Source organism: Streptomyces sp. CT34 (assembly GCF_000805335.1).
Lineage (GTDB): Bacteria > Actinomycetota > Actinomycetes > Streptomycetales > Streptomycetaceae > Streptomyces.
Map to the genome: position 1 here is coordinate 5,743,030 of NZ_KN708638.1, position 102,599 is coordinate 5,845,628.

Annotated in this window: 87 protein-coding genes, 3 pseudogenes and 1 riboswitch (1 of these 91 running past the window's edge); of the genes and pseudogenes, 58 read left to right on the top strand and 32 right to left on the bottom strand. The window is 72.3% G+C overall.

Annotated features, from left to right (window positions below; genetic code table 11):
* A protein-coding gene (locus RZ84_RS25155) for a M56 family metallopeptidase (protein WP_043266202.1) crosses the window boundary here: on the bottom strand, positions 1-435 show its 5' end (the start). Its footprint begins 528 nt before the window's first position; only the first 435 of its 963 coding nucleotides appear in the window; it begins with the start codon at positions 433-435; its stop codon lies beyond the left edge, outside the window.
* A complete protein-coding gene (locus RZ84_RS25160) occupies positions 432-851 on the bottom strand; it encodes a BlaI/MecI/CopY family transcriptional regulator (RefSeq protein ID WP_043266203.1) in 420 nt (139 codons plus the stop codon). The genes RZ84_RS25155 and RZ84_RS25160 overlap by 4 nt, the downstream gene beginning before the upstream one ends.
* 114 nt (positions 852-965) lie before the next feature.
* Here RZ84_RS25160 and RZ84_RS25165 point away from each other — a divergent pair, with 114 nt between their 5' ends.
* The 5 genes from RZ84_RS25165 to RZ84_RS39155 all read left to right on the top strand — a co-directional run bounded on the left by RZ84_RS25165 (position 966) and on the right by RZ84_RS39155 (position 4,584).
* The gene (locus RZ84_RS25165) at positions 966-1,685 is read left to right on the top strand and encodes a DedA family protein (protein ID WP_052230153.1); all 720 of its coding nucleotides are present in this window, start codon (positions 966-968) and stop codon (positions 1,683-1,685) included.
* 106 nt (positions 1,686-1,791) lie between these two features.
* Positions 1,792-2,451 (top strand): phosphatase PAP2 family protein, encoded by a 660-nt coding sequence (locus RZ84_RS25170; protein ID WP_043266205.1) that lies wholly within the window; start codon positions 1,792-1,794, stop codon positions 2,449-2,451.
* Positions 2,448-3,188 carry a phosphatase PAP2 family protein gene (locus tag RZ84_RS25175; RefSeq protein WP_078894159.1) on the top strand — a complete coding sequence of 247 codons (741 nt, stop codon included), beginning with the start codon at positions 2,448-2,450 and terminating at the stop codon, positions 3,186-3,188. Before RZ84_RS25170 ends, RZ84_RS25175 begins: the two co-directional genes overlap by 4 nt.
* A 375-nt stretch (positions 3,189-3,563) precedes the next feature.
* Entirely contained in the window at positions 3,564-3,860 is a 297-nt protein-coding gene (locus RZ84_RS25180) for a hypothetical protein (RefSeq protein ID WP_043266206.1), read from the top strand.
* 331 nt (positions 3,861-4,191) lie between these two features.
* Positions 4,192-4,584 carry a transposase gene (locus RZ84_RS39155; RefSeq protein ID WP_157878894.1) on the top strand — a complete coding sequence of 131 codons (393 nt, stop codon included), beginning with the start codon at positions 4,192-4,194 and terminating at the stop codon, positions 4,582-4,584.
* A 112-nt stretch (positions 4,585-4,696) separates the two neighbouring features.
* On the opposite strand, the gene RZ84_RS25190 is transcribed toward RZ84_RS39155, so the two are convergent.
* Together RZ84_RS25190 and RZ84_RS25195 are read right to left on the bottom strand one after the other, a co-directional pair.
* On the bottom strand, positions 4,697-5,443 hold the full coding sequence (locus RZ84_RS25190; protein WP_241777852.1) for a hypothetical protein: 747 nt from the start codon (positions 5,441-5,443) through the stop codon (positions 4,697-4,699).
* Entirely contained in the window at positions 5,440-6,081 is a 642-nt protein-coding gene (locus tag RZ84_RS25195; protein WP_078894163.1) for an RNA polymerase sigma factor, read from the bottom strand. The genes RZ84_RS25190 and RZ84_RS25195 overlap by 4 nt, the downstream gene beginning before the upstream one ends.
* 1,293 nt (positions 6,082-7,374) lie before the next feature.
* On the opposite strand from RZ84_RS25195, the gene RZ84_RS25200 reads away from it, so the two are divergent.
* On the top strand, positions 7,375-7,662 hold the full coding sequence (locus RZ84_RS25200; RefSeq protein ID WP_043266208.1) for a hypothetical protein: 288 nt from the start codon (positions 7,375-7,377) through the stop codon (positions 7,660-7,662).
* Positions 7,663-8,087: 425 nt separating this feature from the next.
* Here the strand turns inward: RZ84_RS25200 and RZ84_RS25205 are convergent, their stop codons facing one another.
* The 8 genes from RZ84_RS25205 to gcvT form a co-directional block, all read right to left on the bottom strand.
* A complete protein-coding gene (locus RZ84_RS25205; protein WP_043266209.1) occupies positions 8,088-8,738 on the bottom strand; it encodes a response regulator transcription factor in 651 nt (216 codons plus the stop codon).
* Positions 8,735-9,682: a sensor histidine kinase gene (locus RZ84_RS25210; RefSeq protein WP_241777853.1), complete on the bottom strand. Its 948-nt coding sequence runs from the start codon at positions 9,680-9,682 to the stop codon at positions 8,735-8,737. The genes RZ84_RS25205 and RZ84_RS25210 overlap by 4 nt, the downstream gene beginning before the upstream one ends.
* A gap of 151 nt (positions 9,683-9,833) precedes the next feature.
* The gene (locus RZ84_RS25215) at positions 9,834-10,226 is read right to left on the bottom strand and encodes a type II toxin-antitoxin system VapC family toxin (RefSeq protein ID WP_043266210.1); all 393 of its coding nucleotides are present in this window, start codon (positions 10,224-10,226) and stop codon (positions 9,834-9,836) included.
* Complete coding sequence (locus RZ84_RS25220; RefSeq protein WP_043266211.1) at positions 10,223-10,495, bottom strand: hypothetical protein; 273 nt, start codon at positions 10,493-10,495, stop codon at positions 10,223-10,225. Before RZ84_RS25220 ends, RZ84_RS25215 begins: the two co-directional genes overlap by 4 nt.
* A 275-nt stretch (positions 10,496-10,770) precedes the next feature.
* Positions 10,771-12,153, bottom strand: coding sequence for an L-serine ammonia-lyase (locus tag RZ84_RS25225; protein WP_043266212.1), 1,383 nt, complete (start codon positions 12,151-12,153; stop codon positions 10,771-10,773).
* A gap of 255 nt (positions 12,154-12,408) precedes the next feature.
* The gene (glyA, locus tag RZ84_RS25230; protein ID WP_043266213.1) at positions 12,409-13,668 is read right to left on the bottom strand and encodes a serine hydroxymethyltransferase; all 1,260 of its coding nucleotides are present in this window, start codon (positions 13,666-13,668) and stop codon (positions 12,409-12,411) included.
* A 51-nt stretch (positions 13,669-13,719) separates the two neighbouring features.
* Positions 13,720-14,097, bottom strand: coding sequence for a glycine cleavage system protein GcvH (gene gcvH, locus RZ84_RS25235; protein ID WP_043266214.1), 378 nt, complete (start codon positions 14,095-14,097; stop codon positions 13,720-13,722).
* A gap of 151 nt (positions 14,098-14,248) precedes the next feature.
* A complete protein-coding gene (gene gcvT / locus RZ84_RS25240) occupies positions 14,249-15,376 on the bottom strand; it encodes a glycine cleavage system aminomethyltransferase GcvT (RefSeq protein WP_043266215.1) in 1,128 nt (375 codons plus the stop codon).
* A 151-nt stretch (positions 15,377-15,527) separates the two neighbouring features.
* Positions 15,528-15,623, bottom strand: a riboswitch (glycine riboswitch).
* Positions 15,624-15,910: 287 nt separating this feature from the next.
* Here gcvT and RZ84_RS25245 point away from each other — a divergent pair.
* From RZ84_RS25245 to RZ84_RS25280, 8 genes are all read left to right on the top strand, one after another.
* Positions 15,911-16,753, top strand: a complete 843-nt coding sequence (locus RZ84_RS25245) for an enhanced serine sensitivity protein SseB (RefSeq protein ID WP_078894165.1) — start codon at positions 15,911-15,913, stop codon at positions 16,751-16,753.
* Between the two features lie 62 nt (positions 16,754-16,815).
* A complete protein-coding gene (locus RZ84_RS25250) occupies positions 16,816-17,607 on the top strand; it encodes an enhanced serine sensitivity protein SseB C-terminal domain-containing protein (RefSeq protein WP_043266216.1) in 792 nt (263 codons plus the stop codon).
* Positions 17,608-18,043: 436 nt separating this feature from the next.
* A complete protein-coding gene (locus RZ84_RS25255; RefSeq protein WP_043266217.1) occupies positions 18,044-19,042 on the top strand; it encodes an ABC transporter permease in 999 nt (332 codons plus the stop codon).
* Positions 19,043-19,121: 79 nt separating this feature from the next.
* On the top strand, positions 19,122-20,870 hold the full coding sequence (locus RZ84_RS25260) for an ABC transporter substrate-binding protein (RefSeq protein ID WP_043266218.1): 1,749 nt from the start codon (positions 19,122-19,124) through the stop codon (positions 20,868-20,870).
* A 78-nt stretch (positions 20,871-20,948) separates the two neighbouring features.
* Positions 20,949-21,959 (top strand): ABC transporter permease, encoded by a 1,011-nt coding sequence (locus tag RZ84_RS25265; protein WP_043266219.1) that lies wholly within the window; start codon positions 20,949-20,951, stop codon positions 21,957-21,959.
* Positions 21,956-23,086, top strand: coding sequence for an ABC transporter ATP-binding protein (locus tag RZ84_RS25270; RefSeq protein WP_043266220.1), 1,131 nt, complete (start codon positions 21,956-21,958; stop codon positions 23,084-23,086). The genes RZ84_RS25265 and RZ84_RS25270 overlap by 4 nt, the downstream gene beginning before the upstream one ends.
* Positions 23,083-24,252: an ABC transporter ATP-binding protein gene (locus RZ84_RS25275; RefSeq protein ID WP_078894167.1), complete on the top strand. Its 1,170-nt coding sequence runs from the start codon at positions 23,083-23,085 to the stop codon at positions 24,250-24,252. The genes RZ84_RS25270 and RZ84_RS25275 overlap by 4 nt, the downstream gene beginning before the upstream one ends.
* Positions 24,253-24,351: 99 nt before the next feature.
* Positions 24,352-25,761 carry a M1 family metallopeptidase gene (locus tag RZ84_RS25280; RefSeq protein ID WP_043266221.1) on the top strand — a complete coding sequence of 470 codons (1,410 nt, stop codon included), beginning with the start codon at positions 24,352-24,354 and terminating at the stop codon, positions 25,759-25,761.
* A 28-nt stretch (positions 25,762-25,789) separates the two neighbouring features.
* Here RZ84_RS25280 and RZ84_RS25285 read toward each other — a convergent pair whose 3' ends face one another.
* A complete protein-coding gene (locus RZ84_RS25285; protein WP_043266222.1) occupies positions 25,790-26,449 on the bottom strand; it encodes a trimeric intracellular cation channel family protein in 660 nt (219 codons plus the stop codon).
* Between the two features lie 126 nt (positions 26,450-26,575).
* Here RZ84_RS25285 and RZ84_RS25290 point away from each other — a divergent pair, with 126 nt between their 5' ends.
* On the top strand, positions 26,576-27,433 hold the full coding sequence (locus RZ84_RS25290; RefSeq protein WP_043270796.1) for a thioesterase family protein: 858 nt from the start codon (positions 26,576-26,578) through the stop codon (positions 27,431-27,433).
* Between the two features lie 11 nt (positions 27,434-27,444).
* On the opposite strand, the gene RZ84_RS25295 is transcribed toward RZ84_RS25290, so the two are convergent.
* The 3 genes from RZ84_RS25295 to RZ84_RS25300 are packed head-to-tail and all read right to left on the bottom strand — an operon-like array spanning position 27,445 to position 28,842.
* Positions 27,445-28,293, bottom strand: a complete 849-nt coding sequence (locus tag RZ84_RS25295) for an alpha/beta fold hydrolase (protein ID WP_043266223.1) — start codon at positions 28,291-28,293, stop codon at positions 27,445-27,447.
* Between the two features lie 5 nt (positions 28,294-28,298).
* Complete coding sequence (locus RZ84_RS37055) at positions 28,299-28,628, bottom strand: type II toxin-antitoxin system RelE family toxin (RefSeq protein ID WP_347232786.1); 330 nt, start codon at positions 28,626-28,628, stop codon at positions 28,299-28,301.
* Positions 28,588-28,842: a type II toxin-antitoxin system Phd/YefM family antitoxin gene (locus RZ84_RS25300; RefSeq protein ID WP_043266224.1), complete on the bottom strand. Its 255-nt coding sequence runs from the start codon at positions 28,840-28,842 to the stop codon at positions 28,588-28,590. The genes RZ84_RS37055 and RZ84_RS25300 overlap by 41 nt, the downstream gene beginning before the upstream one ends.
* Positions 28,843-28,951: 109 nt before the next feature.
* Here RZ84_RS25300 and RZ84_RS25305 point away from each other — a divergent pair, with 109 nt between their 5' ends.
* Positions 28,952-30,121: a cysteine desulfurase family protein gene (locus RZ84_RS25305; RefSeq protein WP_043266225.1), complete on the top strand. Its 1,170-nt coding sequence runs from the start codon at positions 28,952-28,954 to the stop codon at positions 30,119-30,121.
* Positions 30,122-30,177: 56 nt separating this feature from the next.
* On the opposite strand, the gene RZ84_RS25310 is transcribed toward RZ84_RS25305, so the two are convergent.
* Positions 30,178-30,420, bottom strand: a complete 243-nt coding sequence (locus RZ84_RS25310; RefSeq protein ID WP_043266226.1) for a hypothetical protein — start codon at positions 30,418-30,420, stop codon at positions 30,178-30,180.
* Positions 30,421-30,465: 45 nt separating this feature from the next.
* Between RZ84_RS25310 and mnmA the strand changes: the two genes are divergently transcribed.
* From mnmA to RZ84_RS25400, 18 genes are all read left to right on the top strand, one after another.
* Entirely contained in the window at positions 30,466-31,611 is a 1,146-nt protein-coding gene (mnmA, locus tag RZ84_RS25315; protein ID WP_043266227.1) for a tRNA 2-thiouridine(34) synthase MnmA, read from the top strand.
* A 203-nt stretch (positions 31,612-31,814) separates the two neighbouring features.
* Entirely contained in the window at positions 31,815-32,618 is an 804-nt protein-coding gene (locus RZ84_RS25320; RefSeq protein WP_241777854.1) for a VC0807 family protein, read from the top strand.
* A gap of 361 nt (positions 32,619-32,979) precedes the next feature.
* Positions 32,980-34,356 carry an NADP-specific glutamate dehydrogenase gene (gene gdhA / locus RZ84_RS25325; RefSeq protein WP_043266228.1) on the top strand — a complete coding sequence of 459 codons (1,377 nt, stop codon included), beginning with the start codon at positions 32,980-32,982 and terminating at the stop codon, positions 34,354-34,356.
* 134 nt (positions 34,357-34,490) lie between these two features.
* Entirely contained in the window at positions 34,491-35,033 is a 543-nt protein-coding gene (locus RZ84_RS25330; RefSeq protein ID WP_043266229.1) for an LOG family protein, read from the top strand.
* Between the two features lie 47 nt (positions 35,034-35,080).
* A complete protein-coding gene (locus RZ84_RS25335) occupies positions 35,081-35,770 on the top strand; it encodes an SDR family oxidoreductase (protein WP_043266230.1) in 690 nt (229 codons plus the stop codon).
* Between the two features lie 221 nt (positions 35,771-35,991).
* The gene (locus tag RZ84_RS25340; RefSeq protein WP_043270800.1) at positions 35,992-36,387 is read left to right on the top strand and encodes a MarR family winged helix-turn-helix transcriptional regulator; all 396 of its coding nucleotides are present in this window, start codon (positions 35,992-35,994) and stop codon (positions 36,385-36,387) included.
* A gap of 240 nt (positions 36,388-36,627) precedes the next feature.
* The gene (locus RZ84_RS25345; RefSeq protein ID WP_078894169.1) at positions 36,628-37,641 is read left to right on the top strand and encodes a methionine synthase; all 1,014 of its coding nucleotides are present in this window, start codon (positions 36,628-36,630) and stop codon (positions 37,639-37,641) included.
* Between the two features lie 30 nt (positions 37,642-37,671).
* Positions 37,672-39,888, top strand: a complete 2,217-nt coding sequence (gene ligA, locus RZ84_RS25350) for an NAD-dependent DNA ligase LigA (RefSeq protein WP_043270802.1) — start codon at positions 37,672-37,674, stop codon at positions 39,886-39,888.
* 156 nt (positions 39,889-40,044) lie between these two features.
* Complete coding sequence (locus tag RZ84_RS25355) at positions 40,045-42,156, top strand: putative bifunctional diguanylate cyclase/phosphodiesterase (RefSeq protein WP_043266232.1); 2,112 nt, start codon at positions 40,045-40,047, stop codon at positions 42,154-42,156.
* A gap of 622 nt (positions 42,157-42,778) precedes the next feature.
* Positions 42,779-43,075, top strand: coding sequence for an Asp-tRNA(Asn)/Glu-tRNA(Gln) amidotransferase subunit GatC (gatC, locus tag RZ84_RS25360; RefSeq protein WP_043266233.1), 297 nt, complete (start codon positions 42,779-42,781; stop codon positions 43,073-43,075).
* A gap of 2 nt (positions 43,076-43,077) precedes the next feature.
* Positions 43,078-44,571: an Asp-tRNA(Asn)/Glu-tRNA(Gln) amidotransferase subunit GatA gene (gatA, locus tag RZ84_RS25365; protein WP_043266234.1), complete on the top strand. Its 1,494-nt coding sequence runs from the start codon at positions 43,078-43,080 to the stop codon at positions 44,569-44,571.
* Positions 44,568-44,810: a membrane protein gene (locus tag RZ84_RS25370; RefSeq protein ID WP_043266235.1), complete on the top strand. Its 243-nt coding sequence runs from the start codon at positions 44,568-44,570 to the stop codon at positions 44,808-44,810. Before gatA ends, RZ84_RS25370 begins: the two co-directional genes overlap by 4 nt.
* Before the next feature lie 88 nt (positions 44,811-44,898).
* The gene (gene gatB, locus RZ84_RS25375) at positions 44,899-46,350 is read left to right on the top strand and encodes an Asp-tRNA(Asn)/Glu-tRNA(Gln) amidotransferase subunit GatB (RefSeq protein WP_241778093.1); all 1,452 of its coding nucleotides are present in this window, start codon (positions 44,899-44,901) and stop codon (positions 46,348-46,350) included.
* A 283-nt stretch (positions 46,351-46,633) separates the two neighbouring features.
* Positions 46,634-47,560 (top strand): LLM class F420-dependent oxidoreductase, encoded by a 927-nt coding sequence (locus RZ84_RS25380; protein WP_052230154.1) that lies wholly within the window; start codon positions 46,634-46,636, stop codon positions 47,558-47,560.
* Between the two features lie 519 nt (positions 47,561-48,079).
* The gene (locus RZ84_RS25385) at positions 48,080-50,278 is read left to right on the top strand and encodes an MMPL family transporter (protein ID WP_043266237.1); all 2,199 of its coding nucleotides are present in this window, start codon (positions 48,080-48,082) and stop codon (positions 50,276-50,278) included.
* A gap of 68 nt (positions 50,279-50,346) precedes the next feature.
* Positions 50,347-51,018: a hypothetical protein gene (locus RZ84_RS25390; RefSeq protein ID WP_043266238.1), complete on the top strand. Its 672-nt coding sequence runs from the start codon at positions 50,347-50,349 to the stop codon at positions 51,016-51,018.
* A 190-nt stretch (positions 51,019-51,208) separates the two neighbouring features.
* Positions 51,209-51,388, top strand: a complete 180-nt coding sequence (locus tag RZ84_RS25395; protein WP_043266239.1) for a hypothetical protein — start codon at positions 51,209-51,211, stop codon at positions 51,386-51,388.
* 93 nt (positions 51,389-51,481) lie between these two features.
* Positions 51,482-54,625: a helix-turn-helix transcriptional regulator gene (locus RZ84_RS25400; protein WP_043266240.1), complete on the top strand. Its 3,144-nt coding sequence runs from the start codon at positions 51,482-51,484 to the stop codon at positions 54,623-54,625.
* Between the two features lie 13 nt (positions 54,626-54,638).
* Here RZ84_RS25400 and RZ84_RS25405 read toward each other — a convergent pair whose 3' ends face one another.
* The 3 genes from RZ84_RS25405 to RZ84_RS25415 all read right to left on the bottom strand — a co-directional run bounded on the left by RZ84_RS25405 (position 54,639) and on the right by RZ84_RS25415 (position 57,769).
* Positions 54,639-54,836, bottom strand: a complete 198-nt coding sequence (locus RZ84_RS25405; RefSeq protein WP_043266241.1) for a DUF6191 domain-containing protein — start codon at positions 54,834-54,836, stop codon at positions 54,639-54,641.
* Between the two features lie 92 nt (positions 54,837-54,928).
* The gene (locus RZ84_RS25410; RefSeq protein ID WP_043266242.1) at positions 54,929-56,074 is read right to left on the bottom strand and encodes a PQQ-dependent sugar dehydrogenase; all 1,146 of its coding nucleotides are present in this window, start codon (positions 56,072-56,074) and stop codon (positions 54,929-54,931) included.
* 654 nt (positions 56,075-56,728) lie between these two features.
* A complete protein-coding gene (locus tag RZ84_RS25415; RefSeq protein WP_078894171.1) occupies positions 56,729-57,769 on the bottom strand; it encodes an aldo/keto reductase in 1,041 nt (346 codons plus the stop codon).
* 88 nt (positions 57,770-57,857) lie between these two features.
* Here RZ84_RS25415 and RZ84_RS25420 point away from each other — a divergent pair, with 88 nt between their 5' ends.
* The 8 genes and pseudogenes from RZ84_RS25420 to RZ84_RS25455 all read left to right on the top strand — a co-directional run bounded on the left by RZ84_RS25420 (position 57,858) and on the right by RZ84_RS25455 (position 69,024).
* Positions 57,858-58,850: a 2-hydroxyacid dehydrogenase gene (locus tag RZ84_RS25420; protein WP_043266244.1), complete on the top strand. Its 993-nt coding sequence runs from the start codon at positions 57,858-57,860 to the stop codon at positions 58,848-58,850.
* Between the two features lie 347 nt (positions 58,851-59,197).
* On the top strand, positions 59,198-62,050 hold the full coding sequence (locus RZ84_RS25425; RefSeq protein WP_241778094.1) for a putative bifunctional diguanylate cyclase/phosphodiesterase: 2,853 nt from the start codon (positions 59,198-59,200) through the stop codon (positions 62,048-62,050).
* A gap of 209 nt (positions 62,051-62,259) precedes the next feature.
* Positions 62,260-64,131, top strand: a complete 1,872-nt coding sequence (locus RZ84_RS25430) for an acetolactate synthase large subunit (protein WP_043266246.1) — start codon at positions 62,260-62,262, stop codon at positions 64,129-64,131.
* A 33-nt stretch (positions 64,132-64,164) separates the two neighbouring features.
* Complete coding sequence (gene ilvN, locus RZ84_RS25435) at positions 64,165-64,689, top strand: acetolactate synthase small subunit (RefSeq protein ID WP_043266247.1); 525 nt, start codon at positions 64,165-64,167, stop codon at positions 64,687-64,689.
* 100 nt (positions 64,690-64,789) lie between these two features.
* A complete protein-coding gene (ilvC, locus tag RZ84_RS25440; protein ID WP_043266248.1) occupies positions 64,790-65,788 on the top strand; it encodes a ketol-acid reductoisomerase in 999 nt (332 codons plus the stop codon).
* Positions 65,789-66,058: 270 nt separating this feature from the next.
* Entirely contained in the window at positions 66,059-67,663 is a 1,605-nt protein-coding gene (gene serA, locus RZ84_RS25445; RefSeq protein ID WP_043266249.1) for a phosphoglycerate dehydrogenase, read from the top strand.
* A gap of 290 nt (positions 67,664-67,953) precedes the next feature.
* Positions 67,954-68,265 (top strand): annotated as a pseudogene (locus RZ84_RS25450) (PRC-barrel domain-containing protein); the annotation flags it as partial.
* Positions 68,266-68,415: 150 nt separating this feature from the next.
* Positions 68,416-69,024: a TetR/AcrR family transcriptional regulator gene (locus RZ84_RS25455; protein ID WP_043266250.1), complete on the top strand. Its 609-nt coding sequence runs from the start codon at positions 68,416-68,418 to the stop codon at positions 69,022-69,024.
* Between the two features lie 42 nt (positions 69,025-69,066).
* On the opposite strand, the gene RZ84_RS25460 is transcribed toward RZ84_RS25455, so the two are convergent.
* Positions 69,067-70,794, bottom strand: a complete 1,728-nt coding sequence (locus RZ84_RS25460) for a TIGR03767 family metallophosphoesterase (protein WP_043266251.1) — start codon at positions 70,792-70,794, stop codon at positions 69,067-69,069.
* Positions 70,795-70,994: 200 nt separating this feature from the next.
* Positions 70,995-72,251 carry a helix-turn-helix domain-containing protein gene (locus RZ84_RS25465; RefSeq protein ID WP_043266252.1) on the bottom strand — a complete coding sequence of 419 codons (1,257 nt, stop codon included), beginning with the start codon at positions 72,249-72,251 and terminating at the stop codon, positions 70,995-70,997.
* A gap of 206 nt (positions 72,252-72,457) precedes the next feature.
* On the opposite strand from RZ84_RS25465, the gene RZ84_RS25470 reads away from it, so the two are divergent.
* The 5 genes from RZ84_RS25470 (at position 72,458) to RZ84_RS25485 (ending at position 78,214) form a co-directional block, all read left to right on the top strand.
* Positions 72,458-73,384: a proline dehydrogenase family protein gene (locus RZ84_RS25470; RefSeq protein WP_043266253.1), complete on the top strand. Its 927-nt coding sequence runs from the start codon at positions 72,458-72,460 to the stop codon at positions 73,382-73,384.
* Positions 73,385-73,579: 195 nt separating this feature from the next.
* Positions 73,580-75,220 (top strand): L-glutamate gamma-semialdehyde dehydrogenase, encoded by a 1,641-nt coding sequence (gene pruA / locus RZ84_RS25475; protein ID WP_043266254.1) that lies wholly within the window; start codon positions 73,580-73,582, stop codon positions 75,218-75,220.
* 299 nt (positions 75,221-75,519) lie between these two features.
* Positions 75,520-75,651, top strand: coding sequence for a hypothetical protein (locus RZ84_RS42380; RefSeq protein ID WP_277816883.1), 132 nt, complete (start codon positions 75,520-75,522; stop codon positions 75,649-75,651).
* A gap of 155 nt (positions 75,652-75,806) precedes the next feature.
* Positions 75,807-76,859 carry a 3-isopropylmalate dehydrogenase gene (locus RZ84_RS25480; protein WP_043266255.1) on the top strand — a complete coding sequence of 351 codons (1,053 nt, stop codon included), beginning with the start codon at positions 75,807-75,809 and terminating at the stop codon, positions 76,857-76,859.
* A gap of 269 nt (positions 76,860-77,128) precedes the next feature.
* Positions 77,129-78,214 (top strand): branched-chain amino acid aminotransferase, encoded by a 1,086-nt coding sequence (locus tag RZ84_RS25485; protein ID WP_043266256.1) that lies wholly within the window; start codon positions 77,129-77,131, stop codon positions 78,212-78,214.
* A gap of 81 nt (positions 78,215-78,295) precedes the next feature.
* Here the strand turns inward: RZ84_RS25485 and RZ84_RS25490 are convergent, their stop codons facing one another.
* The gene (locus tag RZ84_RS25490) at positions 78,296-79,756 is read right to left on the bottom strand and encodes a cytosine permease (RefSeq protein ID WP_043266257.1); all 1,461 of its coding nucleotides are present in this window, start codon (positions 79,754-79,756) and stop codon (positions 78,296-78,298) included.
* A gap of 276 nt (positions 79,757-80,032) precedes the next feature.
* On the opposite strand from RZ84_RS25490, the gene ureA reads away from it, so the two are divergent.
* From ureA to cimA, 6 genes are all read left to right on the top strand, one after another.
* Complete coding sequence (gene ureA / locus RZ84_RS25495) at positions 80,033-80,758, top strand: urease subunit gamma (RefSeq protein ID WP_043266258.1); 726 nt, start codon at positions 80,033-80,035, stop codon at positions 80,756-80,758.
* On the top strand, positions 80,755-82,443 hold the full coding sequence (locus RZ84_RS25500) for an urease subunit alpha (protein WP_052230155.1): 1,689 nt from the start codon (positions 80,755-80,757) through the stop codon (positions 82,441-82,443). Before ureA ends, RZ84_RS25500 begins: the two co-directional genes overlap by 4 nt.
* A 174-nt stretch (positions 82,444-82,617) precedes the next feature.
* Positions 82,618-83,658 (top strand): agmatine deiminase family protein, encoded by a 1,041-nt coding sequence (locus RZ84_RS25505; protein WP_043266259.1) that lies wholly within the window; start codon positions 82,618-82,620, stop codon positions 83,656-83,658.
* A 53-nt stretch (positions 83,659-83,711) separates the two neighbouring features.
* Positions 83,712-84,365 carry a TetR/AcrR family transcriptional regulator gene (locus tag RZ84_RS25510; protein ID WP_052230552.1) on the top strand — a complete coding sequence of 218 codons (654 nt, stop codon included), beginning with the start codon at positions 83,712-83,714 and terminating at the stop codon, positions 84,363-84,365.
* A 124-nt stretch (positions 84,366-84,489) separates the two neighbouring features.
* Positions 84,490-85,806, top strand: a complete 1,317-nt coding sequence (locus RZ84_RS25515) for an MFS transporter (RefSeq protein ID WP_043266260.1) — start codon at positions 84,490-84,492, stop codon at positions 85,804-85,806.
* A gap of 282 nt (positions 85,807-86,088) precedes the next feature.
* Complete coding sequence (gene cimA / locus RZ84_RS25520) at positions 86,089-87,729, top strand: citramalate synthase (protein ID WP_052230156.1); 1,641 nt, start codon at positions 86,089-86,091, stop codon at positions 87,727-87,729.
* A 251-nt stretch (positions 87,730-87,980) separates the two neighbouring features.
* Here the strand turns inward: cimA and RZ84_RS25525 are convergent, their stop codons facing one another.
* A complete protein-coding gene (locus tag RZ84_RS25525) occupies positions 87,981-88,613 on the bottom strand; it encodes a YceI family protein (protein WP_043266261.1) in 633 nt (210 codons plus the stop codon).
* A gap of 246 nt (positions 88,614-88,859) precedes the next feature.
* Here RZ84_RS25525 and RZ84_RS25530 point away from each other — a divergent pair, with 246 nt between their 5' ends.
* The 5 genes and pseudogenes from RZ84_RS25530 to RZ84_RS37065 form a co-directional block, all read left to right on the top strand.
* Positions 88,860-91,337: a polysaccharide lyase 8 family protein gene (locus RZ84_RS25530; RefSeq protein ID WP_078894173.1), complete on the top strand. Its 2,478-nt coding sequence runs from the start codon at positions 88,860-88,862 to the stop codon at positions 91,335-91,337.
* A 218-nt stretch (positions 91,338-91,555) separates the two neighbouring features.
* Positions 91,556-93,139 (top strand): acyl-CoA carboxylase subunit beta, encoded by a 1,584-nt coding sequence (locus RZ84_RS25535; RefSeq protein WP_043266262.1) that lies wholly within the window; start codon positions 91,556-91,558, stop codon positions 93,137-93,139.
* Positions 93,140-93,178: 39 nt separating this feature from the next.
* Positions 93,179-93,385, top strand: coding sequence for an acyl-CoA carboxylase epsilon subunit (locus RZ84_RS25540; protein ID WP_043266263.1), 207 nt, complete (start codon positions 93,179-93,181; stop codon positions 93,383-93,385).
* A gap of 220 nt (positions 93,386-93,605) precedes the next feature.
* Positions 93,606-94,259, top strand: coding sequence for a DUF4360 domain-containing protein (locus RZ84_RS25545; protein ID WP_043266264.1), 654 nt, complete (start codon positions 93,606-93,608; stop codon positions 94,257-94,259).
* 92 nt (positions 94,260-94,351) lie between these two features.
* Positions 94,352-94,637, top strand: a pseudogene (locus RZ84_RS37065) (dihydroxyacetone kinase subunit DhaK); the annotation flags it as partial.
* A gap of 331 nt (positions 94,638-94,968) precedes the next feature.
* On the opposite strand, the gene RZ84_RS25555 reads toward RZ84_RS37065, so the two are convergent.
* The 8 genes and pseudogenes from RZ84_RS25555 to RZ84_RS41710 all read right to left on the bottom strand — a co-directional run.
* Positions 94,969-95,547 carry a GTP-binding protein gene (locus tag RZ84_RS25555; RefSeq protein ID WP_073447656.1) on the bottom strand — a complete coding sequence of 193 codons (579 nt, stop codon included), beginning with the start codon at positions 95,545-95,547 and terminating at the stop codon, positions 94,969-94,971.
* Positions 95,528-96,157, bottom strand: a complete 630-nt coding sequence (locus RZ84_RS25560) for a DUF742 domain-containing protein (RefSeq protein WP_043266266.1) — start codon at positions 96,155-96,157, stop codon at positions 95,528-95,530. Before RZ84_RS25560 ends, RZ84_RS25555 begins: the two co-directional genes overlap by 20 nt.
* 84 nt (positions 96,158-96,241) lie before the next feature.
* Positions 96,242-96,655, bottom strand: coding sequence for a roadblock/LC7 domain-containing protein (locus tag RZ84_RS25565; protein WP_018087204.1), 414 nt, complete (start codon positions 96,653-96,655; stop codon positions 96,242-96,244).
* Positions 96,656-96,665: 10 nt separating this feature from the next.
* Complete coding sequence (locus RZ84_RS25570) at positions 96,666-99,866, bottom strand: nitrate- and nitrite sensing domain-containing protein (RefSeq protein ID WP_043266267.1); 3,201 nt, start codon at positions 99,864-99,866, stop codon at positions 96,666-96,668.
* Between the two features lie 411 nt (positions 99,867-100,277).
* Positions 100,278-100,871, bottom strand: coding sequence for a GTP-binding protein (locus RZ84_RS25575; protein WP_043266268.1), 594 nt, complete (start codon positions 100,869-100,871; stop codon positions 100,278-100,280).
* On the bottom strand, positions 100,852-101,262 hold the full coding sequence (locus tag RZ84_RS25580) for a DUF742 domain-containing protein (RefSeq protein WP_016576235.1): 411 nt from the start codon (positions 101,260-101,262) through the stop codon (positions 100,852-100,854). The genes RZ84_RS25575 and RZ84_RS25580 overlap by 20 nt, the downstream gene beginning before the upstream one ends.
* A gap of 113 nt (positions 101,263-101,375) precedes the next feature.
* On the bottom strand, positions 101,376-101,789 hold the full coding sequence (locus RZ84_RS25585) for a roadblock/LC7 domain-containing protein (protein ID WP_018087204.1): 414 nt from the start codon (positions 101,787-101,789) through the stop codon (positions 101,376-101,378).
* 9 nt (positions 101,790-101,798) lie between these two features.
* A pseudogene (locus RZ84_RS41710) lies at positions 101,799-102,599 on the bottom strand (histidine kinase); the annotation flags it as partial.

A 102,599-nucleotide genomic window follows, 5' to 3' on the forward strand; every position in this document is an offset into this window, starting at 1 on the left:
GTCCGGCCGGCCGGGCAGCGCGAAGGCGTCGGGCGCGGCATCGGGGAGGACGCACAGATCGCCGGCGAGGGAGTGGGCGTCGGCGGTGCGCCGGGCGGCGCGCAGCTCGGCGCGGTGGCCGAGCGCGCGGCGGGTGACGGCGATCGCGCAGCAGGTCAGCAGCGCGCCGGCGACCGAGGCGGCCGGCACGGTCACGTCCGCGTCCCCGCCCAGCAGCGACAACGAGAGATGGCCGAAGGCGGCGACCGGCGGCAGCCACAGCGCCCCGGCGGCCATCAGCAGGGCGAGCGCGGCGGTCGTGCAGGCGGCCAGCGCGGCGGCGCAGCCGGTGAGCAGCCAGGCCGCGGCGCGCGGCGGCAGCGACTCGGCGAGCCGGCGGGCGGCCGGCACCGCGAGCAGCGGCATCAGCAGCGGGACCCAGACGGCGAAGATCATGGCGCGGCCCCGGGCAGCGGGCCGCCGGCGCCGTCCGCGCCATCGGCCTCGGCCTCGTCCAGCAGCGAGCGGAGCAGCCGCTCGTCCTCGGTGGTCAGCTCGGAGACGAAGCGGGCGAGCGCGGTGCCGCGGTCGTCCTGCTTGTCGAGCTCGCTGCGCATCCGCCGGGCGGTCAGTCCCGCGGAGTCGTGTATCGGCGAGTACGCGAAGCCGCGGCCCGCGCGGGTGCGGGACACCGCCCCCTTGACGTGCAGTCTGGTGAGGATGGTGGTGACGGTCGTACGGGCGAGCCGGCCGCCCAGCTCGCTCTGCACCTCGGCGGGGCTCAGCGGGCCCTCGGCCGCCCAGAGCGCCGCCAGCACGCTCGCCTCCAGCTCACCGGCCGGGCGCCGCTGCACGGGTGATGTCTCCGACATGGAACGCCCTCCACCTTTCCGTCGTCTACAGTTCCGTAGACCGTCTACGGGACTGTAGACGGTGGGGTCGGCCGCTCGGCAGGCCCGGAACCCATTATGGGAGGGGCCACTGACATGGCCGTAGCCGCCGCAGATCTCCACCTGGGTGCCGTCACCCAGGCGGTCAACATCCTCGACGCCGGCTCACTGCTCGCCGCCTTCGGCGCCCTCGGTGTCGCCGTCGTCCTCTTCGCCGAGACCGGGCTGCTGGTCGGCTTCCTGCTGCCCGGCGACTCGCTGCTGTTCACCGCGGGACTGCTGTGCGCCCCGGGCGTCGGCGGCGCCGTCCACCTCTCGCTGCCCCAGGTCCTGGCGTCCGCCGTCGTCGGCACGCTCGCCGGATCCCAGACCGGCTTCTGGATCGGCCGGCGCGGGGGCAGCGCCCTGCTGTCCCGCGGCCGCTCCCGCAAACTCCGGGACGGCGCCGCCCGCGCCGAGGAATACCTGGAGCGCTACGGCCACGCCAAGGCGATCATCCTGGGCCGCTTCGTCCCCGTCGTCCGCACCGTGCTCAACCCGCTGGCCGGCGCCCTGAGCGTGCCCACCCGCACCTTCACCCTCTGGCAGATCGCCGGCGGCCTGGTCTGGACGTTCGGCCTCACCCTCGCCGGATACGCCCTGGGCTCGTCCGTCCCCAACGTCGACCGGTACCTGCTCCCGGCCGTCGGCCTCGTCGTGATCGCCTCGCTGACCCCGCTCGCCCTCGAAGTGCTGCGCTCCCGCAAGCGGCGTCCGGACGCCCAGCAGGGCACCGAACCGGTCGCCGAATCCGGTACCGCGCCACCGGCACCCTGAGGGACCCGGCACACTTGCTGAAGCACGCGGCCGGCCCCGGCACCCCGAAGGCCGCCCCCGAACCCAGCCCACGCACCACGTAGCGACCCGCCAAGGAGAAACCCCAGTGACCGACCTCGCCTTCGGCGGAGCCTCGATCGACGGCGGCCTGTACACCTCTGTGACCGGCTTCGCCCAGGAGATGCCGCACTTCCTGAACGTCCTGGTCTCCCTCTGGACCGACTTCGGCCTCGGGATCTTCGCCGTCCTGATGCTCGTCGGCTGGTGGCGGGCCCGCCAGCGGCTCGGCGGCAGCTCCCGCCGCCGGCTCGACCCCGGTGAGCGGCGGCACACCGCCCCCGTCGCCATGGCGATGGCCCTGGCCGTCCCGGTGACCGTGGTCCTCGCCTACGTGGCCAACGACGTGGTCAAGGCCTTCTTCCACGAGCAGCGCCCCTGCCAGACCATCCTCCACACCGTCACCGTCGAGGCGTGCCCCCCGCTGGGCGACTGGTCCTTCCCCAGCAACCACTCGGCCATCGCCGCCTCCGCCGCGGTCGCCCTGATCCTCCTGGACCGCCGGCTCGGCTGGATCGCCGTCCCGGCCGCGCTCCTGATGGGCGCCTCGCGCGTCTGGGTCGGCGCCCACTACCCGCACGACGTCCTGGTCGGACTGATCGTCGGCACCCTGGTCGCCGCGGTGCTCATGCCGCTCGCCCGGCGCGCCGCCCCCCTCGTCGAACGGCTCCGCGAGACCTCGCTGCGCCCCCTGGTGTCCGCCAGGTGACGTCGCCGGGGGCGGACCCGGCACCGGGGCCCCGGCCGGGCGCCGGTCCCGAGCGCGGACCGCGCCCCGGACCGGCGCCGGCCCGGCCGCTCGCCGTCGCGGCGGTCGCCGCGGCCCTCTTCGCCGCCGCGGCCACCGTCACGGCCGTACGCGACGGAGCCCCGCTCGCCCCCGAACTGGCCGCCCTCCACTGGAGCACGGCCCACCGCGGGGAGCCGCTGCGCTCCCTGGCCGGCGCCCTGACGGCGACCGGCACCGGCGTCGTCCCGTACCTGATGGCGGTGCTCGCCGGACTGCTGGCCGGCCGCACCTGGCGCGGCCGGCGCCGCGCGGTGACCTGGGCGGTGGTCGTACTGGCCGCCGGCCAGGCGATCCGCTACGGCCTGATGGAACTGCTCGCCCGCCCCCGCCCGCCGGTCGCCGACTGGGCCGCCCGGGCAACCGGCTACTCCTTCCCCTCCGGCCACTCCACCACCTCCGCCCTGGCCGCCGGCATCCTCGCCTGGGGCGTACTGCACCGCACCCGCCCCCGCACCGGCCGCCTCCTCTGCGCCCTGCTCGCCCTCTGGGCCGTCGCCGTCGGCCTCACCCGCGTCTACCTCGGCGTCCACTGGGCCGGCGACGTCCTGGCCGGCTGGCTCCTGGCCACCGCCCTGCTGGGGGCTGTCCGGTGGGTCACGGCCCGGTCCGCGGCGTCTGGCGGGTCACCTCGCGGCGTCGCCGAACCGTCCCCGTAGCTCACCTGTCGAGTAACTACGCTGTCGAGCCGCGCCGGCACCTCGCGCTCCGCTTCGCTCCGCCTCGGCTCGTTGGACGCTCACCGGAACCCGAGCCGCACCGCACGCCGCGGCCCTTCCGACCTCGACCCACCGGACCCCCTAGCCCTCGCACTCCTCCTGGAACCGCCGGCCCTCCCCGGCCCGGCCCCGGCCGCTCCGGAAGCTCGCCCCTCCGCTTGTCCATGAATCGCTGACGAACGGCCCAGGTCTTCGCCAAGGCCGCATGGACGCCCGGCCCGCCGAGCACCACAGTCCTGGGTGCCGGCGACCGGGGAGCGCTCACCGGCACCGGCGCCGATTCACCGTGCACCACCGCGTGACAGGGGGACAGCAATGGATCATTGGCTTGACGTCCCGACGGCCGGCCGACCGGCCGCTCCGGGCGATCCCCGCGACCGCTGCGCCGCCGCCGCGGTCGCCGACCCGACCCCGTGCGAGGGCCCGCGCGACGCCGCCACCATCGTCGCCCGCGACGGCAGAGAGGTCGCCGGCTGCGTCCACCACTGCGCCCGCCTCCTGGCCGGCCTGGACGGCGCCCGCGTCCACCCCTTCGTCCCCTCCGCCCAGGCCCTGGACATCTACTCCCGGGCCCGTGAACTCCCGCCGTTCGCCTGGGAGATCGGCAGATAGCCGGGCCCGCGCAGCCGTCCGGATGCGCGAACTCCCCACCCCCGAAGCCCGGTTGCTCCGCCCGCTGCGGGACGGCCCGCTCCCCTCCGACCGCCGGACGTACGGCATCACCGCGGACGGGACCGCAGCGCTCGCCCAGCGCCGCGGTCCCGTCTGCGATGCGGTCCGTCAGCCGAGCCGCGGGCCGGTGGCGGCCGGGTCAGCACTCCGCTGTGATGCGCGACCACGACGCCCGGCCCGTCGGCGGCATCGGCCGCCGCCACCGGTCCCTGGACGAGGGGATCGCCGAGCTGGACGCGGAGATCGGCCCACCGGTCAGGCGGGCAGCCCCGTGCTGCTGGAGTTGTTCGGAGTCGGGCCCGAGACCGTGGGCCAACTGCCGGCCTCGGCCGGGGACCACCCTGAACGCATGCGACCCGAAGGCGGGTTCGCGCACCTGGCGGGTGTCGCCCCGGTCCCGGCCCCCTCCGGCCGCACGCACCGCCACCCCATCAACCGTGGCGGTGACCGGGCAGCGGACAACGTCTTGCACACTATCGTGTCCACCCGCATGCGCTTCGACGAACGCACCCGTGCCCGCGTCGAACGCCACACCAAAGAAGGGCTGTTCAAAAAGGACATCATGCGCCGCCTCAAGCAGTTCGTCGCCCGAGCCGTCCACCACGCACCGACCAGCCCACCAACCGAACGGATCACGCAAACCGACCTGGCTCCAGCGGCTTGACAACCATCGGAGCATCCAGCGGCTCCAACCTGACCCGGACCGAACGAACACCCGAAACAGACTCAACAACGCATCAGAAGGTCACTTCCGCACCGCGTCGGTGGACCGGGGCTCAGGCGGACGGCAGGTCATGCCCGGTGCAGGCGGGTACCTCGCGGTTATTGCGGGTGCGTGCGCCCGGCAGCCAGCCCTGGACGCCTTCTGCGGTCCTGACCAGGTACCAGCGCGTGGAGGTGACTCCCTGTTCGTCCCGTACGAGCCTGCCGTCGGTGACCACGCAACGCGCGGCCACGGCATCGCCGTGCCAGACGCGGCCTGCGGAGTTGCCGGGTGCGGCGTACTGCTTGTGCGGGTCCTTGGCCAGTCGCAGCGCACACTCCAGGGTGTGCGCGCCCTGGCAGGCCCGCTCGCTGTTGAAGACCCTGATGGTCACGTCCTGCGTGCCGGGGCCGGGGACGGCCGGGCCCGGTCGCGCGGGGCCCGGCCGTGCCAGCCACCACACCCCCAGTGAGACCGCGGCGACGGTGGCGGCAGCCGCCAGCGCCGTGGCGTACGCGCGGCGGTGCCGGACCCTCAGCGGTACGGGCCGCGCCGCCGGCTCCTGGATACGGGCCCACAGCCCCGGCGGCGTCTCGATCGCCTCGTCGGCCGCCCGCAGACGCTCGCGCAGCGCCACCTCGACACCGGAACCGCCGGCGCCGGGACCCTCCGCATCGGAACCGTCGGCGCCGAATCCACCACTGCCGAATCCGCCACCGCCGAACCCACCGCCGTCGGAACCATCGGCGCCCGAACCGCCGACACCCGAACCACCCGCGCCGGCGCCGTCGCCCATACGGCCGTCCGTCCCGCCTGTCACGCGCCACCGCCTCCCCGGCCCGTCCCGCTCCCCGGGCCCCCGTGCTGCGAGGGCTCCTGCGGCTGGAGCTGTGGTTCCTCAAGGTAGCCGCGCAGCCGGTCCAGGGCGCGGGCGCGATGCCGGGCCGCGGTCCCGCGGTGCACCTTCATGATCTTGGCGGCCTGGTCGATGGTGTAGCCGTCGAGGTCGACGAGGATGACGATGCCGGCCTGGCGGTGCGACAACCGCCCCAGCAGGCGCACCGCTTCGAGCTCCGCATGCCGCCGTTCCACCCCGCCGTCCCAGCCCGCACCGCCGGCACCGGCGGCGTCCCCGGCACCGCTCACCGCGCCCCCGGCGCCGGTTCCGTACCCGGTGGCGGCCCCGGGACCGGCCTCCTCCAGCCGCTCCATCCGGTCGACCAGGACCTGCCGCCGATCCTTGCGGTGCGCGTCGCGGGCCACGTTCAGTACGGCGGTGAACGCGTAGGCGTACGGCTCCGGATGCGTCAGTAGGCGGTGCGGGCGGGCGGCGAGCTTGAGATACGCCTCGTGCACAACATCCTCCGCGGACTGCCTCGTTCCGGCCAGCATGACCGCCCGCCGGTAGAGCCTGGGCAGCAGCCCGCAGAAGACCTCATCAAAGGTCGGTGACGCCATGTACCGGAACTCTCCCCGTTGTTCGGCTACGGGCGCGGCCGCAAGAGAGGCTACCGGACACCCCCGACGCCCAATCAAACTCCGCTGCTCACCCGGTACCCATCACAACCGGGCCACCATGGCTCCCGTCCCCGTCCTCGGCCGCCGTCTGACACGCACGTATCGGTTTCCACGGCGGCATTGACGGGGCACGTCGGCATGGCAGCCGCCGCCATGCGCCGGCTGCGACCGGCGGGCGAGCCGACGCCGACCACCACGGCGGTGCCGGCCACGTGGACGCCCTCGGCACCGACGAAACCGCCGCCCCCACCCTCTTCCACCGGGCAGCTTCGGGCACTTGGGCCGGTGACCGGCCCGCCGCCGTCACAGGGACGCCGATCACCCGACCACCGGCAGCACCCTCGCGCACCAAGCGTTCCGCCGGAAGCCCGGCGCGTCGCCCGCGGGTGCGTCGTGGCTGGTCGCGTGGTTCCCCGCACCCCTTCGGGGCGCTGACAAACCGCACCGGACGGTGGTTTGTCGGCGGCGGTTTCCTGGAGGAGTGGGCCGGAGGGAGAGGAGACTCAACTCCCGGTCAGAGAAGCGGAGATGACGAAGCGGCTGCCGTATCCGCCCGCGCCGGGTCTGCTGGAAGCGCACGCCGCCGCTCGACGATCTTTTCGGAACGCCGGGCCCAGCGGCGCGGATTCGGCGAGTATCCGGCCGGGCTGCTCCTGCCGCGGGACCGGAACAGGACGCTGCCCTGCCTGGCCGGTTGCCGAACCGGTGGCCGGTGCCCGGCATCCGGCGGTGCAGCGGCCGCGGTTCTTCCTCTTCGGAGCCGGCCCGGGATCAGGAAGCGGTCAACGCCCGCCGCCCGGAACCACTGCGGCCCGACCCGGCCGTCGCCCCGCACGCGGGCGGCGTGCTGGTGGCCGACGACTCCGGGACCGTATGGACGGGGCAGCAACCGCGTACGTGGGCAAGTGGTACCGCGGCTCGGTCGGCAAGTCGGCCCCACCGTGCCGGTGTTCCCCCGGGCCGTACCGAGGCCCTGCCTGCCGGTCTCCGCGGCGGTGCTCAGGACCGGGTTCCCCCGGTGACGGATGCAACCAGGATCGTGGCGGCCCGGCTCAAAAGGTCAGACCTCGGCCACCCGCTGCCGGACCCGCGTGCGCCGTCCCGGGCGATGCGGCGCACACCCGAAAAGCGACACAGGTCGAAAGTGACACAGGTCACCCTTCCCCATGTCGTACAAGAACGCCCCGCCGTACGTGTACCGGGTGCATGGCAACCGACAACGGAAGGAAGAACATGCGCACACGTATCGCAGCCGGCCTCGCCACGGCGGCCCTGGCCGGGACCGTGGGCCTGACCGCCGTCGCTCCGGCCTCGGCAGCCCCCGCCGTACCCGCCCAGCACACCATCACCGCGCAGAAGGCACACGCCGCCGATGCGCCCCCCGGCTGGATCCTGCGCGACAAGTACTGGACCCACAGCGGCTGCGAGGAAGCCGGCCAGGACGGCATCCAGCGCCAGCACTGGGACCAGTACCAGTGCGCCAACGGCAACGCCCAGTGGGTGCTGTGGACCAACCGCTGATCCTCACCCACCCGCACCCCAACACCGGGTCACCGGACGGCACCACGCCCCCGGCCGGCCCGAGAGCATGACCGCGGTCCGGTCTGCGGCGACACCGCCGCAGACCGGACCCGCCCACGAACCCGGCCGGTACCACCGGGGCGACGACAACAGCCGCTACCGACCTGCTCCGCGTCCTTGGGCCGGCCTCGCATGACCGATGGCAGACGGATCGAGAGGAGCATGGAGCAGCCGGCCCAGGTGATGGGCACCGAGGTTGAGGGGAGCACGACTCGGGCCGGCGTGGGGCCGGCGTCAGCGAACAGGTGACCACTTCTCGGGGTCAGGACCCGACCTTGCTGTGCTGATATCTGGGCAACCGGTGCCGTCACCCTGAAGGGGCGCATCATGCTGCGGCGGCAGCACCAGGGTGGTTCGCCGCGGCCTCAGCGCGTCACCCCGGCGTCCCTGGCGCACAACGCCGCCTGGACCCGGTTGTCCACCTCAAGGGCTGCCAGGATGCGGCTGACGTGTGCCTTGACCGTGCTCTCCCGCATACCCAGCCCGGTGGCGATCTCGGCGTTGGACGCACCGCCGGCCAGGAGCCTGAGCACATCGGTCTCGCGTGGCGTCAGGCGCTCCACCCGGGTCCGGGCGGCGGCCGAGGCCCCGCCCGCCGTGTGGTGATGGTGCTCGACGAGCCGTCGGGCAGCATGGGGGTGCAGCATCGCCTGCCCGTCGGCGACGACCTCGACGGCCCGGATGATCTCCGCAGGGTCGGTGTCCTTCAGCAGGAAGCCGACCGCGCCGGCGGCCAGCCCGTCGTAGACGTACTGGTCCAGGTCGAACGTCGTGAGCATGATGACCTTGGGCGGCTCGGGCAACGCGATCAGGTGCCTGGTGGCCTCGATACCGTCCATGCGGGGCATCCGCACGTCCATCAGCACGACGTCCAGGCGCTGCGCGGTGGCCCGTTGGACGGCTTCCCGGCCGTCGGCGGCCTGTGCGGCGACGGCGATGCCGGGGGCGTCGTCCAGGATGTCGGCGAGCGCCAGCCGCACCAGGCCGTCGTCGTCGGCGATCATCGTCCGGATCATGTCGTCCCCCTGCCGCCCTGGTCATCGAGCGGGATGGTGGCGGCCACCCGCCAGTCACCTGACCCCGTAGGACCGTACTCCAGACGGCCGTTGAGCGCGGCGACCCGCTCGGCCAGTCCGATCAGGCCATAGCCGGAACCCTCGGTCGCGGCCTCGGACGAGGCGCCGGCCGGGTTGCGGACCACCACCGTGGACTGGGGCGGGCCGTAGCGCACCTCGAGCTGCGCGGTCGCTCCGGCGGCGTGCTTACGGGCGTTGGTCAGGGCTTCTTGCGCGAGTCGGTGAACGGCGAGCCGATGGCTGGCCGGTAGGGAGTCGGGATCACCCTCGATGGCCGCTTCGACCCGCTGTCCGGCCGTCCGCGCCTCGTCGATCACGGTCGAGAGTTCCGGCAGTCCGGGTACCCGTGAGGCCGGCCTCTCCCCGGTATCGTGGCCGCGCAGCACACCCAGTACGTCCCGCAGGTCGCCGAGCGCGTCGGTGGACGCGGTACGCAGCAGGCCGATGCGGTCGGCCACCGGCTCGGGAAGGTCGGCGGCCCGCCGCTTGAGGGCTCCGGTGTGCAGGGCGATGACCGTGAGCCGGTGGGCGAGCACATCGTGCATCTCGGCGGCGATCCGGGTGCGCTCCGCCAACCTGGCCTGCTCGGCGCGGAGTTCGCGCTCCACCCGCAGACGGTTGACCTGTTCGGCGAGCGAGGCGACGTGCCGGCGGCGGTTGCCCGTCCACAGTCCGATGACCACCGCGAGCAGCAGCACCATCAGCGGCCCGTATTTACGGGTCATCCACAGGCTGTTCCCCGGATGCGCCAGCGAACTGCCGACCATCGCGACCACCACGCACAACCCCTCGAAGACGAACCGGCCACGGGAGGCGAGGTGGAAGAGCACCACCAGCAGCGGGAAGACCGATCCCAGCAACACCGCACCGGCGGTGGTGCTCACCGCTGCCGACGGCCGCTTGTATTGCCGGAAGGCGGCGGATGGTCACGTGGTGGTGGGGGGAGCGGCCACGGGTTGCCGTCGCGCGACGGACAATGAGCGCGAAGTGTGCTGTTGCTGGTGCAGATTGCTTGGGCGGGACCTGCGGTGCGGTTCAGACTCTGACCACCCGGACTCCGGGGCCGCACAGCATACGGAGGTCCTCGGGGTCCGACGTCAGGACGGTCACGGGGGCGGGCGAGGCGAGTGCGGTGGCGGCCACGATGGCGTCGAGGGCGAATTTGTGGCCGTGCAGTCCGGCAGCGGCGAGGAGTTTGCTGGCGTGGCGGGCGATGGCTTCAGTGGGTGGGACGATGTTCACGCGGGAGACGGCGTAGTCGAAGCGGGCCTGGTTGACCTTGGGGTCGCGGGCTTCGACCAGCGTGACGGAGCTGGTGACCACGCGGATGTCCTCGGCCTCGGCGGCGGCCAGCCACTCGGTGAGTTCGGGGGAGCGCCGTACGAGTCTGGAGAGCCCCTCGCAGTCCAGGACGAGCGTTCCGCTCACGCGGCGTCCGCCGAGCCGGCCGTGTCACCGCGCAGGACGGCCCGCTTGGTCTCGACCGCTACCTGGTCCACCGGGCCGTGTTCGGCCTCGGCGTCTTCGATGAGTTCGCGCAGCCGGTCCCGCTCCAGTTGGCGCTGGATGAGGGCTTCGACGTAGGCGGACATGCCTCGCTTGCCGGTACGTGCCTTCAGGGCGGCGATGGTGCCTTCGTGGAGGGAGACGGAGACCGGACGGACGGGGCCTTCGCCGGGAGCGGAGGAGGTGGCCATGGAGCTACTTTAACAAAACTCTTGTTATTGGGTGTTCGCGATTCGTGGCCGGTCCTTCGTGCCGGCGGCGCCCAGGGGAGGGCCCGAAGTCGAGCAGGCGCGATGAGTCCCCAGGTCAGAAGGCGATCCGCGAAGGGCTTCCCAGGGACTTTTCCGGGACTTTCACGTCTGCCCCAGGGAGGTTTCAGGGACTCTCCGCCGCGTGGGCGGAGCAGGCCCTGACCGCGCCGAAAGATGCGAAAGCGCTGGTCAGGGCCTACAACCGAGGTGCTACCTCAGCACTCGATGATGTTCACCGCGAGGCCGCCGCGGGCGGTCTCCTTGTACTTGACGCTCATGTCGGCGCCGGTGTCCTTCATGGTCTTGATGACCTTGTCGAGGGAGACGTGGTGCCGGCCGTCGCCGCGCAGGGCCATGCGGGCGGCGGTGACGGCCTTGACGGCGGCCATGCCGTTGCGTTCGATGCAGGGGATCTGGACGAGACCGCCGACCGGGTCGCAGGTCAGGCCGAGGTTGTGTTCCATGCCGATCTCGGCGGCGTTCTCGACCTGTTCGGGGGAGCCGCCGAGGACCTCGGCGAGGCCGCCGGCGGCCATCGAGCAGGCGGAGCCGACCTCGCCCTGGCAGCCGACCTCGGCGCCGGAGATGGAGGCGTTCTCCTTGAAGAGCATGCCGATCGCGCCGGCGGCGAGCAGGAAGCGGACCACGCCTTCCTCGTCGGCACCGGGGACGAAGTTGGTGTAGTAGTGCAGGACGGCGGGGATGATGCCGGCGGCGCCGTTGGTGGGGGCGGTGACGACCCGGCCGCCGGCCGCGTTCTCCTCGTTGACGGCCATGGCGTAGAGGGTGACCCACTCCATGGCGCGGGCGGCGGCGTCGCCCTCGGCGCGCAGCGCGCGGGCGGCGTTGGCGGCCCGGCGGCGGACCTTCAGACCGCCCGGCAGGATGCCCTCACGGGACATACCGCGCTGGACGCAGCCCTGCATGACCCGCCAGATCTCCAGCAGGCCCGCGCGGATCTCCTCCTCCGTACGCCACGCCTTCTCGTTCTCCAGCATCAGGGCGGAGATCGACAGGCCGGTCTGCGCGGAGAGGCGGAGCAGTTCGTCGCCGGTGCGGAAGGGGTGCGTCAGGACGGTGTCGTCGAGCTTGATGCGGTCCTGGCCCACCGCGTCCTCGTCGACGACGAAGCCGCCGCCGACCGAGTAGTAGGTCTTCTCCAGCAGGGGCGCGCCGGCGCTGTCGTAGGCGAAGAGCGTCATGCCGTTGGCGTGGTACGGCAGCGAGCGGCGGCGGTGCAGGATCAGCTGGGTGGACTCGTCGAAGGCGATCTCGTGGGCGGTGCCTATCTCGGCGCCGAGGAGGCGCAGGCGGCCGGTGGTGCGGATGCGGGCGACCTCGTCGTCGGCGGTTTCCACGTCGACGGTGCGGGGGGAGTGGCCTTCGAGGCCGAGGAGGACGGCCTTGGGGGTGCCGTGGCCGTGGCCGGTGGCACCGAGGGAGCCGAAGAGCTCGGCGCGTACGGAGACCGTCTGGGCGAGCAGACCGTCCTTCTTGAGCCGGCCGGCGAACATCCGGGCGGCGCGCATGGGGCCCACGGTGTGCGAGCTGGAGGGGCCGATGCCGATGGAGAAGAGGTCGAAGACGGAGATGGCCACGGGGGCGGACTCCTTTGTCTGCTCGTGATGGACGGTGGAGCAAGTCGGGCAGGAGGGGCTTTTCCGTCCCGACTGTCGAGCGTAACCCGCTCGGGTGGTGCTGCCGCCGGACGGTGGGCGTCGGACGGATGTCAGCGGGAACAACGGAGGAATCCGGGCAGCAGGGCGCGAGCCCGGGGCCGGCCACCGGCCCCGGGCTCGCCACCCGCTTCGTCCCGGCCCGCGAACGGGCCGGCCCTCATGTCATGAAACGCGTCACAGGGACGGGTAGAGGGGGTACTTCTCGGCGAGCGCCGTGACCCGGGCCTTGAGGGCGTCGCGGTCGTAGCTGGGCTTGAGGGCCTCGGCGATGATGTCGGCGACCTCGCGGAAGTCATCAGCCCGGAAGCCGCGGGTGGCCAGCGCGGGGGTGCCGATGCGCAGGCCGGAGGTGATCATCGGCGGGCGGGGGTCGTTGGGGATGGCGTTGCGGTTGACGGTGATGCCGACCTCGTGGAGGCGGTCCTCGGCCTGCTGGCCGTCCAGCTCCGAGTCGCGCAGGTCGACCAGGACGAGGTGGACGTCGGTGCCGCCGGACAGGACGGAGACGCCGTACTCCTTGACGTCGTCCTGGACGAGGCGCTCGGCGAGGATCCTGGCGCCTTCGAGGGTGCGCTGCTGGCGCTCCTTGAACTCCTCGGAGGCGGCGACCTTGAAGGAGACCGCCTTGGCGGCGATCACGTGCTCCAGGGGGCCGCCCTGCTGGCCGGGGAAGACCGCGGAGTTGATCTTCTTGGCGAGGTCGGCGGTGGAGAGGATGACACCGCCGCGGGGGCCGCCGAGGGTCTTGTGGGTGGTGGTGGTCACCACATGGGCGTGCGGGACGGGGGAGGGGTGCAGGCCCGCGGCGACGAGGCCGGCGAAGTGGGCCATGTCGACCATGAGGTAGGCACCGACCTCGTCCGCGATCCGGCGGAAGGCGGCGAAGTCGAGCTGGCGGGGGTAGGCGGACCAGCCGGCGACGATGAGCTTGGGGCGGTGCTCCTTGGCGAGGCGCTCGACCTCGGCCATGTCGACGAGGTTGGTCTTCTCGTCGACGTGGTAGGGGACGACGTTGTAGAGCTTGCCGCTGAAGTTGATCTTCATGCCGTGGGTGAGGTGTCCACCGTGGGCGAGGTTGAGGCCCAGGATGGTGTCGCCCGGCTTGATCAGCGCGAACATCGCGGCGGCGTTGGCCTGTGCGCCGGAGTGCGGCTGCACGTTGGCGGCCTCGGCGCCGAAGAGGGCCTTGATGCGGTCGATGGCGATCTGCTCGACGACGTCGACGTGCTCGCAGCCGCCGTAGTAGCGGCGGCCGGGGGAGCCCCCGGCGTACTTGTTGGTGAGGACGGAGCCCTGGGCCTCCATGACGGCGACCGGAGCGAAGTTCTCCGAGGCGATCATTTCGAGGGTGGACTGCTGGCGGTGCAGCTCGGCGTCGACGGCGGCGGCGACGTCGGGGTCGAGCTCATGGAGAGAGCTGTTGAGAAGCGACATGAGGTCTTCCTGGAGGATCGGGACGGGTGCGAAGCTCCGGCAGGGGCGGGCTCAGCCGGCGGTGAAGGCGGTGTACTCGTCGGCCGTGAGCAGGTCTTCCGGCTCGCCGGTGACCCTCACCTTGAACAGCCAACCGCCCTCGAACGGGGCGGAGTTCACCAGCGAGGGGTCGGTGACGACGTCCTCGTTGACCTCCGTGACCTCGCCGTCGACGGGTGAGTAGAGGTCGCTGACCGACTTGGTCGACTCCAGCTCACCGCAGGTCTCGCCTGCGGTGACCGTGGCGCCGACCTCGGGGAGCTGCACGAAGACGACGTCGCCGAGCGCGTTCGCCGCGTGCTCGGTGATGCCGACCGCCGAGACGCCGTCCTCGGCGGCCGACAGCCACTCGTGCTCCTTGCTGTAGCGCAGCTGCTGGGGGTTGTCCATGGTTCGATTCTCCTGTACGCGGGGGTGTGGTGGTGACGGGGGTCGCCCCTGGCGAGGCCGGGGCGCGGGTCGTGCCGGGAGACGCGCGGCGGTGGTGCGGCGCCGCCGGGTCCGCGGCCGGTGAACCGTTACTGCGGTGGCGGCCCGGCCGCTACTTCTGCCGCTTGTAGAAGGGCAGCGCGACGACCTCGTACGGCTCATGGCTTCCACGGATGTCCACCCGGACACCCTCGGAGCCCGGTGTGGCGTAGCCCGCGTCGACGTACGCGATGGCGATCGGCCTGCCGAGGGTGGGGGAGGGCGCCCCGGAGGTGACCTCGCCGATGACCGTGCCGTCGGCCGCGACGACCGGGTGTCCGGCGCGCGGCACCCGGCGGCCCTCGGCGATCAGGCCGACCAGCTTGCGCGGCGGTGCGCTCGCGGCCCGTTCGGCCGCCGCCGCCAGCGCGGCGCGGCCCACGAAGTCCCCGCCGTTGGTGGTCTTCTCGAACTTCACCACCCGACCCAGACCGGCGTCGAACGGCGTGGTGGCGGAGGTCAGCTCGTGCCCGTACAGCGGCATACCGGCCTCCAGGCGGAGCGTGTCGCGGCAGGACAGCCCGCACGGGACCAGTCCGACGTCCCGGCCCGCCTCGGTCAGCGCCTCCCACAGCGCGACCGCGTCCGCCGGCCGGACGAACAGCTCGAAGCCGTCCTCGCCGGTGTACCCGGTGCGGGCGATCAGCGCGTCCACTCCGGCGACCGTGCCGGGCAGGCCCGCGTAGTACTTCAGCCCGTCCAGGTCGGCGTCGGTCAGCTGCTTGAGGATGCCCGGGGACTCCGGGCCCTGCACCGCGATCAGCGCGTAGGCGTCCCGGTCGTCGCGGATCGCGGCGTCGAAGCCGCCGGCCCGCTCGGTCAGCGCGTCCAGCACCACCTGCGCGTTGGCGGCGTTGGCGACGACCAGGTATTCCTGCTCGGCGAGCCGGTAGACGATCAGGTCGTCGAGGATGCCGCCGTCGGGCGCGCAGATCATGGTGTAGCGGGCGCGCCCGACGGCGACGCCGCCGATGTTGCCGACCAGTGCGTAGTCGAGGAGGTCGGCGGCCTGCGGGCCGGTGACGGTGATCTCGCCCATGTGGGAGAGGTCGAAGAGGCCGGCGCGGGTGCGGACCGCGACATGCTCGTCGCGCTCGCTGCTGTAGCGCAGCGGCATGTCCCAGCCGGCGAAGTCGGTCATGGTCGCGCCGAGCGCGCGATGGGTGGCGTCCAGCGCGGTGCGGCGGGGGGCTTCAGTCATCGTTCCGGGCTCCCGGGCATGGGTGACAAGACGGTCTCCCCATCTGTCATCGGAACCTGAGAGGTTCACCGGGATCCCGCGAACGGACCCGGTTTGCACCTTGGGTGGAGCCGCCCCGGCAACCGGGCAGCGGCTCGCTTTTCAGATCTGCCTCGCCCGCGCGGTATAGGGGCCTGAGAGATTCAAGGGAGGACTTGCTCCTTCGGCGCCCCGCCGTGGTGGCCGGGGACTCTCCCGCGCGGGTTCAAGCGGCCGGTATGGAGTTGGCGGCGCACGGGTGACCAGAGGTGCGCCCGTGGCGGCCACATCATTACACGGGATCGCCGGATAAAGGAGCCCTGGTCGTCGCCCCGCCCCGGCCGGCCCCGCCGGGGCGGCCACGCGGTTCCGGAAGCCGCCGGGTCCGCGGTGCCTCCGGCGGCGGCCGTCGCCGGAGGCACCCTGCTCCTGTGTGCGGCTCCGGCTTCGGGCGCACCGGTACCTCCCGCTAGGGTCTTTGGCCAGACAGCGCGCGGTCGGCAATGGGTGGGTGACATGGACTATCCGGAGAACTTTCCGGGGAACTTTCCGGCGCCGGGGGACTTCCCGGACCAGGGGATTCCGCAGCTGGCCTGGCCGGCGAACGAGCTCGAAGAGGTGCTGGCCGCGTCGGTCGGGCATCCGGAGGCGGGCGGCCGGATCGTCGAGGTGCTGGGCCGCAGCCGGGTGTGGGTGCCACTGCCCAAGGGAGGCGGCCCGGACAGCGCGGGGTTCGGGACGGCCGGCCTCGACGTGCCGACGGTGGAGATCGGCGGGGCCGCGTACGTCCCGGTCTTCAGCTCCGAGCAGGAGTTCATGAGGGTCGTCGGGGCGCATATGAGCTTCACCGTCGCGCTCGCCCGGGAGTTCGCCCGCGGGCTGCCGCCGCTGATGGGCATCGCGGTCAACCCCGACGGCACGGTCGGCATCCCGCTGCCGCCGCCCGCGGTGGCCGAGCTGTGCCGCACCGGGCGTGCGGAGCCGACCGCCGGTCTGCCGAGCGGCGCCCGGGTGCGGCTCTTCGAACCGGACTGGCAGGACGAGCCGGTGGACTTCCTCGCCGCGGCCGGACTGGAGTTCTCCGGTGCCGGGTTTGTCCTGACTGCCCGGCGTGCCCTGGCGAGTGTCGAGGGCGACGCGCCCGCGCTGTTCGTCGGCGTGCAGCTCGACGTGCCCGCCGAGCGGCTGTACGACGGCGGCGCCCGCCAAGAGGTGCTGACGGCCCTGGGACGTGCGCTCGGTGCGGTGCCGGTGCCCTGGCCCGTCCAGCTCGTCCTGCTCGACATCGCCCAGGGGGATCCGGTCGCCGACTGGATGCTGGAGCGCGTGCGGCCCTTCTACACCCGGGACCACTCGTAAGCTGGTTGGACGACGGGCGGGCGCACCCTCACGTGCCCTGCTGACAGAAGGGACGGGACCACGTGAGCGCGGGTGCGCATCAGGGGCCGGCGGCGGCCGGCCAGGTCGAGCAGATGCTGCAACAGGTCTCGCCCGGCCGCTACGACGCCTACGAGGCGCTGCTGCACGCGCTCGCCCGGAGCCAGGTCTGGATGCTCCTCTGGCACGGCCGCGCCGGGATGCCCGACGCCCAGTACGGGAACATGGAGGTCGACGGGCTGGGCTACGCCCCCTGTGTGACCTCCGCCGCCGAACTGGCCGCCTCCGGCTGGAACCGCGACCACGAGCTGGTCACCGGTACGGAGATCGCCGCCGCCCTCTTCCCCGACCGCTGGGGGCTGTGGCTGAACCCGCACGCTCCGGGCGGCGGCGTCGGCATCCCCTGGCTCGACCTGCGGCGGATCGCCGGCGGTCTCGACCGGCTGCCCGCCGGGCCGCTGCGGATCTCCGAACCGGTCATCGACATCCCGCAGTTCTACGCCCTGCTCGCCCAGAACGCCCACCGCACGCCCGCCGTACGGTCGTTGCGCCGGGCCTGGGTCCAACCCGCCCTCGGTGCCCCGTATCTGGCGATCGGGCTGGATCTGTACGACACCGGCCAGCCGGCGGTGGATTCGGTGCGGTTGATGATCCAGCAGTCGATGGGCGCCGTTCCGGACGGTCTGCCCGTTTCGACCGTCGCGATGAACGACGAGTACGACCCGGTCGGCATGTGGATGCGGGCCTGCGCGCGCCCCTTCTTCGACCGCGACGGCGCTACCCGGCCGCCCGCTCCCGGACCGTCCTACGGTTACGGATACCCGCGTCCCTACTGACGCGGGCGGGGCGTTCCGGGAGCCCCCGCCGGCTGCCGCTCTTCGGCTGAATTTCCCCTGTCCATAAGGGTAGTTGGTGCCTTTTCGGGCGCCCTTCGGACCGTGTTTCGGTCCGGTCGGACCGCACTGCTGTTCGCATAGCGGAGGACCGTGGCTCAGATCACGGTTGTGCATCCTTTCCCTGCGGGGGCTGGTGAGTGATCGCCGGTCGGATGAAGACTCCGGCGGCACAGGGCCTCGGTCCCTTGTGCGAGCGTCGCCTCCGAACGGCACCGCAGCACCTCTGATCCACCGCAGCACCTCTGATCTTCCGTTGGGTGAACTCCCCTGACGCCATGACGCATGGGCGGCAGGGGACGTGTCAGTGAGGGAATCCGGGCCGCTACCGCGGCGGGCACCGGCCGGCCACCGCCGGCCGAGAGGGGGCGAGGGCACCGTGACCGCACCGATCGAGACCACCGCGGCAGCCGCCCAGGCGCAGCCGGAAGCGGTGCTGGAGGGCGTGGCGAGCAAGCGGATCGAGGGGCGCTCGCTCGGCCAGATCGCCTGGCTGCGCTTCCGCCGCGACCGGGTCGCGGTGGCCGGTGCCGTCGTTGTCGTCCTGCTCATCCTGATCGCCGCGCTCTCCCGTCCCCTCCAGGCGCTTTTCGGACTCGACCCGAACCTGCCGCACCCGGACCTGATCGACCCCAACACCACGCTCCCCAAAGGGGACTTCGGCGGGATGAGCGGCGACCACCTGCTGGGGGTGGACCCCAAGTTCGGCCGCGATCTGCTCGCCCGGATCCTGGAGGGCTCCTGGGTGTCGCTGCTGGTGGCGTTCGGCGCGACGCTGCTGTCGGTCGCCATCGGCAGTGTGCTCGGCGTCGTCGCCGGCTTCTACCGCGGCCGGGTGGACGCGTTCATCAGCCGGATGATGGACGTCTTCCTCGCCTTCCCGCTGCTGCTGTTCGCCATCGCGATCTCCGCCTCGCTCCAGGGCGGAGCGTTCGGCCTCCAGGGGCTGCCGCTGCACATCTCGGTACTGATCTTCGTGATCGGCTTCTTCAACTGGCCGTACATGGGCCGGATCGTGCGCGCGCAGACGCTGTCGCTGCGCGAGCGGGAATTCGTCTCGGCCGCCCGCGGGCTGGGCGCGCGCGGGCCGTTCATCCTCTTCCGGGAACTGCTGCCCAACCTGGTGGGGCCGATCATCGTCTACTCGACGCTGCTGATCCCCTCCAACATCCTCTTCGAGGCGGCGCTGAGCTTCCTGGGCGTCGGTATCCAGCCGCCCCAGTCCTCCTGGGGCGGCACGCTCACCCAGGCGGTCAAGTACTACGAGGTCGACCCCCAGTACATGATCGTCCCCGGCCTCGCGATCTTCGTCACCGTGCTCGCCTTCAACCTGCTCGGTGACGGACTGAGGGACGCACTCGACCCGCGCAGCCGCTGACGGCCGCCGGGCGCCCCGAACCGCACCACCGCCGTTTCGTAAGGACGTTTCAGGACGAACGAAGGGGATACCGACCACTATGCGAAGGTCAGTTCCGGTCGCGGCTGTCGCGGCCCTCACCAGTGCGGGCCTTTTGCTGGCCGGCTGCAGCGGAAAGGGTTCCTCGGACAGCACGGCCGAGGCCAACGCCGCCACCAAGAGCGTCGTCAACGCCTCGGACGCGAAGGGGGGCACCCTCACCTACGCGATGAGCGACGCCCCCGAGTCCTTCGACCCGGGCAACACCTACTACGCCTTCGTCTACAACTTCAGCCGCCTCTACGCCCGTCCGCTGACCACCTTCAAGCCGGGCCCCGGCACCAAGGGCGAGGAACTGGTCCCGGACCTCGCCGAGTCGATGGGCAAGCCCGGCGACGGCGGCAGGACCTGGACGTACAAGATCCGCAAGGGCGTCAAGTACGAGGACGGCACGCCGGTCACCTCCCAGGACGTCAAGTACGCCGTGGAACGCAGCAACTTCGCGCGCGACATCCTCTCGCTGGGCCCGAACTACTTCCAGCAGTTCCTCGTGGACAACGACGGCGGCTACAAGGGGCCGTACAAGGACAAGTCCAAGGAGGGGCTCAAGTCCATCGAGACCCCCGACGCGCAGACCATCGTCTTCCACCTCAAGCAGCCGTTCGCCGAGTTCGACTACCTGGTGAGCGCCCCGCAGACCGCGCCGGTCCCGCAGGCCAGGGACAAGGGCGCGGACTACACCAAGAGCGTGGTCTCCACCGGCGCGTACAAGTTCCAGAACTACCAGGAGGGCAAGCAGCTCACCCTGGTCCGCAACCCGAACTGGTCGGCGCAGACCGACCCGCTGCGCAAGCAGCTGCCGGACAAGATCGTGCTCAACCTGAAGGTCGCCCAGTCGACCATCGACAAGGACCTCCAGTCCGGCAACACCCTGGTGGACATGGCCGGCCGCGGCGTCGACGGCCAGACCCAGGCCCAGCTCCTGACCGATCCGAAGCTGAAGGCCAACACCGACAACGCGCTGGGCCAGCGCCTCGTCTACACGGCGATCAACACCAAGGTGGCGCCGTTCGACAACGTCGAGTGCCGCAAGGCCGTCGAGTACGCCATCGACAAGAAGGCGGTGCAGACCGCGCTCGGCGGTCCGATCCGCGGTGAGATCGCCTCCACGGTCCTGCCGACGGACATCGCCGGCTACCAGAAGTACGACCTGTACCCGCAGAAGTACAGCGGCGACAACCTGGACCTGACCGAGGCCAAGCAGCACTGGGCCAAGTGCGGTGCGGGCAAGGTCAACACCACGATCCTGGCCCGCAACGACCGCCAGGACGAGGTCGACGCGGCCACCTCGGTCATCGGCTCGCTGAAGAAGATCGGCATCAACGCCAAGATCCAGTCGTACCCGACCAGCAAGTACTTCTCCGACTACGCGGGCGTCCCGGCGTTCGACAAGTCCAACAACGTCGGCCTGATCATGATGCAGTGGGGCGCCGACTTCCCCACCGGCTACGGCTACCTCCAGCAGATCCTCAACGGCAAGGCGATCAGCCAGTCCGGCAACAGCAACCTGTCCCAGCTGGACGACCCGGAGATCAACAACCTGCTCAACAGCGCCATCGCCAACACCGACAAGGGCGCCCGCGAGAAGGCGTACGCCGAGATCGACCGGAAGGCGATGGAGCAGGCGGCGATCGTCCCGCTGACCTACTTCAAGGTCCTGATGTACCGCTCGCCCAAGGCCACCAACTTGGTGTCCACCTCGGCCTTCAGCGGTGAGTACGACTACCTCGACATCGGCGTCAAGAAGTAGCAGCCCCGGAAGGCAGGTGAAGGCATTGGTGTCCGCGGGCCGGTCGCGCCCGGCCCGCGGCACCGGCGCCGCATCCCCGTGTTCTCGTACCTCATCCGCAGGTTGATCAGCGCAGTGATCCTGCTGCTGATCGTCAGCGCGGTCACTTTCGGCATCTTCTTCCTGCTGCCGAAACTGGCCGGGCAGAGCACCGACCAGCTCGCCCAGCAGTACATCGGAAAGGCCCCCACACCCGCGGACATCGCCGCGGTGAAGAAGAACCTCGGGCTGGACAAGCCGGTGTACGAGCAGTACTGGGAATTCCTCAAGGGCATTTTCGTCGGCGTCGACTACAAATTCGGACCGGAAGCGGCCAAGTGCCATGTACCGTGCTTCGGTTACTCCTTCAAGACGCATATCGAGGTCTGGCCGGAAATCGAGTCCCGGCTCCCGGTGACGCTGTCACTGGCCGCCGGCGCCGCGGTGCTGTGGCTGGTCTCCGGCGTCGCCACCGGAGTGCTCTCCGCGCTCCGCCCCGGCTCGTTCTTCGACCGGATGGCCATGGGCGTGGCGCTGGCCGGCGTCTCGCTGCCGATGTTCTTCACCGGCGCGCTGGCACTGGCCCTGTTCACCTACCAGTGGCCGATCTTCGAGCGCAGCGACTACGTCCCGCTGCTCCAGGACCCGTTCCTGTGGGCCCGGACGCTGGTGCTGCCGTGGGTCACCCTGGCCTTCCTCTACTCCGCGCTCTACGCCCGGCTCACCCGGGCGGGCATGCTGGAGACGCTGAGCGAGGACTACATCCGCACCGCCCGTGCCAAGGGCCTGCGGGAGCGCAAGGTGGTCCTGCGGCACGGGCTCCGGGCCGCGCTCACCCCGATCGTCACCGTCTTCGGTATGGACCTGGGCCTGCTGCTGGGCGGTGCGCTGATCACCGAACAGGTCTTCTCGCTCAAGGGAGTCGGCGCCTTCGCGGTCGACTCGATCAACGCCAACGACCTGCCGAACATCCTCGGCGTCACCCTGCTCGCCGCGTTCTTCATCGTCATTTGCAACCTGGTGGTGGACGTTCTGTACGCCGCCGTCGACCCGCGGGTGAGGCTCACGTGACCGACGCTTCCGAGAACACGACCGGGCCGGCCGCACAGGCCGGGGAAGCCCCAGAAGCAGGGCAGTCGGCGCCGGCCGGTTCCGCCGGTCCCACCGCCTTCCTCGAAGTCCGCGATCTGAAGGTGCACTTCCCCACCGACGACGGCCTGGTGAAGTCCGTCGACGGCCTGACCTTCAGCCTGGAGAAGGGCCGGACGCTCGGCATCGTCGGCGAGTCCGGCTCCGGCAAGTCGGTGACCTCGCTCGCCGTCATGGGGCTGCACCGCGCCTCCCGGCGGCAGCGCGGCAAGGTCCGGATGTCCGGCGAGATCTGGCTGGGCGGCCGGGAGCTGGTCTCGGCCGATCCCGACGAGGTGCGCCGGCTGCGGGGCCGCGAGATGGCGATGATCTTCCAGGATCCGCTGTCCGCGCTGCACCCCTACTACACGGTCGGCAACCAGATCGTGGAGGCGTACCGCGTCCACCACGACGTCGACCGGAGGACCGCGCGCAGACGGGCCGTCGAGATGCTCGACCGGGTCGGCATCCCGCAGCCGGACAAGCGCGTCGACGACCATCCGCACCAGTTCTCCGGCGGCATGCGCCAGCGCGCCATGATCGCCATGGCGCTGGTCAACAACCCCGAGCTGCTGATCGCCGACGAGCCGACCACCGCCCTGGACGTCACCGTCCAGGCGCAGATCCTGGACCTGATCCGCGATCTCCAGAAGGAGTTCGGCTCGGCAATCGTCATCATCACCCACGACCTGGGCGTGGTGGCCGAACTCGCCGACGACCTGCTGGTGATGTACGGCGGCCGGTGCGTCGAGCGGGGCCCGTCGGAGAAGGTCTTCGCGACCCCGCAGCACCCCTACACGTGGGGCCTGCTCGGCTCCATGCCGCGGATCGACCGCGACCAGACGGACCGGCTGATCCCCGTCAAGGGCTCGCCGCCCAGCCTGATCAACGTGCCGTCCGGCTGTGCCTTCAACCCCCGTTGCCCGTACGCGGACGTCCCCGCGGACAACGCCACCCGCACGGTGCGCCCCGAACTGCGGCAGGTCGCCGGCCGGCACTTCACCGCGTGCCACATGGCGCAGGAGGAGCGGGAGCGTATCTGGACCGAAGAGATTGCGCCGAAGCTTTGACCGAGACGACCGAGACGACTCAGACGGCCACGACGCCGCAGACCGCTCCGACGACCGGGGCCACACAGGCGACCGAGTCCCCGACGCAGGACGGGCCGCTGCTGCGGGTACGCGGCCTGGTCCGGCACTTCCCGATCACCAAGGGGCTCCTCAAACGCAGGGCCGGCGCCGTCCAGGCGGTCGACGGCATCGACTTCGACGTGCTGCCGGGGGAGACCCTGGGGGTCGTCGGCGAGTCCGGCTGCGGCAAGTCGACGATGGGCCGGCTGATCACCCGGCTCGACGAACCGACCGGCGGCACCATCGAGTTCGCGGGCCGGGACATCACCCATCTGTCCCCGGGCCGGCTCCGGCCGCTGCGCCGCGACGTCCAGATGATCTTCCAGGACCCGTACGGCTCGCTGAACCCGCGGCACACCATCGGCGGCATCGTCTCCACCCCGTTCCGCCTCCAGGGCATCGAGCCCGAGGGCGGCGTGAAGAAGGAGGTGCAGCGGCTGCTGGAGCTGGTGGGCCTGAGCCCGGAGCACTACAACCGCTATCCGCACGAGTTCTCCGGCGGCCAGCGGCAGCGCATCGGGATCGCCCGCGCGCTGGCCCTCAAGCCGCGGCTGGGGGGCGCCGACGAGCCGGTCTCGGCCCTGGACGTCTCCATCCAGGCCCAGGTCGTCAACCTCATGGACGACCTCCAGGAGGAGCTGGGCCTGACCTACGTCATCATCGCCCACGACCTCTCGGTCATCCGGCACGTCTCCGACCGGATCGCGGTGATGTACCTCGGCAAGATCGTCGAACTCGCCGACCGCGCGTCCCTCTACGCGTCGCCGCGGCATCCGTACACCAAGGCGCTGCTGTCCGCGGTCCCGGTGCCCGACCCCAGGCGGCGCACCGAACGCGACCGGATCCTGCTGAAGGGTGACGTCCCCTCGCCGATCGACCCGCCCTCCGGCTGCCGGTTCCGCACCCGCTGCTGGAAGGCGACGGGGGAGTGCGCCACCACCGAGCCGCCGCTGGTCGAGCTGCGGACCGGGCACCGGGTGGCCTGCCATCACCCCGAGGGCGAGGGGACCGACCCCGGACACGAGGGAACCAACCCCAAGGGCGATGGTCCCAACTCGTCCACGATGACCGAAATTTCGGCCGGTGTGGCAGCAACTGATCAGTAAGTCCTGACGACTTGGCAAAGTCGTGGGTGAAGTGTGGCGGGAGAGTGCAGAGTTGGCACGGTTGTTCTAATCGCATCCGTGTGTTGGAAGGGACGGCTCATGGCACTCTCCCGCTCTGCGCGTCGCACCTCCCGCTGGCTCGCCCTGGCGACCGCGGTGGCCTCGGCCGCCACCATCGCCGCCGCCCCGGGCGCCACCCCCGGCGCCCCCGGGGTCGGCGACCCCTACTTCCCCGCAATGGGCAACGGCGGCTTCAAGCCCCTCCACTACGACCTCGGCGTCAGCTACCACCCCGACTCCGGCCGGCTCGACGGCCGGACCACGCTGTCCGCCCGGGCCACCCAGAACCTCTCGACGTTCGACCTGGACCTCCAGAAGCTGACCGTCGACTCGATCCGGGTGAACGGCCGCCGGGCCCACTTCACCAGAACCGGCGACAAGATCGTCATCCGCCCCGGCGCCCCGCTCTCCCGCGGTGCGCGCTTCGCCGTCACCGTCGTCTACCACGGCGTCCCGCAGCCGCTCAGCGGCCCGATCGTCTTCGGCTCCAAGTACGGCTGGATGAAGACCAAGAGCGGCGTCTTCGTCGCCTGCGAGCCGAACGCCGCCTCGACGTGGTTCCCCTCCAGCGACCACCCCAGCGAGAAGGCCACCTACGACATCCGCATCGACGCGCCGAAGGGGCTCACCGGCGTCTCCAACGGGCGGCTCGTCGCCTCCGGCGAGTCGCACGGCCGCTCCTGGTCCCACTGGCGCGAGAGCCGCCCGATGGCGACGTACCTGGCGACCGCCACCATCGGCAAGTTCGACGTCCGTACCGGCACCACCCCCGGCGGCACCCCGATCTATGTCGCCACCGACCCGACCCTCCCCACCGGCAAGGTCGACGTCTACGGCATCACCGCGGCGGCCACCGACTACTGGTCCAAGCTCTTCGGCCCCTATCCCTTCGAGGAGACCGGCGCGGTCGTCGACGACATGCCGGAGGCCGGCTTCTCCCTGGAGGTGCAGTCCAAGCCGGTCTACTCGGCGGTGCGCAACGAGACCACGATCGTCCACGAGCTGGCCCACCAGTGGTTCGGTGACTCGGTCTCGGTCAAGCAGTGGAAGGACATCTGGCTCAACGAGGGCTTCGCCACGTACGCCCAGTGGCTGTGGGCCGAGCACCGCGGCACCACGACCACCCACGACGCCTTCCGCAAGGCGTACAACTCCCTGCCCGCGAACGACCCGCTCTGGAAGATCAAGGTCTCCGACCCGCAGCGGGACACCATGTTCTCCCACGCGGTCTACGAGCGGGGCGCGATGACCCTCCAGGCGCTGCGCGAACGCATCGGCGACAAGGCGTTCTTCAAGCTGCTGCCCACCTGGACCGCGCAGCACCGCTACGGCAACGCGAACACCGCCGACTTCATCAGGCTCGCCGAGAAGGTCTCCGGCAAGCGGCTGGGCGGGCTGTTCCACACCTGGCTCGACACTCCGGGCCGCCCGGCCCTGCCGGGGAACTGACCGCTCGCCCGGTCACCCGCCGACGCGGCTACCCGCCCTCCTCGGGCTCCTTGAGCGCCTTGGCCTCCTTCGGCCCCCGGGCGCGCAGCTGCTGCGGCCGGGGCAGATGCAGCCCGAGGTAGACCGCGCCCATCCGCAGCGCGAACACCACCCCCGCCGAGACCGCCGCGGCGGGGGTGGCCCCGACCCCGAGGTGGTGCATCAGCAGATAGCAGCAGCCGCCGGCCAGCGCCGCGATGGCGTAGACGTCCTCGCGCAGCAGCAGTGGCGGGAACTCCCCGCACAGCACGTCCCGGATGACCTCGCCGGCCACCCCGGTCAGCACCGCCAGGATGATCACGGCGAGCGGGGTGGCTCCCGCCGAGATCGCCGCCCGCGCCCCGATCACCGTGACGACGGACAGCCCGACCGCGTCCACGACCAGCAGGGACTTCCGCGGCAGCGACCAGAACCGCAGATAGATCATGGTGCCGACGCCGACGCAGATGATCACTGTGAGCAGTACCCAGTCGTGCGTCCAGTACAGGGGCCGCCGGTCCAGGATCAGATCGCGCAGCGTGCCGCCCGAGATGGACGCGGCGAACGCCAGCACCAGACCGCCGAACGGATCCATGTTCGCGCGGTAGGCGGCCAGCACACCGCTCGCCGCGAAGGCCGCGACGCCGACCAGGTAGAGCACATGCAGCATGCGGCCATCATTACAGCCGCGGAACGCACGGGTCCGGGGCGGTCGGATGGCGGACGGCCGGGCGCCCTCCGGCACTCCTTGAAACTGACACTACCGGTCGGTAATAAACCGGTGTACGGTGCCGCCATGGCAACGGCGACCGCAGGAACCGTAGGAAACAGCGAGTTCGACCGCGACACCGCGGTCACCCGGCGCGCCCCCGGCGTCTACGACACCCACCTCTCCGCGGGCTGGACGATCATCAACGCGGTCAACGGCGGCTATCTCCTCGCCCTCATGGGCCGGGCCCTGGGCGACGCCCTCCCGCACCCCGACCCGCTCACGGTCACCGCGCACTACCTCACGGCCTCCGTCCCCGGCCCGGCCGTCATCCGCACCGAAGTGGTCCGCACCGGCCGCACGTTGTCCACCGGCACCGCCACCCTCGTGCAGTTCGCCGAGGACGGCACCGAGGTCGAGCGGCTGCGGGTACTCGCCGCGTACGGGGGCCTCGCGACCCTCCCCGACGACGTCCGCACCACCGCCGAGCCCCCGGCCATCCCGCCCTACGAGCACTGCCTGGGCGCCGAGAGCGCCCCCGGCGAGCGCCCGGCCATCCCCGGCAGCACCGCGATCACCGACCGGCTCGCCCTCCGCCTCGACCCGGCCACCGCGGGCTGGGCGGTCGGCGCCCCCTCGGGCAAGGGCGAGATGCGCGCCTGGTTCGGCCTCGCCGACGGCCGCGACCCCGACCCGCTCTCACTGCTCCTGACGGTCGACGCCCTCCCGCCCACCGCCTTCGAAATGGGCCTGAGCGGCTGGGTCCCCACCGTCGAACTGACCGCCCACATACGGCACCGCCCGGCCCCCGGCCCGCTGCGGGTCGCCATCACCACCCGCAATCTGGCCGGCGGCTTCCTGGAGGAGGACGCCGAGGTCTGGGACTCCGAGGACCGCCTCGTGGCCCAGTCCCGCCAGCTGGCCCGCACGGTGCTGGTCGGCTAACTCCGGGAGGGTCAGGGCTCTCCGAGGAACTCCCTCAGCGCCACGGCCAGTTCGGCCGGCGCGTCCTCGTGGACCAGATGGCCCGCCCCCGTGATCACCCGCAGCTCCGCCCCGGGGATGCGGGAGGCCAGCTCGTGCCCCTTGGCGACCGGGATCCAGGTGTCCTCGGCACCCCAGCAGACCAGCACCGGTACCGCGATCTCCCCGTAGCGTCCGGCCACCTCGTCGGTGAACCGCTGGTCGTTCTGCGCGATCTGCCGGTAGAACGCCGGCCGGCCCGCCTCCGTGCACCACGGCGCGACCAGCCGGTCCAGCACGTCGGGCCGCAGCCCCCGATGGCTGCACGAGGAGACGTACTCCCGCACCAGCGCCCGGTGGAGCTCCGGCGGCAGCTGCCCGAACACCTCCGGGTGCGCCCCCAGTAGCCGGTACGTCGGCGACCCCCAGGGCGCCAGCGCCACCGGGTCGACCAGTGCCAGCCGCTCGTACCGGGCCCCGTGCAGCAACTGCGCCCGCAGCGCGACACACCCTCCGAAGTCATGCGCCAGCACGGCCGGTTGGCGGCCCGGGGCCGTCAGTCCCCAGTGCTCCAGCAGCTCCCCGAACACCACCGCCTGCGCCGCCAGCGACACGTCCTGCCCGGCCCGCATCTCCGACGCCCCATAACCCGGCATGTCCCATACATAGACCTGCCGCCGCCCGGCCAGTGCCCGCGCCACCTCCCGCCACACGAACGACGAGAACGGCGTCCCGTGCAGCAGCACCACCGGTGGCGCACCCCCGCCACCCTCCCCGAGCACGGCCCATCGCACCTCGCCCGACGCACTGCGGAACGTACGGTCCAGAAGCCACTGTGTCATGAGTGTCAGGCTAGACACTCATGACGGGGGCGTCGATGCCGTGGGGCTCGGCTCGTACGGCCGACGTGGACGACGATGATCGTTACGATGGAGTCGTTGATCCGGTAGAGGGCGCGATACCTGCCGCTGTGGATGCGGCGCAGGTCCGGTGAGCCGTAGGGGATCGACCCTTCAGGGCGCGAGTGCTCGGCCAACAGGTCGATGGAAGCGAAGCGTTGGCGTAAACCCTCGGGTCGTCCTTCAGGAAGCGGGTGGCCGCGTCCAGTGCGGGCTCGTCCCGGATGACGTGGTGGCTCACTCGCGTTCCAGGCCGAGACGGGCGCGTACTTCGTCATGGGGCACACCGTGGACGGTGCCGGCTGCCTGCCGGGCCCGGTATTCGGCGAGCGCGAGAGCGTCCTCGATGTCCGCCAGTTCCTGGGGGTTTATCAGTACCGCGGCGGGTTGGCCGTGATCGGTGATGGTGATGCGCTCGCGGGCCAGCGCGGTCCGGCGGACGAGCGAGCCGAAGCGGGCCCGCGCCTCTGTCATCGCGTAGGTCGCAGACATGTGCAGAACTGTACACTTTTGTCGTCAAGGCGTGCAGCGGCGTGCGCCGTGGGGAATGCGCCCCCGCGCGGGGCGTGCGCCGGGGACGGCCTCGTAGAATCGGCCCACCATGGTTTACCTCGACCACGCCGCCACCACTCCGATGCTTCCGGAGGCGGTGCAGGCGATGACCGCCCAGCTGACCGTCACCGGCAACGCGTCCTCCCTGCACGCCGCCGGCCGGCGGGCCCGGCGCACCGTCGAAGAGGCGCGGGAATCGCTCGCCGCCTCCCTGGGCGCGCGCCCCAGCGAAGTCGTCTTCACCGCGGGCGGCACCGAGTCCGACAACCTTGCGGTCAAGGGGCTCTACTGGTCCCGCAGGGCCGCCGACCCGGCCCGTACCCGGGTCCTGGTCAGCCGCGTCGAGCACCACGCGGTCCTGGACGCCGTCGAATGGCTCGGCGAGCACGAGGGCGCCACCGTCGACTGGCTGCCGGTCGACCGCTACGGCCGGGTGCACCCCGACGCGCTGCGCGAGGCCATCGCCCGCAACCCCGGCGATGTCGCGCTGGCCACCGTCATGTGGGCCAACAACGAGATCGGCACCGTCCAGCCGGTCCGCGAACTGGCCGAGGTGGCAAGGGAGTTCGGGATCCCGCTGCATGCCGACGCGGTGCAGGCGGTGGGTCAGCTGGACGTCGGCTTCGCCGCCTCCGGGCTGGCCGCGATGACCGTCTCCGGCCACAAGATCGGCGGCCCGTACGGCATCGGCGCACTGCTGCTGGGCCGCGAACACGCCCCGGTGCCCGTCCTGCACGGCGGCGGCCAGGAGCGGCACGTCCGCTCCGGCACCCTCGACACCCCGGCCATCGCCGCGTTCGCCGCCGCCGGCCGGCACGCGGTCGCGCACCGGGAGGAGTTCGCCCGCGAGATCGGCGCGCTGCGCGACGACCTGATCAAGGCGGTGCGCGCCGCCGCCCCGGACGCGATCCTGGGTGGCGACCCGGACCCCGCGGGCCGGCTCCCCGCCAACGCGCACTTCACCTTCCCCGGCTGCGAGGGGGACTCGCTGCTGCTGCTCCTGGACGCCCAGGGCATCGCCTGCTCCACCGGCTCGGCCTGCACCGCGGGCGTCGCCCAGCCCAGCCACGTGCTGCTCGCCACCGGCATGTCCCAGGACCTGGCCCGCGGCACTCTGCGCTTCTCGCTGGGGCACACCTCCACCGCCCGGGACGTCGCCGCCCTCGCGGAGGCCATCGGCCCGGTGGTGGAGCGGGCCCGGGGCGCGGGTCTCAGCTAGGGGCCGGCGCCGGCGGCCGGTGACGTGGCCTTCCCGGCCTTTCCGGCCTTCCCCGGCTACCCGGGCGGCCGGCGCAGCTCGGCGTCCTCCCGGGCCGCCGCCACCGGCGCCGCCCCCGCGGACACCACGGCGCCACCGCCGAGCGGCAGGGCCCGGCGCCGGGTGAGCGCGGACCGCCGGCGAGGCCGGTCGCCGGGCGCCTCCGCGGCGCCGTCCGCCCCGCCCCCGGATCGCTCCGCGGCCCCGTCCCCGGCCTGCCCCGTGTGCCGGGTCCGGTCCGTTTCCCCCGGGCCCCACACCAGGCTTTCCGGCCCCTCTCCGGTTCCGTCTACTCTGGAGTGGCTATGACTGATGCCGCCGCTCCCCGCCGCCTCCGCGTACTCGCCGCCATGTCCGGCGGTGTCGACTCCGCCGTCGCCGCGGCCCGCGCCGCCGAGGCGGGCCACGACGTGACCGGCGTCCATCTCGCGCTGTCCGAGAACCCGAAGTCGTTCCGCACCGGCGCCCGCGGCTGCTGCACGATCGAGGACTCCCACGACGCCCGCCGCGCGGCCGACGTGATCGGCATCCCCTTCTACGTCTGGGACCTGGCCGAGCGCTTCCGTGAGGACGTCGTCGAGGACTTCATCGCCGAGTACGAGGCCGGGCGCACCCCGAATCCCTGCCTCCGCTGCAACGAGAAGATCAAGTTCGCCGCCCTCCTGGACAAGGCCCTCGCCCTGGGCTTCGACGCGGTGTGCACCGGCCACTACGCCACGGTCGTGGTGCGCGAGGACGGCAGCCGCGAGCTGCACCGCGCCTCCGACATGGCCAAGGACCAGTCCTACGTCCTCGGAGTCCTCGACGACCGCCAGCTGGCGCACGCGATGTTCCCCCTGGGCGACACCCGCACCACCAAGGCGGAGATCCGCGAAGAGGCCGCCCGCCGCGGCCTGTTCGTCGCCAAGAAGCCCGACAGCCACGACATCTGCTTCATCGCCGACGGCGACACCCAGGGCTTCCTCGCCAAGCGCCTGGGCGCGGCCGAGGGCGACATCGTCGACGAGTCCGGCACGGTCGTCGGCACGCACGAGGGCGCGTACGGCTTCACCATCGGCCAGCGCAAGGGCCTGCGCATCGGCCGCCCTGCCCCCGACGGCAAGCCCCGCTACGTCCTCGACATCTCCCCGGTGGACAACACGGTCACCGTCGGCCCCGTCACCTCCCTCGACGTCACCGCCCTGACCGCCATCCGCCCCCGCTGGTGCGGACGCCCGCCGACGGCCGGCCCCGCCACGTACACCGCGCAGCTGCGCGCGCACGGCGGCGAGACCGAGGTGACCGCCGAGCTCGTCGACGGCACCGAGCTGCGGGTCGTCTTCACGGAGCCGGTGCGCGGCGTCGCACCCGGCCAGGCGATCGTGCTCTACGACGGCACCCGGGTGGTCGGCTCGGCGACCATCGCCACGACCGAGCGCCGGGCCGCGGCCGAAGCGGGCCGGACCGCCTGACCGGCCCGCTCCCGCCCGACTTCCGGGCGGGCGGCAGCGCCCGGCCGGCCGCCAGGCACTGCCCCTCGGCGTCGGAACTGACAAATGTCACCGCGTTCCAGGGACAGTTGAGACTGCCGCCGGGCGGGCTCGGTACCCGAAGCTGATGGCGCAAGGGAACGGCGTACAGCCGCAGTTCACAGCCCAGCTCGGGGGAGTCCGTCATGCGTCAGAGCCAACCCGCCGCCGACCCGGCCGCCGGCACGTCCGCCACCACGTCCGCCGGAGAGCGGCCCGGTGGCCAACGGCCCGCCGGGAAGCAGCTGCTGGCGGCGTTCGGCCCGCTGATCCTGGATGCCGGGATTCCGCTGGGCCTGTATTACGCCCTCAGCAGCGGCGCCGGGATGAGCGATGTGGCAGCCCTGGGATGGAGCAGCGTGGTCCCGGCGCTCCGCACGGTGTGGGGACTGGTCCGCAGCCGGAGCGTCAACGGCCTGGCGCTGCTGATCCTGGCCGTCAACGCGGTGGGGCTGGCGCTCAGCACGGTGGCCGGCGATCCGCGGCTGATGATGGCCAAGGACAGCGGTGTCAGCAGCGTGGTCGGGATAGCGGTGCTGCTCTCCCTGCGGACCGGGCGGCCGTTGATGACCGCCGGGCTCAAGCCCTGGGTGACGAAGGGCAGTCGGGCCGGCGAGGCCGCCTGGGACCGGCTGCGGGCCGCCTCGGAGCCCTTCCGGCGGGCGGAGCGGCGGTTCTCGCTGATCTGGGGGTGCGCGCTGCTGGCCGAGTGCGTCATCAGGGTGATCGGCGCCTACACCCTGCCGGTGCACGTCATGGTCTGGCTGGGCAATGTGCTGGCCATCGTGGCCGTCCTGTTCGCCATGGTGGTGGCGGGCGCGGCCGGCGCCCATCCCCTGGAGCAGCTGGTCAACGCCGAGGTGGCGCGGGACGAGGCGGGGCGCCGGACCGAGGCCGCCGGGACCCGGGCGGCCGAGCCGGTCGCCGGGCGGGGTGCCACGGCGGACTGAGCCCGGCCGGTCCGACCCGGCCTGCCCGGCCGCCGGGGGTGAGGCCGCCCAGGACTCCGGCGTACGGGGGTCCTCGCAGTCCTGGGCGGCTGCCCCACCCGGGAGGAACAGCGGAAGGCGGGGCGGGCAAGGAGCCTTGCCGGAAGGGTGAGGAGCCTTGTCGGCAGGACAAGGTGCCTTATCGGCGGAGGAGTTGGGGAAACTCCCCGCAGGAACGGCGTGTCGGGCACCCCGCGGTCGAGGAGCGGGCCCGTGGCCAATAGGGTCGGCGGTGCGACGGGACGTCAGCGGCCTGCGCCGGCGGTTCACACGGTGATCCGGCGGCCTGCGGCTTTCGTCGGCCACGAAGGGAACACACGTCATGCCGACCGTTCGAACCGATGCCAGGTCCGGCGCGCGCGCCGCCGGGACGGCATCCCTGCACGCCGAGCTGGTCCGCCGGAACCCCGGCGAGCCCGAGTTCCACCAGGCTGCCCTGGAAGTCCTGGAGACGCTGGCGCCCGTGCTGGCGGCCCGTCCGGAGTTCGTCGACGCGAAGATCCTGGAGCGGATCTGCGAGCCGGAGCGGCAGATCATGTTCCGGGTGCCGTGGCAGGACGCTACCGGGACGATCCGGGTCAACCGCGGCTTCCGGGTGGAGTTCAACAGCGCCCTCGGCCCGTACAAGGGCGGGCTGCGCTTCCACTCGTCGGTGAATCTGGGGATCGTGAAGTTCCTCGGCTTCGAGCAGATCTTCAAGAACGCGCTGACCGGCCTGAACATCGGCGGCGGCAAGGGCGGTAGCGACTTCGACCCGCACGGCAGGTCGGACGCCGAAGTCATGCGCTTCTGCCAGTCGTTCATGACCGAGCTGCACCGCCATCTCGGCGAGCACACCGACGTACCGGCCGGCGACATCGGCGTCGGCGGCCGGGAGATCGGCTATCTCTTCGGCCAGTACCGCCGCATCACCAACCGCTGGGAGGCCGGCGTCCTCACCGGCAAGGGCCTGGAGTGGGGCGGCTCCAGGGCCCGTACGGAGGCCACCGGCTACGGCAACGTGCTCTTCACCGAGGAGATGCTCAAGCGGCGCGGCGAGGAGCTGGACGGGCAGCAGGTGGTGGTCTCCGGGTCCGGCAATGTCGCGATCCACACCGTCGAGAAGGCCCAGGCGCTCGGCGCCCACGTCCTGACCGTCTCGGACTCCGGCGGCTATGTCGTCGACGAGAAGGGCATCGACCTGGCGCTGCTCAAGCAGGTCAAGGAGGTCGAGCGCGGCCGGATCAGCGACTACGCGCAGCGCCGCGGGGTGTCCGCCAGGTACGTGGAGGGCGGTCGCGTCTGGGACGTCGCCTGCGATGTGGCGCTGCCGTCGGCCACCCAGAACGAGCTGGACGCGGACGCCGCGCGGATCCTGGTCCGGGGCGGCGTCAAGGCGGTCTCCGAGGGCGCCAACATGCCGACCACCCCGGAGGCCGTGGCGCTCCTCAAGGAGGCCGGGGTGGCCTTCGGTCCGGGCAAGGCCGCCAACGCGGGCGGGGTGGCGACCAGCGCACTGGAGATGCGGCAGAACTCCGCCCGCGAGGCGTGGCCGTTCGAGCGCGCCGAGGGTGAACTGGCCGCGATCATGCGGGGGATCCACGACACCTGCTACCGGACCGCCGAGCGGTTCGGGCTGCCCGGCGACTACGTGGCGGGCGCGAACATCGCCGGCTTCGAGCGGGTCGCGGACGCGATGCTGGACCAGGGCCTGATCTGATCCGGTGGCACGGCACCGCTCCACGGCTGCCCCGGGCCCGCTCCGGGCGCGGGGCACTGCCGTTCCCGGGGGCGCCCCCGAGGACCTGTCCGGGGGCGGGACCGCGTGCCCCCGCCCCCTCGTAGGGTGGCCGCATGAATATCTGCGTCTTCTGTTCCGCCGCCGACCTTGACGACCGTTATGTCACCCCCGCCCGGCAGTTCGCCGAATTGATAGGTAAGGGCGGTCATGCCCTGGTTTGGGGTGGTTCGGACACCGGGCTGATGAAGGTCATGGCCGACGGCGTGCAGGAGGCCGGCGGGAAGCTGATCGGCGTCTCCGTGGAGTTCCTGGCCCACAAGGCGCGGGCCGGCGCGGATGAGATGGTCGTCACCAGGGACCTCGCCGAGCGGAAGGCGCAGCTGCTGGCGCGCGCCGATGCCGTCGTCGTCATGGTGGGCGGTACGGGCACCCTGGACGAGGCCACCGAGATCCTGGAGCTGCGCAAGCACGGGATGCACCGCACGCCGGTCGTGCTGCTCAACACCGCTGGTTTCTACGACGGGTTGAAGGAGCAGTTCCGGCGGATGGAGGCGGAGGGGTTCCTCCCGATCCCCCTCACCGACCTGGTGTTCTTCGCGGACGACGGGGCCGCCGCGCTGGCCTACCTGGAGGAGCGGGCCGGCGCCGGGGCGTGACCCGGTGCGTACCTTGTGCGGGCCGTGCCCTCGTTAGGATCGGCCCCATGGGAACGCACTTGATCACGGGCGCAGGGTCGGGTATCGGAGCGGCGGTCGCACGGCGGCTGCTGGCGCGCGGTGAGGAGCTGTGGCTGCTGGCGCGGGACGCCGTACGGGCGAAGGAGCTGGCCGAGCAGTTCCCCGGGTCGCACGCCGTCGTCGGTGACCTCGCCAACCCCGAGAAGCTGTCCTTCGCCCTCGGGCGGCAGTCGCTGCCGGACCGTATCGACTCGCTCCAGCACATCGCGGGCGTCATCGAGCTGGGCGCCGTCGGCGACCTGCCGGCCAAGGCGTGGCAGCGCCAGCTCGCCGCCAACCTGGTCGCGCCCGCCGAGCTGACCCGGCTGCTGCTGCCGCTGGTACGGATCGCCCAGGGCGACATCGTCTTCGTCAACTCCGGTGCCGGGCTCGACGCGCGCGCCAACTGGAGCGCCTACGCGGCGAGCAAGCACGGCCTCAAGGCGCTGGCCGACTCGCTGCGCGCGGAGGAGCACGGCAACGGCGTGCGGGTGACCTCGGTCTACCCGGGGCGCACGGCGACGCCCATGCAGGAGAGCGCCCACCGCCAGGAGGGCCAGGAGTACGACCCGTCCCGCTGGATCGACCCGGAGTCGGTCGCGACGGCGATCCTCACGGCGATCGACCTGCCGCGGGACGCCGAGCTCAAGGACGTGGTGGTCCGGCCGGGGCGGTGAGCCCGGATCCTGACCGGAGGTCCTACGGGTCGTGGCCGGAGATCCGACGGGTCCCGGCCGGAGGTCCTACGGTTCCTGACCGGAGAGCCGAAGGGGACGGCCGCCCTGCGGGGCGGCCGTCCCCTTCCTCTTCCCCTTCCGCTTCCGCGGCGGAGACGTACGCTTCGGGGGTGACCACTGAAGCGAAGCCGACCGCGGCGGCGGGGTGCGGGTTCCGGGAGATCCGGGGGCTCGTCACCGAGCTGAGCCGCCGCCTGGACGCCCACCAGCGCAGCCGGATCGCCGAGCTGGACCTGACGCCGACGCAGGCGAAGGCGCTGGAGGAGCTGGGCGAGCCGAAGACCGCGCGGGAGCTGGCGGGGGTGCTGTGCTGCGAGCCGCCGAACGTCACCTACGTGATCTCCAAGCTGGAGAAGCAGGGCATGGTCGTACGGCAGCCGCACCCCCAGGACGGGCGGGCCAAGCAGCTCGTACTGACCGAGGCGGGGCGGGAGTTGCGGCTGGATCTGCTGCGGCGGATGGGCACCCGCTCGCCGCTGGACCACCTCTCCCCCGAGGAGCGGGTGGCGCTCCGCGACGAACTGCTGAGGGCGCTGGGGCGGGCCGGGGGCGGATAGCCCGCCCGCTCCGCGTCGGGCTCCGCGGGCCCCGGGTATGGCCCGGGGCCCTTTTGTGCAGCTTCGATAAAGCTAAAGCTGTAACCATTGTCGAAGCGGACGACCACAGCCCGCACCGCGGCGAACCCGCGGCGGACCCGCCCCGCCACGCCACGCGGCGGCACCCGACTCCCCGTCCTGGCCGGGGTGCCCCGGCCGCCCCGCCGCCGCATACCCTTCCCGGCCGCATACCCTTCCTGGGTGAGCGAGAACAGCACGCACAAGTGGGCCGCGGGCGCGGCGACCGGGATCGGGTCGATGCCGGGCGGTGACGCGCGGGAAGCGGCGAGGACCGTCACCGGGTCCCTGGAGGACTTCCCCCACCTGCCGGAGCTCCCCGCCCGCGGGCCGGGCGCCGACATGATCGGGCGCACCCTGGGGATGCTGGTCGAGCTCTACGCCCATGTGGAGCCCAGCGGCTGGCGGATCAGCGACCGGCCGGGCCGCGACACCCGCCGGGCCCGCGCCTGGCTCGGCGAAGACCTGGACGCCCTGGAGGAGTTCACCCAGGGGTACGAGGGACCGCTGAAGGTCTCCGCGGTCGGCCCGTGGACGCTGGCCGCCTCCCTGGAGCTGCACAACGGCGAGGCCGCCCTCGGCGACCCCGGCGCCTGCCGGGACCTCGTGGCATCCCTGGCGGAGGGGCTGCGCGGCCATCTCGCGGACGTCCGGCGGCGGGTGCCGGGCGCCGAGGTCGTGCTCCAGCTCGACGAGCCGTCGCTGACCGCGGTGCTCCAGGGCCGGGTGCGGACCGCCAGCGGCTACCGCACCCACCGGGCCGTGGACCGGGCGGACGTCGAGAGCGCGCTGCGCGCTCTCGTGGGCGTCGCGGACGGCGCTCCGGTCGTCGTCCACTCCTGCGCGCCGCAGGTGCCGTTCGGGCTGCTGCGGCGGGCCGGCGCCGCGGGTGTCTCGTTCGATGCGGCACTGCTCACCGAGCGTGAGGAGGAGGCGATCGGGGAGGCGGTCGAGGGCGGTACCGCGCTGTTCGCGGGCGTGGTGCCGGGCGTGGACGGCCGACTGTCAGACCCTGCCGGTAGCGTCATGGGTGTCAGGACGCTGTGGCGCAGGCTGGGGCTGGCGCCGGGGATTCTCGCGGAGTCCGTGGTGGTCACCCCCGCGTGCGGGCTGGCGGGCGCTTCGCCCGCGTATGCCCGTTCGGTGCTCGCCCACTGCGTCCGGGCGGCGAGGTCGCTCGTGGACAACCCGGAGTGACCGGTCTCAAGGACACGGGAGGACATGACGGTGGCTGGCGAACAGCACGCAGCGGCATCCAAGGTGCCCGCGGCGGCGCGGGAGAAGCACGCGCAGCTGGCTGAGCAGATCGAGGAGCACCGCTTCCGGTATTACGTGAAGGACGCCCCGGTCATCAGCGACGCGGAGTTCGACACGCTGCTGCGCTCCCTGGAGGCGCTGGAGGACGAGCACCCGGAGCTGCGCACCCCGGATTCCCCGACCCAGAAGGTCGCCGGCGCCTACGCCACCGAGTTCACCGAGGTCGCGCACCGCGAGCGGATGCTCTCGCTGGACAACGCCTTCGACAACGACGAGTTGGCGGCCTGGGCCGAGCGGATCGCCGGGGAACTGGGCGGCGACCCGCGCGGCGCCGGCTACCACTTCCTGTGCGAGCTCAAGGTCGACGGCCTCGCGGTCAACCTCACCTACGAGCACGGCCGGCTGACCCGCGCCGCCACCCGCGGCGACGGCCGCACCGGCGAGGACATCACGCCCAACGTCCGTACCATCACCGAGATCCCGCACCGCCTCAAGGGCGACCGGGTCCCCGACCTGGTCGAGATCCGCGGCGAGGTCTACTTCCCGATGGAGAAGTTCCTGGAGCTCAACGAGCGCCTGGTCGCCGACGGGAAGCCGCCGTTCGCCAACCCCCGCAACGCCGCGGCCGGTTCGCTGCGCCAGAAGGACCCCAAGGTCACCGCGACCCGCCCGCTCCACATGGTCGTGCACGGCCTCGGCGCCCGCGAGGGCCTGGAGATCGACCGGCTCTCGGAGGCGTACGGCCTGCTGGAGGAGTGGGGCCTGCCCACCGCCGCGCACAACCGCGTCGTCGACTCGCTCGCCGCGGTACGGGAGTTCATCGACCACTACGGCGACCCCGAGACCCGCCGGACGGCCGTGGAGCACGAGATCGACGGGGTGGTCGTCAAGCTGGACGAGATCCCGCTCCAGGGGCGGCTGGGCTCGACCTCGCGGGCACCGCGCTGGGCGATCGCCTGGAAGTACCCGCCGGAGGAGGTCAACACCAAGCTGGTGGACATCCGCGTCGGCGTCGGCCGCACCGGCCGGGTCACGCCGTACGCGGTCGTCGAGCCGGTCACGGTCGCCGGCTCCGAGGTGGAGTTCGCCACCCTGCACAACCAGGACGTGGTCAAGGCCAAGGGCGTGCTCATCGGGGACACCGTCGTGATCCGCAAGGCCGGCGACGTGATCCCGGAGATCCTGGGCCCGGTCGTCGACCTGCGGGACGGCACCGAGCGGGAGTTCGCGATGCCGGCCGAGTGCCCCGAGTGCGGCACGGCCCTCCAGCCCGCCAAGGAGGGCGACATCGACCTCCGCTGCCCCAACGCCCGTGCCTGCCCCGCCCAGATCCGCGAGCGGCTGTTCTACCTGGCCGGCCGCAAGTGCCTGGACATCGAGAACTTCGGCTATGTCGCGGCCACCGCCCTCAGCCAGCCGCTGGAGCCCGCCGAGCCCCCGCTGAAGGACGAGGGCGGGCTCTTCGACCTCTCCATCGAGGAGCTGCTGCCCATCAAGTCCTATGTCCTGGACCCCGATTCGGGACTCCCCAAGCGCGACCCGAAGACCGGCGAGGAGAAGGTCGTCACCTTCTTCGCCAACCAGAAGGGCGAGCCGAAGAAGAACGCCCTCGCCATGCTGGAGAACATCCAGGCCGCCAAGGAGCGCCCGCTGGCCCGGATCCTCACCGGCCTGTCGATCCGGCACGTCGGCCCGGTCGCGGCGCAGGCGCTGGCCCGGGAGTTCCGCTCGATCGACCGCATCCGGGACGCGAGCGAGGAGGAACTGGCCGCCGTGGACGGCGTCGGCGGGACCATCGCCGCCTCGCTCAAGCAGTGGTTCGCCGACGACTGGCACCAGGAAATCATCGAGCGCTGGCGGGCCGCCGGCGTCCGTATGGAGGAGGAGCAGACCGGTGAGGAGGGCCCGCGCCCGCTGGAAGGCGTCACCGTCGTCGTAACGGGCACACTTCAGTCACACACCAGAGATGGCGCGAAAGAGGCCCTACAAGCTCTCGGTGCGAAGGTGACCGGATCCGTTTCGAAGAAGACCGGATTCGTAGTAGTGGGCGACAACCCGGGTTCGAAGTACGACAAAGCCATGCAGCTGAAGGTCCCCGTGCTGGACGATGATGGCTTCGCTGTGCTGCTGGAGCAGGGTCCCGAGGCGGCACGAGCGGTAGCCGTCACTCCGCCTGAGGAGGAGTGAGGTGTCACCCTATCGGCGCATACCAGATTGATCTGGGAGGCCGGGTCGCATTCGGGCAACCGCTGCCGATCGCTGCCCGCGATGGCCTTCCGCGGCCTACTGTTGACGTGTGCGCCTGCCGTGGCGCGGGCACAGCCGGCTGTGAGAGGGATCGGAATGAAACCGACCGACAGCGCCGCTCCGGCGTCGCGGCTCCGCCGGCTCGTGGTGCCCGCGCTGCCCGCGGCCATCGTCATGGTGGCGGGCCTGGCGCTCGCCGCAGGTGTGGTGCGGACGCTCGGCGGAGGCGAGGCGCTGTTCCCGGACGGCGCCGTCGGCTGGTCGCTGGCGATCCTGACCGGCGTCATCGTCGGCCATCTGGTGGCCCTCGGCCGGGACCGCTGGTGGGGCGGCACGGGCTCCGGCGCCGCCCTCGCCCTCGCCGTACTCCTCCTGTACGGCTGGGTGCCGGCCACCCTGGTCAGCCTCTCCGTCGTGGTCCTGGTCGGTGCCGCCCGGCGGCACCGCTGGCGACAGGCCCTGGTGCACGGGGCGGTCGACGTCCTCGGCATCGGCGCCGCGGCGCTCGCCCTCGCCGCCTGCGGGGTGCACGCCACCGTCCGCCACCCCTGGACGCCCGACGCCTGGGACCTCTCCGTGCTGCCCCAGGTCGTGATGACGGCCGCGGGCTACCTCCTCGTCAGCCGGGCGCTGCTCTGGTTCAGCCTGGCGCCGCGCACCGGCGGACTGCCCACCATCGCCCGTACGGCCGTGGTGCGGCAGGCACTCGTCGGCGTCGCACTGCTCGGCATCTCGCCGCTGATCGCCGTCTGCGCGGTCAACGCCCCGCTGCTGCTGCCGCTGTTCGCGGTGCCGCTCATCGCGCTGGACTCCACCCTCTGGATAGCCCGTGCGCGGGCCGAGGAGCAGCTCCGCGACCCGCTGACCGGCCTGCCCAACCGCCAGTGGCTGCTGGAGCGCACCTGGTCCGCCCTGGACGAGGCCGAGCGCGTCGGCGTCCGGTCGGCGCTGGTCCTCATCGACCTGGACCGCTTCCGCTCGGTCAACGACACCCTCGGGCACCTCGCCGGCGACCGCCTGCTGCTGCAGATCGCCGACCGGCTGCGGCACGCCCTCCCGCGCGGCGCCGAGGCCGCCCGGCTCGGCGGCGACGAGTTCGCCGTCCTGCTGCCGACCACCGACTCCCTCACCAGCTCCCAGCGGGTGGCCCGCAACCTCGTCGCCGCCCTCGGCTCCCCGCTGGACCTGGACGGACTGACCCTCGTGCTCGAAGCCAGCGCGGGAGTCGCCGTCTTCCCCGACCACGCCCTGGACGCCGAGGGGCTGCTGCGGCGCGCCGATGTGGCGATGTACCAGGCCAAGCGGGACCGCAGCGGCGTCGAGCTCTACGAGGCCAAGCGGGACGGCAACACCCCGGACCGGCTGGGCCTGTTGGGCGATCTGCGCCGCGCCCTGGACGCCGGCGACGTCGAGCTGCACTACCAGCCCAAGGTCGGGTTCGACGGACATGTCTCCGGCCTGGAGGCGCTGGTCCGCTGGGTCCATCCGGACCGGGGCAGGGTGCCACCCGACGAGTTCATCGCCATCGCCGAGTCCTCCGGGCTGATGCCCCGGCTGACCGAGTACGTCCTGGAGACCGCGCTCGCCCAGGTGGCGCGCTGGCGCGCGATGGGCCTGGAGGTGCCGGTCGCGGTCAACGTCTCACCGCGCGATGTGCACTCGCCGGGCTTCGCCGGGGCGGTCGCCGCCCGGCTGGCACGGCACCGCGTCCCGCCCGGGGCGCTCCAGCTGGAGATAACCGAGCACGTCCTGCTGGAGGACCCGCAGCGGGCCGCCGACACCCTCGCCGGGCTCACCGCCCACGGCGTGAAGATGTCGCTGGACGACTTCGGCACCGGCTACAGCTCGCTGGTCCACCTGCGCCGCCTCCCGGTGAGCGAGCTCAAGATCGACCGCTCCTTCGTGGCCCGGCTGGCCGTCGACACCGAGGACGCCGAGATCGTCCGCTGCACCCTCGACCTCGCCCACTCCCTGGGCCTGCTGGTCGTCGCCGAGGGCGTCGAGGACGACGAGACCTGGGAGCGATTGCGGGACCTCGGCTGCGACGCCGTGCAGGGCTGGCTGGTGGCCGCCGCGATGCCACCGGACGAGACCACGGCCTGGCTCAGGGCCCGCGGCGAACGCGGCTGGCACCGCGAATCGGAGACGACCGCCCTGACGGCGGAGAAGGCAGCCGAGCGCCCTTCGGGACAGGTCCTGAAGAAGTGACCCGGCCACCGGCCGTCCCGTGTCCCCGCTCCGAAGAACCTCCCGGGCCCCCGGCCCCGCCAGAACCCCCCGAGCCCCCGGCCCCGCCGGACACGGCGGCCGAGCCCCGGCCCGACGGGAGCGGCCCCGCCGACCCCGGGCCGCCCGAGCCGCCGGACGACCCGGCGCCCCCGCCGGCCGACGGCGCCTGACGCCACCGCCCCGGCCGTGCGGGCCCCGTACGCCGCTGCCGGCCGGGCCCTGGGCCCTGTCGTCGAACTCCCGCCTGCCGGCCGGCGCCCTGCACGCGCCCCCACCCTCGAACCGGCTTCGCACGGCTCGGGCGGGGGACCCCCTTCGCCGCACCGGACGACGACCCCGGTACTTCCAGTACAGGGGCCGTCGCCCGGCACGCCGAGAGTACGCACCGGACGCCGCCCGGCCGCCCTTCGGGCGGACGACGGGAGTGTGACGACAGGGCCTGGCGCACCCCCGCGGGCGGCCCGGCGAAAGCGTTTCGCGACAGCGTTCCCGTACGCCATAGGATTGGCCCGGAAAACTCCAGCGGAGAATTCGACCGGAATTCTCCGCACCGGAACATCCCGCCCAGAACACTCCGCCGAAAACACCAGAGGATCGCTGCATGCCTGGCATCACGCGCGAGGAGGTCGCCCACCTCGCCCGGCTGGCACGTCTGGAGCTGAAGGACGAAGAGCTCGACCACTTCGCCGGACAGCTCGACGACATCATCGGCGCGGTCGCCCGCGTCTCCGAGGTCGCCGATCAAGACGTACCGCCGACCTCCCACCCGCTGCCCCTGACCAACGTCATGCGGCCGGACGAGGTCCGTCCGTCGCTGACCCCCGAGCAGGCGCTCTCCGGCGCCCCGGCCCAGGAGCAGCAGCGTTTCAAGGTGCCGCAGATCCTGGGGGAGGAGTGACCATGGCCGACCTGATCAAGCTCACCGCCGCCGAGATCGCGGCGAGGATCGCCTCCGGCGAGCTCACCGCCGTCGAGGTGACCGAGGCCCATCTGGCCCGTATCGAGGCCGTCGACGAGAAGGTGCACGCCTTCCTGCACGTGGACCGCGAGGGCGCGCTCGCCCAGGCCCGCGCCGTCGACGAGAAGCGGGCCCGCGGCGAGGAGCTGGGCCCGCTGGCCGGCGTCCCGCTGGCCCTCAAGGACATCTTCACGACCGAGGGCATGCCCACCACCGTCGGTTCGAAGATCCTCGAAGGCTGGCTCCCGCCGTACGACGCGACCCTGACCAAGAAGCTCAAGGCCGCCGACGTCGTCATCCTCGGCAAGACCAACATGGACGAGTTCGCCATGGGGTCCTCCACCGAGAACAGCGCCTACGGCCCGACCGGCAACCCCTGGGACCTGACCAAGATCCCCGGCGGCTCCGGCGGCGGCTCCTCCGCCGCGCTGGCCTCCTTCCAGGCCCCGCTCGCCATCGGCACGGACACCGGCGGCTCCATCCGCCAGCCCGCCGCGGTCACCGGCACCGTCGGCGTCAAGCCCACCTACGGCGGCGTCTCCCGCTACGGCATGGTGGCCTTCTCCAGCTCCCTGGACCAGGGCGGCCCGTGCGCCCGTACGGTGCTGGACACGGCGCTGCTCCACGAGGCCATCGCCGGCCACGACCCGCTGGACTCCACCTCCATCGACGCGCCGGTCCCGCCGGTCGTCGAGGCGGCCCGCAACGGCAGCGTCGAGGGCATGCGGGTCGGCGTCGTCAAGCAGTTCCGTGGTGAGGGCTACCAGGCCGGTGTCCTCCAGCGCTTCGACGAGTCCGTCGCCCTCCTCAAGGAGCTGGGCGCCGAGATCGTCGAGCTGGACTGCCCGTCCTTCGACCTGGCGCTGGCGGCGTACTACCTGATCGCGCCGTCCGAGTGCTCCTCCAACCTGGCTCGCTTCGACGCCATGCGCTACGGCCTGCGGGTCGGCGACGACGGCACGAAGTCCGCCGAGGAGGTCACCGCCCTGACCCGCGAGGCCGGCTTCGGCCCCGAGGTCAAGCGCCGCATCATGCTCGGCACGTACGCGCTCAGCTCCGGCTACTACGACGCGTACTACGGCAGCGCCCAGAAGGTCCGGACCCTCATCACCCGCGACTTCGAGAAGGCGTTCGAGCGGGTCGACGTGATCGTCTCGCCGACCACGCCGACCACCGCGTTCCCGATCGGCGAGCGGGCCGACGACCCGATGGCGATGTACCTCGCCGACGTGTGCACGCTCCCCGTCAACCTGGCGGGCAACGCCGCCATGTCGCTGCCCTGCGGCCTGGCTCCCGAGGACGGCCTGCCGGTCGGTCTCCAGATCGTCGCCCCGGCCATGAAGGACGACCGGCTCTACAAGGTCGGTGCCGCGGTCGAGGCCGCGTTCACCGAGAAGTGGGGCCATCACCTGCTTGAGGAGGCACCTGCACTATGAGTGGCAAGCTCGCGAAGGCCAAGGGCTTCAAGAAGTCCAAGCCCGGCACGTATCTGTCCATCGGCACCACGCTGTTCGGCGCGGTGAGCGTCGTGAAGCAGGCGAAGAAGGCCAGGGGGGAGCACGACACGCTCCAGCTGGTCGACGCCGTCGTCTCCGCCGCCGCCATCGTCACCGGCGTCGCCCTGCTCATCCGCGAACTGCGCCGTCTCAACGACGACGACGTCCTCGCGGACTGACCGGCGCCGGACCTGAGAGGTTAGTTTCACCGTGACTGTCACCGACCTGGTGCCGTACGAGGACGCGCTGGCCGCCTACGACCCCGTGATGGGGCTCGAGGTACACGTCGAACTCGGCACCGCCACCAAGATGTTCTGCGGGTGCGCCACCACCCTGGGCGCCGAGCCCAACTCGCAGACCTGCCCCACCTGCCTGGGCATGCCCGGCTCGCTGCCGGTCGTCAACGCGACCGGTGTGGAGTCCGCCGTCAAGATCGGCCTGGCACTGCACTGCACCATCGCCGACTGGTGCCGCTTCGCCCGGAAGAACTACTTCTATCCGGACATGCCGAAGAACTTCCAGACGTCCCAGTACGACGAGCCGATCGCCTTCGACGGCTACCTGGACGTGCAGCTGGAGGACGGCGAGGTCTTCCGCGTCCACATCGAGCGCGCGCACATGGAGGAGGACACCGGCAAGTCCACCCACATCGGCGGTGCCACCGGCCGGATCCACGGCGCCCGGCACTCGCTGCTGGACTACAACCGCGCCGGCATCCCGCTCATCGAGATCGTCACCAAGCCCATCGAGGGCGCCGGCGAGCGGGCCCCCGAGGTCGCCAGGGCGTACGTCGCCGAACTGCGCGAGCTGATCCGGGCGTTGGGCGTCTCCGAGGCCCGTATGGAGATGGGCCAGATGCGCTGCGACGTGAACCTCTCGCTGCGCCCCAAGGGCACCGAGAAGTTCGGCACCCGCTCGGAGACCAAGAACGTCAACTCGCTGCGTTCCGTGGAGCGCGCCGCCCGCTTCGAGATCCAGCGCCACGCCGCGGTGCTGTCCTCCGGCGGCACGGTCATCCAGGAGACCCGGCACTTCCACGAGGACGACGGCTCCACGACCTCCGGCCGGGTCAAGGAGGAGGCCGAGGACTACCGCTACTTCCCCGAGCCGGACCTGGTGCCGGTGGCCCCCTCCCGCGAGTGGGTCGAGGAACTGCGGGCCGGGCTCCCCGAGCTGCCGCGGCTGCGCCGCAACCGGCTGCGCGAGGAGTGGGGCGTCTCCCAGCACGACATGCAGTCGATCCTCAACGCCGGCGCGGTCGACCTGATCGTCGCCACCGTCGAGGCCGGCGCGGACTCCGCCGCGGCCCGCAAGTGGTGGATGGGCGAGCTGGCCCGCCGCGCCAACGAGGACGGCACGGACCTGGCGGCGCTGCCGATCACCCCCGAGCAGGTCGCACGGGTCACCGCGCTGGTCGCCGACGGCTCGCTCAACGACAAGCTGGCCCGCCAGACCATCGAGGGCGTGCTCGCCGGCGAGGGCGACCCCGACACGGTCGTCGAGAAGCGCGGGCTGAAGGTCGTCTCCGACGAGGGTGCCCTCGGCACCGCCGTCGACGAGGCGATCGCCGCCAACGCCGCCATCGCCGACAAGATCCGCGGCGGCAAGGTCGCCGCGGCCGGCGCCCTGGTCGGCGCGGTCATGAAGGCCACCCGCGGCCAGGCGGACGCCGCCCGGGTGCGGGAGCTGATTCTCGAGCGGCTCGCCGCGGAAGAATGATCGAGCAGAACCTGATGATCGAGCACAGCCTGGAGAAGCCCGGCGTCGAGGGCTGAGCCCCGGATCGTGCCGTACGGAGCGGCCGACCCTCCCCGGAGGGCCGGCCGCTCCGTCGTCCGCGCAGGGCCGCCCTCCGAGGCGCGTGCCCGGCGAGATTTCTCGATCTTCCCCTTCCAGGGCGGAATGCCACGCCCGCCCGCGGTGCTGTCACCGGCGAAGGGTCAAAGGATCAACGGATACGGGACCTCGGGTCACCGCCCGCCGGACAGTGGAGGATCGAGCAATGACGCAGCAGGACACAGCCGTTCAGGACCCGCGGGCGATCGCCGCGCGGCTCGGCCGGGTCGGCGTCTGGCACGGCGGGCTGGGCCGGGCGTCGGCCGCGGCCGGGCGCGAGTTCGCGGCCGAGGTCGAGCGGCTGGGATACGGGGCGCTGTGGTTCGGTGAGGCGCAGGCCACCAAGGAGGCGTTCAGCCACGCCGGGCTGCTGCTGGCCGCCACCGAGCGGCTGACCGTCGCCACCGGTATCGCCAACATCTGGGTCCGCGACGCGACGGCGATGAACGCCGGGGCGCACACCCTCGCCGAGGCGTACGACGGCCGGTTCCTGCTGGGCCTGGGCGCCAGCCACGCGCCGCAGGTCGAGGGGCGCGGCCACACCTACGCCAAGCCGCTCGCCGCGATGCGTGCCTATCTGGACGCGATGGACGCGGCCCCGTACGACGCCCCCGCGAGCCCGCCGCCGGCCCGCGTCCTGGCGGCGTTGGGCCCCAAGATGCTGGAGCTGGCCGCGGAGCGGGCGGCCGGCGCGCACCCGTATTTCGTCACGCCCGAGCACACCGCCCGCGCCCGCAAGGCCCTGGGCGAGGGTCCGCTGCTCGCCCCTGAGCAGGCCGTGCTGCTGGAGACCGACCCGGCGACCGCCCGCGCCCGGGCGCGGGCACACCACCTCGGCTTCTACCTCGCGCTGCCCAACTACGTGAACAGCCTGCGCCGGCTGGGCTTCGAGGACGCCGACTTCCAGGACGGCGGCAGCGACCGGCTGGTCGACGCCATCGTGGCCTGGGGCGACGTGGACGCGATCCGCGAGCGGATCCGGGCGCACCACGACGCGGGCGCCGACCATGTGGCGATCCAGCCGGTCGTCCCCGGACCGGGCCTGGGCCTCGACCAACTGCGCGAGCTGGCACCCGCGTTGACCGGGCGCTGAGCGTCGGCGGGGGCCCCGGAACGGGCGCGCGGGCCGCGGGGCCCGGTACGGTCGGAGCCCCCGCCGCCCTCAAGACCACCCCTCGGTTCGACGACGGGCGGGGGAGATCCCGCTCACGGCGGTGAACCCCTCACGGCGGTGAACCCGCTCACGGTGGTGAATTCCGGCGCCCGGGACCGGACCTGTGCCCAGGCCCCAGAGCTGCCGCGGGCTGCAGACGGGGCGCCCGGGGACGGCCGGGAGCCGGGCAGCGGGCGGTAATCGCGTGGTAAGCGATATTTGCCGGGAATAACAGCCCCATAAGTGGGCCGGGTTGCCTATTCCCCGTTCTTTGTGGGGAAGTCCACAAAGCGGTCAAAGGATCTTTTCGAGCTGGCACCCTGCACCGAGAGCCCGGCCCGCCGCTCGTTCTCCGGAACGCGACGGGCCGCCCCCGCGCCTGCTCCGCGCATCCTGTCCGTCCGCGTTCGGCACCACCCGCTCCCGGGAGATATCGGCGCACAATCCGGGAAGCAGCCCGTGACCGCTCTCGCTCGGTGGTGCCTCCGGCGCCGCGTCGTGGTGATCGTCCTCTGGCTCGCCGCCTTCGCGGGGGTCGCCGTCGCCGCCGGGCTGACCGGAGCCGCGTACTCCACCGACTACGAGGTCCCCGGCACCGAATCCGGCCAGGCCGGCGCGCTGATGGCGAAGGCGTTCCCGGGGCGGTCCGGGGACGGCGACAGCATCGTCTGGCACACCGCGTCCGGCACGGTGCGCTCGGCCGCCGTCGAGAAGAAGATGGCGCACACGCTCGCCGAGGTCTCCCGGCTGCCCGGCGTCGCCGAGGTCCAGGGACCCTACGGGCCGCGGGGCGCCGGGCAGATCAGCCGCGACGGACGCACCGCCTACGCCTCCGTCCTCTTCAAGAGCTCCACCGACGACCTGCCCGCCGGCCAGGTCCGCGCGGTCGTGAACACCGCGAAGGCCGCGTCCGGCCACGGCCTCCAGGTGGAGCTGGGCGGTGCCGGGATCTCGCTCACCCAGGCGCCGCGCGCCCAGCTGCCGGAAGTCATCGGGCTGTGCGCGGCGGCCGTGGTCCTCTTCCTCGCCTTCGGGTCGCTGGCCGCGACCCTGCTGCCGATCGTCACCGCGCTGGCCGCCGTAGGCACCGCCTCCGCCGGGATCAGCCTGCTCAGCCACGCCATGACGGTCGCCGACTTCGCCCCGATGCTGGGCATGCTGATCGGCCTCGGCGTGGGCATCGACTACGCGCTCTTCATCGTCACCCGGCACCGCAGAGGGCTGCGCGCCGGCCTGTCCGTCCAGGAGGCCGCCGAACGCGCCGTGACGGTGTCCGGGCGCGCCGTCGTCTTCGCCGGGGCCACCGTCTGCATCGCGCTGCTCGGCATGCTCACCCTGCGGCTGGGCTTCCTCAACGGCGTCGCGCTCGCCGCCTCGCTCACCGTCGTCCTGACCGTCGCCGCCTCCGTCACCCTGCTGCCCGCGCTGCTCGGCCTGATCGGCACCCGGGCCCTGGGCCGCCGCGAACGCCGCCGGCTGGCCGCCCGCGGCCCGCGGCCCGAGCGCCGCGCCGGGATGGCCGCCCGCTGGGCCGGCTTCGTCGAACGGCACCCCAAACTGCTCGGCGCCACCGCCGCCGTCGTCATGCTCACCCTCGCGCTGCCCACCCTCGGCCTGCACCTCGGCACCTCCGACCAGGGCAACGACCCGGCGACGTCCACCACCCGCAAGGCGTACGACCTGCTGGCGGACGGCTTCGGGCCCGGGTTCAACGGGCCGCTGACGGTGGTCGGTTCGCTCGACGGGGCCGAGGACCGGCTCGCCTTCGGCAAGCTGCCGCAGGAGCTGCGGCACACCCCCGGCGTCGCCCACGTCAGCGGCCCGGAGTTCGACGGCGGCCACGCCACCGGCGTGATCACGGTCGTGCCGACCAGCTCACCCCAGTCCCAGCAGACCTCCGACCTGGTGCAGCGGCTGCGCGGCGGCATCCTGCCGGCCGCCGAGGACGGCACCACGATGCGGGTGCACGTCGGCGGGGTGACCGCCGGCCACGACGACTTCGCCGCCGTCATCATCGGCAAACTGCCGCTCTTCATGGGCGCCGTCATCGGCCTCGGCTCCCTCCTGCTGCTGCTCGCCTTCCGCAGCATCGGCATCCCCCTCAAGGCCGCGCTGATGAACCTCGCGGCGGTCGCCGCGTCCTTCGGGATCGTCGTCGCGATCTTCCAGTGGGGATGGGGGAGCGAGGCGCTGGGGCTGGGCAGCGCGGGCCCGATCGAGCCGTTCCTGCCGGTGATCATGGTCTCCGTGCTCTTCGGGCTCTCCATGGACTACCAGGTCTTCCTGGTCAGCCGGATGTACGAGGAGTGGCAGCTGACCGGCGACAACCGCCGGGCCGTACGGGTCGGGCTCGCCGAGACCAGCCGGGTGATCAACTCGGCGGCGGTCATCATGATCGCGGTGTTCGCCGCCTTCATCCTCAGCGGCGACCGCATCATCGCGATGTTCGGCATCGGCCTGGCCGCCGCCGTCGCCCTGGACGCCTTCGTCCTCCGTACGCTGCTGGTACCGGCCCTGATGCACCTGCTCGGCGGCGCCAACTGGTGGCTGCCGGCCTGGCTGGAGCGCCGGCTGCCGCGGCTGAGCATCGAGCCGCCGCCGCAGCAGCGGCCCGGGCCGCGGGACGGGGCGGACGCGCCCGCGCTGGTGGAGGTCTGAGCGCCGCTCCGCAGGGCTTTCGGCTGACTCTCATACGACTCTCAGACAGGGCCCCTACGGTCGCGCCCATGGGAACGACGACCGACAAGCGAACCGACGACGAGACGACCGTGGCCGGCACGGCGGGGACGGCCGAGGAGACAGGGAAGGCGGAGGAGGCCGGGAAGGCCCGGCAGACCGGGACGGCCGGCACGACAGGGAAGGCCGCGGAGGCGGGGAAGGGCACGGAGCCGGAATCCGAGGAAGGCGCCGACGGCGCCGACGGGGCTGCGGACAGCGCCCACGACGTCCACGACAGGGGTCATGACATCGGCGACGACGGCGAGGACGAGCCGGCGTCCGGACCGGCCGCCACCGGAGTGGCCGCCGGCGCCGGCGCCGTGGTCGCGGCCGGACTGGGCCTGGCCTCCCTCACCGGTACCTACCTCGGGACGCTGCTGGCCGAACGGCAGACGCTGCTGGGCCAGATCAAGCTCCAGACCGGCAAGGCCACCGACCAGATCGCCACCGTCTACGGCGCGCCCTGGCACACCACCGCCCTGGTCAACGGGGTGTTCGCGGTGCTCGCCATGCTCGTCGCCGCGGTGGTGCTGACCGGGCGGCGGAGCACCTGGGTGCGGGCCGTCGCCTGGGGCGCGCTGGCGCTGGGCGTGCTGGGGCTCCTGGTCTCCGCCGGGATGTACCTCGACCTGTTCGCGAGCATGCCCAGCATCCCTAAGGGGCCCGGCGGCGGTGCCTAAGCCCTCCGGGGGCGGCGGCGCCGCCCCCTAAGCCCCCTCCGCGACCCGGACCCGGTTTCTGAGCACCGCCGGGCCGCGGAGATCGGGAACTCTCCCGATGTGGCGGACCCCCCTCGGCGACGAGAGTTGAGCACAGCGGCGCCCCGGCAGACGGCCGGGGCGCCGGCCCACCACCGTCGAGGGAGACATCATGTACGCGTCCGAACTGGAGATCCGGGTCCGCTACGAGGAACTGCGCCGCGAGGCCGACCGGCGGCGCCTGGTCCGCGAGGCCGCCGAAGTGGCGCGCGCCGCCGCCTCCTCCAGCGGCGGCGAACCGGAAAGGCAGGTGAGCGTCCGGCGTCGGCGGGTACGGCGCGCCGGCGCCTGACCGCGGCGGACGGCCGGTGTGCCCCAAGGGCTGTCCGGTGGGCCAGGGTCGGAAAGCCCCTGGCCCACTGCCGCATTGTCAGACCCCTGTGCGATGCTCGGCAGCGTGGAGAACAGAGCCATCAGTCCCGTGTTCGTCGGCCGCGCGGCCGAACTCACCGCGCTGCGCGACGCGCTGGCGCGGGCCACCGGGTCCGGCGAGCCCCAGGCCCTGCTGATCGGCGGCGAGGCCGGGGTCGGCAAGACCCGGCTCATCGAGGAGTTCGGCGAGACGGCCCGCGCGCAGGGCGCGCTGGTCGCGCTCGGCGGCTGCATCGAGATCGGCTCCGAGGGCCTGCCGTTCGCCCCGTTCTCCTCGATCCTGCACACCCTCAACGCGCATCTGCGTACGGAGCTCGCCGCCGCCGTCGCCGGCCAGGAGGGCGAACTGGCCCGCATCCTGCCGGAGTTGGGGGAGGCCGCCGGCGAGACCCGTGACGAGGAGATCGGCCGGGCCCGCCTCTTCGAGCTGACCGCCCGGCTCCTGGAGCGGCTGGCCGCCCACCGCACCCTGGTCATCGTCATCGAGGACCTCCACTGGGCCGACCGCTCTACCCGCGAGCTGCTGGCCTACCTCCTGCGCGCCCTGCACGACGCCGACGTCCTGCTGGTCGCGACGTACCGCTCCGACGACATCCACCGCCGCCATCCGCTGCGCCCCTTCCTCGCCGAGATCGATCGGATGCGGACCGTCCGCCGCGTCGAACTGGCCCGCTTCACCCGCGACGAGGTCCGCTCCCAGATCGCCGGGATCCAGGGCAGCGAGCCCGAAGAGGACACCGTCGACCGGGTGTTCAAGCGCTCCGAGGGCAATGCGTTCTTCGTCGAGGAGCTGGCCCGCGGCCTCGCCGAGGGCTGCCGGTACGGCCTCAGCGATCCGCTGCGCGATCTGCTGCTGGTGCGGGTCGAGGCGCTGCCCGAGGACGCCCAGCGGGTGGTGCGGATCGCCGCCGAGGGCGGCTCCACGGTCGAGCACGAACTCCTCGCCGCCGTCTGCCGGATGCCCGAGGACGACCTCATCGAGGCGCTGCGCGCGGCCGTCGGCAGCAACACCCTCGTCCCCACCCAGGACGGCACGGGCTACCGCTTCCGGCACGCGCTGGTCCGCGAGGCCGTCGTCGACGACCTGCTGCCCGGCGAGCGCACACGGCTGAACCGCCGGTACGCCGAGGCCCTGGAGGCCGACCGCTCGCTGGTCCGCTCCGACGTCTGCGCCACCCGCCTGGCCAGTTACTGGTACAAGGCCCATGACGCCGCCAAGGCGCTGCCCGCGGTGCTCGCCGCCTCCGTCCAGGCCCGCCGCCGCCATGCCTACGCCGAGCAACTGCGGCTGCTGGACCGCGCCCTGGAGCTGTGGGACGACGCGCCCCCGGAGGTCCGCCAGGGCGTCCGCCCGATCGACTACGCCGAGGCGTACCCGGCCTGCGGCTGCGACGACGACGCGCTGCGCTTCCTCGACCTGCTCGCCGAGATCGCGGTGGCCGCCCGGCTGTCCGGCGACAGCGAGCGGGCCTTCACCATCACCAAGCGCGCCCTGCGCACGCTGCGCAGCGAGGACGACCTTGCCGCGAGCGCGCACCACGGTGCGGGCAAGGGGGACCCCCACCGCACCGCCTGGTTCCTGCTCCAGCGCTCCCGGCTCTGCCAGGGCACCGGCCGCGGCAACGGCTGGGACGACCTGGGCAAGGCCCAGGAGCTGATGCGCGGTCTGCCGCCGTCCTCCGTGCACGCCGCCGTGCTGGCCGCCGTCGCCAGCTGGCAGATGCTCCACGAGCCGGGCCCCGGCACCTTCACCACCGCCGAACGGGCCGTGGAGCTCGCCCGGTTGGTGGGCGACGAAGAGGCGGAGCTGAACTCCCGGGTGACACTGGCCGGGCTGCGGATCGACGCCGGGGAGATCGAGGAGGGCCTGTCCGACTTCCGTACGGTCCTCGGCCGCGCCGTGGACCGCGGCTGTTTCGCCGTCATCGGCCGCGGCCACATCAACCTCGCGGGCATCCTCGAAGGCGTCGGCCGGTCCCGCGAAGCCGTCGAGGTCACCGAGCAGGGCGTCGAACTGACCACCCGCTACGGCCTCAAGGACACCACCAGCTGGGTGCTGAGCAATCGCGCCGAGTCGCTCCAGTCGCTGGGCAGCTGGGCGGCGGCGGGCCGGGCCGCCGCCGACGCCCACCGCTACGCGCAGAACCGCCGCGCCACCGCCCTGGCCGCCAGCCGACTCACCGGCCTCGCCCTGGACGGGGGCGACCTCGCCGCCGCCGAGCGCGAACTGGCCGTCGCCCAGGAGCACTACGGCACCCACGACCCCCAGCCGCAGCACGCCCTGCCCATGGCGCGGCACGCGCTGCGGCTCGCCGCCCGCCAGGGCCGCATCGACGACGCGCGCGCCATCCTCGAACGGTCGGCCCTGGACGCCGGCTTCGCGCCCGGCCTCCAGCGCTACGCCTGGCCGCTCCTGTGGTCGGCGACCGCCGCCGAGTCCGATGTCCGCGGTCTGCCGTCCGCCGAGCCCGGCCGGGTCCGGATCCTCGCCCGGATCCGCGACGCCGCCAAGCGGCTGCCCCGGATCGCCCCGGTCTGGGACGCGTTCGGCCTGGCGGTCGAGGCCGAACTCCTGCGTGCCGAGGGCCGCGAGGCCCCCGACGCCTGGGCCGCGACGGTCGCCGCCTTCGAACGGCTGGAGCGCCCGCACGAACTCGCCTGGGCCTGCTACCGCTGGGCCGAATCGCTGCTGCACGGCGGCGAGCGGGCCACCGCCGGCCTCGACGGCCGCACCCCGCGCGAGGCCGCCGTGCTGCTGCTCGGCCAGGCGCACGCCGCCGCCGCGGCGATGGGTGCCCGCCCGCTCGCCGACGAGCTCGAACTCCTCGCCCAGCGCGCCCGGATACCCGTCCATGGCCTGGCGGCCCCCGCCGCGGCCGAGACATCCCGCGCCGCCGGGGACCGGACCGCGGACGCGCCGGCCGGCACCGCCCCCGCGGAATCCCTCGGTCTGACCCCGCGCGAGCGCGACGTGCTCCGCCTGGTCGCCGATGGCCGCAGCAACCGCCAGATAGCCGACGCCCTGTTCATCTCGCCGAAGACCGCCAGCGTGCATGTCTCCAACATCCTCGCCAAGCTGGGCGTCGCCGGCCGCGGCGAGGCGGGCGCGGTGGCCCACCGCCTGCGGCTGTTCGGCGAGCCGACCGCGAGCAGATAGCCACCGGAGCGGCTCAGTCCGCCCCGGTACCGCCCCCGGCCGCCCGGACGTCCCGCCCGGCCCGGATGACCACGACCCCCGACGCGAGATCTATCGGCCCGTGCCCGGGATCCCCGTCGCCCACGTCGTCCACCACCAGCGACAGCTTCTGCCGCTCCTCTTCGGTGTGCTTGCGGCCGGGCGCGAACAGCTCTTCCACCACGTTGAACACGAAGCCCCCTTCCGGAGCGACCCGTCCCCCCAGGGTCTGTCCCTGGCCCGAGTGTAAGCAGGTCCCACGCGACAGGTCCCACGAAAAGGGGTTCAGCTCACCGTGAGCCGGAGAATCCGGTCATCCCCCTCGCGGGGCTTGCCGCGTCCGTCCGTATTGCCGGTGACCAGCCACAACGCCCCGTCGTCGGCCGCCACCACGGTCCGCAGCCGCCCGTACCGGCCCGGCAGAAAAGCCTGCGGCGCGGCCACCGGTTTCGTCCCGTTCAACGCGATCCGCCACAGCCGCTCGCCACGCGGCGCCGCCACCCAGATCGAGCCCTTGGCGTACGCGATCCCGCCGGGCGAGGCGTCGGCGGACTTCCACCGGACGACCGGCCCGGCGAACGTGCCGCCCGCGCCCCCCGGCCGGCCATGGTTCCTCCCCGGCTCGATCAGATCGATCCCGCCCCCCACGTCCTGCCCCGACTCCGAGGCCCACAGCCGCCGGTCGCCGTCCCAGGCCAGCCCCTCCACATCGCCGTGGCCGTAGTCGTACACCACCGAGTCGGCCTCGGGGTTGCCGTGCACCGGCTCGCCGTCCGGGGTCATCCGCAGGATCTTCCCGGCCGGCGACTTCTTGTCCTGGGCCAGCCGCTTGTCACCGGTCTCACCGGTACCCGCGTAGAGCATCTTGTCCGGGCCGAAGGCGATCCGCCCGCCGTTGTGGACCTGACCCTTGGGGATGTCCTTGAAAATCGTGTTGGGCGCGCCCAGTTGGTTGCCCGGCGCCCGCTTCTCGTCGTAGATCATCCGCGCGATCCGGTTGTCGGACGCGGTGGTGAAGTACGCGTAGACCTCGTGGTCGGCGCCGAACGTCGAGGGCACCGCCAGCCCCAGCAGCCCGCCCTCGCCCCCCGGGTCCACACCCGGCACCGACCCCAGCCCGGTGACCTTGCCGTCGCGCGCCGCGACCCGGACGATCTTCCCGGTGTCCCGCTCGCCGACCAGCAGGTCCCCGCCGGGCAGCACCGCGACACCCCACGGCGACTTCAGACCGGTGGCCAGCACCCCGGCGACCCGCACGGTGCCCCTGGCCGGCGGCACCACCGCCGACGGACTCGGCGAGGACGCCCCGGTACGCTTGCCCGCCCCGCCGGACCCCGCACCACCCCCCGCCACCCCACCTCCGGACGAGCACCCCGCCGCCAGGAGCAGCGAAACAGCGGCCAACACGGCGGTCCTGGAACGGCGTTGCACGGCAGCGGTCCTCTCGTCGTCGGCGGGACAAGGACACCACCTCCCCCCGAGCGCTCCCACTCACACCAGCCCCCACCTACCGGTCTTTCCTCCCCTCCACGGGAGGGGGCGGGGCGGAGGGGCAGGGTGTCCGGACTGCTTCGCTTTACGTCCGGACACCCTGCCCCTCCGGCCCGTCACCGCACCCGACAGCCCCGCGCAGCGGCCCCGCCCGCCGCAGGCGCAACGGCGGGAAAGCCAACAACGTCGGGCGAGGCAAAGCGCAGCGGAAGGGCAGCGGCCCCGCCCGCCGCAGGCGCAACGGCGACAAACCCCCACGGCGGGACGGCCGACAACGTGGTAAGCCGCCCCGCCGCAGGCGCACGGCGGGACAGCCAACAGCATCGGGCGAGGCAAAGCGCAGCGGACGGGCCGCACCCGGAATCGTCGAAAGCCGCCCGCCGCAGGCGCAACGGCGACAAACCCCCACGGCGGGACGGCCGACAACGTGGTAAGCCGCCCACCGCAGGCGCACGGCGGGGCAGCCAACAACGTGGGAGGCCGGCCAAGCGCAGCGGAGCGGCGGGACAGCCAACAACGTGGGAGGCCGGCCAAGCGCAGCGGAACGGCGGGACGGCCAACAACGTGGGGCGCCGGCCAAGCGCAGCGGAACGGTCAGTCCCAAGACCCCCGCCCCCGCGGCAGTAACGCGATCTCCCTCAGGTCCTCCTGAGTAAGCATCAGCTCCGCCGCCTTGGCGTTCTGTGCCGCCCAGCGTTCCTTCTTCGTACCCGGTACGGGGACCACATGGCGGCCCTGGGCCAGCACCCAGGCCAGCGCCACCTGCCCCGGGGTCGCCCCGTGCCGGGCGCCGACCCGGCGCAGCCCGGCCACCACCGGCTGGTTGGCGGCCATCATCTCGGCGGTGAAGCGCGGATGGCGGGCCCGTATGTCCTCCGGTTCGAAGCCCTGGCCGGGGGTGAGGGTGCCGGTCAGGTAGCCGTTGCCCAGCGGCATCGCCGCCAGGAAGCCCACCCCGCGCGACTCGCACCACGGGAGCAGCTCCTCCAGCGCCTCCGGCGACCACACCGACAGCTCCGCCTGCACGCTGCTGACCGGGAACACCTGCTGGATCCGCTCCAGTTGGCGCAGCGTCCCGTCGTGCATCCGCGACCGGGGGCGCCCCCGCACCCCGGCCGCCCGCGGCTCCGTACGCGCCGTGCGCGGCGGTCGCACGGCGCGCGCGCCGACCGCGCACAGGCCCAGCGACCGCACCTTCCCGGCCGCCACCAGCTCCGCCATCGCCCCCCAGGTCTCCTCGATGGGCACTTCGGGGTCGGCGCGGTGGAGCTGGTAGAGGTCGATGCGGTCGGTCTGGAGGCGGCGCAGCGAGGCGTCGCAGGCGCGCTTGATGTAGCCGGGCCGCCCGTTGGCGACGATGTGCTGGTCCCCGGCCAGCAGCCCGCACTTGGTGGACACGAACGCGTCCTGGCGCCGCACCTTGAGCGCCCGGCCCACCAGCAGCTCGTTGGTGAACGGGCCGTACATATCGGCGGTGTCCAGCAGGCTGCACCCCCGGTCGAGCGCGGCGTGCAGGGTCCGCAGCGAGCCCTCCCCGCTGCGCTGCGACTCGGTGTACCCCCAGCTCATCGGCATGCAGCCGAGCCCGATTGCGCCCACTTCGAGGGCTGCCGCGCCGATTGTCCTGCGCTCCACCTGGTCGTGCCTCCGTCCCCTCGCCCCCGATCAAGGGCCAGTCCAAACTAACGTCTGAACCAAACGTCTCTTCGCATAGCCTCAGGTCATGGCAACAACAGACCCGCACGCGACCGCCGGCGACGTATGGCTTCCGATCCCTCCCGACGAGATCGACGGCCTTCCCGACGGCCTGAGTTACGTCCACTGGGACGCCGGCCCGGACTATCCGGCCGACCCCGACCGCTGCGTCTTCTACGCCGTCCCCTACCTGAGGCGGACCGACGTCTGTCTGCGCCCGCTGCCGCGGATGGGCCGGGTGCGGGTGGTGCAGGCCCTGACCGCCGGGGTCGAGAACCTGCTGCCGGGGCTGTCCCGAATGCCGTCCGGTGCGCTGCTGTGCAACGCCCGCGGGCTGCACGACGCCAGCACCGCCGAGCTCGCGCTCACCCTGATCCTGGCGTCGCTGCGCGGCATCCCGGACTTCGTCCGGGCCCAGGACGCGGGGGAGTGGCGGACCGGGTTCCGGCCGGCACTTGCCGACAAGTCGGTGCTCATTGTGGGCTATGGTTCGATCGGCAGTGCCATCGAGGACCGGCTCACGCCTTTCGAGTGCGCGCGGGTGACGCGCATCGCGCGCACCGCACGTGACACCGTGCGCGGTCCGGTGCATCCACTCTCCGAGCTGACCGCCCTCTTGCCCGCGGCGGACGTCGTCGTGGTGGCCACTCCGCTGACCGACGAGACCCGTGGCCTGGTAGGACGCGATTTCCTGGCCCGGATGAAGGACGGCGCACTGCTCGTCAACATCGCCCGCGGTCCGGTCGTCGACACGCCGGCGCTACTCGCCGAACTGACGTCGGGACGGCTCCGCGCGGCCCTCGATGTCACCGATCCGGAACCCCTCCCCGCGGGCCATCCGCTGTGGCACGCTCCCGGCGTGCTCATCACTCCTCACGTCGGTGGTCCCAGCTCTGCGTTTCTGCCCCGTGCGAAGCGGCTGCTGTGCGAGCAGCTGGCGCTTTTCGCGGCCGGCGAACCCGTACGGAACGTGGTCGCGACCGCCCCCGGGCGGGTTGCGGGTCGCTCTACGAAGCCGTAGGACTGCGAGGGGTGTTCACTCTTCGGAGGGATGTCACGCTGTGTAGAGAGGCTATGTCCCTGAGTGACGGATCTGGTGTATCGTCCCGAGCGGGGATCGCGCCGGGATCGTGACGGCGCGGTACGAAAGATCCGGAACCGAGGGGGGCGACGGGCGATGTACATCCGATGGATGATCCGCGAGACACGCGATCCACGAGCGCCCGCGGCAATGCCACAGGAACCCCGGGTGCGCCGGTCCCGAAGCGGTCCGTCGCGGGTGAACGGGAGAGACCGGTGAGCGCGCCGGGGGCGACGCTCTCGCGGACGCCCGCGCAGGTCGGCGGTCAGCCGAGCGCCGTCCCGCAGATCGCGCTGGCCGCCGTCTGCGGCGGCTACGCCATCGGCGCCTCCGTGGGCTGGGGATCGGCGTATCTCGCCATGTTCATGGGGGACTTCGGGCTCAGCCTGGCCGCCCTCGTCGCGGCCGTCTCCTGCGGTGTGTACGCCCGCAGGTACCACACCCCCTTCCGCCCGGCCTGGATGCTGTTCGCCGTCTCGTCCGGGATGGCCGGTCTCGGCAACGCCGTCTGGGGCTGGTACGAGGTCGTCAAGGGGGCCACCGTGCCCAGCCCCTCGCTGGCCGACTTCTGCTTCCTGCTGTTCGCGCCGCCGGCCATCGTGGGGCTGCTGGTGCTCGCCAAGCGGCCGGTGACCCGGGCCGGTTGGGTCTGCCTGGGGCTCGACGCCTGGCTGATCGCCGGCTCGCTGCTGACCCTCTCCTGGAGTCTCGCGCTCGCGCACACCGCGCACTTCCACGGCCGCTCGGTCGCCCAGAGCGCGCTGTCGCTGGCGTATCCGCTGCTGGACATCGTGCTGGTGAGCATGGTGCTGGCGCTGCACTTCCGGCGCTCCTCGGTGCACCGCTCCGCGGTCAACACCGCGATCGCCGCACTGGCGTTGACGGTGCTGTGCGACGCGCTGTTCAGCTCGCCGCTGCTGCGCGAGCACTACCGCTCCGGCCAGATCCTGGACGCCGGCTGGTTCGCCGGCTCGATGCTGCTCGCGTACGCCCCGTGGGTGGCCCGCCGCTCCGGCCGCGAGCTCGTCGGCGAGCCCGCCGAGCAGGCCGTGCGCCGCCCGCAGCCGCCCCCCGGCAGCCGCCCCATCGCGGGCTCGCTGGCGGCGCTCACGCCGTATCTGGCCGCCGCCGTGTGCACCCTGGGCATCCTGACCAACGTCCTGGACGGGCGGCGGATCGACCGCGTGGTGCTCTTCACCGGCTGCGCGGTCGTCCTGGCGCTGGTCGTCCGGCAGGGCATCATGCTGCTCGACAACATCACCCTCACGCAGGAACTGGCCCAGAAGGAGAACCACTTCCGCTCCCTGGTCCAGGGCTCCAGCGACGTCATCATGATCGCCGCCCCCACCGGTGTGCTGCGCTACGTCAGCCCGGCCGCCGCCGGCGTCTACGGCCGCGACGCGGAGGAGCTGGTCGGCTCCGAGCTGGCCTCGCTGATCCACCCCGAGGACCTGGGGCGGGTGGTCCACGAGGTCCGCCGGTTCCTCGCCGCCTCGCCCGAGGCCGAGCCGACCACCCGTATCGAATGCCGCTTCCGGGCCGGCGAGCAGCGCTCCGGCGGCGACGGCTGGCTGAACGTCGAGTCCACCGTCAACCGCCACCACGGCGGCCTGATCTTCAACTCCCGCGATGTCACCGAGCGGGTCCGGCTCCAGGCCCAGCTCCAGCACAACGCCTCGCACGACGCGCTCACCGACCTGCCCAACCGCGCGCTGTTCACCGAACGCGTCACCAAGGCCGTCACCGGCCGCCGCGCCAGCGACCACGACACCGCCGTGCTCTACATCGACCTGGACGGCTTCAAGCAGGTCAACGACACCATCGGGCACCAGGCGGGCGACGAGCTCCTGGTGCAGGCGGCCCGCCGGCTGGCCGAATCGGTGCGGGCCGGCGACATAGCGGCCCGGCTGGGCGGCGACGAGTTCGCCGCGCTGATCACCGGCGACGGCACCCGCGACCGGGCGGCCCGCGAGCACCGCATCCACGAGATCGCCGACCGGCTGCGTATCAGGCTCTCCGAGCCGTACCGCATCGACGGGCGGGACGTCCGGGTCGCGGCCAGCATCGGAGTCGCCTTCGCCGAACCGGGCATCAGCCCGTCCGGCCTGCTGCGCAACGCCGACCTGGCGATGTACCGCGCCAAGCAGGCCGGCAAGGGCCGGGTCGAGCTGTACGCCCCGCAGATGCAGGACGAGGTCACGCACCGCGCCGAGCTCGCCACGAAGCTGCGGACCGCCCTGCACGACGGGGAGTTCGCGCTGCTGCACCAGCCGGTGGTCGAGCTGGCCAGTGGGCGGATCACCGCGGTCGCCGCGCAGGCCCGCTGGCGCTCCGCCGAGGGCATCCTCTTCACCCCCGCCGAGTTCCTCCGCGTCGGCGCCCGCGGGCGGCTCACCGACGAGGACGGCGAGCGGGCCGCGGAGCTGGGCCGCTGGCAGCTGGAGGAGGCGGTCGCGCAGGCCGCGACGCGGCACCGCGCCGGCCACAAGGCACCGGTCGCGGTCCGGCTCTCCGCCCGCCGGCTGCTGGACCGCTCGCTGCCCCCCAAGAGCATCGAGGCGCTGCTCGTCCGGCACGGCCTCCCCTCGGGGGCGCTGGTGCTGGAGTTGTCCGAAAGCGATCCCCGCGTCCCGCTCGACGACCTGGAGCGCCGGCTGACCGCGCTCCGCCGGCTCGGCGTACGGATCGCGCTGGACGCCTTCGGCAGCGGCTGCGCCGCGATGGGGGCGCTGCGCCGGCTGCCCGTCGACGTGCTGCGGCTGGACCGCGAGCTGATCGACGGGGTGGTGGAATCCCCCCGGGTGCACAAGATCACCGCAGGGCTGCTGCGGATCGCCTCCGACCTCGGCATGAAGTCGGTCGCGGAGGGCGTCGATCTGCCCGAGCAGGTGCTCGCGCTCCGCTCCATGGGGTGCACCCACGGCCAGGGCATGGCCTTCTCCGGGCCGCTGGAAGAGCACCGGCTGCGGCGGGCGCTGACCCGGGGGAGCTACCCGGTCCCGGACCTGACGGGCCCCGGCCGGGCGGTGGTGCTCAGCGGCAGCGGCCTGCCCGCCCGCCACGGCGGCGCGGCCGGCCCGGACACCCGGGCTCATCCCCCGTTGCGCTCAAATAGTGAGACCTCCGTCCCACCCACTTGACACTCAGTGCGCGCCGGGGGGAGGGTCAGTTCCATGCGCACCCGAATTCTCGTACTTGGAAAGCGCGTCGGCTGAAGCTGGGCCCCTGACGAAGCCCAGCTGACCACACCGGCGCGCTCCCCTCGCTTGCCTCACGGCACGAGGGGTTTTTTGTTGCACAGCAACCTCACAAATCCCGTCAAAACCCTCAGCTTCGAGAAGAGACGCAGATGACCGAGCAGGCCACCGGGGCCCACCATCCGCAGCCGCGGGCCCGTAACTCCGGCGGATCGCAGAAGCCCGCGACCGTCGAGCACGTCACGGGCGCGCAGTCCCTCATTCGTTCGCTGGAGGAGGTCGGGGCCGACACCGTGTTCGGCATTCCCGGCGGTGCGATCCTTCCCGCCTACGACCCGATGATGGACTCCTCGAAGGTCCGGCACGTGCTGGTGCGGCACGAGCAGGGCGCGGGACACGCCGCCACCGGATACGCCCAGGCCACCGGCAAGGTCGGCGTCTGCATGGCGACCTCCGGGCCGGGCGCCACCAACCTGGTCACCCCGATCGCGGACGCGCACATGGACTCCGTGCCGCTGGTCGCGATCACCGGCCAGGTGGCCTCCAAGGCGATCGGCACGGACGCCTTCCAGGAGGCGGACATCTGCGGCATCACGATGCCGATCACCAAGCACAACTGGCTGGTCACCGACCCGGCCGAGATCCCCAGGACGATCGCCGAGGCGTTCCACGTCGCCTCCACCGGCCGGCCGGGCCCGGTCCTGGTCGACATCGCCAAGGACGCCCTCCAGGCGCAGACCACGTTCGTCTGGCCGCCGCACACCGACCTGCCCGGCTACCGCCCGGTCACCAAGCCGCACGCCAAGCAGATCCGCGAGGCCGCCCGGCTGATCGTCGAGTCCAGGCGCCCGGTGCTCTACGTCGGCGGCGGCGTCATGAAGTCCGGCGCCACCGCCGAGCTGAAGGTGCTCGCCGAGCTGACCGGCGCCCCGGTCACCACGACCCTGATGGCGCTGGGCTCGTTCCCCGACACCCACCCGCAGCACCTCGGCATGCCCGGTATGCACGGCTCGGTCGCCGCGGTCACCGCGCTCCAGAAGGCGGACCTGCTGATCACCCTCGGCGCCCGCTTCGACGACCGGGTCACCGGCAAGCTGGACTCCTTCGCGCCGTACGCCAAGGTCGTGCACGCCGACATCGACCCGGCGGAGATCGGCAAGAACCGCGCCGCCGACGTGCCCATCGTCGGCGACGCCCGCGAGGTCATCGCCGACCTGATCGTCGCGGTCCAGGCCGAGTACGACGCCGGCCACAAGGGCGACTACGGCTCCTGGTGGAAGGACCTCAACCGCTGGCGCGAGACCTACCCGCTGGGCTACGACCTGCCGGAGGACGGCAGCCTCTCCCCGCAGCAGGTCATCGAGCGGATCGGCCGGCTCGCCCCCGCCGGCACCATCTACGCGGCCGGCGTCGGCCAGCACCAGATGTGGGCCGCCCACTTCATCGACTACGAGCAGCCCTCGACCTGGCTCAACTCCGGCGGCGCCGGGACCATGGGCTACGCGGTGCCCGCGGCGATGGGCGCCAAGGCCGGGATGCCGGACCGCACGGTCTGGGCGATCGACGGTGACGGCTGCTTCCAGATGACCAACCAGGAACTGGTCACCTGCGCGCTCAACAACATCCCGATCAAGGTCGCGATCATCAACAACGGCGCGCTGGGCATGGTCCGCCAGTGGCAGACGCTGTTCTACAACCAGCGCTACTCCAACACCGTGCTGCACAGCGGCCCGGACGCCGGCGCCATGGCTCCCGGGAGCGGCCCGGCGGCCGGCACCCGGTGCCCGGACTTCGTCAAGCTGGCCGAGGCCATGGGCTGCGTCGCGATGCGCTGCGAGGACCCGGCGGAGCTGGACGCGGTCATCGCCAAGGCCAACGCCGTCAACGACCGCCCGGTCGTGGTCGACTTCATCGTGCACGAAGATGCACAGGTGTGGCCGATGGTCGCGGCCGGCACCTCCAACGACGAGGTCATGGCCGCCCGGGGCGTGCGTCCCGACTTCGGCGACAACGAAGACGACTGAGCCAGGACGTCACGGAAGAAGAGAGAAGACGACATGTCCAAGCACACGCTCTCCGTCCTGGTGGAGAACACCCCCGGCATCCTCGCCCGGATCGCCGCGCTGTTCTCCCGCCGCGGCTTCAACATCGACTCGCTCGCGGTCGGGGTCACCGAGCACCCCGACATCTCCCGCATCACCATCGTGGTCAGCGTCGAGTCGCTGCCGCTGGAGCAGGTCACCAAGCAGCTCAACAAGCTCGTCAACGTCCTGAAGATCGTCGAGCTGGAGCCCGGCTCGGCCATCCAGCGTGAGCTCGTCCTGGTGAAGGTCCGCGCCGACAACGAGACCCGCTCGCAGATCGTCGAGATCGTCCAGCTCTTCCGCGCCAAGACCGTCGACGTCTCCCCGGAGGCGGTCACGATCGAGGCGACCGGTTCCAGCGACAAGCTGGAGGCGATGCTCAAGATGCTGGAGCCGTTCGGCATCAAGGAGTTGGTGCAGTCGGGCACCATCGCGATAGGCCGTGGCGCCCGGTCCATCACGGACCGCTCGCTGCGTGCCCTGGACCGCACGGCCTGATCCGGCGGTCCGGCCGGACCGTATGGCGAGACCCCGCAACTTTCCCCGCCCCGCCCGACGTACTGTGTGGGCACCCGCTCAATCCAAGGAGATACCCGAAGTGGCCGAGCTGTTCTACGACGACGACGCCGACCTGTCCATCATCCAGAACCGCAAGGTCGCGGTCATCGGCTACGGAAGCCAGGGCCACGCCCACGCGCTGTCCCTGCGCGACTCGGGCGTCGACGTGCGCGTCGGTCTGCACGAGGGCTCCAAGTCCAAGGCGAAGGCCGAGGAGCAGGGCCTGCGCGTGGTGACCCCCGCCGAGGCCGCCGCCGAGGCCGACGTCATCATGATCCTGGTGCCGGACCCGATCCAGGCCAAGGTCTACGAGGAGTCCATCAGGGACCACCTGAAGGACGGCGACGCGCTGTTCTTCGGCCACGGCCTGAACATCCGGTACGGCTTCATCAAGGCCCCGGCCGGCGTGGACGTCTGCATGGTCGCCCCCAAGGGCCCGGGCCACCTGGTCCGCCGTCAGTACGAAGAGGGCCGCGGCGTGCCGTGCATCGCGGCCGTCGAGCAGGACGCGTCCGGTAAGGCGTTCGACCTGGCGCTCTCGTACGCCAAGGGCATCGGCGGCACCCGCGCCGGCGTCATCAAGACCACCTTCACCGAGGAGACCGAGACCGACCTGTTCGGTGAGCAGGCGGTGCTCTGCGGTGGCGCCTCGGCGCTGGTCAAGGCCGGCTTCGAGACCCTGGTCGAGGCGGGCTACCAGCCCGAGATCGCCTACTTCGAGTGCCTCCACGAGCTGAAGCTGATCGTGGACCTGATGTACGAGGGCGGCCTGGAGAAGATGCGCTGGTCGGTCTCCGAGACCGCCGAGTGGGGCGACTACGTCACCGGCCCGCGGATCATCACCGACGCCACCAAGGCCGAGATGAAGAAGGTGCTCTCCGAGATCCAGGACGGCACCTTCGCCAACAACTGGATGGCGGAGTACAACGCCGGTCTGCCGAAGTACAACGAGTACAAGAAGGCCGACGAGAACCACCTGCTGGAGACCACCGGCAAGAAGCTGCGGAAGCTGATGAGCTGGGTGGACGACGAGGCGTGAGCCCGTGGGGCGAGGGGGCCGCGGCACCGCCGGCGGCCCCCTCGCCCCCGCCGCCCCTGCGTCGCCGCACCACCTTGTCCACCACGTAGCACCACGCATGGGTGATCCTTCCGCATCGGCACAGCCCGTGCCGCCCCTCGCCACTACACTGCTCGTCACAAGCGCGTCAGGCTCACAGCGTCGTGCGTCTTCCACGCGGCTTTCCCCCCTTCACCGCCTTCGGCCGTCGGGACGGCCGTCCGCGAAGGACTAGTGAGGACTGAAGACCACGTGAGCACTGCCAACCCGGGTAAACCCGTTGTACTGATCGCCGAGGAGCTGTCGCCGGCCACCGTCGACGCCCTCGGCCCGGACTTCGAGATCCGGCACTGCAACGGCGCCGACCGCGCCGAGCTGCTGCCCGCGATCGCCGACGTCGATGCCATCCTGGTGCGCAGCGCGACGAAGGTGGACGCCGACGCGATCGCCGTCGCCAGGAAGCTGAAGGTCGTCGCCCGGGCCGGTGTCGGCCTGGACAACGTCGACGTCTCCGCCGCCACCAAGGCCGGCGTGATGGTCGTCAACGCCCCGACCTCCAACATCGTCACCGCCGCCGAGCTGGCATGCGGTCTGCTGGTCGCCACCGCCCGCAACATCCCGCAGGCGAACTCCGCCCTCAAGAACGGCGAGTGGAAGCGCAGCAAGTACACCGGCGTCGAGCTCAGCGAGAAGACCCTCGGCGTGGTCGGCCTCGGCCGGATCGGCGTGCTGGTCGCCCAGCGGATGTCCGCCTTCGGCATGAAGGTCGTCGCCTACGACCCCTACGTCCAGCCGGCCCGCGCCGCCCAGATGGGCGTCAAGCTGCTGACCCTGGACGAGCTGTTGGAGGTCTCCGACTTCATCACCGTCCACCTCCCCAAGACGCCGGAGACCGTCGGCCTGATCGGCGACGAGGCGCTGCACAAGGTCAAGCCGAGCGTCCGGATCGTCAACGCCGCGCGCGGCGGGATCGTGGACGAGGCGGCGTTGGCCAGCGCGCTCAAGGAGGGCCGGGTGGCCGGCGCGGGTCTGGACGTGTACGCCGTCGAGCCCTGCACCGACTCGCCGCTCTTCGAGTTCGACCAGGTCGTCGCCACCCCGCACCTCGGCGCGTCGACGGGTGAGGCACAGGAGAAGGCCGGTATCGCGGTCGCCAAGTCGGTGCGCCTGGCGCTCGCCGGCGAGCTGGTGCCGGACGCGGTCAACGTCCAGGGCGGTGTGATCGCGGAGGACGTGAAGCCGGGGCTGCCGCTGGCCGAGCGGCTGGGCCGGATCTTCACCGCGCTGGCCGGCGAGGTCGCGCTCCGCCTCGACGTCGAGGTGTACGGCGAGATCACCCAGCACGACGTCAAGGTGCTCGAACTCTCCGCGCTCAAGGGCGTGTTCGAGGACGTCGTGGACGAGACGGTGTCCTACGTCAACGCCCCGCTGTTCGCGCAGGAGCGCGGCATCGAGGTGCGGCTGACCACCAGCAGCGAGTCGCCCGAGCACCGCAACGTGGTGACCGTCCGCGGCACGCTCGCGGGCGGCGAGGAGGTGTCGATCTCCGGCACCCTGGCCGGCCACAAGAACGTGCAGAAGATCGTGGCGGTCGGCGAGCACTCCATCGACCTCGCGCTCGCCGACCACATGGCGTTCCTCCGCTACACCGACCGCCCCGGCGTCGTCGGCACCGTCGGCCGGATCCTGGGCGAGGCGGGCATCAACATCGGCGGCATGCAGGTCTCCCGGGCCGACGTCGGCGGCGAGGCGCTGGTCGTGCTCACGGTCGACGACACCATTCCGGCGCATGTGCTGGGCGAGATCGCCGAGGAGATCGGCGCGACCTCGGTGCGCGCGGTGAACCTCACCCACTGAGCCACCGGCTTTCGCGGGTCAGCGGGCCCGGACTTCGCCGCGGCGGAGTCCGGGCCCGTTGCCGTGCGCGCCTCGTACGGAGGTGCCGCGGTGCTGCCCGTGGACGCCGGTCTCTCGCCCCGTTCATCCGAACGGCCCAGCGGGTCCCGAGGGCGAGGGGCCTGCGAGCGCCGTCCGGTGGCCGCCGGAGCCGCCGGGCGCCGGGGCTGCCGAGTCGCCGGTGGGACGTGTGCGACGCGCAATGGGAAGTGCGCGTGCCCGCCGGTGCGTGCGGAAGGAGACAGCACGCCATGACCGCACCCCTGGGTGACACTCCGCAGAGTCTGACCGGTCTGCACGTGGTGGACGCGGAGGGCGCGAGGGTGGGCATCGTCCAGCAGGTCTACCGGGACGACGCCACCAACGACCCCGAGTGGATCACCGTGCGGACCGGACTGTTCGGCATGAAGGAGACGTTCGTGCCGCTCGCCGGGGCCCGGCGGACCGGGGACGACCTTCAGGTGCCGTACTCCAAGGCGACCATCAAGGAAGCGCCGAGGATCGACGCGGACGGTCATCTCGATCCCTCCGAGGAGGACCGGCTCTACCGCCACTACGGGCTGAAACCGCCGGGGCCGGAGGGACGGAGCTGAGCCGCGGCGGGGGTCGCCGATCCGGTCCGCCGCCGGTCCGCTGCCGATCCGCCAGGGCCTGTACGTACGTATAAGACGCTCGTCTGGTACAGGTGTCCGGTGCGGCGGTAGGCTGCCCGCATGGGACACCGCGAAGATCTTCTGGAGGGCGCCAAGCGGTGCCTCCTGGAGAAGGGGTACGCGCGCACCACCGCCCGCGACATCGTCGCCGCCTCCGGCGCCAACCTCGCCTCCATCGGCTATCACTACGGCTCCAAGGACGCCCTGATGCGCCGGGCGGTGATCGCCGCCAGTGAGGAATGGGGCGCCGGGTTCGCCGAGGTGCCCGCGGCCGGCGGGGCGCGAGCCGGGGAGGGCGAGCCGCTGGAGCGGTTCGCCGCGATCTGGGACACCGTCGTGCAACGCATCGCCACCGAGCCGCAGTTCATCGCGTCACAGGTCGAGGTGCTGGGGCTGCTGCCGCGCGACGAGGCGCTGCGTACCGCCCTCGGCGAGGTGCTGCCGGAGGGCGGCGAGGGGCTGGTCGCGGTCTTCGAAGGGGTGCCGGACACCGAGGTCGACGCGGAGACCGCCCGCGTCGTGGGGTCCTTCTACCAGGCGCTGCTGACCGGGCTGATGGTGCAGTCGCTGGTCACGCCGGACGCGCTGCCGTCGGGCCGGGACCTGGCGGAGGCGCTGCGCCGGGTGACCGCGGGCGAGGTCCTCGGGCGGGACGCGGGGGAGGGGTAGGGCGGTTCGGCGGCCACCGGAGTCCGGTGGCCGCCGTCGGCCTTACCTGCCGGGCCGGCGCAGCAGCAGCTCCGTGTTGTGGTCGGAGGCCGCGCCGAGCTTGGCGTTCGGGGTGGCGTAGGGGTCGTTGTACGACAACTCGCGGTAGAGGGCGGCCAGTCCGGCGTCCGAGGTGTCGTGGACGTCGGTGACATACGGGGCGGCGGACTCCATGAGCGTGGTGAACAGGGAGAGCGTGCCGTCGCCGTTGTCGGCGAGCTCGATGATCCGGGCGTGCTGCGGATAGTCGATGTGGGAGGCGGTGTTGATCTCCCAGAAGGCCCGCTCGGGGACCGCGTGGGCGTGCGGGATGATCCGGTTCTCGTGGGTGTGGCCGTTCACCCAGGCGACCACGTTCGGGTAGCGCTGCAGCAGCGAGACCAGCGCCGCGCCGTCGTGGCGGCCCTCGAACGGGTGGTACGGGTCGGGCAGCAGATTGCCCATCGTCGCGCTGGTGTGGTGGCTGAACAGCACGATCAGGCTGTCGCCGGAGCCGCCGCGCACGGTGCGGCCGTCGGTGTCGTACCAGCGGCCGCTGTGCGACCGGAGCACCGACTCCAGCCACTTGAGCTGTCGGGTGCCCAGCGAACCGTCCGCGAATCCGGCCCTGTTGGTGGTGTCCAGGCTGATGCCGAGGACGCCCTCGGCGAGCGGGAAGGTGTAGTACAGCCGGCCGCTGTTCGCCGCGTCCGAGGTGAAGCCGTGGCCGACCGGGCCCGCGCCGGTGTGCGCCGGGTCCAGGTGCGCCCGGGCGAACTCGGCGGGGCTGAACGGGCGGCGCCGCTCGTCCGGGGTGACCTTGCGGATCGCGCCCTCACCGGTCAGCAGCTTGCCGAGCAGCGCGGCGGCCTGCGCCGGGTCGTGCTTGAGGGCGTCCGCGAGCCTGGCCGCGGTGTCGTCGTCGCAGCCTTCCAGCTTGCGGTCGCCGGTGTAGAGCGAGTTCAGCAGACCGAGGTCGGGCAGGCTGCCCTCGATGCTGTCGTCGTGGTTGCCGACCGTGGTGTACCAGGGAATCGTCAGGCCGGGCGCGGTGAACGGGCTGCCCGCGTCGGACAGGAAGCCCGGTATCTGCGGCAGCCCCTTGGCCTTGTAGTGGTCCTGGAGGGGCAGTTCGGGGTTCCAGTAGTCCACGTTGCCGGAGTTCTGCACGCCTTCGTAGCGGGACGGGTCGCCGCTGCCGGGGGTGATCCGGCCGCCGCTCATGACGGTCAGATACCAGTCGAGCTCGATGTGTTCGTGGTTGTCGGTGTTGTCGCCGGTGGCCATCACCATGCCGAACGGCATCCCGGTGTACGGCCCCCGGCGGACCGCGTTGACCCGCTCGACCAGCGAGGAGGCGCCGCGCACGGTCAGCGCCTCCTGGGGGCGGCACGCACTGTCGTTGAACTTCGCCAGGTACTCGAACCGGACCGGCGACTCGACGTCCGCCAGGTGCAGATCGGTGAACTGCACGAACGAGACGAGCCCGGTGCGCCGGTCGTCGCGCCCCGCGCCCGCGCCCGCCAGTTCGCGGCGCACCACCAGCGGCCAACCGGGGCCGGCCACCAGCCGCTTGTACGCCCCGCTGCCCACCGGCCGTGCGGCCTGTTCGAGGGTGGTCCCCCGGGTCCGCACGGCCCGCGCCGCGGTGACCGCCAGGGCCCGGTCGTACGACCCGGCCGACCACAGCGCGGCGCCCGCGGCGACGGCGGACATCCTGGACATGAACTGGCGGCGGTTCAGCCCGTGCATGAAACCCCCCTGGGTCGGCGGAAGTTGGCGGTTCTTGGTCGATCCGCGGCTCGCGACGCTGCGCCCGCCGGTCGGGCGCAACCGATGCGCGGACACGCTACTTGCCGGTAGCCACGGGCAACAGGTCCTGCGCGCGACGAGAAGGTGGACAGTTGGTGCCGCGGCGCGGAACCAGCGGCCCAGCGGCCGCGATCAGCGCCTTACAGCCGGGCCGCCTTGAGCGCCATGTGGAGCAGCAGCCGGTCCGCGCCCTCGTCCAGGTCGAGGCCGGTCAGCTTCTCGACCCGGCCCAGGCGGTAGTAGAGCGTCTGGCGGTGGATGCCCAACTGCTGGGCGGTGCGCCCGGCCTGGCCCGCGCAGTCGAGGAACGCCTCGGCGGTCCGGGCGAGTTCGGCGTGGACGGGGGACAGCAGCGGGCCGATGGCCGGGTCGGGTTCGGCGGCCGGAAGGGCGGTCAGCAGGCGGTACGCGCCGATGCCGTCCCACTGGGCGACGGGGCCCAGCCGGGGCTCGGCGCGCGCCGCGCGGGCCGCGTCCAGCGCCTGCCGCCAGGCGGCCGGCAGGTCGGTCGGCTCCCGGGTGCCGATGCCGATGCCGGCGGCGCCCGGACCCGGTCGCATACCGGTGCGGCCCCCGGCGGCCGGCTCCCCGCCCGCGCGCGGGGAGCGCAGCAGATGGTCGGCCACCGTATGGGCCGGGGCGAGCGAGCCGGTCTGGCGCAGCCGGACCAGCGCGGCCAGCGCGGGCCCGGCGGCCGGGTGGCGCCGCCCGGCGCGGGCGCCGCCCGGCGCGGGCAGCGGGCAGGCGGCCAGCAGGCCGGGCAGGCTCGGCAGCGGCGCGGCGTCGGTGGCCGCGGTGTCCCAGGGGAGCACGGCCACGAGGGTGAGCGGGGTACCCGGTATGAAGCGCAGGGTGTCGCGCAGCGCGTCCCGCAGCGCGACCGCCGCGGCGGGCCGCCCCGTGCTGCGGGAGGTGAGCAACTCCCGCAGCAGCTCTGCCAGTTCGGACCCGGCGCGGGCCTCGTCGGCGAGCAGTGCGCCGATCCGGGCGGCGGTCTCCATCGCCTGGGCGATCCGGGGGTCGGGCGGGCTGCCGTGACCGCCCAGTTCGAGGTCGCTCAGATGCCCGTCGTCCAGCAGCCAGACATAGCCGTGCACGATGCCGCGGTGCCGGACCGGCAGACAGATCCGGCCTCGGAAGACGCCGGCGGCCGGGTCCGGGGGAATGCGCAGCGGAGTCGTGGCGCGGGCGATGCCGAACGCCTCGAACCAGGCGCGCACCGCCGCCGACGAGCGGCGCTGGAGGATCGAGCGGGTCCGCACCGGGTCCATGACCTCGTCGTCCTCGCCCTCGTGCGCGCCGAACGCGATCAGCCCGAAGTCCCGGTCCTCCAGCGTCGCCGGGGCGCCGAGCGCCGCCGAGATCTCGTCCACGAGCTGCTGGTAGTCACTCCGCATCCGCCGCCCGGCCCTCTCCTGTCGCCACCGTCACTCCGCCCCCATTCTCATACATCTGTCTGAGATCCCGGCCACGAAGGCGTGACAGCTGTCGATGGCCGGAAAGTGGCGCGATCCTTAAATTTCAGGTGGCTTCCCTTGCCGCCGCGTCCGCCCACAAGGCGCGCCCGCCCCGGCAATTGTCATCCTGAATCATGGAGGTGCCCATGCTGGGTCCCGTGCTTCTCGCCGCCGCGCGCAGCGACAGCATCCGCCGCCTCGTCGCGGCTGCTCCGGTCACCCGTCCCGTGGTGGACCGCTTCGTCGCGGGCGAGCGCCTGGACGAGTCGATGGCGGTCGTACGGACGCTGGCCGCCCGCGGGATGGAGGTCACCCTCGACCACCTCGGCGAGGACATCACCGACCCGGCCGAGGCGCTGCGCAACCGCGACGCGTACCTCCAGCTGGCCGCGGCCCTCAAGGAGCACGGGCTCGGCACCCGGGCCGAGATGTCGGTCAAGCTCTCCGCCTTCGGCCAGGCGCTGCCCGGCGGGCACGAGCTGGCGCTGCGCAATGTCACCCCGGTGGTCGAAGCCGCCGCCGACGCCGGCACGACCGTGACGCTGGACATGGAGGACCACACGACGGTCGACTCCACCCTGGCCATCCTCGGCACCCTGCGCGAGCGCTTCCCCCAGACGGGCGCGGTGCTCCAGTCCTACCTCTTCCGCACCGAGGACGACTGCCGCGCACTCGCCGGGGAAGGCTCCCGGGTGCGGCTGGTCAAGGGCGCGTACAAGGAGCCGGCGACCGTCGCGTATCAGGACAAGCGGGAGGTCGACCTGGCCTATGTGCGCTGCCTGAAGATCCTGATGGCCGGGCGGGGCTACCCGATGATCGGGTCCCACGACCCGCGGATGGTGGCCATCGGCCAGGAGCTGGCGCACCGCAACGGCCGCAAGCCCGCCGACTACGAATTCCAGATGCTGTTCGGCATCCGCGAGGCCGAGCAGCAGCGGCTGGTCGCGGAGGGACACCGGATGCGGGTCTACATCCCCTACGGCACGGACTGGTACGGCTACTTCATGCGACGCCTGGCCGAGCGCCCGGCGAACCTGACCTTCTTCCTCAGGTCGCTGGCCACCCGCGGCTGACCGGCCCCCTTGGGATTCGGTTTACCTGTTCTTTGGAACGCTTTGGGTAGATGCTGGAGCCAGGGGCCCCTGCGGGCGGTGCCCGCGCCGCCCACCCGCCGTGGCAGCGCCCGCGGCACCCGACCGACGTACCCCGACGTACGAAAACCGACGATCGAGAACCGACGATCGCAAGCGTAAGGAGACACGGCCGCTATGGACGCTGTGACCCAGGTCCCCGTGCCGGTGAACGAGCCGGTGCACAGCTACGCCCCGGGCAGCCCGGAGCGATTCCGCCTGGAGGCCAAGCTCAAGGAGCTGGCCGGCAACCCGATCGAGCTGCCGATGACCATCGGCGGCAAGCGGCGGATGGGCGGCGGCGAACGCTTCGACGTCGTACAGCCCCACCACCACTCGGCCCGGCTCGGCACCTATGCCAACGCCACCGTCCAGGACGCCCGGGACGCGGTGGACGCCGCGCTGGCCGCCGCCCCGGCCTGGCGCGCGATGTCGTTCGACGACCGCGCCGCGATCTTCCTCAAGGCCGCCGACCTGCTCGCCGGCCCCTGGCGCGAGACGATGGCCGCCGCCACCATGCTCGGCCAGTCCAAGACCGCGCAGCAGGCCGAGATCGACACCCCCTGCGAGCTGATCGACTTCTGGCGCTTCAACGTCCACTTCGCCCGGCAGATCCTCGCCGAGCAGCCGCCGGCGAACTCCCCGGGCGTCTGGAACCGCTCCGACCACCGCCCCCTCGAAGGCTTCGTCTACGCGATCACGCCCTTCAACTTCACCGCCATCGCCGGCAACCTCCCGACCGCCCCGGCCCTCATGGGCAACGTCGTGGTCTGGAAGCCGTCGCCGACCCAGACCTTCGCCGCCGTGCTGCTGATGCGGCTCCTGGAGGAGGCCGGGCTGCCGCCGGGTGTCATCAACCTGGTCACCGGCGACGGCAAGGAGGTCTCCGAGGTGGCCCTTGCCCACCCCGACCTGGCGGGCATCCACTTCACCGGTTCGACCAGGACCTTCCAGTACCTCTGGAAGACGGTCGGCACCAACATCGAGAAGTACCGGACCTACCCGCGGCTGGTCGGCGAGACCGGCGGCAAGGACTTCATCGTCGCCCACCCCTCGGCCGACCGTGCCGTCCTGAAGACCGCCATGACCCGCGGCGCCTTCGAGTTCCAGGGCCAGAAGTGCTCCGCGGCCTCCCGCGCGTACGTCCCGGCCTCCCTCTGGAACGCCGGGTTCAAGGAGGAGTTCGCGGCCGAGGTCGACGCGCTCTCCATGGGCGACGTCACCGAGCTGGCGAACTTCATGGGCGCCGTCATCGACGAGCGCGCCTTCGCCAAGAACAAGGCGGCGATCGACCGCGCCAAGGCCGACCCCACCATCGAGGTCGTGGCCGGCGGCACCTACGACGACAGCGTCGGCTACTTCGTCCGTCCCACCGTCCTGGTCTCCACCGACCCGGAGAACGAGATCTTCAAGGACGAGTACTTCGGCCCGATCCTCGGCGTCTACGTCTACGACGACGAGGCCGAGGGCGGCTACGACGCCATGCTGACCCAGATGGAGTCCGCCTCGGCGTACGGCCTGACCGGCTGCGTCATCGCCCAGGACCGGGCCGCCGCCGCCACCACCTGCGAGAAGCTGCGCTTCGCGGCCGGCAACTTCTACATCAACGACAAGCCCACCGGTGCCGTGGTCGGCCAGCAGCCGTTCGGCGGCGCCCGCGCCTCCGGCACCAACGACAAGGCCGGCTCCAAGCAGAACCTGATGCGCTGGACCTCCACCCGCTCCATCAAGGAGACGCTGGTCCCGCCGACCGACTACCGCTACCCGCACATGGGCTGACGCCCGCGCGCACGCCACGGCCCGGTGCCCCCTCGGGGTGCCGGGCCGTCCGCGTGGCGGGAAAGCGCTCCTGCCGTCTCAGATAGTAGGAAGCCCAAGTAATTGTGCAGACAGCACGGCACCGCTGTCCTAGCTTTGTAGATGCCGAACGTATCGCTGCATCCAGCGAATGCGGATGCGGCCCGGTGCGTATGCGCAGGTGACCCCTGCCGTGCCGAGGCCCCCGCTCCTTCCGGCCGCTTCTGGATCGACGCACCCCTCACGTTCCTCTCGGGGCTTTGGCATTGGAGATGCGCAACATGGCCGAGACCACTGTCCGCAGGACCCGTCACTCCGCCCGTCAGACCAACGACGCCGACCGCCGGAACGCCGCCGCCGCACTCCAGCGCGCGCTCGACCGCCGCGACAACGGCGGCGCCACGGGGCACTGACCCGCCCGGCCGGAAACACCGCGGGGGCGCCCGGGATCCGTTCCCGGGCGCCCCCGCGCCGTGACGGCGCGGCGCAGCCGCACCGGTCGACCGGCAGTCTGTCCGCATGCCGGACGTAACGTGTCAATCATTGGGACGGGGAGTAGGGTCCAGACATGTCTCGCAGCATTCGCCTCGCAGTGATCCCCGGTGACGGTATCGGCCAGGAAGTCGTGGCCCAGGGACTCAAGGTCCTGACCGCGGTCCTCCCGCAGGACGTCAAGCTGGAAACCCAGGAGTACGACCTCGGGGCCAAGCGCTGGCACCGGACCGGCGAGACACTGCCGGACGCGGAGCTGGAGTCGCTCAAGCAGCACGACGCGATCCTGCTCGGCGCGATCGGAGACCCGTCGGTGCCGTCCGGCGTCCTGGAGCGCGGGCTGCTGCTCAAACTCCGCTTCGCCTTCGACCACTTCGTCAACCTGCGCCCGTCGAAGCTGTTCCCGAACACCGCGACCCCGCTGGCCGTCCGCGACGAGCAGAGGGGGGCGATCGACTTCGTGGTGGTACGCGAGGGCACCGAGGGCCCGTACACCGGCAACGGCGGCAGCCTGCGGACCGGCACCCCGGCCGAGGTCGCCACCGAGGTCAGCGTGAACACCGCCTACGGCGTGGAGCGGGTGGTCCGGGACGCGTACGAGCGGGCCAACGCCCGCCCCCGCAAGAAGCTGACGCTGGTTCACAAGAACAACGTCCTGGTCTACGCCGGACACATGTGGAAGAACATCTTCGACAAGGTCGGCCAGGAGTACCCCGAGGTCACCACCGACTATCTGCATGTCGACGCCGCGACGATCTTCCTCGTCACCCAGCCCGAGCGGTTCGACGTGATCGTCACCGACAACCTGTTCGGCGACATCCTCACCGACCTCGCCGCGGCCGTCACCGGCGGCATCGGCCTGGCCGCCTCCGGGAACATCAACCCCACCGGCGCCTTCCCCTCGATGTTCGAGCCGGTGCACGGCTCCGCGCCGGACATCGCGGGCACCGGCAAGGCCGACCCGACCGCCACGATCCTCTCCGTCGCGCTGCTGCTGCGCCACCTCGGCCACCAGGAGCAGGCCGCCCGCATCGAGGCGGAGGTCGCCGCCGACCTGGAGGCCCGAGGCGACCTGGCCCGTACGACCGACGAGATCGGCGACGCGATCGCCGCACGCGTAGCGGGCTGACGCCCGACGCACCGCAGCACCCTCGCAGCGCCGGGCCCGCCGTGGCCCGGCGCTGTCCGTATGGACGGCCCTGGGCAACCGGCGGGTTCGGTGCGACCATCGACGCGGACCGCGCAGACCGGTTCCAGCGGCGGACACCCACGCGCGATAATCGGACGAGGGGCCGGCGTCCGCCGCGGAACGTGGACGTCCCGGTAACCACCGGTACGCCCCAGGGATCGTGCGCACGGCCGCGCGGCAACGGACTACGCAGTGAAGGACACCCATTCATGACGACGCCCGCGATCGAGCTCAAGCCCTCCTCGCACCCGCTGCCCGACGCGGAGCGGGAGCGGATCCTCGCCGCTCCCGGTTTCGGACGGCACTTCACCGACCACATGGTGATGATCAAGTGGACCGAGGGCCGCGGCTGGCACGACGCGGAGCTGGTGCCGTACGCGCCGCTCTCCCTCGACCCGGCGAACATGACCCTGCACTACGCGCAGACGATCTTCGAGGGCCTGAAGGCGTACCGCCAGCCCGACGGCAGCGTCGCCACCTTCCGCCCGGACGCCAACGCCCGCCGCTTCCAGGCGTCCGCCCGCCGCCTGGGCATGCCCGAACTCCCCGTCGAGACCTTCATCGCGGCCTGTGACGCGCTGGTCGGCCAGGACCGGGCGTGGGTGCCGAACAGCGGTGAGGCGTCCCTCTACCTCCGGCCGTTCATGTTCGCCAGCGAGGTCGGGCTGGGCGTCCGGCCCGCCAACGAGTACCTCTTCCTCGTCATCGCCTCGCCCGCCGGCGCGTACTTCCCCGGCGGGGTCAAGCCGGTCTCGGTGTGGCTGTCGGAGGAGTACGTCCGGGCCACCCCGGGCGGCACCGGCGCGGCCAAGACCGGCGGCAACTACGCCGCGTCCCTGGTCGCCCAGGCGCAGGCCGCCGAGCAGGGCTGCGACCAGGTGGTCTGGCTGGACGCGATCGAGCGCCGCTGGATCGAGGAGATGGGCGGGATGAACCTGTACTTCGTGTACGGCAACCGCATCGTCACCCCCGAGCTGACCGGTTCGCTGCTGCCCGGCATCACCCGCGACTCGCTGCTGACCATCGCCGCCGACCTCGGGTACGAGGTCTCCGAGGGCCGGATCTCCGTCGAGGAGTGGCAGGGCGCCACCGAGGACGGCACGCTGACCGAGGTCTTCGCCTGCGGCACCGCCGCGGTGATCACCCCGGTCGGTACGGTCAAGTCGGCCCGCGCCAACTGGACGGTCGCCGACGGCGAGCCCGGCGAGGTCACCATGAAGCTGCGCAAGGCGCTGCTGGACATCCAGACCGGCGTGGGCGCGGACACCCACGGCTGGATGCACCCGCTGGGCTGAGCCCGGCCCCCGGCGACGCGCAGGCCGCCACCGACCGAGCGTCGGTGGCGGCCTGCGCCGTGAGCGGGGACGGGATCCGGCTCAGCGGACCTCGGCGGGGGACCCGGCGGCCGGTGCCTCCGTACGCGGGGCGGGGACCGGGCGCAGCGGCGCGACCCGGCGCGGGTCCCTGGCGGTCAGCAGGAAGTAGACGATGCCGGCGGCAGCCGCGGCGAGCACGAAGCTGATGTCGATCCCGCCGGTGAAGGGCAGCAGCGGGCCCTTGTAGAAGGGTGTGTCCACGCCCATCAGGCCGACCGCCGAGCCGACCGCCCAGGCGACGGTGGCCTGGACGTTCCAGCCGGCCCGGAACCAGTAGACGCCGCCGACCGTGCCGCGGTTGTAGACCTGGAGGGAATCGGCGTCGTAGGTGCCGCGGCAGCGCACGAAGCCGATGACGGTGATCACCGCCCACGGCGTGCCGACGGCGGTCATCAGCAGCACGAAGGACGTCATGGCGTCCTGCGCGGCCCACAGGAAGTGGCCGGCGTAGACCAGCGCGGTGGAGACCGCGGCGACCACGTAGGTGGCCTGGGTGCGGGTGGCCTTGGGCAGGATCGCGTCCAGGTCGAGCCCCATGCTGTAGAGCATCAGGCCGGAGTTGCCGACCGAGCCGGCGGAGGCGTTGAGCAGCAGCAGGGCCAGGTACCAGAACGGCGCCCCGGCGACCAGCGGGCCGGCGTAGTCGCTGCCGCCCGCCCCGACAGCCAGGGCGCTGAAGGTGCCGAAGAGCTGCGGGACCAGCAGGCCGACCAGCAGACCGCAGTAGGTGGCCGCGAAGACCTTCCGGGAGCTGTGCCGGCGCGGGGAGATGTAGCGGCTGTAGTCGCCGAGCAGAGTGATGAAGGCGATCGGGCCGCTGAGGCCGGCGGACACCGCGGCCAGCAGCCAGGTCTGCCAGAAGCCGCCGAGCGCGTACGGGGTGCCGGGGACCGGGCCGGTGTGGAAGGTGTGCAGGTAGGCGAGCACGCCGACCGCGAGCAGCACGGTCAGCCCGATGGAGAGCAGCTTGCTCATCCGGAGCAGCACCCGGTAGCCGTAGACCGCGCCCACCGCGGTGGCGCCGGCCAGCAGTGCGTAGACCAGCGCGTAGGCGGTGCCGTCGCCCGGCAGGCCGATGAGGCGGTGCAGGCAGCCGACCATCGCGTCACCGCCCACCCACAGGGTCAGCGCCGTGTAGCCGAGCGAGAGCAGCAGGCCGATCACCGAGCCGATGAGCCGGCCGCGGACGCCGAAGAACGCGCCGCTGCTGGTGGAGAGGTTGGTGGCGCTGCGCAGCGAGACCAGCGCGAGCGGGGCGGTCAGCACGGCGCCGACGACGGTGCCGGCCACCAGGGAGGTGACCGAGCCCCAGAAGCCGAGGCCGAAGGAGACCGGGAGCCAGCCGAAGATCACCACACCCAGGGCCAGGTTCGACCCGAGAAGGATCGAGATCAGGTCGCGAGGGGTACTGGTGCGCTCCTCGTCCGGGATGGTGTCGACTCCGCGTTGTTCGATCGGCATGAGGGCTCCCCTGAGAGGCCGGAACAGATGGTGAGCGGTGCTGTGCGCGGTGCTCCGTGTGGTGGGCGGTGCTCCGGAGCGGTGCTCCGGAGCGGTGCTCCGGAGCGGCGCTCGCTGCTGCGAGATCATTTGAGCGACGCTCTAGAATCGATCAATTCACGCCATTGACCAGAGCGACGCTCAATATGAGTCATGCGTCTGTCCTAGGTCAATGGTTTCGGAATGGAGAATTCCAAGTTAGAGTGCTGCTCAATTCGAGCGGGAGGACGGGATCGGATGCGGCTGACCCCCACAGAACGCGACCGGCTGCTGCTGTTCGGCGCTGCCGAGCTGGCCCGGGCCCGCCGGGCCCGCGGACTGAAGCTGAACGTGCCCGAGGCGACCGCGCTGATCGCGGACACGGTCTGCGAGGCGGCGCGGGACGGGCGCCGCCTCGCGCAGGCCATCGAGGCGGCGCGCGGCGTGCTCGGCCCGGACGACGTCCTGCCGGGCGTCGCCGACGTCGTCACCGAGGTGCACGTCGAGGCCGTCTTCGACGACGGCTCCCGGCTCGCGGTGGTCGGCGACCCGATCGGCGCCGCGGCCGGCAGCGGTACCGGGGCCGGCAGCGGCGCCGGCCACCGGGCGCCGCCCGCGCCCGGCGCGGTGCTCCCCGGCCCGGCCGGCCCGGAGCCGGAGCCCGCGGTGCTGCTCGCGGTCCGCAACACCGCGCCGGTGCCGATCAGCGTCACCTCGCACTTCCACTTCTTCGAGGCAAACCCCCGGCTGGAGTTCGACCGCGCCGCCGCGTACGGCATGCGGTTGTGCGTCCCTGCGGGCTCGTCGGTGCGGTTCGACCCCGGAGGCGGCTCGACGGTCGGTCTGCTGCCGATCGGCGGCGACCGGATCGCGATCGGCTTCGCCGGACTGGTCGACGGCCCGCTCGACGCACCCGGCGCCAGGGCCGAAGCGCTGCGGCGGGCCGCCGCCTGCGGCTACCTGGGAGCGGAGGAGCGCGCATGACCATCGACCCCCATGAGTACGCGTCGGTCCACGGCCCGCGGGCCGGCGACCGGGTCGTCCTCGGCGACTCCGGACTCGTCGTCCGGGTCGAGTCGGACGCGCAGAAGCCCGGGGACGAGTTCCTCGCCGGCTTCGGCAAGACCGCCCGGGACGGGCTGCACCTCAAGGCCGCCGCGGTCCGCGAGACCTGCGACGTGGTGATCAGCAACGTCCTGGTCGTCGACGCGGTGCTGGGCATCCGCAAGGTGTCGATCGGCATCCGCGAGGGCCGGATCCACGCCATCGGGCGGGCCGGCAACCCGGACACCCTCGACGGGGTCGACGTCGTCGTCGGCACCGGCACGTCCATCGTCTCCGGCGAGGGCATGATCGCCACCGCCGGCGCCGTGGACACCCATGTCCACCTGCTCTCCCCGCGCGTCATGGAAGCCTCGCTGGCCTCCGGCGTGACCACGATCATCGGCCAGGAGTTCGGGCCGGTCTGGGGCGTCGGCGTCAACTCCCCCTGGGCGCTGGGCCATGCCTTCGGCGCCTTCGACGCCTGGCCGGTCAACATCGGCTTCCTGGGCCGCGGTTCGTCCTCCGGGGAGGCTCCGCTGGTCGAGGCGCTGGCCGAGGGCGGCGCCTGCGGCTTCAAGGTCCACGAGGACATGGGCGCGCACGCCCGCGCCCTGGACACCGCACTGCGGGTCGCCGAGGACCACGACGTCCAGGTCGCGTTGCACAGCGACGGCCTCAACGAATGCCTCACCGTCGAGGACACCCTCCGCGTCCTGGACGGCCGCACCATCCACGCCTTCCACATCGAGGGCTGCGGCGGCGGGCACGTCCCCAACGTCCTGAAGATGGCCGGCGTCCCCCACGTCATCGGCTCCTCGACCAACCCCACCCTCCCCTTCGGGCGGGACGCGGTCGCCGAGCACTACGGCATGATCGTCTCGGTCCACGACCTCAAGACCGATCTGCCGGGCGACGCCGCCATGGCCCGCGACCGCATCCGGGCCGGCACGATGGGCGCCGAGGACGTCCTGCACGACCTCGGGGCGATCGGCATCACCTCGTCCGACGCCCAGGGCATGGGCCGGGCCGGCGAGACGGTCCGGCGCACCTTCGCGATGGCCGGCAAGATGAAGGCCGAACTCGGTCCGCTGCCGGGCGACGGCGCCCACGACGACAACGCCCGGGTGCTGCGCTACGTCGCCAAGCTCACCATCAACCCCGCCATCGCACACGGCCTTTCGCACGAGATCGGGTCGATCGAGGTCGGCAAGATGGCCGACCTCGTGCTCTGGAAGCCGCAGTTCTTCGGCGCCAAGCCGCAACTGGTGCTCAAGTCCGGCTTCCCCGCGTACGGCGTCACCGGCGACCCCAACGCCGCCACCGACACCTGCGAACCCCTCGTCCTCGGCCCGCAGTTCGGGGCGCACGGCGCGACCCCGGCGGAGATCTCGGTCGCCTTCGTCGCCGGCGCCGCGGTCGCCCAAGGCAACGACGGCATGCCCACCCGCCGGCGCCGGGTCGCCGTCCGCGGCACCCGCGGAATCGGTCCCGGCGACCTCGTCCACAACTCCCGTATCGGACAGGTGCAGGTCGACGGGCGCAGCGGACTGGTCACCCTCGACGGCGACCCGATGCGCTCCGCACCGGCCGACACCGTCTCGCTCTCCAGGCTCTACTTCCTCTGAATCGCCGCTGACTTCCGCTGACTTCCGCTCACTTCCTCTACTCCTCTGACGCGCGGATCCGCACCGCCGTCTCCGGCGTCTCCCTGCGGCGCACGCGCGCCCCGTCGCACCGCCGCCGCCGGTACGCCCCGGACCCGCCCGCCCCGACGCTTCCCCGAACCGTGAGGACCCCGTATGAACACCCCCGCCGCCGACGGCTTCCGCATGCCCCCCGAATGGGCACCGCACCAGCGCACCTGGATGGCCTGGCCCGGACCCAACTTCACCTTCGGCGAGGAGGGCGGCGAGGCGCTCGCCGCGGCCCGCGCCGCCTGGGCCGCGGTCGCCCGCGCGGTGAGGCGGTACGAGCCGGTCACCGTACTGGCCGGCCCCGGCCAGCAGGCGGGCGCCCGTGCCCTCCTCGGCGCGGACATCGAGCTGGTCGAGCGCCCCCTCGACGACGCCTGGATGCGCGACATCGGCCCCACCTTCCTCACCGACGGCCGGGGTGAACTGGCCGCCGTGGACTGGGCGTTCAACGGCTGGGGCGCCCAGGAATGGGCCGCCTGGGACCGCGACGCGCAGATCGCCGAGCAGGTCGCCGGGCTCGCCGGGGCCCGCCGCTACGCCACCTCGCTGGTCAACGAGGGCGGCGGCATCCACGTCGACGGCGAGGGCACCGTGCTGCTCACCGAGACCGTGCAGCTCGACCCGGGCCGCAACCCCGGCCGCACCAAGGAGGAGGTCGAGGCCGAGATCCACGCCCACCTCGGCACCACCAAGGCGATCTGGCTGCCCCGCGGCCTGTACGCCGACTACGGCCGGTTCGGCACCCGCGGCCATGTCGACATCGTCGCCGCCTTCGCCCGCCCCGGCGTGGTGATGGTCCACACCCAGCCCGACCCCGCCCACCCCGACCACGCCATCTGCAACGAGATCGGCAAGCTGCTGCGCGCCTCGACGGACGCCACCGGCCGCCCGCTGGAGGTCGTGGAGATCCCGGCCCCCACCGTCACCGAGGTGGACGGCGAGCCGGTCGACCACTCCTACATCAACCATCTCCAGTGCAACGGCGGCATCGTGCTGTGCGCCTTCGACGACCCGCGCGACGAGGAGGCCGCCGCGATCTTCCGCCGACTCTTCCCCGGGCGCACCGTCACCCTCGTCGACGCCCGTACGATCTTCGCGGCGGGTGGCGGTATCCACTGCATCACCCAGCAGCAGCCGAAGGTCTGATGCACCGCTGCCCGATCGGCCCGTCCCAGCCCGTCCCGACCCCGGAGGCCACCGTGTCCGGTCCCGTACGCCGTCCCCGGCGGCGCCTGAACCAGCCGCGCGAACAGGTACTGGCCGCGGCGATGGCCACCATCGCCGCGGAGGGGCTGGACCGGCTGACCATGGCCGGGCTGGGCCGCGAGGTCGGGATGAGCAGCGGCCACATCCTCTACTACTTCGGCACCAAGGACGAGCTGCTGCTCCAGACCCTCCAGTGGAGCGAGGAGCAGCTCGGCGCCGAACGCCGGGCCGCCCTCTCCCGCCGCGTCCCGGCCCGCGAACGGCTGGACGCACTGGTCGACCTCTACCTCCCCGAAGGCCACCGCGACCCGCGCTGGACGCTGTGGCTGGAGGTCTGGGTCCGCTCCCAGAACGCCGACGACGAGACCCGCGAGCGCCAGCTGGACCTGGAGCTCGCCTGGCACCGCGATCTGGTGGCCCTGCTGGTCGAGGGCGTCTCGAAGGGCGAGTTCCGGCCGGTCGACGCGGAACGCTTCGCGACCCGCACCCGGGCCCTGCTCGACGGCTTCGGCACCCATCTCGTCGTCGGCCTGCCCGGGACGACCCGTGAGCAGGTCGACCGCGCCGTACGGGAGTTCCTCGACGAGTCGCTCACCGTCCCCCAGGGCCTGCACGGCCCCGGCCCATCGGGCAGGCCCCAGGACTGACCGCCGCCGGACCCGCCTCGGCCCACCGCACGCCGCGCCCGTGACCGCAACGCACGCAAGTACGCGTGATCGTTGCACACCCGGCTCTTGCCGACCGGCCCGCGCTGGGCGACCGTGAGCGGCTATGGAACAAGCTCAATGGAAGAAGATCTGGGTCGGCTCGGCCGGCAACATGGTCGAGTGGTTCGACTGGTTCGTCTACGCGAGCTTCGCGGTCTACTTCGCCGATGCGTTCTTCCCGAAGGGGAACGACACCGCGAACCTCATGAACACCATGGGGATCTTCGCCGTCGGCTTCTTCATGCGCCCGGTCGGCGGCTGGGTGCTCGGCCGGGTCGGGGACCGCCGGGGCCGCAAGGCCGCGCTCACCCTGACCGTCACGCTGATGTCCGCCTCGGCCGTCCTCATCGCCGTCGCGCCCACCTACGCCGCGGCCGGCTACGGCGGCGTGGCCGTGCTGCTGCTCGCCCGGATGCTCCAGGGACTGTCGGTCGGCGGCGAGTACGCGGCCAGCGCCACCTACCTCACCGAGGCCTCCGCGCCCGGCAGCCGCGGCTTCGCCTCCAGCTTCCAGTACGTGTCGATGACCGCCGGCCAGCTGCTGGGCCTGGGGCTCCAGATCGTGCTCCAGCGCACCATGTCCGAGGCCGCGCTGCACAGTTGGGCCTGGCGGATCCCCTTCATCGTCGGCGCGCTGGGCGCCGCCGTCGTCTTCTGGCTGCGCCGCAGCATGCTGGAGACCGAGGTCTACGCCGAGGACGAGGGCGCCCGCTCCGACCCGGACCGCGGCACCCTGAAGGCGCTGTGGGCCCACAAGCGCGAGGCGTTCCTGGTCATCGCGCTGACCATGGGCGGCACCGTGGCGTACTACACGTACACCACCTACCTCACCAAGTACCTCTCGGGCAGCGCCGGGATGTCCAAGCCGACCGCCTCCCTGGTCAGCTTCTGCGCGCTGTTCCTCTTCATGTGCCTCCAGCCGCTGGCCGGCCGGCTGTCGGACCGGATCGGCCGCCGCCCGCTGCTGATCACCTTCGCGGTCGGCTCGACCTTCCTGACCGTGCCGATCATGACGCTGCTCAGGCACGCGGGCTCCTTCTGGCCGGCCCTCGGCCTCTCGCTGCTGGCCCTGGTCGTGGTCACCGGCTACACCTCCATCAACGCCTGTGTGAAGGCCGAGCTGTTCCCGACCGGCATCCGCGCGCTGGGCGTCGCCCTGCCGTACGCCATCGCCAACGCGCTGTTCGGCGGCACCGCGGAGTACGTCGCGCTGTGGTTCAAGAACGGCGGTATCGAGTCCGGCTATTACTGGTACGTCTCCGGCTGCGCCGCCGTCTCGCTGGTGGTGTACCTGACGATGCGGGAGACGCGGACCATCGATCTGCACCGGGTCGGCGCCGCGGCCGGCGACGACTCCGGTACGCGGGTGCTCGCATCCTGAGACACCAGGCGGCGCGGGGGCGGTGATGTGCCAGACTGCCCCCGTGCTCTCGTTCGCCATGATTATTGGCAGCAGGCGCGCCGGTCCGCAGTGACCGCCCCGTAGAAACCGGCTACGGCGCGGACACCGTCGTCCCAGACCCGCGCGCAGACCTCTCGCACCCGCGAGAGGTTTTTTCGTTTCCGGCCCACCCGCCACCGGACACGGAGCGCGAGGGATCATGGAGGGACGGTGGAACCGGTTACTCCGGTAGACCGAGACCCCGACAGGAGCCAGACCCGCATGACGGACGCACGCGAATCCGCCCCCTCGGCCGACGTCCTCCCCGCCGGCGCGGTGCCCGACGACTTCCACGTCTTCGACACCACCCTGCGCGACGGCGCCCAGCGCGAGGGCATCAACCTGACCGTCGCCGACAAGCTGACCATCGCCCGCCACCTGGACGACTTCGGCGTCGGCTTCATCGAGGGCGGCTGGCCCGGTGCCAACCCGCGGGACACCGAGTTCTTCCAGCGCGCCCGCGAGGAGATCACGTTCCGGCACGCGCAGCTGGTCGCGTTCGGCGCCACCCGCAAGCCGGGCGTCCGCGTCGAGGACGATCCGCAGGTCGCCGCCCTGCTGGACTCCCGGGCGCCGGTCATCACGCTGGTCGCCAAGTCCCACCTCGGCCATGTCGAACTGGCGCTGCGCACCACGCCGGAGGAGAACCTCGCGATGGTCCGGGACACCGTCGCGTACCTGGTGGACCGGGGCCGCCGGGTCTTCCTCGACTGCGAGCACTTCTTCGACGGCTACGCACTGGACCCGGGCTACGCGAAGCAGGTCGTCCGCACCGCGAGCGAGGCCGGCGCCGACGTCGTGGTGCTCTGCGACACCAACGGCGGGATGCTCCCGGCGCAGGTGACCGCCGTGGTGCGCACCGTCCTCGCGGACACCGGCGCGCGGCTGGGCATCCACGCCCAGGACGACACCGGCTGCGCGGTCGCCAACACCCTGGCCGCGGTGGACGCCGGCGCCACCCACGTCCAGTGCACCGCCAACGGCTACGGCGAACGGGTCGGCAACTCCAACCTGTTCCCCGTGGTCGCCGCCCTGGAACTGAAGTACGGGCGCCGGGTCCTGCCCGAGGGCAAGCTCGCCGAGACCACCCGGATCTCGCACGCCATCGCCGAGGTCGTCAACCTGACGCCCTCCACCCACCAGCCGTACGTCGGCGTCTCCGCGTTCGCCCACAAGGCCGGGCTGCACGCCTCCGCGATCAAGGTCGACCCGGACCTCTACCAGCACATCGACCCGGCGCTGGTCGGCAACACCATGCGGATGCTGGTCTCCGACATGGCCGGGCGCGCCTCGATCGAGCTCAAGGGCAAGGAGCTCGGCATCGACCTGGGCGGCGACCGCGAGCTGGTCGGCCGGGTGGTCGACCGGGTCAAGGAGCGGGAGCTGGCGGGCTACACGTACGAGGCCGCGGACGCCAGCTTCGAACTGCTGCTGCGTGCGGAGGTGGACGGCAGGCCGCTGCGCTACTTCACCGTCGAGTCCTGGCGCGCCATCGTCGAGGACCGCCCGGACGGCACGCACGCCAACGAGGCGACCGTGAAGCTCTGGGCGAAGGGCGAGCGGATCGTCGCCACCGCCGAGGGCAACGGCCCGGTCAACGCGCTGGACCGGGCGCTGCGGGTGGGCCTGGAGCGGATCTATCCGCAGCTCGCCACGATGGAGCTGGTGGACTACAAGGTCCGCATCCTGGAGGGCGCGCTGGGCACCGGCTCGATCACCCGGGTCCTGGTCTCCACCGGCGACGGCCGCGGCGAGTGGTCGACGGTCGGCGTCGCGGAGAACGTCATCGCGGCGTCCTGGCAGGCGCTGGACGACGCCTATGCGTACGGGCTGCTGCGGGCCGGGGTCGAGCCGCAGGAGTGAGTGCCCGTGGCGCGTACGAGCGCCACGGTTGTCCACAGGCACCGGCGACGGCCGGTGCGGAGCGCTACCTTCGCCGCATGCGTGGTGGAGGCGGGGGAGGGGCCTCGCCACGGGGGGCGAGGTGGGGTGGGCGGGCCCCTCCTTTTCCGGTCCTTTCCTGGTCCTTTGCGGGGGCGGGGGTCCCCGGGTTGGGGAGAGGGAGGGGCCCTGCCAGGAAAGCGGCGGAGGCCGGCCCTCCTCGCCCCCGGCCGTCAGCCCTTTCTGACCGCCGAGATGTCAAAGGTCAGCTTCACCTTGTCGCTGACCATGACGCCGCCGGTCTCCAGGGCGGCGTTCCAGGTCAGGCCCCAGTCGGAGCGCAGGATCTCGGCGCTGCCCTCGAAGCCGACGCGCCGGGCACCGTATACGTCGGTGGCCGCGCCGTTGAACTCCAGGTCGATGGCGAGCGGGCGGGTGACGTCCTTGATCGTCAGATCGCCGGTGACCCGGTACGTCTCACCGCCGAGCTGCTCGACCGTGCCGGAGCGGAAGGTCATGAGGGGGAACCGCTCGGCGTCGAAGAAGTCGGGGCTCTTGAGGTGGCCGTCGCGGTCGGCGATGCCGGTGTCGATGCTGGCGATCTTGACGTCGATGTTCGCGGTGGACGCGGCCGGGTTACCGCCGTCCAGCGTCAGCACGCCCTCGTGTTCGCCGAACGTGCCGCGGACATTGGTGACCATGGCGTGCCGGACGGTGAAGCCGATGCTGCTGTGGGCCGGGTCGATGGTGTAGTCGCCGGTCAGCGCGGCGAGCGCGGGGTCCGCCGCCAGCACGGCGGCACCGGCGGCGGCCGGGGCGTCGGGGGTGGCGGGGGCGCCGGTGCGCTTGCGGTGGAACAGAGCCATGGCTCCTCCTCGGGGACGGTGTGCAGGCAGGGGTGCGTGCAGCAGTATTGTTTAACCTTCAACGAGATTCACCGTAGCGCGATCTGGTTCAACGTTCAACCTCGTCTTCTCCGGCTTCCCCCGGACGGGTGCCGATGCCCGCTCCCGGTGCGGTCATTGCCGCCCCGCGGGCCGCCGTGCTAGACCATCGGAAACTCCCAAGTGCGCAGCGCCACAGTCCGGTTGACGCCGTGGAGAGGACCGACCGTGCCGCCCGAAGCCGCCCTGCCCGCCTGGTCGCGCCGAGGATTCCTCGCCACCTCCACCGCGAGCGCACTGGCCCTCGCACTCGGCCCGGACGCGCCGGCCGCCGCCCGCACCGCCGCCCCGGACCGGGCGGCCGACGGTGCCGACGCGGCCGAGGGCGCCGACGCGTACGCCCTGCTCCGCCGCCGCTGGTGCGAGCTGGCCCTCGGCACCGGATACGACCCCGCCGCGGCCCCGTACGCCGCCGCCCTCGAGGAGACCGGCACCAGCGCGGCCGGCTTCCGGTCCCGGATGCGGCCGGAAGCCGGCTCCCTGTGGCCGGACTGCCCCTACGACCCGCCGGCCGGCATCACCCGGAGCTACGGCCGGCTCGCCACGATGGCCCTGGCCTACGCCCAACCCGGCACCGGCCACACCGGAGCCCCGGCCCTCGCCGCCGACACCGTCGCCGGTCTCGACCACCTCGACCGCACCGTCTACCACCCCGCCACCACCCGCTACGGCAACTGGTGGGAGTGGCAGATCGGCAGCCCCCGGCTCCTGCTGGACAGCCTCGCGATCCTCGACGAGCACCGGCCCGGCGGGGCCGGCGACGCGCTGCGCGCCCGCTGCCTGGCCGCCGTCGACCACTTCGTCCCGGACAGCGCGCTGGGCGCCTACACCGGCACCAGCACCGGCGCCAACCGCGTCGACCTGTGCCGGGTGGTGGCCCTGCGCGGGGTCCTCGGCCGCGCCCCGGACAGGATCGCGCTGGCCCGGGACGCCCTCTCGCCGGTCTTCCCGTACGTCACCGAGGGCGACGGGCTGCACGCCGACGGATCGTTCATCCAGCACACCTGGGTCGCCTACTCGGGCACCTACGGCGCCGTCCTGCTCGACGGCCTGGGCCGGCTGTTCACCCTGCTGCGCGGCTCCGCCTGGGAGGTCACCGACCCCAAGCGGCAGATCATCTTCGACAGCGTCGAGCACGCCTTCGCGCCGCTGCTCCACGACGGCCTGATGATGGACAGCGTCAACGGCCGTGCCGCCAGCCGCGGTTACCTGCGCGGCGACCAGCGGCACATCCTGCGCAGCGACCACTTCCACGGCCATGCGCTGATCGCCGCCATCGCCCTGCTGGCCGAGGGCGCGAGCGCCGCCGAACGCGACCGCTGGCACGCCATGATCAAGGGCTGGACCGCCCGCGACCGTACGCTGCCGGTGCTCACCGACCGGCAGTACGCCGTCGCCGACCTGGCCCGCCTGGGCCGGATCGCGGCGAGCGCGGTGCCCGCCGCCCCGGAGCCCGTCGGCCACCGGCTGTTCCCCGCCATGGACCGCGCCGTGCACCGCCGCCCCGGCTGGACCGCCGGACTCGCCATGGCCTCCGACCGCATCACCTACTACGAGAACGGCAACGGCGAGAACCGGCACGGCTGGCACACCGGCGCCGGCATGCTCTACTGGTGGCCCGCGGACCGCGGCGGCGACCAGTACACCGACGCCTACTGGCCCACCGTCGACCCCTACCGGCTCCCCGGCACCACCGTCTCCACCAAGCGGCTCGCCGACAACGAGGGCGGCGGCTGGGGCGAGCCGAAACCCGCCGCCCGCTGGGTCGGCGGCACCACCGACGGCGAATTCGCCGCCATCGGCCAGGACCTGCGCGGCCTGGCCTCCACCCTCACCGCGAAGAAATCCTGGTTCGCCCTCGCGGACTGCGTGGTCTGCCTGGGCGCCGGGATCACCTCCCGCGACGGAGTCCCGGCCGAGACCGTCGTCGACAACCGCGCCCTGGGGGAGTCGGGCACCGCGGCGCTCACCGTCGACGGGGTGCGCCGACCCGCCGCCCTCGGCCGCACCATCGCCTTCCGGCGCGTCCACTGGGCCCACCTCGCCGGGCACGGCGGCTGGGTCTTTCCCCGATCCCCCGGCGGAGCCCCGCTCCGTGTCCGGCGCGAGGACCGGACCGGCTCCTGGCACGACATCAACAGCACCTCCGCCACCGAGCCCCGCACCCGCCGCTATCTCACCCTCTGGTACGACCACGGCACCGACCCCACCGACGCCGGCTACGCCTACCTGCTCATGCCCGGCGCCACCGAGCGCACCCTCGCCGACCGCGCCGCCGACCGCTGCTGGCTCACCCTGCTCGCCAACGACGCGGGCCGGCAGGCCGTCGCCGTCGACTCGCTCGGCCTAACCGCGGCCAATTTCTGGCGGGCGGGCCGCGCGGGGCCGCTGGCGAGCAGCGGGCCGGCGAGCGTGCTGGTCCGCGAGCGGCCCCGCGGCGGCCGGGCCGGGCGGCGGGCCGTGCTGTGCGCCGCGGCCCCCGAGCGCACCGGCGACACCCTGGAGATCACCTGGTCCCGGCCGGTGCGCGCGGTGCTCCGCCACGACCCGTCCGTCGAGGTGCTGACCGTCGGCGACGCCCTGCGGCTGCGTATCGCCCCGGGCACCGCCTGTACCACGCACACCTGTGAGGTGCGGCTCGGCTGACCCGGTCCGGGCGCCGGTTCCCACCGTTGGAGCGCACAACATCACCCGGTCGGCGTTTGTCGGCACCGTACAGACGCTGGACACCGCGTCCACCCGGCGAGAGACCGGTGGTCGCGCCTCGTGCAGCGTGATTCTGTATTGCCTGCCCACCAAATGGCACCCGACGTTGTACGAAACCGACATCGGTGCACGGGGCCTCGCCCACGTACCGTCTATACATGACCACTGTCGAAGATGTGCCCGCCGGCGCCAACGACGCCCGCGGGCGCGTCGCCGAACTGCACGCGATCCGCGAGCAGGTCCGGCGAGGCCCCAGCGAGCGAGCCACCGAAGCGCAGCGTGCCAAGGGCAAGCTGACGGCCCGCGAGCGGATCGAGCTGCTGCTGGACGAGGGTTCCTTCAACGAGGTCGAACCCCTCCGCCGCCATCGCGCCACCGGCTTCGGCCTGGAGGCCAAGAAGCCGTACACGGACGGTGTGATCACCGGCTGGGGTACGGTCCACGGCCGGACCGTCTTCGTCTACGCGCACGACTTCCGGATCTTCGGCGGTGCGCTGGGCGAGGCGCACGCCACCAAGATCCACAAGATCATGGACATGGCGATCCAGGCGGGTGCCCCGCTGGTGTCGTTGAACGACGGCGCCGGCGCCCGTATCCAGGAGGGCGTCGCGGCGCTGGCCGGCTACGGCGGCATCTTCCAGCGCAACACCAAGGCGTCCGGTGTCATCCCGCAGATCAGTGTGATGCTCGGCCCGTGCGCCGGCGGTGCGGCGTACTCGCCCGCGCTGACCGACTTCGTGTTCATGGTCCGCGACACCTCGCAGATGTTCATCACCGGCCCGGACGTGGTCCGCGCGGTCACCGGCGAGGAGATCACCCAGAACGGACTGGGCGGCGCCGACGTGCACGCCGAGACCTCCGGTGTGTGCCACTTCGCCTACGACGACGAGGCCACCTGCCTCGAAGAGGTCCGCTACCTGCTGTCGCTGCTGCCGGCCAACAACCGGGAGAACCCGCCGGCGGTGGCCTGCGAGGACCCCGCCGACCGCAGCGGTGACGCGCTGCTGGACCTGGTCCCGGCGGACGGCAACCGGCCGTACGACATGCGCAAGGTCATCGAGGAGATCGTCGACGACGGCGAGTTCCTGGAGGTCCACGAGCGCTGGGCCACCAACATCATCTGTGTGCTGACCCGCATGGACGGACGGGTGGTCGGCATCATCGCCAACCAGCCGCAGTCGCTGGCCGGCGTGCTGGACATCGAGGCGTCCGAGAAGGCCGCCCGCTTCGTCCAGATGTGCGATGCCTTCAACATCCCGATCGTCACGCTGCTGGACGTGCCCGGCTTCCTGCCCGGCGTCGACCAGGAACACGGCGGCATCATCCGGCACGGCGCCAAGCTGCTGTACGCGTACTGCAACGCGACCGTGCCGCGGATCTCGATCGTGCTGCGCAAGGCGTACGGCGGCGCCTACATCGTCATGGACTCGCAGTCCATCGGCGCCGACCTGACCTACGCCTGGCCGACCAACGAGATCGCGGTGATGGGCGCGGAGGGCGCCGCCAACGTCATCTTCCGAAAGCAGATCGCCGAGGCCGACGACTCCGACGCCATGCGCACCCGCATGGTCAAGGAGTACAAGTCCGAGCTGATGCACCCCTACTACGCGGCCGAGCGCGGCCTGGTCGACGACGTCATCGACCCCGCCGACACCCGCCAGGTGCTGATCAGCGCGCTGGAGATGCTGCGCACCAAGCACGCGGACCTGCCCGCCCGTAAGCACGGCAACCCGCCCCAGTAACCACGTACGTCACCGCTTCGACGGAGAATCGAGACCGCCGTGAACCCTGCCCGAGGCACCGCCGCCCCCATCCGCGTCGAGAAGGGCCAGGCCAGCGAGGAAGAGCTGGCCGCCCTGACCGCCGTTCTGCTGGCCCGCGCCGCCCACCGGCCCGAGGCGCCCGCCCGGCCGCGCGCCACGGCCGCCCGCTGGCGCCGGCTGGAGCGCCAGATGGGCTTCCACGGCGCGACCAGCTGGCAGCGCTGAACCCCGCGCCACACGCAGTACCGGCCGAAGGGCCCCGCCGGAGCGGGGCCCTTCGGCCTTTTCCGGGACCGGTCCGGTGACGGCCGGATAAAGGCGTAGATTCAGCCCAATCCCGGGGAGCAGAGCTGTTCAAGCGGAGATCCACGTGCTGGCATGCGCTCGTCATCCGCTCCTGGTGTGCCCGCCCCCGCGGGGCCAGGACGACCGGAAGGAAGAGCCCATGCTCAGCACGCTCGGTACCGGCGCCGCGGCGGCGGCCCTGCTCCTCGGATCGGCATTCCCCGCCTCCACGCCCCGGTGGGGCGACGACCCGCCGGCCGGCAAGATCGCCATAGACGTCGCCACGGTCAACGGTTCGGGCTGCAGACCCGGCAGCGCCGCCGTGGCCGTCGCCCCCGACAACACCGCCTTCACCGTCACCTACAGCGAATACCTCGCCCAGGCCGGCGGCGCCAGCAAGCCGACCGACGCCCGCAAGAACTGCCAGATCGCCCTCAACGTCCATGTCCCGCAGGGGTTCACCTACGCCATCGCGCGGGCCGACTACCGCGGATACGCCTCGCTCGCCCCGGGCGCCAAGGGCCTGGAGCGGGCGAACTACTACTTCCAGGGCGACCCGGAGACGGCCCACGCGACCCACACCTTCAGCGGCCCCTACGAGACCGACTGGCAGAGCTCGGACCAGACCGACGTCGACGCGCTGGTCTACGCGCCCTGCGGCGAGGAGCGCTACTTCAACATCAACACCGAGCTGAGGGTGGACGGTTCGCAGGCCGACCCCAAGACCACCAGCTACATGACCATGGACTCCACCGACGGCAGCATCAACACCGTGTACCACTTCGCCTGGAAGCAGTGCCCCACCACCGGGTGACCGGAAGCCAGGACGTCCCGAACGGCTGACACGCGGGGCCCGCACGCGCTCGCGTGCGGGCCCCGCGCACGGTCGGCCGGCACGCGCCCCGCCCCGGCAAGGTCGCACTCGTCATCGGCGGCGGCTCCGGCTGCTACCCCGCCTTCGCCGGGCCGGTCGGCCCCGGGCTCGCCGACGCCGCCGTGATCGGCGACGTCTTCGCCGGCCCCGGCGCCGAGCAGGTCCACCGCACCGCGCGGGCCGCGCACGGCGGCGCCGGCAGCCTGCCCGGCCATGGCAACTACGCAGGCGACGCCATGCACTTCGGCCCGGCCGCCCGCCGCCGAGGGCATCGCGGCCCGTACGGTGCCGGTGACGGACGACGTGGCGAGCCGGCCGCCGCGGCGGCGGCCACCCGGGCTCGCCGCCGAGAGCGCCCGCCTCACCCCGGCCCGCGGGCGCGCGGCCCGGATGGGGGCGCTCGGCCACGGCCACCCGGACGCCGGGGCGGTCTCGCTCGCGCCGCTCCGTACGGCCGTGGGCGGCACGCTGCGCCGAGCCCCCGACGCACCCCGGCACGACGAAGGCCCCCGCATCCGGCAGGTGTGCGGGGGCCTTTCGTCGTACGGCGGATACGCCGGGCACGGGGGCGCGGCGCGACCGGTGCCGTAGGACGCGTCCAACGCGTCCAACGCGTCCGACGGGGCCGGGGCGGAATGGCCCGGTGCCGTCAGCGCAGGCGGGCCATCAGGGCGTGCTCCACGAGCGTGATGAGCGCGCTCTTGGCCTCGCTGCGGTGCCGGGCGTCGGTGGTGATGATCGGTGCGTCCGGGCCGATCTGGAGCGCCTCGCGGACCTCGTCGGGCGTGTAGGGCTGGTGCCCGTCGAAGCCGTTGAGGGCGATGACGAACGGCAGTCCGCTGTTCTCGAAGTAGTCGACGGCCGGGAAGCAGTCGGCGAGCCGCCGGGTGTCGACCAGGACGACCGCGCCGATCGCGCCGCGGACCAGGTCGTCCCACATGAACCAGAAGCGGTCCTGGCCCGGCGTACCGAAGAGGTACAGGATCAGGTCCTGGTCCAGGGTGATCCGGCCGAAGTCCATCGCCACGGTCGTGGTCGTCTTGTCCGGCGCGTGCGTGAGGTCGTCGATCCCCGCGGAGGCGGAGGTCATCACGGCTTCGGTACGCAGCGGATTGATCTCTGAGACGGCCCCGACGAACGTGGTCTTGCCCACGCCGAAGCCGCCCGCCACCACGATCTTCGCGGAGGTGGTGGAGCGGGCTGCACCGCTAGAGCTTGCGAAGTCCACTGAGCACCCTTTCGAGCAGTGTCACATCTGGCTGTCCGCCGGCGGTCTCGTCCCCGCCGGGCTGATGGATGGCGACGAGTCCGGCCTCCGCCAGGTCGGCGACGAGGATCCGGGCGACGCCGAGGGGGATGGAGAGGAGGGCCGAGATCTCGGCCACTGATTTGATCTCGCGGCAGAGGTGGCAGATGCGCTGGTGCTCCGGCAACTGCCCCTGCAGCTTGGCGGGCTCGGCGGTCGTGCTGACCAGCGCCTCGATGGCGAGCTGGTAGCGCGGCCGGGTCCGGCCCCCGGTCATCGCGTACGGCCGCACGAGCGGGTTGTTCGAGCCCGTGGGGGCCGGCTCGGGCGCCGGCCGGTGGGGCTGCACCGGCTGGATGCGCGGTGCCTGCGGCTGGTCGTACGGCGAGGGTTCGTACGGTGCGGGTCCGGCGGGCCGGGAACCGTACGGGCCGGGCTGCTGAGGGGCGCGCTGCGGCGGCTGCGGCGGCTGGGGCCGCTGCGGCCTGCGGCTCGGCGCAGACGGGAAGTTGAAGCGGTTGTGATGGGTGTCGCCCTGCGGACCGGACTCCTGTCCGGAACCGTACGGGTAGCCGCTCGGGGGCGTTGCCACGTCTCCTCCTCCAACTTGCCTGTCTGACGCCGGTCGCGCCACCGAACCCTATGGCGCGGTGGCGGGAAACGCACTGCCTGTCTGCTAGTTGAGAAGGCTGCCCTGCAGTTCTGCGCGCAGGTCGGGCGTCAGGACGGTGCCCGCGCGGTCGACCAGCAGGGCCATCTCGTAACCGACGAGGCCGATGTCGCACTCGGGGTGCGCCAGTACGGCCAGCGACGATCCGTCGGACACGGACATGATGAAGAGGAACCCGCGCTCCATCTCCACCACGGTCTGGTTGACGCTGCCGCCCTCGAAGATGCGGGAAGCGCCGGAGGTCAGCGACGTCAGGCCGGAGGCCACCGCCGCCAACTGATCTGCTCGGTCCCGAGGGAAGCCCTCGGACATGGCGAGGAGGAGACCGTCCGCGGAGACCACGACCGTATGGGACACCCCGGGGGTGTTGTCCACGAAGTTGGTGATCAACCAGTTCAGGTTCTGCGCCGCCTGGCTCATCGGGCTCACACTAACGCTCCTGATCGTAGGTGCTGCCGGGGCCGAAGCCCTGTTGGTCATTCTGGGGGACCCCCGACGAGGGATCCATGCCGGCGCTGCGTCCCTGCTGGACACCGCGGCGCAGATTGCTCAACCTGCCGCGGACGTCCTCCGGGGCGCGGGAGACCTGGGGGCCGCCCTGCGCGGTCTGCTCCGCGATGCCCTCGACCAGGTTGGCCTTGGGCACCCGCCGGGGAAGGCCGGATGCGGTGACCCCGCCCGCCGTCGGCTGGCGCAGTCGCTCCGCCCGTTGCCAGCGCTCGTCGTTGGCGCTGCGCCAGACAGAGCCGTCGTCCTGCCCGGTCTCCGGTTCGGTCCGCTGCTGAGCCTGCGGGGAGCCGCCTCCGCGGCGCGGAAGGCCGGCGTCGGTCAGCGAGTGGATCACGCTCGCGGTAGGGCCGGGACGCTCGAATGTTACGCGCTCAGGCGCATCTGCGGGAGCGGCAGGTGGATTCCGGTCAGATTCCGCTTCGGATCCGAAGTGGCCGTCGTACATGGCGCGTTCGGACCACTCGCCCGCCGGGCCCGGCTCCGGTGCGGGGAACTCCGGTGCGAGGAAGGGGTTCCGGCCGGTGGTCTGTGCCGGGTCCGGCTCGCCGAACGCCTGGCGGCCGTGGGAGCGGTCGTCGTAGAGCGGCTGACCGGCCTCCGGATGGGCCGGCTCCGGATAGGCCGCCTCCGGATAGGCCGGCTCCGGATAGGCCGGCTCGGGGTAGCCGGGCGCCGGGTAGGCCGGCTCGGAGTGGCCCGGCGCCGGGTGACCCGGCTCGGAGTGGCCCTGGTGGGCGCCCGGCACCTCGTCGCGGAACAGCGGCCGGCCGTCGTCCTGGCCGCCGGCCGGCTGCCCGCCGGCCGCCTGGGCCTCCAGCGCCGCGCGGCGCTCCTCGCGGAACAGCGAGCGGCCCACCGGGTCCAGCCCGGTCGCCCCGTCGGCGGGACCGTACGAGCTGTCGTCGAAGCCCAGGTCGGCCGCGGTGCGCTGGTCGTTCTCGTACGGCGTGTGCTGGTGCTCGGGGACGATCCGGGAGACGGTGAAGGTCTCGTCGAACTGGTCCTCGCCGCCACCGCCGTGGGTGATCGCCTCCGGCAGCATCACCAGCGACGTGGTGCCGGCCTGCTCGCCCGAGGGACGCAGCTGGACCCGGATCCCGTGCCGGTCGGACAGCCGGCCGACCACGAACAGGCCCATCCGCTGGGAGATCGCGGCGTCCACGTTCGGCGGGTTCGCCAGCTTGTGGTTGATGTCCGCGAAGTCCTCGGGGGTCAGCCCGATGCCCTTGTCGTGGATCTCGATCATGATCCGGCCGTCCGGCAGCCGGGTCGCGGCCACCTTCACCTTGGTCTGCGGGGAGGAGAACGTGGTGGCGTTCTCCAGCAGCTCGGACAGCAGGTGGATGAGGTCGGTCACGGCGGTGCCGTGGATCTCGCTCTCGGGGACCCCGCTCAGCTCGATGCGCTCGTACGACTCGACCTCGGACGTCGCGGCCCGCAGCACGTCGATCAGCGGCACCGGCTGGTTCCAGCGGCGGCCCGGCTCCTCGCCCGCGAGGATCAGGAGGTTCTCGCCGTTGCGGCGCATACGCGTCGCGAGGTGGTCGAGCCGGAAGAGGTTCTCCAGCTGGTCCGGGTCCGCCTCGTTGTTCTCCAGGTTGGTGATCAGCTCCAACTGGCGCTCGATCAGGCCCTGGTTGCGGCTGGAGAGGTTGGTGAAGATCGCGTTGACGTTGCCCCGCAGCAGCGCCTGCTCGGCGGCCAGCCGGACCGCCTCGCGGTGCACCTGGTCGAAGGCGCGGGCGACCTCGCCGATCTCGTCCGTGGTGGAGATCGGGATCGGCGTCACCCGGGTGTCGACCCGGCCCGGGTCCGTACGGGAGAGCTGGTCGACCAGCATCGGCAGCCGCTGCTCGGCCACGCCGAAGGCCGCGTTGCGCAGCTCCCGCATGTTGCGGCTCATCCGGCGGGCCATCATCCCGGCCACCAGGAACGCGGCGATCAGGGAGGCCAGCACGATGCCGGAGTCGACGAAGGTGGACTGTTTGGCGTCCGAGGAGATCTGCGCCGCCTCGTTCACCGCCTTGTCCGCCAGGTCCTTCTCGATGGACCGGTACATGTCGAACTTGCCGGTGGCGGCCCGGAAGTAGGCGTCGGAGGTGACGCCCTGCGCGGCCAGCGTCTCCGGCGCCGCGCCGGACGCGATGAGCGTCGACATCTGGTCCATCGACGGCGGGGTGTGGAACGTCTGGCCCGCGGCCTGGGCCTGCTCCTTTGCCCGTGCGATCTGCTGCTGGGCCGACTGCTGGAGCGCCGCGGCGTCCTTCTGGAGCCGCGTGACGTCCTCGGGCGTACCGCCGGAGGTGTACTCGCCGACGGCGATGCCCTCCAGGTAGCGGTACGACGCGAACGCGGTCAGCTGCGCCTTGTGCTCCTTGCCGCCCTGCGGGGAGGCCGGGTCGACCAGCAGGTGGGTGCCGATCGAGCGCTCCAGCGACTCGGCGGCCTTCGCCAGCGAGATGGCGTAGACGGTGCGCCCGTAGGAGGTGATGTTGCCGGTGCCCAGGCCCAGTTCGTTGGCGAACTCCATGAGCGGGTGCTGGACCGCGACGTAGCCCTCTTCGGTCTGCACGCCCTGGAGCTTGGCGGTGAAGGCGACCTGCCGCAGCTGCGCCAGCTTGGGCTCGGTCTTCTCGAACAGCGCCAGCCGGCGCTTGAGGCCCGGCTTGTCGGGCATCGACTTGGCGGCCTCGTGGAACTGCTTCGCGGCGGCGTCGGTGGCGTCCCGCGCCTCCTGGACGACCGGGTCGTCCTTCTTGCCCTTCAGCAGCGGCGCCGCGGTGCGGTCCCGCTCGTCGATCAGTGCGTTGCTGTAGGAAAGCGCGGAGCGAACGAGTTTCGCGGTGTTCTCCGCGTCCTGCGCGTCCTGCCAGGTACCGACAGATCCCTTCACGCGCAGGATGCCCAATATGAGGGCGAGGAGTACCGGGATCAGCAGAATGGCGTTCAGCCGAGTGGCCACCCGCCAGTTGCGCGGGGAGTACTTCCCGCCGCTGACCGGAGGCTTCGCGACCGGGTTCTCGGACGCGTCGGAAGCCGGTGCGTCACCACTGCGGGGTGGCGGGGTGAAGTTGCCCCGCCGCGGTTCCTGCGGCTCGGGGCTCGACGTGCTTCGCCTCACTCGACCAACAACCTCTCGGCGCCGGCACCGTATTGCTGTGCCGTTTCTTCTGGGCGTTACTACTCCGGAGTTCAGCGAATTTCAGCACGTCAGGGCGGTGCGTTCCAAACACTGAGCAAAGCCGGAGCAGTTACCGAAGAACGCGAGATAAAAGGGGCGTTAAGGGCGAGGCGCGGCAAAAGGCGGGAGAAATGTGAGCGCAGCGAAGCCGGGCATGCGCGTGCGGTGTCGAAAGCGACCTGATTCTCTGTCGAAACGTTATGAAGCCAGTTTGTGGGCGTGTCGAAGGACACAGATCGCCGCTCCGTGAACGGAACGGCGCCAGGGCAGGCTTCATGGCCCCCGATGACGCCCCCGGATGACAACTGCCGTACGGCCCGCGCCAGATGACGCGCGGGCCGTCGGCGGCGGCTACTGGAGCCGGGCCATCAGCGCGTGCTCCACGAGCGTGATGAGCGCGCTCTTGGCCTCCGCGCGGTGCCGGGCGTCGGTGGTGATGATCGGCGTCCCCGGGCCGATCTGGAGCGCCTCGCGGACCTCGTCGGGCGTGTACGGCTGGTATCCGTCGAAGCCGTTGAGGGCGATGACGAACGGCAGTCCGCTGTTCTCGAAGTAGTCGACGGCCGGGAAGCAGTCGGCGAGCCGCCGGGTGTCGACCAGGACGACCGCGCCGATCGCGCCGCGGACCAGGTCGTCCCACATGAACCAGAAGCGGTCCTGGCCCGGCGTACCGAAGAGGTACAGGATCAGGTCCTGGTCCAGGGTGATCCGGCCGAAGTCCATCGCCACGGTCGTCGTGGTCTTGTCCTGGACGTGGCTCAGATCGTCGATCCCCGCGGAGGCCGAGGTCATCACGGCCTCCGTGCGCAGCGGGTTGATCTCCGAGACGGCCCCGACGAAGGTGGTCTTGCCCACGCCGAAGCCGCCCGCCACCACGATCTTCGCGGAGGTCGTGGTGCGGGCCGGGCTCGCCCCGAAGCCGCCGTCAGAGCTTGCGAAGTCCACTGAGCACCCTCTCCAGCAGGGTCACGTCCGGGGTTCCGCCCGCCTCGCCGCTGCCGCCCGGCTGGTGGATCGCCACCATCCCGGCCTCGGCCAGGTCCGCCACCAGGATCCGCGCCACCCCCAGCGGGATGTGCAGCAGCGCGGAGACCTCGGCCACCGACTTGACCTCGCGGCACAGGTGGCAGATCCGCTGGTGCTCCGGCAGCAGACCGGGCAGCTGGGACGGGTCGGCGGTGGTGCTCACCAGCGCCTCGATGGCGAGCTGGTAGCGGGGCCGGGTCCGGCCTCCGGTCATGGCGTAGGGGCGCACCAGCGGCTGGTCACCTTCGCTCCCGTACGGCGCTGAGCTGTAGGCGCCGTACGGGCCGGAAGTGGCGGGTGGCGGTGTCATGGGTCCTCCGGACGGGACAGCGGACTGTCGTCGGGTTGGGCCGGTGGGGGGTGCGGCAACGAATGGTTGAGGGGTTACCGGGTGCGGTGCGGCGCTGCGGACGACGCACCGACTCAGTTCAGCAGGCTGCCCTGCAGTTCTGCCCGCAGGTCGGGCGTCAGGACGGTGCCCGCGCGGTCGACCAGCAGGGCCATCTCGTAACCGACGAGGCCGATGTCGCACTCGGGGTGCGCCAGTACGGCCAGCGACGATCCGTCGGACACGGACATGATGAAGAGGAACCCGCGCTCCATCTCCACCACGGTCTGGTTGACGCTGCCGCCCTCGAAGATGCGGGAAGCGCCGGAGGTCAGCGAGGTCAGCCCCGAGGCCACCGCCGCCAACTGGTCGGCGCGGTCGCGGGGGAAGCCCTCGGACATGGCGAGGAGCAGTCCGTCCGCGGAGACCACCACCGTGTGGGACACCCCGGGGGTGTTGTCCACGAAGTTGGTGATCAACCAGTTCAGGTTCTGCGCCGCCTGGCTCATCGGACTCAACTAACGCTCCTGCTGGTGAGTGGGATCGACAATGCCGTGGGTGCCGGTGGACGACGTCCCGGCCTGCCGGCCCTGCTGGATACCCCGGCGGAGGTTGGTCAGCCGCCCGCGCACATCACTGGGCGCGCGCGAGACCTGCGGACCGCTCTGGGGCGACTGCTGCTGGGCGGTGCCCGCGACGAGGTTCGCGCGCGGGACCCGGCGGGGCAGTCCGGACGTGGTCACGCCGCCCGAGGCGGGCTGGCGTATCTGCTCCGCCTGCCGCCACGTCTCGTCGTTCGGCGAGGTACGCCACTGCGCCGTGGCGTCGGCCGGCGCCGGCGCGGCATCGCGGGCGCCGCCGGCCGGCCCCGCGGCGGGTGCCGCACTCTCCTGCTCGGCCCCGCGGCGCGGCAGCGGCGGTGCGTCGGCGCGGTCGGTCCGCGGCGGCACGCCGGCGGCTGCCGAGGCCGGGTGGCTGAACCAGTTGGACTCGATGGTGTCGAAGATCGGCGTACGGCCGTCCCCGGGGCCGGCGTCCGCCCCGCCGAGCACGTCGCCACCGGCGGGGGCGCCGCCGGCCGCCGGCCGGTCGCCCTCGGGACGCGGGAACCGGCCGGTGTCGTACTCCCCGGTGCCGGCGTCGGGACGCGGGAACTCGCCGGTGTCGTACTGCCCGGTGTCGCCCTCGGGACGCGGGAACTGCCCGGTGGTCTCCGGCTGCCGGGGCTCGAACGGGTCCGCTGCGTACCGGCCGGTGGTCGCCGGCCGCCCGCTCCCGTACTGGCCGGTGTCGCTGTCGGGGCGGGGGGGCCGCCCCGG

Bases quoted from the DNA above. Each gene is read 5' to 3' on its own strand.
- RZ84_RS25160 (WP_043266203.1), bottom strand. From the start codon at position 851: ATGTCGGAGACATCACCCGTGCAGCGGCGCCCGGCCGGTGAGCTGGAG.
- RZ84_RS25165 (WP_052230153.1), top strand. From the start codon at position 966: ATGGCCGTAGCCGCCGCAGATCTCCACCTGGGTGCCGTCACCCAGGCG.
- RZ84_RS25180 (WP_043266206.1), top strand. From the start codon at position 3,564: ATGGATCATTGGCTTGACGTCCCGACGGCCGGCCGACCGGCCGCTCCG.
- RZ84_RS25195 (WP_078894163.1), bottom strand. From the start codon at position 6,081: ATGGCGTCACCGACCTTTGATGAGGTCTTCTGCGGGCTGCTGCCCAGG.
- RZ84_RS25200 (WP_043266208.1), top strand. From the start codon at position 7,375: ATGCGCACACGTATCGCAGCCGGCCTCGCCACGGCGGCCCTGGCCGGG.
- RZ84_RS25205 (WP_043266209.1), bottom strand. From the start codon at position 8,738: ATGATCCGGACGATGATCGCCGACGACGACGGCCTGGTGCGGCTGGCG.
- RZ84_RS25220 (WP_043266211.1), bottom strand. From the start codon at position 10,495: ATGGCCACCTCCTCCGCTCCCGGCGAAGGCCCCGTCCGTCCGGTCTCC.
- glyA (WP_043266213.1), bottom strand. From the start codon at position 13,668: ATGTCGCTTCTCAACAGCTCTCTCCATGAGCTCGACCCCGACGTCGCC.
- gcvH (WP_043266214.1), bottom strand. From the start codon at position 14,097: ATGGACAACCCCCAGCAGCTGCGCTACAGCAAGGAGCACGAGTGGCTG.
- gcvT (WP_043266215.1), bottom strand. From the start codon at position 15,376: ATGACTGAAGCCCCCCGCCGCACCGCGCTGGACGCCACCCATCGCGCG.
- RZ84_RS25245 (WP_078894165.1), top strand. From the start codon at position 15,911: ATGGACTATCCGGAGAACTTTCCGGGGAACTTTCCGGCGCCGGGGGAC.
- RZ84_RS25260 (WP_043266218.1), top strand. From the start codon at position 19,122: ATGCGAAGGTCAGTTCCGGTCGCGGCTGTCGCGGCCCTCACCAGTGCG.
- RZ84_RS25280 (WP_043266221.1), top strand. From the start codon at position 24,352: ATGGCACTCTCCCGCTCTGCGCGTCGCACCTCCCGCTGGCTCGCCCTG.
- RZ84_RS25285 (WP_043266222.1), bottom strand. From the start codon at position 26,449: ATGCTGCATGTGCTCTACCTGGTCGGCGTCGCGGCCTTCGCGGCGAGC.
- RZ84_RS25290 (WP_043270796.1), top strand. From the start codon at position 26,576: ATGGCAACGGCGACCGCAGGAACCGTAGGAAACAGCGAGTTCGACCGC.
- RZ84_RS25295 (WP_043266223.1), bottom strand. From the start codon at position 28,293: ATGACACAGTGGCTTCTGGACCGTACGTTCCGCAGTGCGTCGGGCGAG.
- RZ84_RS37055 (WP_347232786.1), bottom strand. From the start codon at position 28,628: ATGACGAAGTACGCGCCCGTCTCGGCCTGGAACGCGAGTGAGCCACCA.
- RZ84_RS25300 (WP_043266224.1), bottom strand. From the start codon at position 28,842: ATGTCTGCGACCTACGCGATGACAGAGGCGCGGGCCCGCTTCGGCTCG.
- RZ84_RS25305 (WP_043266225.1), top strand. From the start codon at position 28,952: ATGGTTTACCTCGACCACGCCGCCACCACTCCGATGCTTCCGGAGGCG.
- mnmA (WP_043266227.1), top strand. From the start codon at position 30,466: ATGACTGATGCCGCCGCTCCCCGCCGCCTCCGCGTACTCGCCGCCATG.
- RZ84_RS25320 (WP_241777854.1), top strand. From the start codon at position 31,815: ATGCGTCAGAGCCAACCCGCCGCCGACCCGGCCGCCGGCACGTCCGCC.
- gdhA (WP_043266228.1), top strand. From the start codon at position 32,980: ATGCCGACCGTTCGAACCGATGCCAGGTCCGGCGCGCGCGCCGCCGGG.
- RZ84_RS25330 (WP_043266229.1), top strand. From the start codon at position 34,491: ATGAATATCTGCGTCTTCTGTTCCGCCGCCGACCTTGACGACCGTTAT.
- RZ84_RS25335 (WP_043266230.1), top strand. From the start codon at position 35,081: ATGGGAACGCACTTGATCACGGGCGCAGGGTCGGGTATCGGAGCGGCG.
- RZ84_RS25355 (WP_043266232.1), top strand. From the start codon at position 40,045: ATGAAACCGACCGACAGCGCCGCTCCGGCGTCGCGGCTCCGCCGGCTC.
- gatC (WP_043266233.1), top strand. From the start codon at position 42,779: ATGCCTGGCATCACGCGCGAGGAGGTCGCCCACCTCGCCCGGCTGGCA.
- gatA (WP_043266234.1), top strand. From the start codon at position 43,078: ATGGCCGACCTGATCAAGCTCACCGCCGCCGAGATCGCGGCGAGGATC.
- RZ84_RS25370 (WP_043266235.1), top strand. From the start codon at position 44,568: ATGAGTGGCAAGCTCGCGAAGGCCAAGGGCTTCAAGAAGTCCAAGCCC.
- gatB (WP_241778093.1), top strand. From the start codon at position 44,899: ATGGGGCTCGAGGTACACGTCGAACTCGGCACCGCCACCAAGATGTTC.
- RZ84_RS25380 (WP_052230154.1), top strand. From the start codon at position 46,634: ATGACGCAGCAGGACACAGCCGTTCAGGACCCGCGGGCGATCGCCGCG.
- RZ84_RS25390 (WP_043266238.1), top strand. From the start codon at position 50,347: ATGGGAACGACGACCGACAAGCGAACCGACGACGAGACGACCGTGGCC.
- RZ84_RS25395 (WP_043266239.1), top strand. From the start codon at position 51,209: ATGTACGCGTCCGAACTGGAGATCCGGGTCCGCTACGAGGAACTGCGC.
- RZ84_RS25400 (WP_043266240.1), top strand. From the start codon at position 51,482: ATGCTCGGCAGCGTGGAGAACAGAGCCATCAGTCCCGTGTTCGTCGGC.
- RZ84_RS25420 (WP_043266244.1), top strand. From the start codon at position 57,858: ATGGCAACAACAGACCCGCACGCGACCGCCGGCGACGTATGGCTTCCG.
- RZ84_RS25430 (WP_043266246.1), top strand. From the start codon at position 62,260: ATGACCGAGCAGGCCACCGGGGCCCACCATCCGCAGCCGCGGGCCCGT.
- ilvN (WP_043266247.1), top strand. From the start codon at position 64,165: ATGTCCAAGCACACGCTCTCCGTCCTGGTGGAGAACACCCCCGGCATC.
- RZ84_RS25455 (WP_043266250.1), top strand. From the start codon at position 68,416: ATGGGACACCGCGAAGATCTTCTGGAGGGCGCCAAGCGGTGCCTCCTG.
- RZ84_RS25460 (WP_043266251.1), bottom strand. From the start codon at position 70,794: ATGCACGGGCTGAACCGCCGCCAGTTCATGTCCAGGATGTCCGCCGTC.
- RZ84_RS25465 (WP_043266252.1), bottom strand. From the start codon at position 72,251: ATGCGGAGTGACTACCAGCAGCTCGTGGACGAGATCTCGGCGGCGCTC.
- RZ84_RS25470 (WP_043266253.1), top strand. From the start codon at position 72,458: ATGCTGGGTCCCGTGCTTCTCGCCGCCGCGCGCAGCGACAGCATCCGC.
- pruA (WP_043266254.1), top strand. From the start codon at position 73,580: ATGGACGCTGTGACCCAGGTCCCCGTGCCGGTGAACGAGCCGGTGCAC.
- RZ84_RS42380 (WP_277816883.1), top strand. From the start codon at position 75,520: ATGGCCGAGACCACTGTCCGCAGGACCCGTCACTCCGCCCGTCAGACC.
- RZ84_RS25480 (WP_043266255.1), top strand. From the start codon at position 75,807: ATGTCTCGCAGCATTCGCCTCGCAGTGATCCCCGGTGACGGTATCGGC.
- RZ84_RS25485 (WP_043266256.1), top strand. From the start codon at position 77,129: ATGACGACGCCCGCGATCGAGCTCAAGCCCTCCTCGCACCCGCTGCCC.
- RZ84_RS25490 (WP_043266257.1), bottom strand. From the start codon at position 79,756: ATGCCGATCGAACAACGCGGAGTCGACACCATCCCGGACGAGGAGCGC.
- ureA (WP_043266258.1), top strand. From the start codon at position 80,033: ATGCGGCTGACCCCCACAGAACGCGACCGGCTGCTGCTGTTCGGCGCT.
- RZ84_RS25500 (WP_052230155.1), top strand. From the start codon at position 80,755: ATGACCATCGACCCCCATGAGTACGCGTCGGTCCACGGCCCGCGGGCC.
- RZ84_RS25505 (WP_043266259.1), top strand. From the start codon at position 82,618: ATGAACACCCCCGCCGCCGACGGCTTCCGCATGCCCCCCGAATGGGCA.
- RZ84_RS25515 (WP_043266260.1), top strand. From the start codon at position 84,490: ATGGAACAAGCTCAATGGAAGAAGATCTGGGTCGGCTCGGCCGGCAAC.
- cimA (WP_052230156.1), top strand. From the start codon at position 86,089: ATGACGGACGCACGCGAATCCGCCCCCTCGGCCGACGTCCTCCCCGCC.
- RZ84_RS25525 (WP_043266261.1), bottom strand. From the start codon at position 88,613: ATGGCTCTGTTCCACCGCAAGCGCACCGGCGCCCCCGCCACCCCCGAC.
- RZ84_RS25535 (WP_043266262.1), top strand. From the start codon at position 91,556: ATGACCACTGTCGAAGATGTGCCCGCCGGCGCCAACGACGCCCGCGGG.
- RZ84_RS25545 (WP_043266264.1), top strand. From the start codon at position 93,606: ATGCTCAGCACGCTCGGTACCGGCGCCGCGGCGGCGGCCCTGCTCCTC.
- RZ84_RS25565 (WP_018087204.1), bottom strand. From the start codon at position 96,655: ATGAGCCAGGCGGCGCAGAACCTGAACTGGTTGATCACCAACTTCGTG.
- RZ84_RS25580 (WP_016576235.1), bottom strand. From the start codon at position 101,262: ATGACACCGCCACCCGCCACTTCCGGCCCGTACGGCGCCTACAGCTCA.
- RZ84_RS25585 (WP_018087204.1), bottom strand. From the start codon at position 101,789: ATGAGCCAGGCGGCGCAGAACCTGAACTGGTTGATCACCAACTTCGTG.